This window comes from Arthrobacter sp. NPDC089319 (genome assembly GCF_040684925.1).
Taxonomy (GTDB): domain Bacteria; phylum Actinomycetota; class Actinomycetes; order Actinomycetales; family Micrococcaceae; genus Crystallibacter.
Window position 1 is genome coordinate 1 of the sequence record NZ_JBFBGZ010000002.1, and the last position, 112,901, is coordinate 112,901.

Genomic DNA, 112,901 nt, shown 5'->3' on the forward strand with positions numbered 1-112,901 from the left:
CCACTGGGTTGATAGGCCGGATGTGGAAGCGAGGACGAAAGACTCGTGGAGCTGACCGGTACTAATAGTCCGACAACTTACACCACACCACCCCCTGGGGTGGGTGATCAAATGCATGCTACGCGTCCGCTATGTGGTTCCCAGACAACAACCGTTGTCAGCCCGGGAACAACACAATTGAATACAGTTCCAAGCAACAAGCTTGTAACCACAGATTTGCCGCCACACAACCCCCAAAGGTTTCAAGGCGTGCACGAAGGGTTACGGCGGTCATAGCGTGGGGGAAACGCCCGGTCCCATTCCGAACCCGGAAGCTAAGGCCCACAGCGCCGATGGTACTGCACTCGGGAGGGTGTGGGAGAGTAGGTCACCGCCGGACATTCTTTACAAGGGAAGGCCCCGCCAACGACGGCGGGGCCTTCCCTTCGTTAACCCCCAAACCACCCCAGCCACTGTCGCAGGCGTGGCCCGCGGCGTAGCATGCACGTCATGGGGGACGAGGAACTGCTCCGCCGCACCGCCGAACTTGCCGCGGACTATCTGCGGTCGCTGCCGGAACGCCCGGTCAAAACGGGAATGGACGTTTCCGAGTTGCGCCATGAGTTGATGGGTGAACTGCCCCAGCGGGGCGAGGACCCGTGGAAAGTCATTGAGCACCTGGCCGACGTCGGCGGGAGGGCTGCCGTGGCGATGGCTGGGCCGCGGTATTTCGGCTTCGTCATTGGTGGTGCTCAGCCCGCGGCTCTTGCTGCCGACTGGCTAACGTCCACGTGGGACCAGAATGCCGGACTGTATGTGGCCGGTCCGGCCGCCTCGGTGGTGGAAGAGGCAGTGGGCCAGTGGCTGCTGGACCTGTTCGGTCTGCCGCCGGACTGCGGCTTCGGGCTGGTCACCGGCTGCCAGATGGCCCACTTCACCTGCTTGGCTGCCGCGCGGACGGCGGTCCTGGAACGTGCCGGCTGGGACGTGGTCAGCGACGGACTCTTCGGCGCACCGGAGATCGCCGTCGTTGTGGGAGAAGAAGCCCACAGCACCGTATTGTCGGCCCTGCAGTACCTGGGCCTGGGACGCCGCCGCATTCACTTGGTGGATACGGATGAGCAAGGCCGGATTACTTTGGATTCACTCGACGCAGTGCTGGAACGGATCCCCGAGGGTTTGCCGCTGATCGTTAACCTGCAGGCCGGCAACGTAAACTCCGGTTCATTCGACCCTCTCCGGGCGGCGGTGGAACGCGTCCGACGGCGGGACGGCGCGTGGGTGCATGTGGACGGCGCCTTCGGGCTGTGGGCCGCCGCCAGCCAGGAGTTCCGGCACCTGCTGGACGGCGTGGAACTGGCGGATTCCTGGGCGACCGACGCGCACAAATGGCTCAATGTTCCCTATGACTCCGGGATCGCCATTGTCCGCGACTCCGATGTGCACCAGCGCACCATGTCCCCGCCGCACGCGGCCTACCTGGAGTACGGGCAGGAACGGGACGAGGTGGCCTGGGTGCCGGAGTTCTCCAGGCGCGCCCGTGGATTCCCTGCTTATGCCGCGCTGCGGACCCTTGGTCGCGATGGGGTGGCGGACCTGGTGGGGCGCTGCTGCTCGCTGGCCGCGCGGATGGCCGGACAACTGGCTGCCGTGGACGGCGTGCAAATCCTCAACGAGGTGGTGCTCAACCAAGTCCTGGTCCGGTTCATGCCGGAGGGCGGCTCCGACCCGGACGAGTTCACCCGCGAGGTAGTGCACCGGGTGCAGGAGGACGGGACGCTCTGGCTCTCCGGCACTACCTGGCATGGTCAGGCAGCGATGCGGATCAGCGTCTGCAACTGGTCCACCACCGAAGCGGACGCGGACCGGAGCGTGGAGGCCATCCTGCGCTGCGCTCGGTAACGCCGGCGGCGAAGCCCCGCCGTGACGCCGTCGCAACGGCGGGTATCCGCAAGGTTGCCGCCGCGCACGACCCGGCGCACCGTCGTCGTCCCCTGAACGCAACGTTCCCACGTGCGCCGGTGGAGTTGACCTTAGGTAGGCTGGAAGGAAACACGCCGCCAGCAAGACGGGAGCGCATCATGAAGATCAGCGTCGGACAGCTCAACCCCAGCGGGGACATGTCGGAGAACCTTGCGACGGTGCGCTCGCTTGCGGAAGAGGCCAAGGCCGACGGTGCGGAACTGATCGTGCTGCCGGAAGAGTCGATGTTCACGGTGCGGCATGTGCAAGGCGATCTGGCCGCTGCCGTGGACGCCAACTGGACCACGTTTGTGCAGCAGTTGTCCTTTATTGCCTCCGAGATCGGCATCGCGATTATCGCCGGCGGCTATGAATCCAGCGGCGAGGAGCGGCCGTACAACACGCTGGTGATCGTGGACTCCAACGGCCGGATTGTGGACACTTACCGCAAGCTGCACCTGTACGACGCCTTCTCCTACCAGGAGTCGAAGCGGATCAAGCCCGGCGACGGCGGCCTGAAGATCGTGCAGCTGGGGGAGCTGAACATCGGCGTGCTCACCTGCTACGACCTGCGCTTCCCCGAGCTGGCACGGGCGCTGGCCTCGCAAGGGGCGGACCTGCTGTGCGTGCCGGCCGCTTGGTTTAAGGGCGATCACAAGATCGAGCACTGGGAAACGCTGCTGCGCGCCCGTGCCATCGAGAACACCTGCTGGGTAGCTGCGGCCGGGACCTCGAGCACCAATACCGTGGGGCACTCGGCCATCCTGGATCCGATGGGCATCCCGGTGGCCTACCTGGACGACGAGCCGCGCGGCGTGGTCACCGTCGACGTGACCCGGCGCCGGATTGACGAAGTACGCGAATTTCTGCCCGTGCTCAAGAACCGCCGGCTCGCCAGCACAGTGGAGATCGTCCCGGCGCACTGACGCCGAGGGACGCACAACGCCAGTCTTGCGAAGGTAGCGGTTCCCGGCACGAAAAAGTCCAGGCCCCGGATTTCTCCGAGGCCTGGACTCTTTTGGTAGAGGCGGCTATTTACCGTCCGGTCCGGAACGACCAGTTGGTTGCTGACAGCCGGTTGCCGGAGGCATCCTTGATGCTGCTGCTCAGCCGAACCTTATAGGTGGCGTTTGCCTTCAACTTGCTTGACGGGTTCAGGGTCGCCGTCTTGGTGCGCGAGTTGTAGCTGACCTTGGCCGAAACCGTCTTGCCCTTGTTGTCCACCAGCTTGAAGCTGGAGCCGCTGACTCCGGAGACTGCTTCGCTGAACTTCACGTGGACGTTGCGGCTCCGGTTGATCGACTTGGCTCCGGATGCGTGCGTCCGCTTGGACACCGTGGGCCGGCTTTCCGTCTTGAAGCTCCAGCTGGAGGCCGCCAGGCGGTTGCCGTTGACGTCCGTGATGCCGTTGCTGAGGCTCACCGTGAAGCGGGTGCTGCTCGGCAGGATCGCCTTCGGGTCCACCGTGGCCGTGCGCTTCGCAGCGTCGTACTTGACGGTGGCCGCTACCTTCTTGCCCGCGGAGGTCTTCAGCGTCACTGTGCTGGCGCTGACGCCCTTGACCGGTTCGCTGAACTTCACCGTCAGGTTCCGGTTGGTGGCCACATTGGTGCCGTTCACCGCCGGGGTCCGCCCGGCGATGGCCGGAGCGGCTTCGGTGGTGAAGTTCCAGGTGGTGGCCGTGATCGGGTTACCCGTCAGGTCCGTGATGCCGTTGGTCAGCCGCACGGTGTAGGTGCGGTTGGCCAGCAGGGCATTCGGGTCGAGGGTGACCGTCCGGGTTGCGGCGTTGTAGCTCAGTGCCGCGGTCACTGCCGTGCCGGCCGAGTTGGTGACCCGGAAGGTGGTGGCGTTGACTCCGGTGATCGGTTCGCTGAAGGTAGCGGTGATGTTGCTGTTGGTGGCCACGTTGGTGGCGTTCACCGCCGGGGTCCGTCCGGTGATGGACGGGCCGGATTCGGTGGTGAAGTTCCAGGTGGTGGCCGTGATCGGGTTACCCGTCAGGTCCGTGATGCCGTTGGTCAACTGCACTGTGTAGGTGCGGTTGGTCAACAGGTTGGCAGCGGGGTTGAGGGTGACCGTCCGGGTTGCGGCGTTGTAGCTCAGTGCCGCGGTCACTGCCGTGCCGGCCGAGTTGGTGACCCGGAAGGTGTTGGCGTTGACTCCGGTGATCGGTTCGCTGAAGGTAGCGGTGATGTTGCCGTTGGCAGCCACGTTGGTGGCGTTCACCGCCGGGGTCCGTCCGGTGATGGACGGGCCGGATTCGGTGGTGAAGTTCCAGCTGGTGGCCGTGATCGGGTTACCCGTCAGGTCCGTGATGCCGTTGGTCAACTGCACCGTGTAGGTGCGGTTGGTCAACAGGTTGGCAGCGGGGTTGAGGGTGACCGTCCGGGTTGCGGCGTTGTAGCTCAGTGCCGCGGTCACTGCCGTGCCGGCCGAGTTGGTGACCCGGAAGGTGTTGGCGTTGACTCCGGTGATCGGTTCGCTGAAGGTAGCGGTGATGTTGCCGTTGGCGGCCACATTCGTGGCATTCACCGCCGGGGTCCGTCCGGTGATGGACGGGCCGCCTTCGGTAGTGAAGTTCCAAGTGGTGGCCGGAAGGGCGTTACCCTGCAGGTCCCGGATGCCGCTGGTCAACTCCACGGTGTAAACCGTGTTAGCCTGCAGATTTGCCTCCGGGTTGAGGGTGACGGTCCGGGTTGCGGCGTTGTAGCTCAGTCCTGCGGCCACTGCCGTGCCCGCCGAGTTGGTGACACGGAAGGTGTTGGCGTTGACTCCGGTGATCGCTTCGCTGAAGGTAGCCGTGACGTTCCCATTGGTGGCCACGTCGGTCGCGTCCTCCGCCGGGGTCCGTCCGGTCACTGACGGAGCGGGCCCGGTAGTGGTGAACGTCCAGCTGGTAGCAGCCAGGGGGTTGCCCCCCGTGTCCCGGATTCCGCTGGTGAGCCGAACGGTGTAGACCGTGTCGATCGCCAGGTCAGCCGTCGGGTTGAGCGTCGCCGTTCGGGTGGCCTCATCGTAGGTTACGGTGGCGGCAACAGGCTCCGGTGCCCCGGCTGCCGTCAAGGTAGCCGTTGTCCCGTCGACCGCCCGGACGACCTCGCTGAAGGTCGCCGTGATGTCGGTCCCCACTGCCACATTCGTTGCCTCGGCAGCTGGAGTGCGGCCGGTCACCGTGGGTGCCTGGGTATCGCGCAAGGCCGCCACGTCAACGGTCTGGTCCGTGAACCGGAGCCGCTCCACGTTGGTGATGGTGTCAGTGCCGTCGTCCCCGGTGCCGCCGGTGTGCGCGACGGTGGTGACTCCGTTGACCGTAGTGATGTCGTATTCATCGCGTGCGCCCGAGAAGTTGGCGGTGTCGATGTCAGTCGGAGCCGCGCTGTTCAGGATTTCCCGCACGATGACAACGTTGCCCGGGTCAATCTTGCCGGCCATGATGTCGGCCTGAATGTCCTTCAGGGTGGTGACGGTTTTCAGTTCCGTGCCCTGGTCGTCGCGGACGCTCAGCCGGACGTTTAGCCACTTGTCGCCGTCGATGATGTCATCCGCACCGTTGCCCCAGATCTGGTCGCTGCCAGAACCGCCGATGATGATGTTGCCAGCACCGAAGTCGGTGGCGCCAGCGGGCAGCAGGTCGGCCAGGCCGGTGATGCGCTTGATACCCTCGGCATCGAGCGCATTGCTGAGGCCGGCTACGCCGACCTCGTTGTCGGGGTCTGACGGAGCGACGTCATCACCGCGCAGGACATCGTCCTTGTCCCAGCCGGAGAGGGCCTCTACCAGCAGGAACCGGTCCTTCAGGGCGTTGGGGCCCTCCACGATGATCATCCGCATGTCGGAATCGCCCGCTTCGACGGACCGGGCGTGGGTCACCCAGTCGAAGCCGTAGACACCGTGATTGCGTTCGATACCGGGGCCGGCGACCATGATGTCGTCCCCGCCCTCGGCGTCGTAGTCGTCCTCGCCGCTGTCGCCGATGAGGACGTCGTGGCCGGGGTTGTTGATGTCGTCGAAGAACGGTGCGCCGCTGTCTCCCTGGAGCAGGTCGTTGGCGTTACCGCCTTCCTGCCAGTCATCGCCGCCGCCGCCGAACACGGTGTCCGGGCCGTCGCCGGCCATCACCAGGTCATTGCCCTCGCCGGCGAAGTGCTCGTTGCCGTTGAGACCGCCGTTGGAGAAGTCGTCGCCTTCGCCGGACATGATGATGTCCAGTCCGGGACCGGCGTCGATCGCGTCGTTGCCGGGGCCACCCTTGAGCACGTCGTCTCCGTGAGTGTCGGTGATCCGGTCGTTGCCGGAACCGCCCAAGATGGTGTCCGCACCGTCGTTGCCTTCGATGATGTCATCGCCGCCGTTGCCCCAGACGGTGTCATTGTCGATGCCGGCCCAGATGCGGTCCGTTCCGTCGGCGCCGTCGGCGTCGTCCTTGCCGTTGTAGGTCGCCTGGGCGTTCAGACCCGCGCGGTCCACGCTGTTGGAGACGCGGTAGCGGACGGTGCCGTCGGCCATGCGCATCAGCAGCGCCGATTCGTCACAAACGGAGGCAGGATCATCGGCGACGTTATTGCCCGTAGTCGCCACGATGTTGCTCATCTCGAACTCGCAGTCGGCGACACCGAAGACATCGGCCTTGAGCGCTGCGGCGTCGGTGTTGCGCATCACCAGTTCGGCCATAGAGTTGCCTTCAAGCTGGGTCCGCAGGTTCAGGCCCGAGGTGCGGGACAGGTAGTAAAGCCGGTCGCCGTCCTGCAGATCAGTCATCTGGCGTTCGAAGATGTAGTTGAAGGTGGAGCCGAGCAGCCCGCCGAAGAGGTTCTGCGCCTCGGCAAGGCCGCCTACCCATAGATCAACCTTGTCGAGGCCGGTCTTGGAAGCGGCGCCCTCGTTCGCCCATTCGCCATTGCTGTTGACGAAGTCGTAGGCATCGGTCGGTGTTTCCGCCGCGGGGTCGGGGCTCATGTCGAAGAGCTTCTGTGCGGCAGCGCGCTTGGCCTCAATGGTCGTGGCCCCGGTGATGCTGGGGTGCGTGCCGTAAGCGGCCATGAAGTTGACCACCGAATCTGGATGCTTCAGCGCCTGCCCGAAGTCAACCCAGCTGCTGTAGGGCTTCAGCGACGACTCGCTCGTCTGCTCATAGAGCTGCTTGCGGAAGTTGTTCAGCGATGGAACGCCGGTGTCCCGGCCGCGGGCGATGTTGAGCGAGGCGAGGTCGAGGGGCAGGCCCAGGACGTTGTTGCGCAGCGTATCGGTGACGAACTCGTCTAGTTCGGCGCCCACCTGGTCCGTCATGCCCATGGCGATTGCGCCGGCGGCCTGGTCGGGGGTCAACGTGGCATCGCCGTTGGCGTAGTAGGCCGGCGGGTTCAGGAACGCGTCCAGCAGCGGAAGGCCGATATCGGCACCGCTGTTGGTCTTCCGGTCCACCGTGTCCGTCAACATCGAGTGACCGAAGCGGTAGGTCGCATGGGCGAACTCCGCGTGGATCGCCGGGTTGATACCCGTGTCGGACTGGGTGAAGACGTTGAACGGATTGATGCCCGGTTGGATCTTCCGCGCGAAGTCCTCGAAGACGATGTGCTGGTACTCCATCTCCGTGACGAACCGTGCGGCCTGGAACAGACGCTCCCCGTTCCATTCGCCGTTGGGGAGCTTCCACTCGTTCAGATCCAGATTCAAGGACGTCAGCAGGTCTTCCATGTAGGTGACCAATCGGTTGTGCTCCGAGTGGAAGACCTGATGGACGGCGGTGAGGCCGATGTTCTCGTTGACGCGGCCGTCGCCGGCAACGAAGTGCGCGTCGAGCATTTCGTCGTCGTAGGTGCCCGCGGCCTGCGGACCGGTAACTGGCGTGAGGTCGCTATCTCCGTCAGCTGCCAGCGCCCTGCCGCGGGAGTCGAACGGTGCGGCGAAGTGCGAGATGTCGTCCAGGAACGCGATCCCGATCCGCTGGACATTCGCCGGCGGGGCGACGGGGTTCTCCAGGTTCCCTTCCACGAACTGGTTGTCCTGGGTGATGTACTGCGGCAGGCCGCTGGGGCCCCGCAGGAAGCGCCCGTACTGGTCGGTGGCCAGCATCGGGATGTTCACGACGTCAGCATCGGAGAGCTCCAGGCCGAGCATGGACGCGGCCTGGGCCTTGATGTCCGCCCAGGTGGCCATGCCGCCGGGGGCTCCTTCGATCAGTTCGCCGGTAGAGACCGGGTCGCCGCTTTCGTTGAGCTCATAGTCCCGGAGGAAGACCTGATGCGACGGGTTTGAGGAGTAGGTCTGGCTCTGGTCGACCCACGGGGAGTCAGTATTGGTGCCGTCCTGGATATCGTCCGGCGTGCCGAGCACGCCGTCAGGCCCGGGCTGGTTCTCCGCCCGGTTGAGGACCATGAAATTCGGCCCGCCCTCGACATACAGCGGATCATCCGTTGCCAGGGGCATCATGACCAAGTTATTGGTCTTCTTGGTGAAGTCCACGCCGTGGTCGAAGAACTGGCCGAACAGGGCAAAGAAGCCGTTGTATGGCGGTGAGAGTCCAAAGTCGGTGGTGACATTCGGGATGTCGAGGGTCTCTCCTTCCGGCACGCAGTCCACCGGCAGGCCATCGGCGTCGCAAGGAACCGCCGTCGGGCCGTCGTTCACCGTCCGGTGCGCCTTGCCGGCCGCGGCGATCGCGGCAGGATTGCTGGCGGTCTGGTCCACAATGACATTGCTGATGAAGCGGGGGTCGGCATCAGTCACGGTGGTGTTGACTGACTTGTATGACTGCCCCCCGGCCGTGGTACGCCATTCCGGCTCAGCCAGCCGCGGGAACGGCAGGCTGGCGGATCCGTAGTGCCCCTGCTCAGCCACCAGGTTGTTATCGGTCCCGTCCACCGTTCGCAGCCCGAACGGCAACAGGGGATTGGCTATCTGGTTGGGGCCGGAGCCGAGGAGCGGCTGGCCCGCAACCGGCTTACCCTCGGCGTCTTCCTTGGTTGCGTGGTTCTCCGCAATCTTGATCTGCTTGAGGATGAACCTCATATCCCCGGCATTAAGAGTCAGGCCCTGACCGACCGGCGCTGCCAGCGCGGCGGGAGCGAGGGCTGTGGGCAGCACACCCGCGCCCAGCACCAGCGCGGCCAGCCCGGCGGTCACCTTTTGGGGAACGGATGGCTTCCCCCTTTGGGCACGTTCGGTGCCCCTCCTGTGTTTTGGATGGGCGGATTTCTTGAACATGATGACTCCCCTAGTCGAGTGATGTGTGGCTGGCCACAGCATCTGACGAGGACCTTGGGGAAATCCTTGGAAGCTCCTACCTCAACGTCCGGGGCAAGCAAAAGCCCGCCCCTGCCCCGGCCCTCCAAGGGAGGGCCGGGGACTAGGAACGGGCTATTGTTGCCGTGAAACCTTGGGCAAGCCGCTCTACGCGGTCAACTGCCGCTTGGAGGAGATTACGCCGGTGTCGAATCCGGCCAGGTGCAGGCCGCCGTGGAAGCGGGCGTGCTCGATCTTTACGCAGCGGTCCATCACCACGTTCAGGCCGGCGGCCTCGGCCTTGGCCGCGACCTCCTCGTGCCAGGAGCCCAGTTGCAGCCAGATGGTCTTGGCGCCGACGGCCAGCGTCTCCTCCAGCACGGTGGGCAGGTCGTCGTGCTTGCGGAACACGTCCACCAGGTCCGGGACCTCGGGCAGGTCCGCCAGCGACTTGTAGACCGGCTGGCCCAGAATCTCCTTGGCCACCGGATTCACGAAGTAGACCTTGTACGGCGAGCTGGACAGCAGGTACGTGGACACGAAGTAGCTGGCCCGGCTGGGCTTGTCCGAGGCGCCGACTATCGCAATCGACTTGGTGTTCCGCAGGATGTTCAGCCGTTCCGGGGCGGACGGTCCCACCCACGCGCGTTCTGCTGTGGCGGTCACTTGGCGGCTCCTTCTTCGGCTTCAATCAGTTCTTCCACGGACTCGACTACGCGCGTTCCGGGCTCTGTCCGGGCGGCACGCGCCGCCTGGATCGTGCAGGACTCGCCTGCATAGCTGGGTGAGGCGAACTCGGAGGTGTCGAACGCGTCGTCCTCATGGTCGCGGCTGGGGCCGTGCTCGGCACCTGCCTGCTGCGATGCCGTCAGCGCTTGGTCCAGGTCCCAGAGGATGTCGTCCACGTCTTCCAGCCCCACGGAGATGCGGATCAGGTCCTCGGGCACGCCGGCGGCCACGAGCTGGTCGGCGGTGAGCTGCTGGTGCGTGGTCGATCCCGGGTGCAGCACCAGGGTGCGGGCGTCGCCGATGTTGGCCAGGTGGCTGGCCAGCTGCAGCGATTCGATGAACTTCTGGCCGGCCACGCGGCCGCCCTTGACGCCGAAGCTGAACACCGAGCCCACGCCCTTGGGCAGGTACTTCCGGCCGCGCTCATAGTGCGGGTGCGCGGGCAGGCCGGCGTAGCTGACCCAGGAGACCCGCTCGTCGGCTTCCAGCCATTCGGCCACCTTGCGGGCGTTGGCCAGATGCTCGTCCATCCGCTGCGCCAGCGTTTCCACGCCCTGCAGCAGCTGGAACGCGGACTGCGCGGACAGCGACGGGCCGATGTCGCGCAGCTGCTCGGAACGGAGCTTGGTCAGGAAGCCGTACTCGCCGAAGTTGCCCCACCAGGACACATTGCCGTAGCTGGCCACCGGTTCAGTCATCTGCGGGAACTTGCCGTTGCCCCAGTTGAAACGCCCGGACTCGACCACAACGCCGCCCAGCGTGGTGCCGTGTCCGCCGAGGAACTTGGTGGCGGAGTGGATCACAATGTCCGCGCCGTGCTCGATGGGCCGGATCAGGTAGGGAGTGCTCAAGGTGGCGTCCACCACCAGGGGGAGGCCGGCGTCGTGCGCCACCGAGGCCAGACCCGCGAGGTCGGCAATGTCGCCGGACGGGTTCGCCACGATCTCGGTGTAGACCGCCTTGGTGTTCTCGCGGATGGCAGCGGCGAAGTCGGCCGGGTCGGTGGAGTCAATGAACGTGGTCTCCACGCCGAACCGGCGCAGCGTGACGTCCAGCTGGGTGATGGTACCGCCGTAGAGCTTGGACGAGGCCACAATGTGGTCGCCCGCGCCGGCCAGTGCCGCGAAGGTGATGAACTCAGCGGCCATGCCCGAGGACGTGGCCACCGCGCCGATGCCGCCTTCCAGCGAGGCGATGCGCTCCTCGAACGCGGCCACGGTGGGGTTGCCGATGCGGGAGTAGATGTTGCCGTACTTCTGCAGCGCGAAGAGGTTCGCGGCGTCGTCGGTGTCCTTGAACACGAACGACGTGCTCTGGTAGATCGGCACGGCCCGGGCGCCATGCTCGGCGTCGGGCGTGCCGCCGGCGTGCAGGGCACGGGTGCGGAAACCGAATGTGCGTTCAGCCATCAGGCAGCTCCTTCAAAACTTAGGTTCCCGAGGCAATGACGGTCCTAGCGGCGCGCCCGGATGCGGGGGCGCCATCCGGATCAAAGATTGCTTGCGCTCTCTCCATCGCTTCTGGCGGTAGCACCTTTCCGGTTGGCCGGATGGTTGCTGCGGTGTCAAAGAGCCAGATCTCTCAACCGCTCGGGATGGTCCCGTCCATTCTCGCAACTTCCGCCGTAGCCGCCAAAATTGTTGAGCCGCGTTGCGTCTTGCCTTGAATTTCCAGTACGACGGCGGTGCTCGGCTTGGCTGCCGCGCGTCCGGTGGTCGACCAAGCGAGCGTCTGGTCGTGCCGCGCCTCCGGTGGTCGACCAAGCGAGCGCCGGGTCGTGCCCCGCGTCCGGTGGTCGACCAAGCGAGCGCCGGGTCGTGCCCCGCGTCCGGTGGTCGACCAAGCGAGCGCCGGCGAGCGTGTGGAGACCCGCCGGGGTGCACGCATCCAATGCCACCCGTAGATTAGGTTCCATGGCTGAGCTTACGGCGCTGCAGCGCCTCGCACGGGAACACGGCGTCGGCACGACCTTCCGGGGTTGGGACGGAGCTGAGCAGGCGGTCGCGCCGGCAACGCTGGTCGCTGTCCTCACCGCGCTGGGTGTTCCCTGCAATACCGACGACGACGTGACCGTCTCCCTCCGTGCCGCGGAACTGGCGCCGTTGCAGCGCAACCTGCCGCCCGCCGTCGTCGTCCGCCAAGGAGACGCCACCGAGGTGCCGGTCAATGTTAGTGCCGGCGCGAGCCCCCGGGTGCAGATCGTGTTGGAGGACGGGTCCCGGCGCGACGTTGACGTGGTGCCCGGCGGGCCGCACGAGGCGGCGGGGGTTCCGCGGGATCGTCTGGCCGCGGTGGTGCCGGCCGACCTCCCGCTGGGCTGGCACACGCTTGAGCTGACGGAAGCCGGAACCGGCAGGGCACCAACCGAGGAGTCCGGAGCTGGCAATGCAGCAATCGACCAAGCCCCAATCGGCCAGCGCCCACCCGGCCAGCCCCCGGCGACGCCCGACAGCCAGGCACGGTGCGCGCTGGTCGTCACCCCGCAACGGCTGACCACCGCCGACCGGCTTCACCGTACCTGGGGCCTGATGGCGCAGCTGTACTCCGTGCGCTCGCGGTCGTCTTGGGGTATCGGCGATCTTGACGACCTGGCCGTGCTGGCCGAAACGGCTGCCGCGAAGGGTGCAGGGTTCGTCCTGATCAATCCGCTGCACGCGGCGCAGCCCAAGCCGCCGGTGGAGCCCTCGCCCTACCTGCCCGCGACGCGCCGTTTCGTCAATCCGATCTACCTGCGGGTCGAGGATGTGCCCGAGGCCCGGGACATTCCGCTGGAAAATACCTTCCACGACGCGAATCTGGACGCCGGCATTCTGGACCGCAATCCCGTTTATGCGGCCAAACTCCGGGCACTGGAAGCAGTTTTCGCGGTGCCCCGGCCCGCGGAACGGCAACAGCAGTTCGACGCCTTCCGCGTTCAGGAAGGCGAGGGGCTGGAGCGCTTTGCCCTGTGGTGCGCGCTCGCCGAATCCCTTCCGCCCGGTGCTCCCGAGTGGTCCGACCCGGAGTTCATCGAATCTCAGCGCAGTGCGCTTAAGGACCGCATCGAGTTCCACCAGTGGCTGCAATGGCTGTGTGACGAGCAGCTTGAGGCCGCGCAGCGCCGGGCCCTCGATGCCGGAATGAACCTCGGGATAGTGCATGACCTCGCGGTCGGCGTCCATCCAGCCGGTGCCGATGCTTGGGCGTTGCAGGATGTGCTGGCCGCGGGCATCTCGGTGGGCGCGCCGCCGGACATGTTCAATCAGCAGGGCCAGAACTGGTCCCAGCCGCCGTGGCATCCCGAACGCCTCGCCGAGTCCGGCTATGCCGCCTACCGGGACATGCTGCGGACCATCCTGCGCCACGCCGGCGGCATCCGAGTCGACCACATCCTGGGGTTGTTCCGGTTGTGGTGGATCCCCGTCGGCGGCCCGCCCGGCGAAGGCGCCTATGTGTACTACGACCATGAGGCCCTGATCGGCATCCTCGCCCTCGAGGCCGAACGGGCCGGCGTGGTGGTGATCGGCGAGGACCTCGGGGTCTTCGAGCCCGGCGTTCAGGACTACCTGGCCGAGCGCGGCATCCTGGGCACTTCCATCCTGTGGTTCGAGTACGACGGCGCCACGCCCCGGCCGCCGGAGAGTTACCGCCGCTCCTGCCTCACCAGCGTCACCACCCACGACCTGCCGCCCACCGCCGGCTACCTTGCCGGCGAGCACGTGAACCTGCGCGAATCGCTGGGCCTGCTGAACCGGCCGGTGGAGGAGGAGCGCACCTTGGACCGGGCAGCCCAGGAGTCGGTGCTGTCCCTGGTGCGCTCGCGGGTTCCGGTTGCTTCACAGCACGACGACGACGGCGGCGCCGCCACCTCCGGCGAGCAGCGCACCATCGACGCGCTGCACGCGTTCATCGCGCAGACCCCGTCGGTGCTGCTGGGGGTCGCCCTGACCGACGTGGTGGGGGAGCGGCGGACCCAGAACCAGCCGGGCACCGCGGACGAATACCCCAACTGGCGGATCCCGCTGGCCGGCCCGGACGGGGAAGCCATCCTGCTCGATGATCTGGCCGCCAACGAACGGTTCGACTCGCTGGTCCGCGCGCTGCGGGAACGGTAGTCGGTCCAAACGGGTGCGCCGGCTGGGTCTTACAACCGGGCCAGCAGAGCCTCGCCGGTCTCAGCCGGCCACGAACGGCGACGCCGCTGAACGTGACCGGTGTCCACGTTCAGCAGGAACTGTCCATGTCTTAGAGCGGCGTCCGGCGCTGACTAGGACAAGCGCAAAACCTACCCGCAAAACGTGGACAGCCCGGGGTCGTCGCTGGAGGAGACGCCAACCCCGCGGCGCGCATCGTCATAACCGGGTAAGCAACGCCTCGCCGGTTTCGGCCCGCCGGTAGAACACCTCACGGCCGGAACGCATGGTGGCCGCCAAACCGCTCTCGGACATCACCTTCAGATGCTCGTTGACCGTCCCGGCGGCGAGGTCCAAGCAGCGGGCGAGCTGCGTCGTCGTCATCGGTACATCGAGTTGCGCGAGGATCTGCGCCCGGGTCTTGCCGAGCAGCCGCGCCACCGGGCTGTGCGTCGCCTCGCGGCTGGCTTCCCAGAGCCGGCCGACGCCGCGCGGTGCGTAGGTCAGGGTGGGCACGAACGGCCGGACGTTGAGCACCAAGGTGTTGGGCCAGACGAACGCATTCGGCACCAGCAGCAGGCCGCCGCCGGGCTCGGGCACGTCGTCGGCCTCGCAGCCGCGCATAATCTCCAGCCCGGTGGGCGTGGGGCGGACGCTGGGGTGCAGGCTCTTGAAGACCTCAAGGATGCCGTCGCGCGACAGTTGGGCCAGGCGGCTGTCGATGTCCGCCAGCAGCAGGGAGCGCAGCCGCGGCCACACGGGTTCGATGGCGGTGCGCCAGTACCACTCGAGGGCGGCGGTGATGCCCGGGATGCCGGCGTCGATGTCCTCCGCGAGCCGTTGCAGCTCCTCGCGCGCGTAGTCGGCCGGGTTCTGACTGAGCAGGTGGGTGACGTCGCGCTGCCACACCTCCGGGGGCACATCGGCGACGGCGGCGAGGCCCTCGGCGAACGTGCCCTGGTACTTCGGCGTGGGCGTGATGGAGTCAGCCAGGAAGCCCTTCGGTGGAACCAGCGCGGTGAGCAGGCGCAAATGGTCCCGGGCCTGCGGATCGGCCGACTCGGCGATGCGCCGCTTGGTGGCCTCGATCCATGGCCGGTGGATGGGCGTTCCCACCTGCAGGGCGCGCAGGCTGGCGACCGTTTCGCCCAGCGGCGCCGCCTCGAACCGGACCTTGGTCAGGTCCTCGGCGCTGAGGGTGATGTGCATGGGAACAGCGTAAGGTCGCCGGGTGCTCCGGTCGAGGATTCGGGGAGGGCCGAATCCTGGGCACGGCCGGAGCGTGGAGCCCGGAGCCCGGATCCATTCCCGATTCGGGTCCTGCCGAATCGTGGCCCTTGCCTGAACATGCGCGGAGCCTGAAGCCATGACTACTTCAACGCAGACCCGCCATCACGTCGACGTCGCTGACCGGGCACACGGCTCCAGTCCGTCCTTAGCCGTCCCATCTATCCATCCGTCCGCGACAAGCGTTCGGTCGACCTTGCCAGTGCCTGCTCGCGAGGCTGCCCGCCTCCGTGTCATCCGTGGGATCCGGCCTGCGGTAAATGCCATGTCCCATGCTCTTGTGGCAACTGCTCGCAGGCTCAGCGCATCGTGGCAAGCCGGTGCCGCCAAAGACGCCCTGATCGAGGAGCACCGCGACAAAGTCCGGACCCAGATCCGCCTCTTCGGCGGCCGCTACTGACGGCAACTGTCTGGTCAGCGGCGCGAGACCTACTAGAGGACGCCGGGACTATCCACAGGTCCGGCTCAATGCTGGCGGCCCCGGAGACAGCGGGTCATCATCGGTGTCATGCAGAGCCCGGAAATGATCGCCGAGTATGTTGCGAAAAAAGGAGGTACGGCCTTCGTCAAGGATCTGCGGAGAGCGGGCATCGGATCAGACGCGCTGAAGGTGGCTATCTCTTCGGGTGTCCTGAAGTCCGTTCACCGGGGGCTCGTCGGCACCGCCAACGCGGATGCGAACCTCCGCACTGCAATGACGGCCGGTGGGCTGCTTACATGCGTCTCGGCCGCAAGGGAGCTCGGACTATGGACCATGAAAGACCCGACCCAATTGCATCTGTGGACAGACCACGGCCGACAACCTGTAACCGTGATCAAGCACCGCGGCCGCCTCGTGAACGCAGGCCGCTGGGGTTACGTAGGAAGCGTGGATTGTGTGCTGCACGCAATCCGCTGCCGTCCGCGCCTGGAAGCGCTGGTCATCGCCGAGTCAGCGGTACGCCTAGGACGAGTTTCGAAGGAGGAGCTTGTGGATCTCCTACCCGGTCCGCGAAATAGCTTTCGGCGGCAGTTGGTGCAGGACATAGGCGATGACGCCGATTCGCCGTTGGAGGTTATTGCCCGGGATCTCTTCCGGGTTGCCGGTCTCCATGTGGAGACCCAGGTGCGCATCCGGGGACTCGGACGGGTGGACATGGTGGTGGAAGGCCGACTCATTATCGAGCTGGACGGATTCGACTTTCACTGGGACCGCGCGGCCTTCCTCAAAGACCGGAGGCGGAACAACGCGGGCATACTCAGCGGGATGCCCACGCTCCGATATGTCTACGAGGACTTGGTCTTCGCGCCGGAACGCGTCGTGGCCGAGGTCATGACCATGCTGCGGAGGTCGGCCTGAAGTAGGACTTGCGTGGTTCGATCCCACGTATAGGACTAACTTCCCACGTTTCGGCCGGTTCGAAACGCCCTGACTAGGGGAAATGCTGCGGACCGAAGAATAAACGTGGGAGCGAACGGAGGGTGGCTGGAGCGCGGGCCGGGTCGCGGGCCGGGCCTGCAGTGCGGCCGCGCGAGCTGGCCGGCGGCGGCGCGAGCGGGCCTCGCGGCGCGAGCGGGGCCGGAACGCCCGGGGCCGGACGCCCCGGGGCGGGCCGTCCGCCACCCCCCGCCCACCCCGGCGCTTACCGCGGCTGGCAGATGGCCTGGATCTCCGCGATGCACGGCTCGTTCTGCAGCGACGTGGTGTCGCCCAGCGTGGTTCCCTCGAACAACTGGGTCAGCAGCCGCCGCATGATCTTGCCGGAGCGGGTCTTGGGCACGTCCGGCACGAAGACCACGTCCCGCGGCTTGGCGATCGGACCGATCTGTGTGGCCACGTGTTCGCGCAGCGCGGCAACCGCGGCGGCCTGCTCGGCCGTCAGCGCGGCAACCTCCGCCCCGATCAGCGACTTGTCCAGCGGCACCACAAAGGCGGTGGCCGCGTGCCCGGTCTTCGCGTCGTACGTCGGGCACACGCCGGCCTCGACCACGGCCGGATGCGAGACCAGCGCGGACTCGATCTCGATGGTGGACAGCCGGTGGCCCGAGATGTTGATGACGTCGTCCGTCCGGCCCAGGATCCAAGTGTCGCCGTCGGTATCGAACCGGGCGCCGTCGCCGGCCAGGAACCAGCCCTGCGCCGCATACTTCTCCCAGTAGGAGCTGAAGTAGCGCTCCGGGTTTCCCCAGACGGTCCGGGCCATCGACGGCCCGGTCTTGGTGACCACGATGTTGCCCTGCTGTCCGGTACCCACCCGGGCACCGCCGTCGTCCACAATGTCCGTGGCCAGCCCCGGCAAGGCGCGGGTGGCGCAGCCGGGCTTGAAGGAGGCGTCCGTCTGGCGCGGCGAGAGCACGGTGGCGCCGGTTTCGGACTGCCACCACGTATCCACCATGGGAATGCCCGACGACGGGTCCCCGGCCACCAGCGAATCGCGGCCCACCTGGCTGCGCAGCCAGCGCCACGCCTCCGGGTTCACCGCCTCACCCACGGTGCCGGCCAGCCGGATGGAGCCCAGGTTGTACTCGGCCGGGATGCCGTCCGGGAACCAGCCCATCAGTGACCGGACCAGCGTGGGCGCGGTGTAGTAGCTGGTCACGCCGTAGCGCTCGATGACCTCGAAGTGCCGGCCGGGGTGCGGGGCGTTCGGCACGCCCTCGTAGATCACCTGGGTCACGCCGTTGCTCAGCGGTCCGTAGATCTCGTAGGTGTGCGCGGTGACCCAGGCCAGATCCGCGGTGCACCAATGGACATCGTCGGCCCGCGCGTCCGGGTCCGGGTTGCTGAACAGGTACGAGTGGCTGAACGAGGCCTGGGTCAGATACCCGCCGGTGGTGTGGACCAGGCCCTTGGGCTGGCCGGTGGTGCCGGAGGTGTACATGATGAACAGCGGCGTCTCGGCATCGACTGCCTGAGCCTCATGCACCCGCGGCTGCGACTCGACCACGTCGTGCCACCAGACGTCGCGGCCTTCCACCCAGTTGATGTCCGTGTGCCCGGTCCGGTTGATCACCAGCACGTGCTCGATCGCGTTCTCGCCGGAGACGGCCTCATCCGCGTTGGCCTTGACCGGGACGGCGGCGCCGCGGCGGTACTGGCCGTCGGTGGTGACCAGCAGTTTGGCGCGCGTGTCCTCCACCCGGAACTTCAGCGCCTCCGCGGAGAAGCCGCCGAACACCAGCGAATGCACCGCGCCGATCCGCGCGCACGCCAGCGTGATGACAATCGTTTCCACCAGCACCGGCAGGTAGACGACCACCCGGTCGCCCTTGCCGATGCCCAGCGCCAGCAGCGCGTTGGCGGCCTGCGAGACCAGTTCCTGCAGATCGCGGTAAGTCACCGTGCGGCGGTCGCCGGGTTCGCCCTCGAAGTGCAGCGCCACCTTGTCGCCGAGACCGGCGGCCACGTGCCGGTCCGCGCAGTTGACCGCGGCGTTCAGCGTGCCGCCGTCGAACCAGCGCAGCTCCGGGCCGCGGCGCGCCTCGGTGTCCACCGGAGTGGCCGAATGCGCGGTATGCCACGGCTCCGCCCACTGCAGCCGGGCGGCGGCGCGCTCCCAGAACGCAATCCGCTCGGCCTCGGTCTGCGGCTCCGGCCAGGCGGTGACCTGGTCTCGGTACGGCGTCCCTTCAAGAACGACGGCGGTGCCCCCAGCGGTTGCCCGGCCGGCGGCGGTTTCGGCTACTTCTATGCCCATCTCTTTACTGCCCATTTCTCCGCAACTCCCAAGAGTGCGTCGGTGATTTTGCCGATGATGGCCAGCAGGACGATGGCCAGCAGCAGCCTGTCAGTGCGGCCGTTGTTCTGTGAGTCCGTGAGCAGGAAGCCCAGTCCCATGGAGGAGGCGATCAGTTCCGCTGCCACCAGAAACAGCCACGCCTGTGCCAGCGCCAGCCGCAGACCGGAGAACACCGCCGGCACCACAGCCGGCAACTGCACGGTGGTCAGCAGCTTCACGCCCTTCAGCCCGAACGCGCGGCCGGCTTCCACCAGGTTCTTGTCCACGTGGCGCAGCGCCAGCGAGACAGTGGTGAACACCGGAAAGAAGGCGCCGATCAGGATCAGCGTGACCTTGGAGTCCTCGCCGATCTTCATCCACAAGATCAGCAGCGGCACCCACGCCAGCGACGGCACGGCACGCAGCGCGCCGATGGTGGGGGAGAGCAGCACATCGGCAACCTTGGACAGGCCGATCAGTGCGCCGAAGACCAGGCCCAGGGCTGCGCCGAAGGCGAAACCGAGCAGCACGCGCTGGGTGGAGATGGCCACGTGCTGGGCCAGCTCGCCGCGCTGAATCAAGTCAAGCGCGGCCTCGATGACCGCCCCGGGCGCCGGCAGTTGGACGGAGCTGAACAGTCCGGCCGAAGTGCTCCACTGCCAGGCCGCGAGCACGGCGGCCGGCAGCAGCAGGCCAAGCAGCAGGCGCACCCAGCCGTTGCCGAGCACGCCCGCAGCGGACCGTCCGTTGGCTGGGCGCCGTTCCGGCGAGGAACCGTCCTGCTGCGGCCGGTCTGGCCGTGCCGTCTTGAGGACGCCGGAGGCTTTCAGGCCTTCCTGGCTGGTGGCATAAACGCTGTTGCCGGATGCGCCGGGGTTGCCGAGGTGCGTCATTAGGATTCCTTGATGGCCGACGGATCGGCCGTCTTCACCAGCGAGTCGTCCAGCAGGGTCGCCAGGGCCTTGTCGATGTCAGCCTGGCTCTTCACGTCACCGGTCTCGACGAACGCCGGGCCGACCTTCTCCAGCACGGCGCGCTGCTTCTCGCCCGGAGCGGCTTCCACGTCCAGGTTGCTGCGCTCGGTGATCACCTTGGTGGCCACCTCAAGGTCCAGGCCGGCGACGTCGGCGAGGATCTGCGCGGTTTCCTCCGGGTTTTCGGCGGCCCACGCGCGGGCCTTCTCGTAGGCGTTCACCACAGCCTGGGCGAGCTCCGGCTCTTCCGTCAGGAAGGACTCGGTGGCGTTCAGGAAGCCGTAGGTGTTGAAGTCCAGATTCCGGTAGAACAGCTCGGCGCCGTCCTTTTCGGCACCGGCCATGATCGGATCGAGGCCGGACCAGGCATCCACCGAGCCCTGCTTCAGCGCGGTCAAACCGTCGGCGTGCTGCAGGTTCTCCACGGTGACGTCGCCGGCGGAGAGGCCGGCCTCTTCCAGCGACTGCAGCAGGAAGAAGTAGGGGTCGGTGCCCTTGGTGGCTGCGACGGACTTGCCCTTGAGGTCCTCGACGGAGTCGATGCCGGAGTCGGGCAGCGTGACCAGTGCGGCCCATTCCGGCTGCGAGTAAAGGCTGATGGTCTTGATCGGCGAGCCGTTGGCGCGGGCCAGCAGCGCGGCGGACCCGGCGGTGGAGCCGACGTCGACGGCGCCGGAGCGCAGTGCCTCGTTGGCCTTGTTGGAACCGGCCGACTGCAACCAGTTCACCTCAACGCCGTCGTCGGCCAAGGTGGCCTCCAGCCAGCCCTTTTCCTTGATGATCAGGCTCAGCGGGTTGTAGGTGGCGAAGTCGATGTTGAGCACACCGTCGCCGGTGCCCTCGGCCGCGGTGGCTTCGGAATCTTCGCCGGCCACGCAGCCGGTCAGGGCCAGCGAAGCGGTGGCGGCGACGGCGGCCGCACCGAGGATCGAGCGGCGGGAGAAGCGGCGGGCAATAGACATGGTGGTCCCTTCGAACGGTGCGCGAAGCAGGAGAAGCTCCGCGGTTACGGGTGGATTTGGGCACAGACGGCCCGGGAAATGCTTGAGGGTGGAGAGGGCGGCCTAATGGCCGTCGACGCCGAGGCTTTCGAGCAGTGAGCGGCGCATTCGGGCCAGCTCCACCGAACCGCGGTCCCGCGGGCGGCTGCCGGGAACGTCAACAGTGCGCACAATCGTGGCGCCGTCGTGCTCGCGGCCTTCTTCCTTGCCCAGCAGGATGATCCGGTCCGCCAACTGCAGGGCTTCGTCCACGTCATGGGTCACCAGCAGCACGGTGGTGGGTTCGGCCGCGTGGATGTCCAGCAGCAGATCCTGCATCTTGATCCGGGTCAGCGCGTCGAGTGCGCCGAAGGGCTCGTCCAGCAGGAGTACCCCCGGATTGCGGGCCAGCGCCCGGGCCAACGAGGCTCGCTGCGCCATGCCGCCGGAAACTTCGCGCGGACGATGCTTGGCGAACTTGTCCAGCCCCACCAGTTCCAGCAGCCGGGCCACCTTGGACTTGCCCTGCTTCGCGCTGGAAGATTTGGGCAGGCCGATGGCTACATTGGCCTGCAGGGTGTGCCACGGCAGCAGCCTCGGTTCCTGGAACGCGACGGCGCAGCGCGAGTCGATGCCCTGGACGGGCGTGCCGTCGATGTCCACGCTGCCGTTGCTGGGCGCATCCAGGCCGGCGGTGGCGCGCAGCAGGGTGGACTTGCCGCAGCCGGACGGGCCCAGGATGGCCAGCACTTCGCCGGAGCGGACGTCGAAGTCTACGTCACGGAGCACGGTGTGGGCGTTCGCGCCGGTACCGAAGGTGCGGTTCAGGCCGCGGAAGGAGACTGCCAGAGCGGAACCGGACGCTGCCGAGGGCGCAGTGGATGCGGGGGCCGCGTGGCGGGACGACGACAGTACTGCAGTCATGGGATCACTCCATCGATCCTGGCAGTAGCACCCTACGGTTCAAGCCGTGCGTCCGGCTTCCGCCGGCCGTACCCGTGGCTTGTCACCTCGTTATCACCGGCAGTCTGGGATGGCTTCCGGTGACCAGGGTTGCTGCGGCGTCGTCGATCCAGGTCTCTCGGCCGCTCGGGATGGTCACGACTAACTAAACGGCACTCCCGGTATCCACGGCAAACGGCCCGTAATAAAGCGGCGTAACAAACCGCGGCACAAAAACCGGCCCACGCCGGTTGCCGGAGCGCGCAAATCCGTAGACGCCGGTTTGTGCCGATGGCAGGATGGCCGCATGAAAATCAACCGTCACATCATCGTGTTCGACGCCGCCGATCTGGACGCTGAGAGCAGCTTCTGGGCAGGCCTGCTGGACGGGACGGTCAAGGCCGAGGACGACTGGCATACCGTTTCCGTTGACGGCGAGCCGCGGCTGGCGGTCCAATGGGCGCCCGACCACACCCCGCCTGAGTGGCCCGACGGCGCGCCGCAGCAGATCCATCTGGACCTCTACGTCGATGATCTGGGCGAGGCCCATGAACTGGCCACGTCGCTCGGCGCCAAGCTGCTCAAACCCGCCGACGACGCCGCGGCCGAGTCCGGATTCCAGGTCTACGCGGACCCCGCCGGCCACCCGTTCTGCTTCTGCTGGGGCGCCGGATGACCACGATGTCGGTGCGGAGCCACTGCTCACGCGGCGCCGGCTGCGGTTCCGGCTCACTTCTCCAGCGGCTCCCCGTTCCGGACCGATGCAACGACGTCGAGAACCGCCTGCGTGGTGGCGGCCGCGTCTTCCTGATCCATGATCAGCGAGGCGTGGGTGGCGCCGTCGACGGTGCGGTGAGCGCTGTTGGTCGACAACGCGGCCAGGGCATTCTGCTTCGCTGACCAGGAGGCACCGAGCGAGGGTTTAGTCCGGGCGGGACCACATTTGCCGCGCGGCGGGAGTCCTCCCTGTCAGCGGGAGGCGGTACCGACGTCGTACCGCGGTTGTCAGGCGGGCGGATCCGCGGGGATCAGGACCGTGGAGAACAGTCGGCGGTGCCGGCCTTCGCCGGGGCCGTTGGACACTGCCTTCTCTGCGGCCGCCCGGATGGCGGCGGTGAACTCCGCCAACTCCTCGTCCGTCATCCAGAGCGCGGCTTGCCGGTAGCCGGCGCCGTCACGGAGGAAGTCCGGGTTTTCCCGCGCGGTGTACTGGTCGAAGGCCTCCAGCAGTCCGGCCGCGAAGGCCATGAAGCCGCGCCGGTGGTCCTCGGCCGTCATCGAAGCCAACTCGTCACCGCTCACCGAACTCTTGGTGGTGTCCAGCCGGTATGTGCGCTCCGTGGTGCCGCGGACCTGCCGCTCCTGGGCAACCGCCAGCACGCCGGCCTTGGCCAACGTGCCGATGTGCCGGTAGAGCGTCGCGGTGGGGACGTCAGGGAGTTCGGCGGAGATCTCCGCCGTGGTCAGTTCACGGCCGCCCAGCAACGTCTGCACAATGCGCAGCCGTACCGGGTGCAGGATCAGATCGGCGCTCGCTGAAGGGGACATACCTAAACATTCTCACAGTTGACATTGTTCGCACAAGTGATAATAATGATTCTTGTCCGGCGAAGGTGCCGGGTTCGAACCGACTTATTGACTGGCAAGACATGATCCGAAGGGAGGCGCAATGGCGGCGATACGGGTAGGGAACAACGAGGTTCTGCTGGAGTTGGACCGGATGGAGAAGGCGGCGGGGCTGATCGGGGATCAGGCCTTCCCGCTCTCGGCCGTGACCTCCGTGGAGGTTCTGGCGGATGCCTTCGACGGCGTGCACGGGCTGCGTTCTCCCGGCCTGGCGATTCCGGGCCGGACAAGGATCGGAACCTGGCGCGGCCGCGGCAAGACCCTCGCCGTCGCCCGTCAGGGGATTCCGGCCCTTCAGTTGGACCTGTCCGGCCAGAAGTATGCCCGCGTGGTCGTCTCGCTGCCGGACGCCGAGGATATCGCTGCGGGGATCCGTGCCGCCGCGGGTCTGCCCGCCGGACAGCAGGTCAGTGAGGAAGAGGTCCGCTTCTCCTCCGGGACCGTGAAGCTGGTCGGAACCTGGGCCAAGCCGGCCGGAACCGTCCGCGGAACCGCGCTGATCCTGCCCGGCTCCGGCCCGGTTGACCGCAACGCCGACCATAAGCGGATGCCGCTGGGCATCAGCCGTGATCTGGCCCGCGCGCTCGCCGACCATGGCATCGCCTCGCTGCGCTATGACAAGCGGGGCACCGGCGCCTCGGATGGCAGCTTCCTGGCGGCCGGCTTCCGGCAGAACACCGACGACGCCGCTGCCGCCCTCCGCTGGATGGTCGCCCAGAAGACCGGGGATGTGCCGGTGTTCCTGGTGGGCCACAGCGAAGGCGGCTACCACGCAACTGCCGTGGCCTCCGACCCCGGGACCCGGCTGGATGGAACCGTGCTGCTCTCCACCTCGGCGCACACCGGCTTCGAGACGGGCCGGTGGCAGACGGCCCAGATTGGCGATTCATTGCCGGCGTTCGTGCGCCTCTTGTTGAAAGTCCTGCGGAAGGACCTGGTCACCATGCAGGCGAAGTCAGTGGAGAAGATCCGGACCACCACCGAGGACGTGGTGCGGATGCAGGGACGCAAGATCAACGCGCTCTGGCAGCGGGAGTTCATCGACTTCGACCCGGTGCCGTACCTGGAGCGTTTGCAGATGCCGGTGCTGGCCATCACCGGCGCCAAGGACGTGCAGGTGGACCCGGAGGACCTGGACGTCATTGCGGCCACCGTGCCCGGCCCGGTCAGTACGCGGAAGATCGACGACCTCTCGCACCTGCTGCGCCGGGACCCGAAGGCTCCGACCCTGTCCGACTACAAGCGGCAGATCCGCGAGCCTGTGGACGCGGAACTGCTTGAGCTGGTGGGCAGTTGGGTGGCGGAGCGGGCCGACGCCGCCGCGTCCGGGGCATCCGACGCCCAAGAGCTGGCCCGCTAACCCGCCTCATCGACTGTTCAGACAACGCCCTTAAACCGCGGTCTAAGGGCGTTATCTCATTCCTGGATGGGGACTGCCGGCTGGGAGACCGATGGCGAAGGTACCCGTAGCGGGAACTCATGGGTAGGGTGGCGCCATGGCACACCAGAATGATCCCGAAGTCGTCAGCCGCCTGCTGAGCACGCCCGGCCGCTGGGCCGTGGTCGGCCTGTCCACCAACCCGCACCGGGTTGCCATGCGCATCTCCAGGTACCTGATGGACCAGCTGGACATGGAGGTGGTCCCGGTCAACCTGCAGGGCGACGACGTCCACGGCCTGACCGGCTACCGAAAGCTTGCGGACATTCCTGGTCAGATCGACGTGGTGGACTGCTTCGTCAACTCCCAGAAAGTCGGCCCGGTGGTGGACCAGGCCATCGAAGTCGGCGCGAAAGCCGTCTGGCTTCAGCTGGGCGTCGTCGACGAAGCCGCCGCGGAACGGGCCAAGGCGGCAGGGCTAGACGTCGTGATGGGCACCTGCCCGGCCATCGAAGCCCCGCGTCTGGGCCTCTAGCCAGTCAGCGGCCCGCCTTGCCCGCCACCTAGGCTGAGACGTTCAGCGCTGTTGCATCACTCGTACATCGCGATGAAGCGGCCAACCACCCCGCCGGCCCGGAGCTTGTCGATGGCGCCCGGGATGTCGGCGTGCGTGATGTGGTTCATCGGCGGGTTCAGCTGGCCGGTCTTCATCAGTTCGTAGATGCCCGCCAGGTCCTCCTTGGTGCCGGACTTTGAGCCCCTGATGGTGAGCTGGTTGATGATGATCGGGTAGGTGTTGATGGTAGATTCGAGCCGCCCCATGCCCACTTGGACCAGGGTGCCGAACTCGCCGAGGGTCTCGATGGCGGCCGAAGTGGTGGTGCCGAAACCGGCGTAGTCGACGATCAGTTCCAGGTTCTTGTCCTTGAACGCCTCTATCGAGGCGGCGACGCCGGCCAGGCCGATCTCGTCGGCCAGTTTCTGCGTCTCGGGGTTGACCTCGGCTCCGTAAACCTCGGCGCCGGACAGCGCCGCGGAGCGCGCGCCGATGTAGCCCAGCCCGCCCAGGCCAATGACGCCGACTTTCATGCCTTTCCTGGCCCCGCCGACGGCCATGATCGCGTGGTAGGCGGTCAGGCCGGCATCGGTCGCCATCGCGCCGAGGTCGAAGGGCACCTCATCGGGCAGAGCCACCAGGTTGTCATCGGTCGCGCGAAGCTTGGCGGCGAAGCCACCGTCCCACTTGCCGTAGCCGAGGGCGTCCCCGTCCGACATCACCGGGGAGAGGCCCACCCGGTCGCCCACCTTCCAGTGGCCCATGCCGTCGCCGACCTCGCTGATCACCCCGGCGGACTCATGCCCCATGGTGCGGGGCAGCCCGTGCTGGAACAGCGCCATCCAGCCCGGATCATCGAGCGTGGTGACGTCCGAGTGGCAGACACCGGAGGCCTTGACGTCCACCACCACCTCGCCGGGGCCGGCGTGCGGCTCCTCCACCTCGTTGAGCTCCAGCGGCTTGTTCGTCCCGGTAAATTGCCATGCCTTCATATTTCGAACCCCCCTGAGCGGCGGGACGGTCGACGTCCCGGACCGGCCGAAATTGGTGGCGCAACTTCACCCTAGTCCCGTCGCGGAAAGGCCCACAGGGGTCGTCGGACTGGAGCTCATCTTCGCCCGGAATTCATCCGGACGGCCCGGCGCCGCGGGGTACCGGCAGGGAGCGGAACGATCCACAGGAAGGCGGGGGCCGCCGTCGTCGGATGGGGGTGTCCGTAACATTCGGCAGTGGAACGTCATGGCCCGTCACATGCTTCACAGCGCCGGATGGGGCCCGGCAGACTTTTCCCCAAGATCAAGAGTCCCAACGACAAGCTCTGGCTGGTTGGGCGGCAACCCTCTTCCGTAGCGGGGTGCCCCAGATGAGGATCCGGCCGCGCACAGATCGGTGCCCGGCAAGTACGGCCCCCGCCAGGCTGCGTCGTCGACTGTGATGGTTGCCGCGCGGTGCGGCAGGCGGGAGCCCCTGCACGAGGAGGCGCCATGACCGCCGTCGTCATTGAAGAAAACCAGCAGACCCGCCGTTCCCCCTGGAGCGGACAGGCCAGCCGCGAAGAACTCGCCCACTGGCAGCAGATCGCCGAGGGCGTGGCCGCCGTGCTGAGCACGGACGTGCTGGAGCGGGACCGGCGCAATGCGGACCCGCAGGCCGAAGTGGAGCTGCTGCGCAGTTCCGGCCTGTTCAACCTGATCATCCCCAGCGAGTGGGGCGGCGAGGGCGGACACTGGGAAAGCGCGCTGCACGCCGTGCGCATCCTAGCCCGCACCGATGCGTCGATCGCGCAGATCCTGGCCTACCACTACGCAAACCTCGGTGCCGTGGTCTTCTACGGCAACGCGCAGGTCCAGGAACGCCTGCTCCGCCGCTCCGCCCAGGGCCGCTGGTCCTGGGGCGACTCGGTCAACCCGGTGGACCCTAACTTGGATCTGGTGCCCGATGGCGACGGCTACCGGCTGGACGGCGTCAAGCACTTCTCCACCGGCGCATCCGTGGGCGACGCGATCCTGGTCAACGCCGCGATCACCTCCGGTCCGGATCAGGGCAAGTTCCTGGCCCTGGCCTTGGAACATGACCGCGCCGGAATCTCCTTCCTCGGCGACTGGGACGCGTTGGGCCAGCGCCTCTCCGCGAGCGGCTCCGTCAAGTACGACGGCGTGCTGGTCACCTCCGCTGACATCATCGGCGAGGTGGGGGAGGAGCCCTTCTCTTCCCTGGTGACGCCGTACATCCAGCTGGCGTTCGGCAACCTCTACCTGGGCATCGCGCAGGGCGCGCTGGAGCGCGGCCGCCAGATCACCCTGGCGCGCAAGAACTCCTGGTTCCTCAGCAACGCAGACACCTACGCCCAGGATCCGCTGACCCAGCGGGTCTATGGGGAACTGTCGTCCCGGGTGGCTGCCGTGGAGGCCTTGGCAGACCGGACGAACGAACGCTTCGACGCCGCCATCGCCGTCGGCGGGGAGCTGACGGCCGAAGCACGCGCTGGCGTCGAGATCGAGATCGCCCGGCTCAAGGTGGTCTCCACGGAGGTGGGCGTGGAAGTGGCCAACCGCATCTTCGAGGTGACCGGCTCTTCCTCCGCGAAAACCGCGGTGGGACTGGACATCTTCTGGCGCAATGTCCGCACCCACACCCTGCACGACCCGGTGGACTACAAGAAAGTTGAGGTCGGCGCCCACTTCCTACTGGGCGACATCCAGCCGATCTCGCTCTACACCTGATCCGCCCCGCATTCCCATCCGTCCCACCTCGGCCGTGCACGGCGGAGACCTCCAGGAGCACCACCATGACCGAAACCCTTGACCACGCAACAACGTCCGTCCACTCGACGCCGGCCTTCGAAGCGGCGGCCGCCAAGTACCGTCCGATCTTCCAGCGCATTACCGCAGGAGCGCTGGACCGCGAACTGGACCGCGAGCTGCCGTTTGAGCAGATCGGCTGGCTGAAGGACGCCGGCTTTGGCGCCGCCCGGATCCCCGCCGATCTCGGAGGCGACGGCCTGGACTGGGAGGAGTTCACCGAACTGTTGATCGAGCTGGCCGCCGCGGACAGCAACATTCCTCAGGCGCTGCGCTCGCACATAGCGCTGGTGGAGGAGAACCTGTACCACCACGGCCGCGGCGGGGACCGCAGCAACTGGCTGCGGCGCTTCGCCTCCGGCCAACTGGCCGGGAACGCGTGGACCGAACCGGGCGCCGGCGGAACCGCCACCGTGCTCTCTGAATCCGGCGGCAAGCTGGTGTTGAACGGGCGCAAGTTCTACACCACGGGCACCATCTTCGCCGACTGGATCGACGTCACCGCCAAGCGGCCCGACGGCTCGGACGTCTCGGTGATCATCTCCACCAAGACACCCGGTGTGGAAACCTACGACGACTGGGACGGCTTCGGCCAGCGGCTGACCGGCAGCGGCACCACGGTGTTTACCGACGCCGAGGTGGACCGCGCCAACGTGTCAGCGTTCGCCGACCGCTTCCCGTACCAGACGGCGCTCTACCAGCACATCCTGCTGGTGGCCCTGGCCGGCATCGCGCAGGCCGTCACTACTGACGCCGCCACCAACGTGCGGGAGCGCAAGCGGGTGTTTGGCCACGGCAACGCGCCGCTGGTCCGGCACGACGCGCAGATCCTGCAGGTGGTCGGCGAGATCAGCGCCAAGGCCTACGCCGCCAGGGCAACCACCCTGAGCGTGGCGCGCAGCCTGGACCGGGTGTTCACCGCCCGGCAGGAAAACGCCGATGCCGAGAAGGCGGCCAACGTCGCCGTCGAACTGGAATCCGGCCAGGCCCAGATTGTGCTCAGCACACTGGTGCCGGAGGCAGCCGGCGAACTGTTCAACACGCTCGGCGCCTCCTCCACCAGCACCGGCAAGGCGCTGGACCGGCACTGGCGCAACGCCCGCACGGTCGCCACGCACAACCCGTACATCTACAAGTCCCGGATCGTCGGCGATTGGGAAGTCAACGCCACCGAACCCCCGTTCATCTGGACGATCGGCGAGGCCACTGCCGACGCCGCCCGCCAGCCCCACAGCACCGCCGCACCTTCCGCGGCCGTCTAAGAAGAAGGCAAGCCATGTCTGTTTCCAACCCCCAAACCGTCGCTGCCCCGCAGGTCGCAACCGCCGGTTCGCCCGACGCCGGAAACGCACCGCGGCTCTCCGGCCGGCTGGGCGTCGCCAGCATCGTGCTGATCGTGGTGGCCGCGGCCTCGCCACTGGGCGTGATTGGCGGAACGGTTCCGCTGGCCATCGCCAGCGGCAACGGCGCCGGTCTCCCGTTCATCTACCTGCTGGCCACCGCCATCCTGCTGCTGTTCGCCGTCGGTTTCACCACCATGACGCCGCATGTGCCGTCGGCCGGCGCGTTCTTCAGCTACGTGGAGAAGGGCCTCGGCCGCCGCGCCGGACTGGGCGCGGCCTTCGTGGCCTTGCTCTCCTACCTCGCGCTGGAGGCCGGCGTCTACGGGCTCTTTGCCCCCGCGGTCGATGAGGTGGTTCGCGCCTACGGCGGCCCCGCCCTGCCCTGGTGGGTCTGGGCGGCCGCCGCGCTGGTTGCCGTGGCCTGGCTGGGCCACCGCAACATCGAGCTGTCCGGCAAGGTGCTGGCTGTGCTGCTGGTGGCCGAAGTGCTGATCGTGCTGGTCCTGGACGCCGCCATCGTCTTTGGCGGCGGCGGCGCGGAGGGCCTCTCCACCGGGTTCGTTACTCCGTCAACCGTGCTGTCCGGGGCACCCGGGATCGCGCTGCTGTTCGCCATCCTGAGCTTCATCGGCTTCGAGGCCACTGCCGTGTTCCGGGATGAGGCCCGCGATCCGGACAAGACGATCCCGCGGGCCACCTACGTGGCCCTGCTGGTGGTGGGCGGCTTCTATGCGCTCTCCAGCTGGCTGCTGATCAGCGTCTGGGGCGACACCGGGATTGTGCAGAAGGCCACGGATGCACCCGGCACCCTGCTGTCCGAGACCACCGCGCTCTACCTGGGCACGGCCGGCAGCCACATTGTCCAGGTCCTGCTCGCCAGCAGCCTGTTCGCGTGCATCCTGTCCTTCCACAACATCAGCTCACGCTATTTCTTCCAGCTCTCGGGGAAGGGAGTATTCCCCACCAAGCTGGCCAGCACCCACCCGAAGCACCGCTCTCCGCACCGGGCCTCCGGAGCGGCCACCGCCGTGGTGGCCCTGTTCCTGCTGGTCGCCGTGGTGGCCGGATGGGACCCGATCGTGCAGTTCTACACCTGGTTCGCCGGATTCTCCTCCCTGGGCGTGGTGGTGCTGATGACGCTCACCAGCGTCGCCGTGCTGGTGTTCTTCCGTCGGCAGGGAGCGCCGGCCCGCAGCTGGAAGCGCTCCGTTGCACCGGCTCTTGGGCTGCTCGGCTTGCTGGGCATCTTAAGCCTGATCCTGCAGAACCTCCCCACCTTGGTCGGCAACAGTGTGCCGCTGGCGATCGCCGTCGTCGTGCTGATCCTTGCCTGCTTCGGGGCCGGAGCGGTGGTGGGATCCAAGCGGCAACAGGCCGTAACCGGCGCCGCAACGGCGTCGTAATTCTTGCCTTGGGCGTGACGCGCAACATTTTTACCCCGCGTGACGCGCACCATTTCCCTCCGCGGCGCCTGCGGGTGTCCAATGGAGGGGTACCCATCCAGAGCGGCCGAGAGACCTGGCTTGTTGACGCCGCAGCAACCCCCTCCTTGTGAGGAAGGTGCTACCGCCAGGACCGATGGAGAAGCTCGATCTCTCGTTGGTTCCTCAGGGCCACTGCATGCCCGCCGGGGGACCGGCGCGGGCTCTTCTCATCAGTAAAGGAGCCTGACATGACCTTGAACCATTCCCCGCGGCACATCCGCTTCAACGCGTTCGACATGAACTGCGTGGGCCACCAGTCGCCCGGACTGTGGCGCCACCCGCAGGACAAGTCCGCCACCTACAACACCATCGGCTACTGGACGCATCTGGCCAAGGTGCTGGAGAAGGGCCTGTTCGACGGACTCTTCATCGCCGACGTGCTCGGCACTTACGACGTGTTCGGATCGTCCAACGAGACGACGCTGCGGGCCGGCACGCAGGTCCCGGTGAACGATCCGTTCATGCTGGTATCGGCCATGGCCGCGGTGACCGAGAACCTGGGCTTCGGCGTCACCGCTGGCACTGCCTACGAGCACCCGTACCCGTTCGCCCGCCGCCTGGCCACACTGGATCACCTCACCAACGGCCGCGTCGGCTGGAACGTGGTGACCGGCTACCTGCCCTCGGCCGCGCGCAACATGGGCCAGGAAGACCAGCTGGAGCACGACGAGCGCTACAACCACGCCGATGAATACCTCGAAGTCATCTACAAGCTGCTTGAGGGCTCGTGGGAAGACGACGCAGTGGTCAAGGACGTGGAGACCGGCGTTTTCACCGACCCGGCAAAGGTGCACGAGATCCGGCACGAGGGCAAGTACTTCAAGGTGCCCGGGATCGCCATCACCGAGCCGAGCCCGCAGCGCACTCCGGTGATCTTTCAGGCGGGGGCCTCCAAGCGCGGCACCGAGTTCGCCGCCGAGAACGCCGAGGCGGTGTTCGTCACCTGCCCCACCAAGGAAATGCTTGCCGCGTCGGTGAAGAAAATCCGCGACGCGGCCGAGGCTGCCGGCCGCGGCCGTTACGACGTCCGCATCTACGCCATGCAGACGGTGGTGACCGGACCGGACAACGCCACCGCCCAGGCCAAGTTCGAGGACTACAAGTCGTACGCGGACGTCAACGGCGCGCTGGCCCTGATTTCGGGCTGGATGGGCGTGGACCTGTCCACCTACGGCCCGGACGACGTGATCGGCGAGAACGTGAAGTCCAATGCCATCCAGTCCTCGGTGGAGACCTTCCAGAAGGCCTCCGGCGACAGCGGCAAGCCCTGGACCATCCGCCAGCTGGCCGAATGGGTCGGCGTCGGCGGCTTCGGCCCGATCACCGTGGGCTCCGGCCAGGAGGTCGCCGCCAAGCTGGTGGAGTGGGTCGAGGAAACCGACGTGGACGGTTTCAACCTGGCCTACGCCATCACCCCGGGCACGTTCGAGGACGTCGTGGAATACGTGGTGCCGGAGCTGCAGAAGCTCGGAGCGTACCCTACCGAGTACGCGCCGGGCACGCTGCGCAACAAGCTCTTCGGCCGCGGCGACAAGCTGCCGGAGAACCACCGCGCGGCCGGCTTCCGGCTGCAGAATGCCCTGGTCGACTGAGCCTGGGCAACAGCAGAACCATTTAGACAACGACGTCGGTGCGCGGCCCCTTTGGGTGGGCAACGCACCGACGTCGGAAGAACCATCCAGAGCGGCTGAGAGATCTGGCTCGATGACGCCGCAGCAACCCCGGCTCTTTGCCGCACGGTGCTAATGCCAGGACCGATGGAGAACCCGGACAGGACCGGAACTGGCTGCGCCATGCCTGCGCGGCTGTGACGGCTGTGCCCGGGGCTCCCTGAACTTCAGGAGCAACATGACACGGCACGCCGCAGGCGGTTCGCGATGATTGAGATCCGTGATCTGCACAAGAGTTACAGCACAGGCCAGGGGACGGTCGATGTGCTCAAGGGCATCGACCTGACCATCGAGCAGGGGGCGATTACCGCCGTCGTTGGCTCGTCCGGGGCCGGCAAAACGACCCTGTCCCACTGCATTTCCCTGTTGGAGAAACCGACCTCCGGCCAGGTGCTGGTGGACGGCCGCAACCTGTCCGCGCTGTCCGGCCAGGCACTGCGCAGCGAACGCCGCGCGATCGGCACCATTTTTCAGCATTCGGCGCTGCTGCGCCGGATGACGGTGGCCGAGAACGTTGCGCTCCCGCTGCGCAATCTGGGCGTGGTGCACCGGCAGATGGAGGACCGTGTGACCGAACTGCTGGACCGGGTGGGCCTGCTGCACAAGGCCAACGCCTACCCGGGGCAGCTTTCCGGCGGCCAGAAGCAGCGGGTGGGCATCGCCCGGGCGCTGGCGCTGCGGCCGCGGATTCTGCTGTCCGACGAATCCACGTCCGGCTTGGACCCGGAGTCCACGCAGCAGATCCTGGACCTGCTGGATGACGTGCGGACCGAGCTGGGACTGTCCGTCATCCTGATCACCCACGAGATGGACGTGGTGCGCCACGTCGCCGACCAGGTGGCCGTGCTGGCCAACGGGCGGGTTTCGGAGTACGGGCCGATCGGCGCACTGGTGGCGGATCCTGCGTCTGGCGCGGGCCGCCAACTGCTGCCCGTGCGGGCCCTGCCGCTGCCGGCCGGCTTCGACTATGCGCTGTCCGTCTCCTACCGGCACGGGCCGGTGGACCCGGAGTGGATGACCCGGCTTTCCGCAGGCCTCGGCGTACGCGTGGCGCTGCTGGGCGGTTCGGTGGAAGCGCACGGCGACTCGGTACTCGGCCGTGCCGAAATCGGCGTGGCCGGCCGCCCGGAAGCGGAGGTCCGCGCCTATCTGGGGCAGCTGGGCCTGGTCGCGGATCGGCGGGTGGCAGTCTCCGCCGCCACCGTCCACACCCGGGAATCGGTTGCGCCGCCGTCGGACGATGCAGAACACGAAGCCAACCAGAAGATCGAGGCGCGAACATGAGGCCCACCGAAACCGCCGCCGTCGGGCTGGACACGCCCTGGGCCGACCTGCCGGCGCTGTTGCTGCCCGCCTACGGCGAGACCTGGGCGATGGTCGGCCTGGTGATGGCACTGGTGATCCTGGTCGGCGGAGCCACCGGTGTGCTGCTGTACAACACGGACAGCCGCGGATTGTTTCCGCGGCCGCGGTTGCATGGTGTGCTCAGCTGGCTGGTCAACATGGGGCGTTCGCTGCCGTTCCTGGTGCTGATGGCGGCGATCATCCCGTTGACGAAGTGGGTGACCGGGACCACCATCGGCATCGCGGCGGCGGTGGTCCCGATGACGCTGGCCGGCATTCCGTTCTTTGCCCGGCTGGTGCAGAACGCGCTGAACGACTTGCCGCGCGAGAACATGGCCGTGGGTCTGGTGACCGGTAGTTCCACCGGGCAGATCATCCGGCAGACCCAGCTGCGCGAGGCGCTGCCGGGCCTGACCTCGGCGATCACGCTGAACACGATCTCGATGATCGAATACTCGGCGATCGCGGGAACCATCGGTGCCGGCGGCATCGGCTACTTGGCCGTCACGTACGGTTACCAGCGGTTCGATACCCATGTGATGGCCGCCACCATCGTTGTCCTCATCATCACGGTCCAGCTGGTGCAGTTCGCCGGCGACCGCATTTCCCGCGCCCTGCTGCGCCCCTAGCTGAACAAACCAGGAGCACCACACATGAACACACCGACTACCGGGTCTGGCCACGACCATGGTTTCACCTTGCGCAAGCAGTCCACCGCCCTGCCGTGGGGCATCGCGGCGATCGCCGCCGTCGTCGCTCTGGTCCTGGGGCTGTTGCTAGTGCAGCAGCAGTCCCGGCCGGCCACCGCGGCCGCCGCCGGCGGCGAGGTCACCTCCCCGTTGAAGGTCCACTTCGAACCGGCTATGGCGGGCGAGGAGAAGATCCTCAAGTTCGTCGCCGAGGAGATCGCGCCGGACTACGGCGTGGAGATCGAGGCTGTGGGCCTGCAGGACCCGGTTCAGGCCAACCGCGCGGTGGCAGAGGGCCAGTTCCACGCCACCATCTTCGAGCACCAGTGGTACATGCAGCAGTCGGCGGACGCTAGCGGCGTCGAACTGACGCCCACCGTGGAACTGTTCCAGTGGGGCTTCGGGCTGTATTCCACGCGCTACGACTCGGTCGAGAGCCTGCCTCGCGCCGCCGTCCTGCTGCTGCCGAACGATGCGGCCAACCAAGGCCAGGCGCTCTGGCTGCTGCAGCGCGAGGGGCTGCTGGAACTGGATCCGGCGGTCGAGCCGCGCACCGCGAAGATCCGCGACGTCACCGGCAATCCGCGCGGTTTCACACTGAAGGAAGCGGACCTGTTGGCGATGCCGCGCATGCTCGATTCGGTCGACGTGGCGATCGGCTACGTCTCCCAGTTCGACGCCGGCAAGATCGGCCGCGACAAGGGCATCCTGTTCCCGGCGGCACCCAAGACGTTCGCCTCCCGTCTGGTGATCGGCACCGAGTTCAAGGACAGCGCCGAGAGCAAGAAGCTGATCGAGATCTTCTCCGATCCGCGGCTCGAGGAATACCTCGGCACCACGGAGGATCCACTGGTCAAGGACGTGCTGACGCCAGTCTCGGCTGAGTAGTCAGCGCCGGGTGCCCGGCCGGCGCCGGCCGGGCATCGGGCCGACGGGGCCACGCAGGGCGCGCTACATCTTCGCGTAGCGCGCCCTGGCGCCAAGGTAGAGCCCGTAACAGATCAGCCCGACGGCCACGAAGGCCAGCGCCGCCGGCCCGAGCGGCTGTTCGCGCAGCGCCTTGAGCGCGCCGTCCAGGCCCTTCACGTCCTGCGGGTCGTTCTGCACGGCGGCGACCGCCAGCAGCAGCCCGAGCACAAACAAGGCCAAGCCCTTGCCGACAAAGCCGACGATGCCCACCCAGGTCACGGCGGTGCGGACTCCGCCCCGCGGCAGCGGCTTGAGGTCTTTGAAGAAGTTCCGGAACAGGCCTTTGACCACGTAGTAGATGCCGGCTCCGATGATCACCGCGCCGATCAGGAACAGCACCACGGCACCGCCCGGCCACTGCATCAGCTTGGTACTGGCGTCCTGCGATTTCTCGCTGCTGTTGCTGCCGGAGCCCAGGGCAAAGCTGCCGAAGGTGACCGCGATGGCTCCGTAGACGATGGCCAGGCCAACGGCCTTGGCCCGGTAGCCCCACTTTTTCTTCGTCTCCAGGCCGCGGCCGCCGAAGACCGCGTCGCTGACCTGCCACAGCGCCAGGGCCGCGGCGCCCAGCATGCCCGCCCAGAGCAGGAACAGCCCGCCCGGGTTCTGCGCCAGACTGGAGGCTGCCCCGGACTGGTCCGCCTCGCCGCCTCCGCCGAAGGCCAGTCGCAGCGCGATCGCGCCGATCAGCAGGTGCAGCAGCCCGCTGGCCGCATACCCGGTGCGTGCCACCCACTCAAAAGTCTTGGAGTCGGCGGCCTCCGCGGTCTTGTCCACAGCCTTGCCGGCCGCCCGCTTGGCCTCCCTGCCGGTGTCTGCCATGGCTCTCCTCTCATTGGACCGGCCGCGCCCGACACCTCGTGGCGCCCCCTGAGGAGCTGGTGCCGGCGCGCAAGCACCGCCGTTGTTCCCCGTGAAACATCCGTGAAACCATCCTGCCACCGAAGCCGCCGCCGCGCACCGGCAACCTGGTGACCGGCTGGGCAGGTAGCAGTAGGCTCGTGCCTATGGACGCGACCGCGCTGCGTGAATTCTGCCTCTCCCTGCCCGGGACGTTCGAGGACTTTCCGTTCGGCCCGGAGGCATCGGTGTTCAAAGTCCGTGCGCCGGGGCGGACCGCGAAAATGTTCGCGTTGTCCGACCTGCAGTCGCCCCGGCTGAGCATCAGCCTCAAGTGCGAACCGGCGCTCGCCCAGCAGTTGCGAACGGCGCACCCGGAGATCACCGGCGCCTATCACATGAACAAAACGCACTGGAATGGGGTGCGCTGCGACGGTGCGCTGCCCGACGACATGCTGCGCGACATGATCGAGGACTCGTACGACCTGGTGGTGGCGTCGCTGCCGCGCCGGGACCGCGAGTCGCTGGGCTGGATGGGCCTGGCCCGCGGCGACGATGTGCGGCAGGGCTGAGCGGTGAAAGCCAAGGATCTCAGCGCAGCGCCGCTGACCTACGACGACGTGGGGCTGAGTCGAGTGCACCGCACGCCGCCGGGATACCGGACCACCGAGGTGCGCACCGCGGTGGGCGTCGGGGAGGACGCGTTCCACAGGCTGGCCGAGGGACTGATGGGCTGGGAGCTGCACCGGCTGGCTGGTTTGCAGGTCGATGCGGCCACGCCTGCGGCCGCCGAAGGGGTGGACGTGGTGCCCGGATTCGGGGCCGGGCCGCTGCGGCTGTCCGCACCCTGCCGCGTGGTGTGGACGGAGCGGACCTCCACCCGGACGGGGTTTGGTTACGGCACGCTGCCGGGGCATCCGGAGTCAGGGGAAGAGGGCTTTGTGGCGTCTCTGGAGGAGAACGGGCTGGTGGTTTTCGAGCTGTTTGCGTTCAGCCGGCACTCCAACTGGTTTTACCGGGCAGGCGGTCCGGTGGCGGAGGGAGCCCAGCGGCTGGTCACCCGGCGCTATGTTGCCGCCGCCAAAGCGCTGGCCGGCGGCTTGGCCGGGTGATTGGCCGAGTGATTGGCCGGCCGGCCAATTTGGCCCGTGACAGGATTGAAAGACACCTAGAGAAAGGCTGAATCCGCGTGATTTTTATTGTGGTCAAGTTCAAGGTCAAGAACGAGCACGCCGACAACTTCCCGGAGTTGGTCCGCGAGTTTACCGAAGCCACCCGCGCCGAGCCGGGCAACCTGTGGTTCGACTGGTCGCGCAGCGTGGAGGATCCGAACGAGTATGTCCTGGTGGAAGCCTTCAAGGACGACGCCGCTGAAGCGCATGTGAAGAGCGATCACTTCAAGAAGGCCATGCAGGAGCAGCCGCCGTACCTGCAGGAGACTCCGCGCATCATCAGCCGCCAGATTGACGGCGAGGGCTGGGACGAGATGGGTGAAATGACCGTCGCGTAGCAGTTTTCAGTGGAAGGGGCAGGCTGCGTCCTGCCCCTTCCACGGTTAAAAGCAGGCCGCCCAGCAGCGCGTGCCGCGGTAGGGTATGGCCCATGAACGACGGCGAGGTGCTGGCCGGCGGAGTCGCCAACGCCGGGGCGGTCATCAGAATCGGCGATGAAGTTCGCCGCCCCGCCTCGGCTCAGACGGAACTGGTTTTCAGCATGCTCGAACATGCCAGATCCAACGGCTTCACCGGAGTGCCGGAGCCCCTGGGGATTGATGAGCAGGGCAGGGAGCGGCTGCGCTATATTCCCGGAGACGTGGCCATTCCACCGTTTCCGAAGTGGTCACTATCTCCCGGGCTGCTGGCGTCGGTTTCCCGGCTGCTGCGGGCATTCCACGACGCCGTGGCTGACTTCGCCCCTCCTGCCAACGCCGTCTGGAACACCGAGTTGGCACACCCCAGCGGCGGGAAAATCGTCGGTCACAACGATGTGTGCGTGGAGAACGTCGTGGTGCGCGACGGGCAGGCAGTTGCGCTGATCGACTTCGAATTCGCTGCCCCGACCGATCCACTGCACGATCTCGCGGTCTTGGCACGGCATTGGGTCCCTGTTGAGACCCATCAGGATGCGGAGCGCTGGGGACGTTCAGGTTTTGATGTTGGTTCCCGCTTGCGGATCGTAGCCGACGCCTACGGTATTCCCGTCGGTCCGCAGCGGGACGAGTTCTTGGATCAGATCGTCAGGGGCATTCATCAATCCGGACCCTTTGTGCTTGCCCGGATCGCGCGCGGCGAGCAGGCTTTCATCGAGATGTGGGAACGCAGCGGTGGCCAGGAACGGATCACACGGCGCATCGCCTGGATCGACTCGATTCGATCCGAGCTCTCCGCGGCGCTCAACAACTAGTAGGCAATTCCCCGCGGTTCACGGGCTGATTCGGGCTATGCAGGGCTGCCAGACCGGCAGTTCTTCGCCAGAATGGGGCGCATGGAACAGTTCACGCCCCGCACCGCCATCGTCACCGGTTCCGATTCGGGCATCGGCCGGGCCGCCGCCGTCGCCCTTGCCCAGGCCGGAATGGACGTGGGCATCACCTGGCACTCGGACCGGGAAGGAGCGGAGGCCACCGCGAAGGAGGTCCGCGCGCTCGGCCGCAGCGCCGCCGTCGTTCATTTGGACACCACGGACCTGCCCGGCTGCGGAGACGTGGTTGATTCGCTGGCGGGGCGGCTCGGTGGGCTGGACGTGTTCGTCAACAACTCCGGAACCGGGGCAATGGAGCCGTTCCTTGACCTTGACTATGAGACGTGGCGGAACGTGGTTGCCACCGATCTGGACGGCGCGTTCGTCTGCATGCAGCGGGCGGCCCGGAAAATGGCGGCAGCCGGCACCGGCGGGCGGATCATCGCGGTAACCAGCGTGCACGAACACCAGCCGATGGTCGGCGCCGCGCCGTACGATGCCGCCAAGCACGGACTCGGCGGTTTGGTGAAAAACATGGCGCTGGAGCTCGGCCGGCACGGCATCACGGTCAACTCCGTTGCGCCGGGGGAGATTGCCACCGCGATGACCGGCAACGAAGACGAGGACCCGCAGCGCATCGACCGGCCCGGCATCCCGCTGGCCCGGCCCGGCGACGCCCGTGAAGTGGCCGCCGTGATCGCCTTCCTGGCCTCCGCCGATGCCGGTTATGTGACCGGGGCGTCCTGGGCCGTGGACGGCGGAATGCTGCAGATGGGGCCGCAGGCAGGGGCAGCCGTCACCGGGCACGATTGGCGCGAGGTGTAGCGGATCAATGAGGGGGCCGGCAAGCCCACGCATAAGGTGTCGTCCGCAGATAAGGCGAGTGCCGCCGTCGTTCGCTAGCTGGCGGCGGTCCGCTCCGTGGAGCCGCGCACAATCAGCGAGCTCTCCAAGATGAGCTGGGGCTGCTCGAGGTCGTGGCCTTCGATCAGGCGGCGCAGCTGTTCCCCGGCCTTGAGGCCCAGACGGGTGGCGGGAAGGTGGACGCTGGTGAGGCCGGGGTTACTGCTGGCGGAGTAGGGCAGGTCGTCGAAGCCGGCGACGGCGAGATCGTCCGGGATCCGCGCGCCGGCAACACGCGCTTGCTGCAGCGCGCCGTACGCCTGGGTGTCGGTGGCGCAGACGACGGCGGTGACGCCCGCTTGCTGCCACTGGGGCCAGGCGGCGGTAAACGCATCGGCCGACGCGCCGACGTCGATCGTGGTGCTGATCAGGTGGGCCGGGTCCACGGTCATTCCGCGCCCGGCCGCCTCCTCTAGGAAGGCCGTTCGGCGGATGGTGAAGGTGGCCGTGCCGGTCACGCTGTCCATGTACGCCACGTGCCGGTGGCCGGTGGCGGCCAGGTGCGCCGCCAGTTCGCGGGCGCCATGGGCCACGTCGAGGTTGACGGACGGCGCGTAAGCCTCCAGCCCGGGCGCGTCGAGTAGCACCATGGGGCCGGTGGTGGAGAGGTCCTCGAGGAAGTCGGCATCGGGGGCATCTACCAGCAGACCTGCCGGGCGCAGGGCGAGGAGGCGGCGGATGTCAGCGGCGCGGGGGAATTCGCCGGCCTCAGTGACGGAGAGCAGCAGCTGGAAGTCCGCGCCGAGGGACTCTCGGACGCCAGCAACAACCTTGGCGAAGAACGGGTTGGAAATGTCCGGGGCCACCAGAACCACAATGGAGCTGACTCCCTTGGCCAGCGAACTGCCGACGCTGTCCACCACGTATCCGAGTTCGGCGATGGCCCGGTTGACTCGGGAGATGTTGTCCGCGGACACCCGCCCATGCGTCTTGCCGTTGGCCACCAGGGAAACCGTCGCCGTGGAGACGCCGGCACGTGCCGCCACCATCGCCGCTGTCACCCGCTCACCGGAGCGCGGCGGGAACTGGGGCGAGCGGGCGTGGTCCATGTGCCCATGATATGGAAGTTCAGGCGACATATGGCATCAAGCGCTTGACTCGAGTTTACGTCAAGCGTTTGACGTAATCCGGGAAGGGGTGTCACACTTCCTGTGACTGAAACCCCGCTGCGGCGGGCCCCCGATGACGTGGAGAGAAAACTTGGACGCCGTTTCCGTGACGCCTGGCCCGAAGAAGATCATCCTGGACTGCGATCCGGGACACGACGACGCGGTGGCGCTGCTCCTGGCCCACGGCAACCCGGACATCGAACTGCTCGCCGTGACCACCGTAGTTGGCAACCAGACCCTGGCAAAGGTCACCAAGAACGCGCTGGCCGTGGGGACCATCGCCGGCATCACCGGTGTCCCGTTCGCTGCCGGCTGCGACCGCCCGCTCGTGCGCACCATCGAAACCGCGCCGGACATCCACGGAGAGTCCGGCATGGACGGCCCCGCGCAGCCGGAGTCCACCATTGAACTGGACCCGCGCCACGCCGTTGATCTCATCATCGACACGATCATGGCGCATGAACCCGGCACCGTGACCCTGGTCCCGACCGGCGGCCTGACCAACATCGCGATGGCCGCCCGCAAGGAGCCGCGCATCGTCGAGCGGGTCAAGGAAGTCGTGCTGATGGGCGGCGGCTATCACGTAGGCAACTGGTCCGCCGTGGCCGAATTCAACATCATGATCGACCCCGAGGCCGCCCACATCGTCTTCAACGAGAAGTGGCCCCTGGTCATGGTGGGACTGGACCTCACACACCAGGCGCTGGCCACCCCCGACGTGGTGGAGCAGATCGAAGCCGTCGGCACCGGTCCGGCCCACTTTGTCCGCGAACTGATGGACTTCTTCGCCCAAACGTACAAGGACGCACAGGGCTTCGACTACCCGCCGGTCCACGATCCGTGCGCCGTCGCCTACGTCATCGACCCCACGGTCATGACAACCCGCAAGGTCCCGGTCGACATCGAACTGCAGGGCAAGCTGACCCTTGGCATGACCGTGGCCGACTTCCGGGCCCCCGCACCGGCAGACTGCCACACCTCCGTGGCCGTGGACCTTGACCGCACCAAGTTCTGGAACCTGGTGACCGATGCCCTGGTCCGGATCGGCGAGGTAGACCTCGGAACCGCCGCCCCCACCACGACGGCGGCGCCCGCCTCCGCGGCCCCCGACGCCAACGGCGTGGCGGAGAACGGCGCGGCAGCGAAATGAGCACCGTTCTTCAGGAAGCCAAGGTAACCCGCGGCGGCAGCGCCGCCCTGATGGTCGCCCTGCTGACGGCCTGCGTGGCCTTCCAGCTCAATGCGTCCATGCTCAGCCCCGCCCTGGTCACCATGGGGGAGGAGCTGCAGACCGATCAGGCCGCGATCGGCCTGTCCCAGACCTGGTTCTTCACCACCGCCGCGCTGTTCTCCCTGTTCCTGCCGCGGCTGAGCGACATTGTCGGCCGCAAGCGGATCCTCGTCGCGATGATGCTGCTGACGGCCGTCGGCTCCGTGATCGCCGCGCTGGCCCCGGACGTTACATGGCTCTTCGTGGGCCGGATTATCCAGGGCGTTAGCGGTCCCACCGTGCCGCTGTGCCTGATCATGCCGCGCACCGCCGTGCCCAACCTGCGCACTTACGGCACGCTGATGGGCGTTATCCTTGCGGTCAACGGCGGCGTGGCCGGCGTCGATTCCTTCCTCGGCGGCTACATGGCCGAGCACTACGGCTTCCGCAGCATCTTCTGGTTCATGGTGGTCCTCGGTGTGATCGCCGCGGTTCTCGTCGCTGTCCTGACACCCGAGAGCAAACCGCAGGCCGGGACGCGGATGGACTGGACCGGCGTCGTCTTTATTGTTGTCGCGGTCGGGGCCCTGCTCACCGCGCTGAACGAGGCGGCCAAGCTGGTGGGCGGGTTCTCCGGGGAGACCCTGTTCCTCTCGCTGGTGCTGATCGCCGTGGCCGCCGCTGCGTTCGCCGGCTTCTGGGCCACCGAGAAGCGCGCGAAGCAGCCGATGGTCGAGATTGTCCATCTGCGCCAGCGCTCGACGTGGGCGCCGTTGCTGACTACGGTCCTGACCATGACCGGAATTTTCGCCGTCATCAACGGGATTGTTCCCGCTTACGTACAAGCCGCCGCACCCGGCTTCGGCATCGGGCCCACCGAAACGGCACTGCTCATCCTGACTCCCTACGCGCTGCTGGGCTGGGTCTTCGGCCCGATTAGCGGACGGCTCGCCCCGGTACTGGGCTACACCAATGTGCTGCGCATCGGCATGGTCGGCAGCGTCGTCTCCTTGGTGGTCATTGCGCTGTTCGGCCTGAACAGCCTGCCGCTGATGGTCGCCGGCACTGCGCTGCTCGGCATCATGTACGCCGGAACCGCGAACATCATGCTCAACGGGCTCGGCGTGGTGCTCTCGCCCCCGGGCAACCCGGGCTTCCTACCCGGCATGAATGCCGGAGCCTTCAACCTCGGCGCCGGGCTGAGCTTTCTGGTGCTGCCGGCGGTACTCGTGGGCACCTCGGCGCTGGGCGACCACGCCTCTTACCTCACGGTGGTGGTGGTCGGTCTGGTCATCACGGTCGCGGCCTTTGCCGCCTCGCTGCTGATCCCCAAGCCCGTCGACGCCGAGGTGGAAAAGTGAGTCCGCAGCCCGGACGCATCGTCGTCGTTGGTTCGCTGAACGCTGACCTGACCATCTACACCGAGCGGCTGCCCAACCCTGGCGAAACCCTCCACGGCGAAGGCTTCGCCGTGAACCCGGGCGGCAAGAGTGCCAACCAAGCCGTGGCCGCTGGCCGACTGGGCGGCAACGTCGCCCTGATCGGCGCCGTGGGCGAGGATTCCAACGGGGACATGCTGCTGGCCTCCGTTGCAGGGGCCGGCGTGGACGTTTCCCGCGTGCGCCGCGCCGCCGGGGTCGAGACCGGCGTCGCCGTCATTACCGTTGACGCCGCGGGGGAGAACAGCATCGTCATTTCCCCTGGCGCTAACGGCACCGTAGGTCCGGAAGACGTCGTCGCAGCCAGCGAGGTTTTCGATGACGCCGCCGTGGTTTGCCTCTGCCTCGAGGTCGGCTTGGACGCCGTGGAGGCGGCGGCAAGGTCAGGGCACGACGCCGGAGCAACAGTGCTGCTCAACCTCTCGCCTTACGCGCCGGTGCTGCACAGCCTGGCCGAACTCAGCGACGTCCTGTTGGTCAATGCGCACGAGGCTTCACAGTTCCTCGGCGGCGCCGAAATCCCCGCCGCCGATGCCGCCGTTGCCGACTGGGAACAGGTGCGCTTGAAGTTTGCGGCGCAGGGGCTGGACCGTGCCGTGGTCACCCTGGGCGCCCGCGGGTCCATCGTGCTGGATTCGCAGGCCAAGGACAGGCACCGGATCACCCGTATCGCCCCCACCAAGGTTGAAGCCGTGGACACCACCGGCGCCGGCGACGCCTTCACCGGGGCCCTCGCGGCACGGCTTGCAGCAGGGGATGCCTTGGCCGAAGCGGCGGCATTCGCTTCGATCGCTGCTGCTCTCGCTTCCACGAAGAAGGGAACCCAGACCGCGTATCCGCGGCGGGCAGATGTGGAGCGCCTGCGGCCTGGCGCCTGACGTCCAGGGGCCGAAAGCGCCGTACAAAACGGACGGCGCGGTGCACTGCAAGGTGCGCCGCGCCGTCGTCGTTAGTCACCGCCTACTTGCAAGTGCGGGAAGCGTCCGGACAGGGCTACGGCAGGGGGCGTCACGGTTAAGACGGAGTGGCCGGCCATGATTGGCGCGAGGTGTAATTCTTGCCGGAGCTGGCGGGTGCTGACCAGCTGGCACGGTCTCCACGCGGCCGCGGGCGGCCTTGGTCGACTACCGGGGATGTGAGTCTGGGTCTCCACGCGGCCGCGGGCGGCCTTGGACGACCACCGGGGAGGCGGACTGTGTCAGTCGACCACCGTTACGCCAGGAACTTGTCCGCGGTGAGCGGCAGGTCCCGGACCCGGATCCCGGTGGCGTTGTAGGCCGCATTGGCCACTGCCGCGGCCGCCCCGACAATGCCGATCTCCCCAATCCCGCGTGCCCCCAGCGGTCCGGCGTGCTCGTCGACTTCCTCCAGCCAGAACGCTTCCAGCTGCCGGATGTCCGCGTTGGACGGCACGTGGTATTCGGCCAGGTCGTGGTTCACGATCATCCCGAACCGCTCGTCCATCACGCTCTGCTCGTGCAGTGCCATGCCGATGCCCATGGTCATGCCGCCCAAGAACTGGGACCGGGCGGTGCGCGGGTTGATGATCCGGCCGGCTGAATAGACGCCCAGCATCCGCGATACCCGGATCTCGCCGGTGTCAGCGTTCACCTGGACCTCGGCGAACTGGGCACCGAAGGAATGCAGCGCGTAGTTCTTTGCTGCCGGGTTCCTCTCGCCGTCGCCTTCCGAAGTGTCCTCCGCGGACGGGAATCCGCCGTGTTCCTTGCGGAACATTTGGGCCGCGCCGATAATCGCCGAGCCCCAACTGGCCGTCCCGGTGGAGCCGCCGGCCACGGTTGCCACCGGCAGGTCCGTGTCGCCGATCTGCAGCCGGACCTGTTCCGGGCCGCATTCCAGCGCCTCCGCGGCAATCTGGGTCAGTGCCGTCCAAGCACCGGTGCCCAGGTCCACGGCACCGATTTGCACCGCGTAGAACCCGTCGGCGGTGAACCGGATACGCGCTGTGTTCGCCGGCTGCCGCCGGGCCGGGTAGGTGGAAGCCGCCACGCCAATCCCGGTCCGCCAGCCGTCCACCAGCATCGTTCCCGGCTGCGGGTTGCGCCGCTCCCAGCCGAACCGGCGGGCGCCCTCGCGCAGGCAGGCCAGCAGGTGCCTGCTGGCGAACGGCTTGCCGGTTTCCGGATCGGTGGCCGGTTCGTTCCGCACACGCAGCTCAATGGGATCGATCCCGCATGCCTCAGCCAGTTCATCCATGGCCACTTCCAGGCCGAACGAGCCCGGGCACTCACCCGGCGCCCGCATCCAGGACGGAACCGGCACATCCAGCGAGGCGAGCCGGTGGGTGGTGCGCCGGTGATCGGCCGCGTACATCATCCGCGATATCGTCGCGGTCTGCTCGGCGAATTCCTTGATCGCCGACGTTTGCTCCACTACGTCATGCGTCAGCACGGAAATCCGCCCGTCCGGACTGGCGCCCAGCTGCAGCCGCTGGATGGTCGGCGTGCGGTAGCCGGCCAGGAAGAACATCTGCTGCCTGGTCAGCGCGTACTTCACCGGTCGGCCGCCGGTGACCTTCGCGGCCAGTGCGGTCAGCACCACGTGCGCATGCGGCAGCCCCTTGGAGCCGAACCCACCGCCCACATGCGGCGCCACCACACGGATCTGCTCAACCTCTACGTCGAAGAGCGGCGCCAGCGTCTTGCGGGCGTTGTGCACCGCCTGCGTGGAGTCGAACACCAGCAGCCGGTCGCCGTCCCACTGCGCCACGGTGGTATGCGGTTCCATCGGATTGTTATGCTCGGCCGGGGTTGTGTAGGTGCGGTCAACAACGACGGCGGCGCTTGCCAGGGCCGCGTCTGGATCCCCCGTGCGGGTGTCGGTGTCGAAGCCGGCGTTGACCGTCTCCGGTTTGTAAAGGTCTTCGTGGTCAGCCCGCAGCGCCGCGTGGTGCGGCTCCCGGTGGTACTGCACGCGCACGTGGGCCGCCGCTTCGCGCGCCGTCTCGGGCGAATCGGCCACCACTGCCGCGACGAACTGCCCGCGGAAGCCCACTTCGTCCGACTGCAGCACGGCCAATTCCTTGTCCTCGGCGTTGGCCAGCCGCGGAGCGTTCAGGTGCGTAAGCACCGCGACCACGCCGTCCATCGTTTCGGCCGCGGCGGTGTCGATGGAAGTGATCCGGCCGCGGGCAATCGTGGATTGGACGGGGTACAGGTAGGTGGGGTTGTCCGCGGGGTGCTCATACGCGTAGCGGGCGACGCCGAGGACCTTGGCCCGGCCGTCGATGCGCTCCAGATCCAGTCCGGTTGCCGCGGGCTGCTGCACGGTCATGGTTGGTCCTCTCCGCGGGACGCCGGCGTCCCCATCCGGCCGCCGTCCTGTCCGCTTGCTTGTCCGTCGCGCCCGTCTCCGGCCCGGCTGCCGCCGTGGTCCAGTCCGCACAGTTCCCGCAGCACGGACACCACGGTGTTGCGGACCATCGGCACCTTGAACGCGTTGTCCGGCAGCGGGACCGCATGCTGCAGTTCGGCGTCGATGGCCCGCCGGAACTTCGCCTCGGTTGCCGGTTGCCCGCGCAGCGCCTCCTCGGCGAAGGTCGCGCGCCAGGGTTTGTGCGCCACGCCGCCCAAGGCCAGCCGCACTTCGGCGATCCTCGGCGCGGAAGCCGGAGCATCGCCGTCGTCAGTATCAGCGGGCTCTTCGAGCCGCACCACGGCGGCCACGGACACCAGGGCGAAGGCATAGGACGCCCGGTCGCGCACCTTGCGGTAGGCCGAGCGGGTCCCCTCCGGCAGCGGCGGCAGCACCACTGCGGTGATCAGCTCACCGTGTTCCAGCACCGTGTCGCGCTGCGGCTGATCTTCGGGCAGCCGGTGAAAGGAGTGCAGGCCCACGCTGCGCTCGCCGGACGGACCCAGGATCTCCACCCGGGCATTCAGCGCCGCCATCGCCACCGCCATGTCCGAAGGGTGCACGGCAACGCAGTCCATCGAGGCGCCCAGGATGGCGTGATAGCGGGTGTAGCCCTCCAACGCCGAGCAGCCGGAACCGGGGTTGCGTTTGTTGCACGGGGTGGTGACGTCCTGGAAGTAGACGCAGCGGGTGCGCTGAAGCAGGTTGCCGCCGGTGGTTGCCGCGTTGCGCAGCTGCCCGGAGGCACCGGAAAGCAGCGCCTGCGAGAGCACCGGGTAGCGCTGCCGGACCAGCGGGTGGGCTGCGAGGTCGCTGTTCGGGACGGTCGCGCCCAAGCGCAGGCCGCCGTCGTCGGTTTGATCGATCGTGTCCAGCGGCAGGTGCGAAATGTCCACCAACTGCTCGGGCGCGGAGACACCCAGCTTCATGTGGTCCACCAGGTTAGTGCCGCCGGCCAGGAAAGCGGCGGTCCGATTGCCGGCGACGGCGGCGACCGCCTCGGTTGGGCTGGCGGCGCAGGCGTAGTCGAAGGGCTTCATCCGGGCTGCCCCGTTCCGCCGGTTGACTGGTTCATTGCGTTGGCGGGCTGCGCAATGGCCGATTCGGTCGCCGGACGGGCGGTGCGTCCGCCCACCTGGTCGCCCTCCAGAGCCTGGCGAATGGCGGCCACAATGTTCACGTAGGCTCCGCAGCGGCAGAGGTTTCCGCTCATCCGCTCGCGGATCTCGTCGTCGGGCAGTTCGGGGGATTGTGCGGGGGGACCGCTCATTGTTCCTTCCGGGCTGCTGCCCGAGGTCCCTGCCGATCCACCATCGAGGTCGGCAGTGACGTAGCTGGGATCGCCGCGGGCGGCTTCGTCCAGCATGCCCACGGCCGAGCAGATCTGCCCCGGGGTGCAGTAACCGCACTGGAAACCGTCCTGGTCGAGGAACGCCTGCTGAACCGGATGCAGTTCGCCCTCGGAGGCCAGGCCGGCGGCTGTGACAACGCTTGCCCCGTCCTGGGCCACCGCGAAGACCAGGCAGGAGTTGACCCGCCGGCCGTTGAGCAGCACCGTGCAGGCACCGCACTGGCCGTGGTCGCAGCCCTTCTTCGGCGAATAGATGCCCAGCCGGTCGCGCAGGGCATCGAGCAGTGTGGTGCGCGTGTCCAGCGAGACCGTTGCGGCCCGGCCGTCCACCTGCAGCGAGATTTCGGCGTCCATCGGCTACCTCCGGCGTCCGAGTCCTCCATCAGAATCCTGCTGTCCACCATCATCGACTATTCAGCAGGCGGCGTTTCCAACACCGAGAAGGGCGCCTGTTGAATAGTCGTTTGGAAGCAGGCTTTGCTTTGCTGGCAACTTATAAGAGTCCATCGCGGGCCACAACCCCTCGCAGCCCAGTCGGTGGCATCCCCTCGGAGATCAGGGACCTGCCAGCGGTTGTGGACAACGCAAGCGGGACTGGCGCATGGCACCAAGAATGAGGGCATGCGGTATCCGAAGGACTTGCCCGAGGAATTGTCCGAGTCATCTTTTGTGTGGCGCGAAGGGCTGAAGGCCGGGCTGAGCGAGAAGCAATTGAGGAATGCAACAGTGCTGCGGCCCAGCCGCGGGATCAGGATCCCGAACGGCCCTGACCTCAGGCTGGCGGATCAGGTCCGGGCCGTCTCGATGGTCACTCACGGCTCGGTCTTGTCACATCTCACCGCGGCCAGGCTGTGGAACTTTCCGCTTCCGCCCTGGGTCGGCAGCGACGACTCGACCCACGTTACGCGCCCCAAACAGCTCAATGCGCCGCGCCGCCGGGGTGTTGTGGGACACCGGGCCAGCCTTGCAGCTGGCGAGATTGCCAAACTGGACGGCCTCCCGTTGACCTCCCGGCTCAAGACCTGGCTCGATCTCGCCTGCATGCTTCCCGTCGCGGATCTGGTAGTCATCGGCGATCACTTGGTTCGTCTTCCACGTGCAGCTTTTGAAGCTAGGGATGCGCCGTTCGCGACCGCCGCTGACCTGAGGGAGATCATCAGGTTGCACAAGGGCAAGCGCGGCGTTGCCAAGGCAGCCGAGGCCGTGGGGCTGGTCCGCGTAGGTGCGGATTCTGCGCCGGAAACGCGACTACGGCTGGCCTTGGCCGACGCGGGGCTGCCGGAACCCAGCCTGAACGAACCGATAGTGGACGACTGGGGAAGGTCGTGGCATTCCCCGGACATGCAGTTCAAGATCTACAAGCTGGCGGTTGAGTATGAAGGCGACCATCACCGGACGTCCGAGCAGTTGGTCCGTGATATTCGGCGTGCGGAGCAGACTGCCGCAATCGGCTGGCTGGAACGGCGGGTCACCAAGGAAGACATGCACGGAGACGCGCGGGCAGCCGTCTCGAAGATTCAGACGGCGCTGCGGTCCCAAGGCTGGCGACCCTGAGCAGCCAGGACTCAAACGAAAAGTCAGCAGGCGCCCTTTTCACGGCTGAAAAGGGCGCCTGTTGAATAGTCGATGCGGAGAGGGGCTACCCGAAGTACTTCGGCAGCGTTGCCTCGTGGGCTTCCTTCAGTTCGGCCAGCGGCACGGAGAATTCGCTCTGGAAGTCCAGTGCGCCGTTCTCGGTATCCACCACGCCGATGCGCATGAACGGGAAGCCCCGCGCGCCGCACATGTCCTTGAAGCGGACCTCTTCGCTGCGGGCCACGGACACGACGGCGCGTGCTTGGGACTCGCTGAACAGCAGGGTGAACAGGTCCACCCCGTCGCGCTCGCAGACCTCGCCCAGCCCGATCCGCGCGCCGACGCCGAAACGCAGGGCCATTTCGGACAGTGCGGCGGCCAGTCCGCCTTCGGAGATGTCGTGCGCGGCGTCGATCATGCCGTCCCGGGAGGCGTTGATCAGCAGTTCGCCCAGCAGCTTTTCGGCTGCCAGGTCCACAGCCGGGGGCTTGCCGCCCAGGTGTCCGCGCAGGTTGGCCCATTCCGAGCCGTCCAGCTCATCGCGGGTGGTGCCCATCAGGTAGATCGCCTGGCCATCCTCGCGCCAGCCCGACGGCGTGCGGCGGGCGACGTCGTCGAACTTGCCGAGCATGGCCACGACCGGCGTCGGGTGGATCGGGGTGGAACCGGTCTGGTTGTAGAGCGAGACGTTGCCGCCGGTGACCGGGACGCCCAGCTCCATGCAGCCGTCGGAGAGGCCGCGGATTGCTTCGGCCAGCTGCCACATGACGTCCGAATCTTCGGGGGAGCCGAAGTTCAGGCAGTCGGACACGGCCATCGGCACGGCACCGGTGGTAGCGACGTTCCGGTAGGACTCCGCCAAGGCCAACTGTGCACCCTGGTACGGATCCAGGTAGGTGTAGCGGCCGTTGGCGTCGGTGGCCAGTGCCACGCCGAGGCCGGTCTGCTCGTCCACGCGGACCACGCCGGCGTCGTCGGGCATGGCCAGCGCGGTGTTGCCGCCCACGTAGCGGTCGTACTGGTTGGTCACCCAGTCCTTCGAGCACATGTTCGGCGATGCCATCAGTTCCAACACGGCCGCCTTCAGTTCCTCGGCGCTGGCCGGGAGGTCGGCGCCGGCTGCGGAGGCGCGGAAGCTGTCTGCCTGCAGCTTGTCTTGCCACTCCGGCCGGGCGTAGGGCCGGTTGTAGACCGGACCCTCGTGGGCAACGGTGCGCGGGTCGACGTCGACGATGGTTTCGCCGTCCCACTTGATCACCAGGCGGCCGGTGTCGGTGACCTCGCCGAGCCAGGAGTATTCCACGGCCCACTTGGCCATGACCGCTTCGAAGGCCTCGACGTTCTCCGGGGAGACCACGGCCATCATGCGTTCCTGCGACTCGGACATCAGGATTTCGCCCGGGGTCAGGGTGGGGTCTCGCAGCAGCACCGAGGTCAGCTCAACGTCCATGCCGCCGTCACCGTTGGAGGCCAGTTCGGAGGTGGCGCAGGAAATGCCTGCCGCACCCAGGTCCTGGATGCCCTCGACCAGGGAGCCCTTGAACAGCTCCAGGCAGCACTCGATCAGCACCTTCTCCGCGAACGGGTCGCCGACCTGGACCGCGGGACGCTTGGAGGGCTTGGTGTCGTCGAAGGACTCCGAGGACAGGATGGAGGCGCCGCCGATGCCGTCTCCGCCGGTGCGTGCGCCGAACAGCACCACCTTGTTGCCCTTGCCGGAGGCGTTGGCCAGCCGGATGTCCTCGTGGCGCATGATGCCCACGGCCAGCGCGTTCACCAGCGGGTTGCCCTGGTAGACGGAGTCGAAGACCACTTCGCCGCCGATGTTGGGCAGGCCCAGCGAGTTGCCGTAGCCGCCGATGCCGGCGACCGCGCCGTGGACCACGCGGGCAGTGTCCGGGTGGCCGATCGCGCCGAAGCGCAGCGGGTCCATCACGGCCACCGGGCGGGCGCCCATGGAAATGATGTCGCGGACGATGCCGCCGATACCGGTCGCGGCGCCCTGGTAGGGCTCCACCATGGTGGGGGAGTTGTGCGACTCGATCTTGAAGGTCACGGCCCAGCCGTCGCCCAGGTCGGTCACGCCGGCGTTTTCGCCGATGCCCACCAGCATGTGCTTCTTCATGTCCTCGGTGACCTTGTCGCCGAACTGGCGCAGGTGGACCTTCGAGGACTTGTAGGAGCAATGCTCGGACCACATCACCGAGTACATCGCCAGCTCGGCGGCGGTCGGCCGGCGGCCCAGCACCTTGACCACCTCGTCGAACTCGTTGCGCTTCAGGCCCAGCTCGGCCCAAGGCATCTCCGTATCCGGGGTCTGCTCGGCATGCTCCACGGTGTCGATGTTGAACTGGCGTCCCTCGACGCGTTCGACGGCGTCGGCCGCCTGGCCGAAGCTCTGGACGTGTTCGTTGCGGACCTCGGCCGGAGTCTCCAGCCGGCTCGTGGCGCTGGTCTCCACTCGCTCGCTGGCGCTCGCTTGGTCGACCACCGGGTTGTTGTTAGTCATTACTTGGCACCTGCAACAATCTTCGTCAAAACTGAGGTGAAAATCCCCAGGCCGTCGGTGCCGCCGCGCAGTGCGACGTCGCCGAAAGCGGAGGAATCGGGGCCGAAGCCGGCTTCCACGGCGTGCTCGGGGTGCGGCATCAGGCCCACCACGTTGCCGGCAGCATTGCTGATGCCGGCAATGTCGCGCCGCGAGCCGTTCGGGTTCACGCCCACGTACCGGAACACCACGCGGTTCTCCGCTTCCAGCTCGTCCAGCGTCTTCTCATCCGCGACGTACTGGCCGTCCTGGTTCTTCAGCGGCACCACAATCTCGGCGCCGGCTTCATACTGGCTGGTCCAGGCGGTGGTGTTGTTCTCCACCCGCAGGCGCTGGTCGCGGCACAGGAAGTGCAGGTGGTTGTTCTTGATCATCGAGCCGGGCAGCAGATGCGCCTCGGTCAGCACCTGGAAGCCGTTGCAGATGCCCAGCACCGGCAGCGGATTGTGCTTCGCTTTCGCGCCCTCGCTGATCTGGTCCATCAGCGGCGCGAAGCGGGAGATGGCGCCGGCGCGCAGGTAGTCGCCGTAGGAGAAGCCACCGGGGATGATCACGCCGTCCACGCCCTGCAGGTCATGGTCGCCGTGCCACAGGCTGACCGCGGTGCCGCCGGCAATCCGGACTGCGCGGGCCGCATCGCGGTCGTCCAAGGTGCCGGGGAAAGTGACGACGCCGATGCGCGCACCGGAGAGGCCGGCGTCGGGTGCCGGGGAGAAGTCGCCGATCAGGGGGGTCTCGGTCATTATTCGCCGGCCCCGATGGTCGCCTCGGTGATGACCTCCACCCGGGTGACGTCTTCGATCACCGGGTTGGAGAGCAGCGTGGTGGCGGCATGGCGGGCCTGGTCCAGGATCTCCTGGGTAACCTCGCCGTCGACCACCAGTTCGAAGCGCTTGCCCTGGCGGACCTCGCTGAACCCGGTCTGGCCCAGGCGGTTCAATGCGCCGACAATGGCCTTGCCCTGCGGATCAAGGATTTCGGGCTTGGGCATGACATCAACAACGATCCGGGGCATCCGGTCACTCCTGTGCTTGGATTGTGCTCTTCAAACGAAGCGAGGCGCGCGGAATCCAGTGCAGTATCAGTCCAACAATCGGTGCCGTCTCACGCTGACCAGCGCTCCGCGAGCTTGCGGGATCCATTCTACCGGCATCCGGAGGCGCAAATTTTACGGGACGACGACGGCGAAAGCGGCCAACACCGTGCCGTTGTTCCGCCGGACTCGTACCATGAATGACATGACGGACAAGCCGCAGTCCATGCTGTTGCCCATCCTGGCCGCCGTCGTGCTGGCCGGTCTCGGGCGGATGGTGATCCAGAAGATCCGGGAAGACCGGCGGGCGGCGGGTGCCGCGCGTGAGGACCTCGGCCAAAAGGTGAGCGAAGTCATGCGCGGACCTCACTGACCGGACGCCCGGGCCTCATCGACCAGCCTGAATCCCGGCCCGCGGCTCAGTCCACCACCCAGATGTCCAGCCGGACCTGGGCGGGGAGCCTGGTGCCGCTGCCCACCAGGATCCGGGACGACAGCCAGCTCCATTCCGGCCCGCCGGCCAGCGCCCGGGGCGAGCAGCGGAAGTAGATGCGCTCCGGCGGAACCGGCTCATTGCGGACCAGCGCGGCGATGTCTTCGGGCGAACCGGCGCGGATGCCGAAGTTGTTGATGTAGATGCGTTCGCCGGAGTCGGTCTCGATGGCGTACTTCGCTTCGAGCTCGGTCATGGTGGATGACCGCAGCAGCTGGAAGTCGGCGCCGCCGGCCAGCACCCGGCCGTTGAGCCGGGGGCCGGAAACAGTGCCGCCGGTGATCGGGATGATGCGCCGGATGCCCTCAGCGGTTTCGCCGACTTCGATCGGCTCGGCCACTTCTACGGCAATGCTGGCCAAGAACGTCAAGCCCGGGGCTTGAGGCTGGGCATCGGTAGCCGCGGCATTGGTAGCGGCGGCAGCTCCGGACGGTTGCGTCATCATGAACCGAGACTACCCCGCCCACTATTCAGTACCCGCCCTATTCAGCGCTGAGAACGCCGGGTGCTGAATAGTCGACGCGGGTGGAGAGGGCAGGCCGGCCCGGACGGCTGGTGACTGAAGGGGGTTGCCGGAATTAGGCCTCGCCGGCGCGGCTGCCGAGCAGGGCCTGCATGCTGTTCCATTCCGATATCTTGCAGCCGTCGGTCAAGGAGAACTGCTTGTCCACCTTGCGGCCGCTGATGGTGCCGGTGACCCGGGCCTCCTGGGGGCCGCCGTATTGCTGTGTGCAAATGCGGTTGCGGTCAGGCAGCTCGAAGAAGACCTTCTCTCCGTGCTTGGTTAGTGCAGCGCACGCAGCGTCGGCGTCGCGGACGGTGGACCCGTCGGCGGGCTGGTTGTCTTTGCAGACCAGCTTCCGTTCGACCCGGGCATCGCTGCCGGCGGAGGTCAGCACGACGGTCAGATCGGCATCCATGGCTGTTCCTTCCTGGGTGTTCGGCGGGGTGGGCTCTGAGGGGGCGGGCTCCGAGGTGCCGGGGGCACCGGGGGAACCTGTCCCGGGGGAGGCCGGAGCCGTGATCCCGGGCGAGGGTGCCGGTTCGTTGCCCGGGCCGCAGGCCGCGAGCGACGGCACGGCGAGCAGGCCGAGGATGAGCGCCGCGGTCCGAAGCCCTCTGGCCCGACGCGGGGCCGAACGTCTTGCTGCGACCGCCATGATCAATCCTCCGCTCTGACGTTCCGAGTGCAGCCGGCCCCATCAAGGTGCTTCTCAAAGCTAACGTCTGCCAGGTCGAGGTGGTGCCCGACGCCCACATCCGCCCCGCCGGCCAGCAGGTCCAGCGCCTCCAGCAGCCTGCCGCGCAGCACCTGCGCCTCGGCGGAAAAGGCCCGCTGGGCGGCCACGTACTGCGCCCGGCCTTCGGTCGTCTCGATCCGCACCGGCTCGTAACCCCATCCGGACAGGTCGTACGGGGAGGCCTTCATGTCCAGTTCTCGGATCCGCCAGGACAGCTCGAAGCAGTCCATCACCAGCTCGCTGGGCAGTGCCGGGGACAGCTTGTACGCCCACTTGTACAGGTCCATGTTGGCGTGTAGGCAGCCGGGCTGTTCCAGCTGCCGCTGGTTCTCGCGGGTGGGCCGCAGCGTGTTCAGCGGAACGGCCTGCGGCGTATAGAAACGGAAGGCGTCGAAGTGCGAGCAGTTGATCCGGCTGCCTTCTACCACCTGGTCCGTTCCCTCGGCGCCGAGCCGCAGCTCCAGATAGTCGTGCCGGACGCCGTTGAGCCGCGTTTTGTACGCCATCGCCCACTCGTGCAGCCCAAAGCAGCCGAACCGCGCCGGCCGGGCCGCTGCGCCGGCCAGGATCTCCCGCGAGAACGCCACCGCGGTTCCCCGCGCCGCAAGGAAAGCCTCCGCGTCGAAGGTGACGGCACCGCCGTCGTGCTCCATGCCTGCCGAGCGGCACTCCGCAAAGGTCAGCTCGCGGTAGAACTTCCAGCCCCGGCGCTCGCCGGCTTCGGCGCCGGCCAACACCACGCCCGTTCCCGGGTGCCAGCGCAGCAGTTGGCCCGGCTTCAGGCTGTAGTAGGTGAACAGGAAGTCTTCCACCGGATGTTTCCGCCCGGCGGAGCGGCGCTGCAGGTACGGCTCGGTGAAACGCGCGGCTCGCTCGGCGTGGGCCCGGGCGCGCGGCAGCCACAGCTCCGGTTCAAGAACCCGGGGCCGGTCAAGGAGGACCTGCTGCGCCATGGCTCCATTGTCCCAGCAGCGGCGGCACTTTGGCACGGTCAAAAGGGCGGCCGCTTATAGCACTGCCGGCCGAAGCCGGAAAGCCTCGGCAGGACTATCGGCCAAGGCGCACCCAAAAAAGGTGAAACAGTTCTTTCAGATCAATCGTTGCGGTATTTTAGTTGCACAGGTGCACCAAATGTGGCTGTTGTCACAGTTGGGGGAGGGGGCCGGCTTCGCACGCCGGTACGTCCAATATCCTGCGCGGCCGTTCACCGCGCGGGATACGGCATTCGGTTGCGCCTGGGGTCGGACCAAAGCGGTCGGGCTCACCGGATGAAAGGCTATACCTCTCATGACCAAGCAAAGCAGCAGCTTTGTGCACAGGCAGGGAATGCGATCTGCCGCAGCACTCGCACTGGGGATACCGTTAATTCTCTCCGGGCTGGCCGGCCCGGCGGCGGCCGCACCCGCCAACATCCCGGCCACCATCACGTCCAACCCGGATGGCCAGCAGGCCATCTATGAGGACGGCCGCTACATTGTAATGCTGGATTCCGCTCCGCTGGCGACCTATGAAGGCGGTGTGGCCGGCATCGAGGCCACCAAGCCCGCCAAAGGCGAGAAGCTGAACAGCGGCTCCGCCCATGCCAAGAAGTACCGCGCGCACCTGACCAACAAGCAGGGCGACGTCGCTGCCTCCGAGGGCGTGAAAATCCAGAAGAGCTTCACGACGGCGGTGAACGGCTTCGTGGCCGAGCTGACCGGACTGCAGGCGGCGGAGCTTGCCAAGAAGCCCGGCGTCGTGGCGGTGGCCCCGGACGAGCAGCACCACCCCGACTACTCCAGCACCGACTACCTGGACCTGCCCGGCCGCGACGGCGTCTGGGCCGAGCAGTACGGCGGTACGAAGAACGCCGGCAAGGGTACCGTGGTCGGCGTGATCGACACCGGCTACTACCCGGAGAGCGATTTCCTGGCCGGCGAGGAGGTCAAGCCGCTGCGCGGCAAGGCCAAGGTCGGCGAGCCGTACCTGACCGCTGACGGCAAAATCGCCATGCTCAAGGCGGACGGCAGCACGTTCCTGGGCGAGTGCCAGCCGGGCCAGGAAGGCTCCGGCTTCGACGGCACCGAATGCAACTCCAAGGTGCTCAGTGCCCGCTACTACGCGGACGACTTCCTGCGGACGGTGCCGGCGCAGAACCGGAACCCGAAGGAGTCCATCTCCCCGCTGGACATCGCCAGCCACGGCACCCACACCGCCACCACCGCCGCCGGCAACAGCGAGGTGACGCAGACGGTGGCCGGCCGCGACTTTGGCACCGGCAACGGCGTGGCCCCGGCCGCCAAGGTGTCCGTCTACAAGACCTGCTGGGAGGATAACGACGAGGCCACCGGCGGCTGCTACACCTCCGCCTCCGTGGACGCGATCGAGCAGGCCATCCTGGACGGCGTGGACGTGCTCAACTACTCCATCTCCGGCAACAACAACTCGGTGCTGGACCCGGTGTCTGTGGCGTTCCTGAGCGCCGCCGAGGTGGGCATCTTCGTTTCCGCCTCCGCCGGCAACGCCGGCCCGGGCCCCACCACCGTCAACCACAGCGCGCCGTGGGTGACCACGGTTGCCGCCAGCACGTTCTCAAACGAACTGCAGGGCACGGTGGAACTCTCCGACGGCACCAAGTACCGCGGCACGTCCATCATGAACCGCGAGGTTCCGCAGACCAGCCTGATCCTGTCCGCCGAGGCCAGCGCGGCAGGCGCCACCGCCGACGAGGCGAAGCTCTGCTACCCGGGCAAGCTCGATCCGGCCAAGGTTGAAGGCAAGATCGTGGTCTGCGACCGCGGCGTCAACGCCCGTGCGGACAAGTCCGTGGCCGTGAAGCAGGCCGGCGGCGTCGGCATGGTGTTGGTCAACGTGGTGCCCGGATCGCTCGATCTGGACCTGCACGCCGTGCCCACCGTCCACATCGCCGACCCGTCCATCAAGGACAAGGTGGCAGCGGATCCGACGCTGACCGCTGCGCTGCGCAATAAGGACACCACCGGCCTGGCCCAGAGCCCGGTCCCGCAGATCGCCGCGTTCTCCTCCCGTGGGCCGTCCACGGCGGTGGACTCGAACCTGCTCAAGCCGGACGTAGCCGCCCCGGGCGTGAACGTCCTGGCCGGAGTCTCCCCCGTCCTCGGCGGCGAGACCAACGGCTTCATGTCGGGCACCTCGATGGCCGCCCCGCACGTGGCTGGCCTCGGCGCGCTGCTGCTGGCCGAAAACCCGCGGTGGTCCCCGGCCACGGTGAAGTCGGCGATGATGACCACCGCCGGCGAACTGGTCAACGAGGACGGCTCGGCGAACGAAGATCGCTTCGCCACCGGCGCCGGCCACGTGGATACCGCACGGATGGGCGACCCGGGTCTTGTCTACGACGCCAACGTCGAGGACTGGCTGGGCTTCATCCAGGGCACCGGCCTGGATCTGGGGCTGAAGAAAAAGGACGTCATCCAGTCCAAAGACCTGAACGTTCCGTCCTTCGCTCTCGGGAAGCTGTCGGGCGAGGTCACCGTGGAGCGGACGCTCACCGCATTGGAACCGGGTTCCTACACGGTGGACGTGGACCTGCCCGGTGTGGCCGTCAAGGTCTCGCCCCGGAAGCTGAACTTCACGAAGTCCGGCCAGGAACGCAAGTTCAAGGTCACCTTCCAGAACGTGAACGCACCGCTGGATGAGTTCGCCATGGGCGAGCTGGTCTGGACGGAAGAGGGCAAGCGCGGCAACGGCAAGGGCAGCGGCCGGAGCCAGCACACGGTTGCCTCACCCATCGCCGTCCGGCCGGTCACTGCCGTGGCCCCGGCCAGCGTGGCCTTTACTTCCGACGCCGGCAACGGCACCGGCTCGTTCAAGGTCACCTCGGGCACCAACTCGCCCATCGATCTGGCGGTCGAGGGCCTGGCCAAGGCCAAGGCCGCCGACGTGGAGAAGGTCCCCGGCCAGCCGGCCGTGATCGGTTCCAACGGCAGCACCGGCTTTGCCCCGCAGGAGGTGCCGGAAGGCGCCACCTTGGCGCAGTTCGCCATCTACGCGGCGGATGCTGGAGCGGACTGGGACCTGCACGTGCTCACACCCGCCGGTGCGGTGATCTCTGCCGCCACGGCGTCGGCCAGCGAGTCGCTGGTGATCAACAACCCGGTGCCGGGCACCTACTATGCCATCGCGCACCTGTTCTCCAGCCCTGACGCCAAGGCCAGCAAGGGAACCATCAACACGGTGGCGCTCAGCGGTGATTCCGGAAACCTCACCGTCAGCCCGGACCCGCTGAACCTGCGCAACGGCAAGACCAGCACGGTGAAGGCAGCCTGGTCCGGCCTGGAAGCCGGCAACTGGGTGGGTCTGGTGCGGTTCAGCGAGGGCATCTCCACGCCGGTGACCGTCAACGTCTCCGGCGACGGCACCGCGGCACAGGCACCGGCCGCTGAAGGCAGCGCAGTGGTTGTTGAAGGCGGCGCCTCCGCGCAGCCGGGGCAGCGCTCCGGACTGTAGCTAGTAGGTCCCGGGCCACGGGACCTGAAGGAAGGAAGAAGGCGGCCGGTGGATTGAACCACCGGCCGCCTTCGCCGTCCATGGGGCGGACCCAGCCACACACCTCCAGAGCTAGCCATACCTCCGGCCTTCAGCCCGCGTCAGGCGCCTATGGTCTTATCAGCCCGCGTCTGGGCCTCCGGCCTCCCGCGCTGCCGAGATCAGGGCATGCATCGCGGCGTTCAACTCCCGCAACTGCTCCCGTTCCAGGCCCAGCCGTGCCAGCATGGTTCCCGGCACGGCCAGTGCCTGCTCGCGCAGCGCAACGCCGGCATCCGTCAGGCCCACGGCCAGCGCCCGCTCGTTGCCTTCCATCCGCTCCCGGGTCACTAGACCGGCCTGCTCCAGCCGCTTGAGCATGGGGGAGAGTGTGGCCGGTTCCTGCTGCAGCGCCTCGGACAGATCTTTGACCATTCGTGGGCTCTGCTCCCAGAGCGCCAGCATCACCAGGTACTGCGGGTGGGTGATACCCAGCTTCTCCAGTACTGGCTTGTAGGACGCCACCACGCTCCGCGAGGCCACCGACAGCGCGAAGCACAGCTGGTGCTCCAGCAGCAGGTCTTCCGTTGTTCCCGCTGTCACGCTCATCACTCCCGGTCAGTTAGTGCACTAATTGTTCGTCCCCTATTATGGATACGAACGCCCGCGGAGTCCACCGGGCACCGGAAGAAGGATCACGCACATGGCCGAGAAGAAGTCCCGTGTCAACGCGTTCATGCGGGCGACCGGCAAGTTCCGCTGGGTCTTCGGCCCGGCGCAGAAAAGCGGCGTCGACCATCCCATGACCGAGGAAAACAAGGCCCTGCTCAAGCAGCGCGAGGCCGAGGCGTCGCAGTGGGAAACGGTCACCCGGGCCGACGGCAGCACCTACATTGTGCCCAAGAAGCAGTCCTAGGAACCCCACCGCCCAACGCGCGACAGGGCGGGGCTGTTCTTCCCCAGAACCCTGTTATTCCGTACCGCCCCTCGTTACACTGATGCCACGGATTCTTCTGAGCAAGAGGTGAGTCAGATGGCTGGGAATTCGCGTTTCATGAACCGATTCATGCGTGCCACGGAAAAGGCGGCAAAGGTGTGGGGCCCGGCGGACCGGATCGATTCGGATTCCCCGGTTGTCCACCGGCACGACGCCTCGGAGAAGGCGTCCGAGGAACAACTGTCGCAGATTGAAGTGGAGCGGGAAGCCGGTCATACCTACGCGTACCGCAGGCCGCACAAGGACTGACCCCGGAAGCAGTGCCGCCCGTGCGCGGCATCCCCGCCCGATCGAACAAATCGAGAAACCAGCAGGCGCCCTTCCCAAGGCTGGGAAAGGCGCCTGCTGATCAGTCGATCCAGGAGTCTAGCGAACCCGGGTGGTGACTCGCGGGAGGCCGCAGGTCAGCGGCCGGTGCCGCCGTAAACGGTGGCTTCCTCGTCCGTGTCCAAACCGAACGCGGCATGCACCGCGCGGACCGCGGTGTCCAGCAGGTCGGCGTGGGTGACAATCGAGATCCGGATCTCGGAGGTGGAGATCATGTCCACGTTCACGCCGGCCTTGTGCAGCGCTTCGAAGAACCTGTAGGAGACGCCCGGGTTGGAGCGCATGCCGGCGCCGATCAGCGAGAGCTTGCCGACGTTCTCGTTGTAGAGGATGCCTTCGAAGCCCACCACGTCCTGGGCCGCATTGAGCGCGTCCAAGGCCTCTTTGCCTTCCACCATGGGCAGCGTGAAGGAGATGTCCGTCTTGCCGGTGCCGCGGGTGGAGATGTTCTGCACGATCATGTCGATGTTCGAGTGCGCGCCGGCCACGATGCCGAAGATTTCCGCTGCCTTGCCGGGAATATCAGGCACGCCCAGAATGGTGACCTTGGCTTCGGAGCGGTCGTGGGCAACGCCGGAGATGATGGGCTGTTCCAAGGGTTCTCCCTCTTGAATCTTGATCTTGTCGTCGGGGCTGGGCAGCACCCAGGTTCCCTCGTTGGTGCTGAAAGACGAGCGCACATGCAGCTTCACACCGAAGCGGCGGGCGTACTCGACGCAGCGCAGGTGCAGGATCTTGGAACCGGAGGCAGCCATCTCCAGCATCTCTTCGCTGGAGATGGTGTCGATCTTCTTGGCACTGTGCACTACCCGCGGATCGGCGGTGTAGATGCCGTCCACGTCCGTGTAGATCTCGCAGACATCGGCGCCCAGAGCGGCCGCCAGCGCCACCGCGGTGGTGTCGGAGCCGCCGCGGCCCAGGGTGGTGATGTCGTTGCTCTCCTGGCTGATGCCCTGGAAGCCGGCCACAATGGCGATCTCGCCTTTTTCAATGGTGGTCAGCACCCGGTGCGGCGAAACGTCGATGATCCGCGCCTTGCCGTGGATGGCATCGGTCACCATGCCGGCCTGGCTGCCGGTGAAGGACTGAGCCCTGGAGCCGAACTCCTGGATCGCCATGGCCAGCAGGGACATGGAGATGCGTTCGCCGGCGGAGAGCAGCATGTCCATTTCGCGGGCGCTGCGGTCCGAGGAGATCTGGTTGGCCAGGTCAAGCAGTTCGTCGGTGGTGTCCCCCATGGCGGACACCACGACCACCACTTGGTTGCCGGCGGCCTGGGTATCGACCACGCGTTGGGCTACGCGCTTGATCCCCTCGGCGTCCGAGACAGAGGAACCGCCAAACTTCTGCACTATCAGGCTCATGTGGGCTCTAAACAACTCCTGGGTTGGGGCCCGGGCCGTGCCGCGTGATGCGGCGGCCGGGCTCATGGAATGCTGCCGCGGGGCCCTGGCTGCGGACACGGCGCGGCAAGGGCAATTCTAACGCCGCATCAGGTACGGCGGAGAATGCGGCCAATCAGTGTGACTGGCCAAGGTCATAACGACGCCGGTGCCTCCGAAGTGCCGCAACGCACCGGCGCCGACCTCCCGCCACCGTCGACTGCTCAGCAGCCGCCCTTATCCGCTCTCAAAAGGGCGTTATCTCAGCACTCGATGGCCGCCAACTCGTTTCGGTTAGCGGGTGCCGAGCTGGTCCTCTCCGCTGCCGAGCACGGCCTGCAGGAAGGACCGCGTCCGTTCGTGCTGCGGGTTGGTGAACATGACCTCGGGCGTGGCCTCTTCAACCACCTTGCCGCCGTCGAACATCATCACGCGGTTGGACACGTCGCGGGCGAACTGCATCTCATGCGTGACAATCAGCATGGTGATGTCGGTAGTGTCCGCGATGTGCCGCAGGATCCCCAGCACTTCGCCCACAATCTCCGGGTCTAGTGCGGAGGTGACCTCGTCCAGCAGCAGGATCTCGGGGTCCATCGCCAGCGCGCGGGCGATCGCCACCCGCTGCTGCTGGCCGCCGGAAAGCTCCAGCGGGTGGGCGTCCGCCTTGTCCGGCAGCCCTACGCTGTCCAGTAGTTCCATGGCGCGGGCTGTGGCCTGCTCCTTGGACTGGCCCAGCACGTGCACGGGCGCCTCGATGATGTTCTCCAGCACGCTCATGTTGGGGAAGAGGTTGAACTGCTGGAACACCATGCCGATCCGCTTGCGGATCTGCTTCTGCGCCTTCTCGCCCAGCTCCACCCGCTTGCCGTCGCGCTCCTCGTGGGTGAGGGGCTCGCCGTCGACGTAGATGTAGCCGCCGCTGAGCTCCTCCAGGGTCATCACCAGGCGCAGGATGGTGGTCTTGCCGGAACCGCTGGGGCCGATCAGGGTGACGCGGTCACCCTTGGCCACCTCGAAGTTCAGGTCTTTCAGGACCACGTTGTCGCCGAACCGCTTCTCCACGTTCTCGAACTTGATGGCGGGAACGTTGACCGCGGGGCGGGGTGCGGGGACGGTATCGGGATCAGTAATTGTAGGCAAGGCGCTTTTCCAATCTGGAGATGAGCAGGGAGGTCGGGTAGCTGGCCAGCAGGAAAATCACGCCGGCCAGGGTGATGGCCTCCATATATCTGAAGTGGTTGCCACCGAAGGTCAGGCCCGCGCGGACCAGTTCCACCACGCCGATGGAGAGCAGAAACGGGGTGTCCTTGAACATCGAGATGGCGTAGTTGCCCAGTGCCGGAACGGTTGCCCGCAGGGCCTGCGGAATGACCACGGCAATCCAGGTCCGGGACTTGGACATGGACAGCGCCTTGGTGGCCTCCCACTGGCCCTTGGGCACGGACTCGATGCCGGCCCGGTAGACCTCCGCCATGTAGGTGGAGTAGTGGATGCCGAAGACCGCGATGCCGATGACGATCGCGTCAACGCTCAGGAATGTCCAGTAAGCGAGCAGTAGCTGCACCACGATCGGCGTCATCCGGATGAAATCGCCGACGAAGTTGATGACCACCGCGATCGGCTTGGGCACCGACATCCGCAGGATCGCGATGACCAGCCCCAGCACGGCCGCAATCGCGGTGCTGACAACCGTCACCAGCAGTGTCACCTTCAGGAAGGCCAGCAGGAGCTCGGGGAGGACGGCGTAGGCGGCGTCCCAGTCCCATAATTCATTCATCAGCCCTTACCTCCTTCCGCTGCAACAGCGGTGTCCGGCGTCTTCAGGCTCAGGGTTTCGCGCAGCGAATCACCGCGGCCCAACTTGTGCTTGGCCTGGACCTCAAGGCCGTTCATCATCAGTGTCAGGACGTAGGCCAGCACAAAGTAGATGACCAGGCTGACGCCGTAGGCGAAGAAGGTGTTCGTATCCTGGCGCAACTGCTCGGTGTGGTAGGTCAGGTCCGCCAGCGTAATGAAGCTGACGATGGCTGTGCCTTTGAGCATGTGGATCAGGTAATTGGTCAACGACGGGATCATCAGGGCCCAGGCCTGCGGGAAGATGATCCGGCGCATCCGCTGTGCCTTGGACAGGCTGAGCGCCGTCGTCGCCTCCCACTGGCCGGTGGGTACGGAGTTGATGGAACCGCGCACCACTTCTGCGCAGTAGGCACCGTAGTTCAGCCCCAGCCCCAGGATGCCGCAGACCATGGCCGGAAGGTCCACGCCCAATTGCGGCAGCACGAAGAAGAAGAAGAACAGCTGCACTACCAGCGAGGTGCCGCGGAAGAATTCGATGAAGACCCGGCAGATGCCCCGCAAGAAGACGTTGTTCAGGCGGGCACCCAGTCCCAGGACCACCGCAATGACGATCGCCAGCAGGGCGCCGCCGAAGGTCAGGAGGAGGGTGATACCCAAGCCTTCCCAGATCCTCGGCGCCGCCTCAGCCAGCGCTGCAAAATTTGCCTCCATAGGAATGGACTAGCCCGCTGCCCCAGAGCAGAGCTGCTCGGTGGTCAGATCCTTCGGCGGCAGGTTCTCCTCGGTGAAGCCGAACTCGCCCAGCACGTCCACGTAGGTTTCCGGGGTCTCGGTGATCTTGCCCAGTTCGGCGTTGTAGGCGTCCAGCAGTTCGGTATCGCCCTTGCGGAACACGGTGCCGCCGGCGCCGATCTGCTCCTGGCCGTCGATGCTGGCGACGAACGCGTCGGTTACCTCGACGCCGGCGTCCTTGTTGTTGTCGGCCAGCCAGTTCAGCGAGATCGCGGTCATCGCGAAGGCGTCGGCGCGGCCGGCGGCCACGGTGTCCATGCCGTCCTGGGCGTTGCCCACCGACTGCACGTTGTCGATGCCGAGCTTGTCGGCGTAACCGGCTTCGATGCCGCCGGAGAGCACGGCCAGCTTGACGTCGTCGGCCTTGACCACCGAATCCATGTCGGTCAGGCCCTTGGGGTTGCCCTCCTTGACCATCAGGGCGGTGGTGTACATGATTTCCGGATCGCTGAACGCCGCCTGTTCGCAGCGCTCGGGAAGGATCGACATGCCGGCGCTGACCAGGTCGAACCGGCCGGCATTCAGCCCGGGGATTAGCGCGTCCCAGTCCACCAGCAGGACCTCCACGTTGTCCACGCCCAGGTTCTTGAAAATCTCCTCGTGCATGGCGATGGTGCCGCCGGTCGGTTTGCCGCCTTCCTGGAAGGAATAGGGGGCCTCGCCAGCGATGCCGACGGTCACGGTGCCTTCGTCCTTGATCTTGGCCAAGGTGTTGCCGGTTGCGGCGTCTTCGCCGCCCTCGGCAGAGGCGATTTGGCCATCGCCGCACCCTGCCAGCAGCAGCATGCCCAGAATGCTGGCCCCCGCCAAAGCGGTTCGTGACTTCGTCAGTCGCGCGTTCATCATTTCCTCTTTCGGTCGTGTAATGGGGCGAACCACCCAGCCCGCGCTCTGCAGCGCAACCCAGCCGACCCGACCCGAATTCGGTGGTGACAGTTGACAACGCTAATGAACTTCTGGTCAACATACAATTAGAGAGTCAGCGTGTATGTTTGTCGACAATATGACATACCCCAGCGTTTGCAAGGGCTGCAGGGGCCTCGGCCGCTGCGGTTACAATTTGGCTACGGACCGGCTGCAGAGGCCGAACCGAACGTTCACGCGGCGAACGCCTGTGTTCGAAGTGCCGGAAAGAAAAAGGATCCAGATGCCGCACAACTCCGCACCGGCCGGCGCGCCGGCTTTCCTGCGAGTGCACCGTCCGTCCACGGTGGACCTGATCGCCACCGAGCTGCGGAACGCCATCTACTCCGGCGGTCTTCCCGTCGGTTCCCCCTTGCGCGAGGTGGAGATCTCCCGCCAGCTCGGCGTCAGCCGCAGCCCGCTGCGCGAGGCAGCGCAACGCTTGGTCCAGGAAGGCCTGCTGACTGCCATCCCGGGGCAGGGTCTGCGGGTCGCGACCGTTTCCGAGGACCGCCTTCCCGACCTGTTTGAAGCGCGCATCGCCGTGGAGACGCACGCTGCCCGGATCCTCATTCGACACAACGACGCCGGTGCCCTCGCCAAGGTGACGGCGGCCTTCGACCACTTAACCGAGGCGGTCAAAGGAACGGACGCCCGGACCATCGGCGACGCCGACCTGGACTTCCACTTCGCCCTGGTGGAGGCCGCCGGCAACACCCGGCTGACCCGGTACATGTCCACGTTGGTGGTGGAAACCCGGTTGGCGAGTTTCAGCAGCAAGCAGGGCTACGTGGTCCGCCGGGATGTGACGCCCTCCCACCAGGCCATTATGGCGGCCTTGAAATCCGGCGACGCTGAGGCTGCTGCGGCTGCCATCGCCGAGCACCTCACCGAGGCCACCGCCCGGATGACCGGCGAGCTGGCCGAGCGAGGCATCGAAGTGGAGACCGTCGCGGGAGCGCCCGAGCCCGGCGCCGTCTACGAACTCGGACCCATCGACCACACCTCGAACCCGGCCGACTAAGCCCCCCGGTAGCCGACCAAAGGCGCCCAAGCCCCCGGTGGTCGACCAAAGGCGCCCGCGCCTGCGTGAAGACCGGGTGGGGACCGAGCATCTCCCGGTGGTCGACCAAAGGCGCTCGCGCCTGCGTGGAGACCCATGGAGACCCGTGGAGGCTCAACCCTCCGCGGCTCCCTTGCTACATTCACCCCATGGTGAATCTGCGCGGAAAGCTCGAACTGGCTGGAGTGAGCCTTCACTACACGGACATTTCCGGCCTCGAACCTGCGGTTGTTTTCCTTCATGGCGCCGGCGCCGACCACGTCATGTTCGAGGCGCAGGCGGCCGCGCTCGCTGAGCGTGGACAGCGGGTGGTCTTGCTTGACCTTCGCGGGCAGGGGCAGTCGCAACCCAATACGAAGCGGCCGACCGCGGAGCTGTTCGTGCAGGACGTGGAAGCGCTGATCGCCGAGCTGGGACTTGAGCGCCCCGTACTGGCGGGCCACTCGCTCGGCGGCAATATCGCCCAGGAACTGGTCCGGAGGAGTCCCGAAAAGTATGCGGGTCTGGTCGTGCTGGGTTCCACCTGGAACGCCGGGCCGCTTAAGTTCACTGAACGGTTCCTGCTGCGGCTGGCGGGCCCCATGCTCGCACTTGTTCCGGCTCGGTCCCTGCCGAAGGTCATGGCGAAAGCGTCAGCCGTGACCGACGCCGGGAGGGCCGATGCGGAACGCGCGTTTGCGCAGGTCACCAAGCGCGGGTTCATTGATGTTTGGCGGGCCACCGTGCAGTTCGTCGCCCCGGAGGCCGGATACCGCACGCCCATTCCCTTGCTGTTGGTACGCGGAGCGGAGGATAGGACCGGCAATATCGCCTTGGCCATGCCGGCGTGGGCGGCAGCCGAAAACGTGGCCGAGCGCGTCATCCCGGATGCCGGACACCTCGTGACCCAGGATGCACCGACCGCCGTCACAAAAGCCATCATCAAGTTCATGGCTGCTGAGACCCGCTGATCCGACGCGCCGCACACGGTGTGGCGCCGACGGCCCGTGGCATTAGGTCAGGATACGGCGGCCTTCGAATGCGCGGCCCAGGGTGACTTCGTCCGCGTACTCCAGGTCCCCACCAACCGGCAGTCCGGAGGCCAGCCGGCTCACGGGAATGCCAATGGCTTTGAGCATACGCGCCAGATAGGTGGCGGTGGCTTCGCCTTCCAAGTTGGGATCGGTGGCGATAATGATTTCTTCGATCTGCTTGTCCGAAAGCCGGTTCAGCAGTTCCTTGATGCGAAGCTGCTCCGGGCCGACACCGCCAATGGGGTTAATCGCGCCGCCGAGCACGTGGTAGCGGCCCCGGAAGGAACGGGTTCGCTCGATGGCGATAACGTCCTTGGACTCTTCCACCACGCAGATGGCCGTCGGATCCCGACGCGGGTCGCGGCAGATGTTGCAGGTGTCCTGTTCGGAGACGTTCCCGCAGATGGAGCAGAACTTCACCCGCTCCTTGACGTTGGTCACGGCATCAACGAGCCGTTTCATGTCGGCCGGATCTGCGTCCAGAATATGGAACGCGATGCGCTGCGCCGACTTCGGGCCGATTCCAGGCAAGCGGCCGAGCTCGTCGATCAGCTCCTGGACAGCACCTTCGTACACTGAACCTTCATTCTCCGCGTGCGGTCAGGAACCGTCGTGGCTTCGTTCTTCAATCAGGCGTCCGCCGAGCAACCGTTCGATGGCTGCGCGGCCCACAAGCCCGGAGTCCTCGATCGACTCGTCGTCGTCGCTGGGGATGTCCTCGACGTACTTCAAGTTTAGGTCACGGCCGGACGGGGACGGCGTTGCCGGGCTTGCCTTTGCCTGCGTCGCCTTCGCCTGGTCCAGCAGCTGCTGGTACCGGCTTCGCTTTTGGCCGGGCACCTGCAGGTCCGGCGTGGTCTCCCATTCCTCGGCGGGCGGTTCGTCGTTGGCATAGGGCACGTCGTCGTACGGCGTGGCCGGGGCCGACGGCGCCGGGGCGCTCTGGTCTGAAACCTGTCCGCCCTGGAGCTGCCCGTTGGGCTGGGCGGCTCCGTTGGGGGAGGGGGCTTCCGCTCCCGCCGTCGAATGATCCGGGGCCGATTTCACTGCGACTGCACCGGGGACTCCGGCGACAGCGGCAGAGGACCCCGAAGACATCCGCTCGGCCAGCTGGGCAAACACCGGCTTCTCCCCGGGCAGGGCCGGCGGCCGCTGGCCGCTGCCGGAAGCGCTGTTCGGTGACGCGGCCGACGGCGCGGAGGCCGCGGTGGTCCCGGACATGCCGCTCGGTGCCGACGCAGCGGAGTAGCCGGAGGCTGCAGACATGCCGGTGGCCGCGGTGGCTGCCGTGGGCCCGGACATCCCGCTGGGCGCTGAGTGGCCGGAAGCCGCCGAAGTACTGGATGCGGCGGATGGTGCGGATCCTGTCGAGGAAGCGGACATAGGCGAGGGAGCCGTCATCCCGGATCCTGCGGACGGGCTGGAGACGCCGGACGGTGCCGAGACAGCTGACGGCGCCGACCAGCCCGACACTGCAGACGTGTCCGATGCGGCAGGAAATCCGGAAGGCGCCGAATCTGTGGTGGGCGTCATGCCGGCCGCCGGAACCGGCAGCGCGGAGGCCGGTGCAGGCGCCGGCGGAGTGCTGTGCGCCGCGGGCTCCGGGACGGGCGCGGGCGCGTTTACCGTAGCGGTGTTGGCGGACCATCCACCGTCTGCCGGCTGCTGCCGGCTAGTTGGTACTTTTGGGCCGGACTCACCCGCTGTCACCGAAGCATCTTCCACGGTGAGGATCCGCAGGTCCATGCCGAGCACCTGCTGGATGGCCTGCCGCAGGTTATCCGCGTGGTCGCCGTTGCCGAAGTTGGTCGCGGAACCTTGGTTCTTGAAACCGAGGGTTAGCGCTGTGCCGTCCAGGCTGAGCGGCGAGGCATTGGCGCTCACGTTCATCCAGGTCACCTTGCGGATGCCGCTGAGGGTGCTCAGGATCTCCGGCCAGGCTCGGCGGATCATCTCGATCTGGCCGGACGCCTGCGGGGCAGCGGGATCCTGCCGCGACGGCTGCGCCGGTGCCGCGGTCGGTTCCGGACGGGAAGGCTGCTGCTGTGCGGCGCCCGACGGCGCTGTGGCCGGTTCCGGCCGGGAGGGCTGGTGCTGGGCGGCGGGTGTTTCCCGGGCCGGACGTTGCGGAGCAGACTGCTGGGCCGGGGGTTGTCCCTGTGCTTGCGGCTGTCGCTGGGCGGGCGCCTCGGCGGCACTCGGATCCCCGGACTGCTGGGCCGCCGGAGCCAGGTTCACGGGCGCTTGAGCGGGGGCCGGGGTGGCGGGCTTCTCCGGTGCGGGTGCCGGCTCGGGCATGGCGCCCCAGGAACCGCCCCAGTCGGCCGAAGTCTCGGGCTCTGAACCGGCGGCAGTTTCGTGCGGCTGGGCGGCGTTGGACGTTCCCTTCACGCCGGCGTCCTGCCGGCTGGCATCCCGCGGGTTTCCGAAGACGGACGTCGGAACAGCCGGGCCGGACTCGACCGGCGCCGCGGGCTCGACGGGCGCGGAGGCACCGGCATGCGTGCCGGCTGCGGCTGCCGGGGCGGCAGGCATCTGGGCAGCAGGCGCAGCGGCAGCGGATGCACCGGCGGTATCTGGAATCTGGGTTGCGGAGGTTCCCGAAGCCGCAGGTGCCGTGGGGCCGGAAGTGGCGGGAGCGCCGCCGTCGTGCTGTGGGGCAGCCTGCGCAGCGGGTTGCGCATTGGCAGTGGGGGCAGGCGAACCCTGCTGGTCCTCGCGCGGCCAATCGGCGGTGCTCACCCGCGGGGGAGTGATGCGCTCGGCCTCCTGGCGCGGCGATTCAGCGGGGGCCGGGGCTTGCGCCTTCTGAGCATTGGCTCCGCGCAGCGCGGCGCGGGCGGCAGCCGGCCCGGAGAGCGCAGGTTCGGCGGCAGCGTGGGCGACGGGCGCCTGGCCATTGTCGATGGGCGCGGACACCGGGGCTCCGCCGTAGCTGAGCCGGCGCTCGATCCGGTCCACCCGGGCCGCGACGCCCTGCTCGCCCTGGTCGGCGGAAGGCAGCAGGATCCGCGCGCAGAGCAGTTCCAGATGCAGGCGCGGCGAGGTGGCACCGGTCATCTCGGTCAGCGCCTGGTTGGTGATGTCCGCGGCGCGGGAGAGTTCGGAGGCGCCCAGCTGGTTGGCCTGGGTCTGCATCCGGGCGATCTGGTCCTCCGGGACGCCGCGCAGGATGGCGTGGGCGCTTTCCGGCATGGCCCGCACAATGATCAGGTCGCGGAAACGCTCCAGCAGGTCCTCGACGAAGCGGCGCGGGTCGTGGCCGGTCTGCACCACGCGGTCCACGGCGCTGAACACCGTGGACGCGTCCGCCGCCGCGAACGCGTCGACCACGTCGTCCAGCAGCGAAGCATGCGTGTAGCCGAGCAGCGACACGGCCAGTTCGTAATCCAGCCCGCTGGGGCCGGCGCCGGCCATCAACTGGTCCAGCACGGACAGCGAGTCGCGGACGGAACCGCCGCCGGCCCGGATCACCAGCGAGAGGACGCCCGGGGCCACCGGCACGTTCTCCTGCCGGCAGAGCAGCTCGAGGTACTGCATCAGCGGTTCCGGCGGGACCAGCCGGAACGGGTAGTGGTGGGTGCGCGAGCGGATGGTGCCGATGACCTTGTCCGGCTCCGTGGTGGCGAAGATGAACTTGATGTGTTCCGGCGGCTCTTCCACGATTTTCAGCAGCGCGTTGAAGCCGGCGGACGTGACCATGTGGGCCTCGTCGATGATGAAGATCTTGTAGCGGTCGCGCACCGGGGCGAAGGTGGCCCGTTCGCGCAGGTCGCGGGCGTCGTCCACACCGCCGTGGGACGCGGCGTCGATCTCGATGACGTCCAGGCTGCCGGGTCCGCCGCGGCCCAGTTCAACGCAGGAATCGCACGTGCCGCACGGGGTGGGGGTGGGGCCTTCGGCGCAGTTCAGGCAGCGGGCCAGGATGCGGGCGGAGGTGGTCTTGCCGCAGCCGCGCGGGCCGGAGAACAGGTAGGCGTGGTTGACGCGGTTCTTTTGCAGCGCCGCCATCAGCGGATCGGTGACGTGTTCCTGCCCGATAACGTCCGCAAAAGTGTCCGGGCGGTAGCGACGGTAAAGGGCTGTACTCACGATGAAACCCTATCGGTTGAAACTGGGCCCACGCACGCCGGAGCGCTGGGGCTGGGGATAGGTAGCAGGCGGGGGTTAAGTAAAGACCCCTCATGCACCTGACAGAGCCCGCTTACCCTTGCTACCTTCCGGTCCTGGGGGAGTTCACAGGATGACACCGCATGAGGGGCCGACGAATAGTCTACCCGACTCCGGACTGCCTCCCGAAATCCCCGGCGGCGCTGCCGTCAGACTCCCACCAGCGCAGCACGCGGGCGCAGCGCAGGGTGGCCCAGCGGCCGATGTCCTCGGCCGTCCAACGGAACCACATCCGGCCGGGATACGGCCGGTAGCCGCCCCAGTTGCCCGGGCTGCGCCGGTGCGAGGCGATCGCCTCCACGGCCATCGACATCCGGTCATCCTGCGGGCAGTTTTCGGCGCGGAAGTACTCCAGCCCGCGCAGGATGTCGAAGTGCCACTGCGGAGGGAACCGGAACTGGGCCAGCGTCGGATGGGCCAAGCCGCCGGTGCGGTGCGAACGGTAGAGCGAATGCATCAGCAGGAACTCGCGGCCGCGGGCCTCGGCGGCAGCCACCGGAAGTTGCCCGCCGCTGTGTCGGTAGGCTGCCAGCCCCTCCAGTGTGCTGATGGTGGTGTGGAAGGAGCCGTGCTTGTCCGGCGACGTGTGCGGCTCGCAGTTCCAGCCGCCATCGTCGAGTTCCTCGGCCAGCAGCCAGGCCACCGCGTCGTCGATCCGGGCATCGCCGTCGAGCCGCTGGCCCAGCTCTGAGCCGACCAGCACGGCCATCGCCGTGACGCAGTTTTCGGCCCGCTGCGGATGCCGGTCGAAGCTGAGTCCGCCGTCGAAGTAGGCCGCCCCGTCCAGCAGCCGCTGGCACCCGGAAACTGCCTGCGGGTGCCCGGGGGGCAGGCCGAGCCAGTGCAGCAGCAGCAAAGTGAACATGGTGGAGGTCCACTTGGGGTTGTAGAGCCCGTCGTCCCAGCCGCCGTCCGGGTCCTGCGCCTGGAGCAGCAGCGCACCCCACCCGTTGCCCGGGATATCGGCCTGCGCCTTGGCCACCTCAGGCTCGGGCGCATCGCAGAGATCGCGCAAGGTTTGGTACCGGATGGACGGGTCGCCGGCCAGCAGCCAGTCCAGAATGCGCGCCGATGGACCGCTGCCTTCTGCGGGCTCCGGATTGGTGGCCACGGCGCATCATTCCCCTCGGATGAAGGCTTCCCCTGAGCCGCTCACCTCTTCTATGGCGACATTTTGCCACTGCCGGAATCAGGCTTCCAGAGCCGAGGGGTAGATCCCTCCGGCCGGCGTGGAAATCGTTCCTTCTGGCCCCGCCCTGCCCGTTTCGGCGCGCGCGGATTGCGCCCCGGGCTGCTTATGCCGAGTCTGCTGGCCGGCTGCCCGATTCGGCAGATCGGGCGGGTTTCGGGTACTCTAGTATCTGCTCTTGTGAGCAAACATCTGGAGGATTCGCCTAGCGGCCTATGGCGCACGCCTGGAACGCGTGTTGGGTTCACGCCCTCGGGGGTTCAAATCCCCCATCCTCCGCCACGAACAGCGGCCCCGATCTGCACTGCAGACCGGGGCCGCTGTTTTCTTTAACGACGACGACGGTGCTTTGCGCCAACAAGTGAGCCGGTATCGCCCTGCGATCCGGCATAACTGTCCACCTTCAGCGATAACCGTCCAGGTTTTGGAGACGCATCAGGCCCTGACCTGCGGGTTTATTCAAGCGGGCGTCAAAACATGGACAGACGCTGCCGGGACTGTCGTCAGGCCTGCTGGCGGAGCCGGGCGAGCCGGCGTCGGGCGGCAGCTTCGCTGGGGCCGGTCTTGCTCAGGCCCAACCGCACGACGCCGAGCACCAGCCAGGTGGCCGGCTTGATCAGGATCCGCAGCGGGAGTGGAGTGCGCGGACGTAGGCCCAGCAGGCGGCGGTGATCCTCGGGCAGGGTCTCGACGGCGGCGGCGAACAGGATGCTGTAGCCCAGCCGTTGAGAGCGGGGCAGCGGCGGGTGGCGGACGAACTCAACTGTTTCCTGCATGGCAGCTGAGGCGGTGAGTTCCGGCCGGTAGCTGTCCAATTGGCGGCGCAGTTCGGCGAAGGTGCGGGGCGGATCGGTGACCCGCATCAGCTCGCCGGCTGTCGCCCATTCGGCCACATATTGATCGGGACCGCCGGGCAGCCGCTTGCCGTACGTGAGATACGAAGTGACAAAAGCATCGGTAAAGGTCAGATGCACCCAGCGCAGCAGGTGCGGATCATTGGCGTAGTACGGCTGCAGCTCGCCGGACGAGTCGGTGTAGGTGCCGCGGACCCGTTCGTGCAGCTGCAGCACCAAGTCGCAGGCAGACTTGGCCGCGGACGTGTCCCCATAGGTCACGGTGAAGATCCACCGGATGGTGTTGGCCAACCGGGCCAGCGGAGCGGCCCGGTACGCGGAGAAGTCATCCACGCCGGCCAGCGCCCCGGGGTGCAGTGTCTGGACGAGCAGGGAACGGATGCCCGCCACCAGCGTGGTCATCGAGCGGTGGACCGTCCAGACAGCGGAATCCGGCGCGAAGTAGCCGGCGTCGTCGCCGTTTTCCAGCTCAAGTTCCCACTGCGGCACGGTGTCGCTCTGTCCGGCGAAGGTGCCGCGCAGCTCGTCGCGCCAGCGGATCAGGATGTTGCCCACACAGCCATTATGGGTGCGCGGACGGACGATGTGCACGGGGAAAGCGGGTCTCCACGCGTTCGCTGGCGCTCACTTGGTCGAGCACCGGGGCGGGTCTCCACGCGTTCGCTGGCGCTCACTTGGTCGACCACCGGGTGGGGCTGGCTTGGTCAACCACCGAGGCGGGGCGCTGCTACTTTTTGGCGAGGAGCTCCGGGTAGTACTTCTCGGTGACGTCCGGGTGGGCGCGTAGCCGGCCCTTGAGCATGTTGGCGCCGAAGCTGGAGAGCATCGGGTTGGTCGGGTCGTCGGTGCGTCCGCGGGATTCGGCCTTGAGCTCGTCCGGCAGCGGGACCGGATCGATCACGGCGTCCAGGCGCGGCGACCAGAAGAACGGCACCGAGTAGCGGTCAACGCCGGGCGGCGGAGCCTGCACGCGGTGGATCGTGGCGGTGATGTAGCCGTCGGTCGCGACCTCGAGCATTTCGCCGAGGTTCACCACCAGGGCGCCCTCGATCGGCTCCACCGGCAGCCATTCCTCGGACTCCGGCGGCCGGACCTCCAGGCCACCGACCATGTCCTGCAGCAGCAGGGTAACGAAACCGTAGTCGGCGTGGATGCCCACGCCCTGGTCGCCGGCTTCCTCTACAACGCCGCCCACGTAGTGCACCAGCTTGCCCATCCAGTGCGGGGTGTCGGCGAACGGCTCGTCGAAGTAGTCCTCCGGCAGGCCCAGTCCGACGCCGATGGCGGCCAGCAGGTCGTGGCCCACCGAGGACATGAGCTCGGCCCATGCCATCGCCTTTTCGCGCAGGTCCGGCTGCACAGCGTCCGGCCACTGGTTCGGGCCGCGCAGCAGCCAGTACTTCTGGTCGTCCGAGTAGTCGGCCACCGGCTCGCTCTCGGGCGAGTAGTCCAGCTGCTCGCGGGCGTCGGCCCGGCCCTGGGTCCGCTCGGTGCCCATCCGGGTGTAGCCACGGAAGTGCGGGGAATTCCGGTTGTCCAGCTTGAGCCGCTCGTCCAGCGGCAGCTCGAAGAAGCGCTTGATCGCGTCGAAGAGCTCCGCCGGCTGGCCGTCGGCCGCGCCGTAGCCAACAATCTGGAAGAAACCGACGCGGTGCGCGGCGTCGCGCAGTTGGTCGATGAAGTCCGGATTGAAGCTGCCGTCTGCCAGCCGGGCGGTGCTCATGTCGAGGACAGGAATGGTTCCCTGAAAAGCGTTCATGCTGGCAGGCTAGCACCGGCTCCGCTGTCAATTGTTACGGACGTTACGATTTGCTGCGCGGGCAAAGTATTGCTTGACGTGCGGGCAAATCAGGCGTGAAATACACCCCCGGTTACGTCGTATTACAGCGTCTGCGCGATCGCCGCCCAGGTTCGCAGGAACGCCGCGCCGGCCTCCTCGTGCACGGCTTTCGGGAAGCCCAGATGGGCCGCGGTCAGCACCGGATACGGCTTCTCCGGCACTCCCTCCGCCGGCCGCACATCCACATGCAGCACGGCGTGCCCGTGGTGGTGCAGCAGGTCGGACATGGCATAGTCGGTGCGCGAATCGCCCATGGTCCGCCAAGCATGCGGCACCACGCCGTCAGCGGCCAGCATCTCCAGCGCCCGCTGCGCGCCCAGGTCCTTGCCCAGCTGCACCGATTCGATGTCCGTGGCGATGATGTTCGGATCCACCCGGTAGTCAATCCGGTCGTCGCTGTCCGGCAGGTGCTGATCCAGCCGGGTGGCACCCATATTGAACCGGCGCATCAAAGCCAGGACCTCGGCGTCGAACTCTTCCTGCACCCGGCGGTACTCCCGGTTCTCCGTGCCCACCACCTGTTCCACGGACACCATGGCCTTCTTGGTTTCGTCGAAGAACATGAGGCTGGAATAGCCCGAGCTGACCAGCTTGCGCACCTCGGCGGCGAACTCCTGCGGCGGGGCCAGCGAGTGGTCCACATGGATGGTGCCGGGGCCGTCCGCGGTGAAGCTGAACCAGACGGCGCCCTTCTCGCAGACCGCGTAGCAGCGCACCCCGGCTGGCATCCCGGCGGCCAGCATCGGCTCCATCACCTGCTCTCGGATGAAGTGGTCCGAGCGCCCGGTGTTGAACACGATCGGCCAGCCGCGCTTGGCCATCACCAGCAGCGAGTGGATGATCTCGGGCGGAACCGTGCGGGTCACCGGGGAAGAGACCGGCCCGTCGACGTCCAGCAACAGTCCGATGGGTGGCTGGTCGGGGCGGGCGGGGACACCGGCGGTGAGGGTCATGATCCCAGTATGGCCGTGTGCCGGGACCGTTTGAACCCCTCAAGTTTTTCCCAAGTCCGCATGGAAACGATGGGTTTCTTAGGTCCATTGGGGAGTGGAAGCGGTACCGAAATGACAACGCTGCATGGGGATAGCGCGGTCGTGACGGGGATGGAGGGCAGCGCAAGCCTGCCGTCCGGTCTCTCGCGTCGTGTTTTTGGAGTTCTGGTTGGAGCCGGCGTGGCCGGCGTGGTTGGGGGCGCCGGGCTGCTCACGGCCAGCCACCAGCGGGCGGGCGGCATGGGGCCGGGAGGCGTGGAAACGTCCTTCGGGAGCGTGCGGCTTGCGTCCGCGGAGCGCCAGCATCGGTTGGCGTACGACGGCGGTGTTCCCGCCCCTGGTGCGGAATCCTCCGCTGCGGCGGGGGCGTCCGGCGCGGCGCCGGACGGGTCCGGGCACGCGGGCCACGGCGCCATCGTGGCGTCGGCGCCGCAGCCGGCGAACATGACCTGGGGCGACCACTTGCTGGTGGAGCTGGAGGTGCAGAACGCTTCGGACGGCGACGTGCTGTTCGCGCCCGGACAGCTGCGGCTGAAGGTCGGCGACGGCGGCCCGACGGTGACCAACCGGGACTCGGGGGACGCCGCAACGTTGGCGCCCCGGAGCACCGGGCGCTTCTGGATCAGCTTCCTGGTCCCGGCGGACGCGCAGAGCTTCTCCGCGGAGTTCACCGACCCGTGGCTGCATTCCGCGCCGCTGGAGCTCCAGCTGCCCCGGGTGGCGCTGAGACCCGGCTGGCTGGACGAAGGAGGCCATCATGACTGAACAAATTCCGGAGCCGGACCACGGCGCCGCGGTGAGGGTCGGGTCGGTCGCCACGGGCGCCGCGGCCGCCGGGCTGCCGAGCGGCGCCCCGGCGTCCGGCCTGCCGACGGACTCCGCGGAGACAGCCAGCGTGGGGCGCTGGAACTTCCTCAAGTACGGGGCCGCCGCCGGACTCGGCGCGCTGGCTCTGGGCGGACTGGGCGGCGCGGCACCGGCCCAGGCGACGGCGGCTGGATTGAGGAGCCCCGCCCAGTCCGCCGCTTCCACCGGAACCCGGCCCTCCGCCGTCGTGCCCCTCCCGGGTGTGCTGGACCTGTACATCAACGAGGGCTACCTGAAGATGGTGGACGACTCGCTGGTTTACCACCGCGGCTTCGGCGACCGGCCCACCGGGCTGCGCGACGCGTCGCCCAGCCTGGCCGTGGTGCCCAAGGTGTTCACCGCTGACGGCCGGTTGGTGGAATCGCGGACCTATCCGCTGGGGGCCGCGCTGCCGCCCCGTGGCACGCCGCAGCCGTTCGGTCCGGACCCAGCGAACCCGGGGCAGTACTTCATCCGGCGCAACCACTGGGCCAGCTACCTTCCGGCCCGCACCATCGTGGCCGAGGTGGGCTCCACGCTGCGCTTCCGGGTGCACAACCGGCTGGCCAAACACCACGAGTTTCAGCTGCACGACGTCGGACCAGGCCACGCGGACGTCGGCACCGGTCCGATTGCGCCGGGGGCGAGCGCCCTGCTGGAGCTGCCCTGCCCGCCGGCCGGCACGTACATCTTCACGGATCCGACCAACGCCCCGGTGGAGCGGACGCTCGGGCTGTTCGGTGCGCTGCTGGTGATGGACCCGGCGCACCAGTGGGACATCACGCCCGGCAAGGCCAGCTTCGAACGGCAGTGGGTGTGGATCTGCCACGCGGTGGAATCAAACTGGGCTGCGATCGAGGCCGCCGGCGGCACCGTTGACCCGCTGCAGACCAAGGCGGTGCCGCGGTACTTCACGCTCAACGGGCGCAGCGGCTACGAGTCGCTGGCGATGACCCGGAACGAGGCGCTGAACCTGGCCAGCGAAGAGGAAACCCTGGTCTCCGGGTATCCGCGGCAGCTCGACGTACGCCAGTTCGGCGAAGGCACCACCGCCGGCACCCTGCGCGGCGGCCAGCTGGTGCGGCTGATCAACCCCGGGATTGTCTACCACCAGATCCATTTCCACGGGAACCACCTCTGGACCGTGCGGCGGAACAACTACCACTGGCCGCGGAGCGACGGGTACGTGGACAAGCAGGGCCACGTGGTGCTGCAGCAATGGGAGGACGTGGTGGAACTGGAACCGATGGACCGCAAGGACTGCATCATCCCGGTCAAGCGTCCGCCGGATGCCCTTGACCCGGTCTGGCACGCCCGGACCACTGACTGGGAGTACCCGATGCACTGCCACGCCGAACCGTCGCAAACCGCCGCGGGCGGCATGTATCCGGGCGGCCTGGTGGCGCACTGGAGTCTGAAGGCACCGATCCCCGGGGAGGGAGCATGAGCAACGTGAACGTGCCCTTGCGCTCCAACAAGAGCAAGGCCGCGAAACGGGCCGAAAAGGAACGCAAGCGGGCCGAGGCAGAGCGGAAAAGGGAGGCGGACGCCCGGAAACGCGCCGCCGCCGCGGCCCTCAAGAAGCGGGAAGCCGAACAGCGGAACAGCAAGAAGAACGACGGCGGTGGCAAGGGCGGGAAACCGACGCAGGCGCCGAAACCGAGCGCGCCGGCGAAACCGAGCGCGAAACCGAAGCCGACGGCCACGCCGAAACCGACGCCGAAACCGACCGCGACGCCGAAACCAACCGCGACGCCCCGTCCCACGGCGACGGCGGCGCCCACTGCCACAGCGACGCCGAAGCCCACGGAGGCACCGTCGTCGTCGCCCACGCCCGAACCGACCCAAGAACCGAGTCAGCAGCCGACGCCGAGCCCGCGGCCCAGCAATGACGACGAGGTCCCGCGGCACAGGTTCCGCAGCCAGGTGGACTTCAGTTCCGACCAGCTGGACCTGGACCGCCCGGTCACGGAGTTCCGGCAGACGCCGCACTCGTCCGTCTACCTGGAGGTCTTCAACCGGGACCTGCGGTTCGACGACGGCGCCGAGTTCGAAATGTGGAGCTTCGACTCGCCGCAGTCCGGCCGCGGCTTCCCCGGGCCGCTGATCCGGCCCCTGGAAGGGAAGATCTTCCACGCCACCGTCCATCCGTCGATGGGCCCGCACACCATCCACTGGCACGGGCTGGAGCCGGACCCGCGCAACGACGGCGTGGGGCACACCTCATTCGAGATCGGCGGCACCTACACGTACCAGTGGGCGCCGGAACCGGGCCGGCCCGGCGACCCCAACTACGGCGCGGCTGGCACCTACTTCTACCACTGCCACGTCAACACCACGCTGCACGCGCAGATGGGCATGTTCGGCCCGGTGATCGTGGATCCGGTGGTCCACCCCGACTATCCGGTGACGCCCGGCGCGCGGCGGGCGTTCGTCGACGGGCCGGAGTATGACATCGACACCGAGTCCATCGTGATCCCGTACTCGCTGGACCCGCGCTGGCATGAAATGCACCACGCGGCCGGGCTTTCCGGTGAGGACGTGGGGCTGAACCGGTTCGAGCCCAAGCACTTCTACCTGATGGGCGGCGAGCTGGTCCGTCGGCGCTCCGGCGACAACCGGGTCTGGAGCCTGTCGGCGCTGCGCGCCAACGTGGCCGGAGGCGCGAAAAAGCCCACGCTGCTGCGCATCCTGAACGCCAACTACCTGCCCAACCACATGCGCTTCACCACGGTGGACGGCGAACCCGTGCGGATGGCGGAGCTGATAGCGCACGACGGCCGGCCGTTCCGGGACACGTCGGTACCTGGTGCGCCGTCGCCTACCTGCCGGGAGGCGGGCTATCCGCTGCTGACCGACGTGTTGGCCTTCGGCGCCGCCGAACGGTACGACGTGATCCTGCATCCGCCGGAGCCGGGGGAGTACCGGTTGCGGGTCGAATGGGAGGACTGGATCACCGGCGAAGTCCTGGGGGTCCGCGAGGTGCCGATCACCGCGGCATGACACCTGGCGCAGAGCCGGCCGGCGGCGCCCGCAGCGTAACCATTTGGCCACGGTCGGCGGCCGCCAGCGGTTTGCGTTTCATTCAGCGCCGGAGTTCCTTAGGCTGGGTCCGTGATCTTCAAAGCCGTCGGCGACCATCGTCCCTATCCCGAACATGGCCACGTCAGCCCCAAGGACTGGGCGGGCGTGCCGCCGCGCCAGGTGCGCCTCGACGAGCTGATCACCACCAAGTCCACGCTGGACCTGGACGCCCTGCTGGCCGAGGACTCCACGTTCTTCGGCGACCTCTTCCCGCACGTGGTGCAGTGGAAGGGCAACCTCTATCTGGAAGACGGACTGCACCGCGCGGTCCGCACGGCGCTCCACCAGAGGGCCGTCCTGCACGCCCGGGTCCTGGTGGTCGATGACTGATACCAGCATCCCCCAGCAACCCAATCGCCCGCCCAAGCAGCCCTTGGACTGGAGGGGCCAACGCGTCATCACCGAAGATGATCTGGATGTTGCCTTCGAGGACGACGGCAATGTGGAGAAACCGCACATCTACCACCGCCGGATCCTGCACGGCGTGGTCCTGGTGCTGCTGGTGGGGCTGGTCATCGCCGCGGTGCTCACAGCCATGGCCGTGGCCCGCGGCGACCTGAAGATCCCCGGCTGGGGCCCGCCGCCACCGCCCGTGCCCATCACCTGTCCGGCCGGCACCTACGACTATCCGGACAACGGGTCCTTCCGGCTCAACGTCTACAACGGCACGCAGTTGGAGGGCCTGGGCAGCACCGTGGCATCCCAGCTGGCAGACCGCGGCTACGACATCGGCTCCGTCGGCAACAAGACGTTGAGTTTCTATGGCATGAGCGCCGTGGTTGTCTCCGGCGAGGCAGGGGAGGCCAACGCCTTCAACCTGCAGCGGAACATTCCGGATACGGAATACGTAGGCGACGACCGCGCAGACGCCAGCGTGGACGTGGTGGTGGGCGCCGGCTACAAGGAGCTGGTTCCCGTCAACCGGGTGGACCAAACGCCCGGCCTGCTGAGCTGCCCGCGGCTCTCGCCCGCCCCCACCGAGCCAGTCGGGTAGCGAGCCGAACCGGCCGCCTAGCGCCTCAGGCGCGGACGGCCCGGCCGCTGCTCCGGCCATGCGCAAAGAAGTACAGCAGCGTGGCCAGCACCATGACCACGGCCAGCATCAGGTACATGCCCGGGTAGTCGAGCACCGGAATGAGCGCGCCCAGAACGATGGGTCCTAGCCCTCCGCCGATGTCCAGCATCAGGAAGAATGTTGAGGTGGCGGTGCCGATCCGCATGGTCGGCGACACCTTGACCGCGATCGCTTGCGCGCTGGACATGACGGTGCCGAAACCGATGCCGCTGAAGATCGCCGATCCGATGATGGTCAGGATGGTGGGCTCCGGAATCAGCAGCAGCAGCCCCAGCACAAACGAGATCAGGGTGGGATACATGACGCTGTTGTCGCCGCGCCGGTCCTGGATCCGGCCGGCAAACAGGCGGGAAACCAGCACGGCCCCGGCGTAAACCATGAAGAACACGCTGGCCGAAGCGGCGGAGCCCCGCGTCTCCGCGTAGGAGGTCAGGAACGTCAGGATGCCGGAGTAGGAGGCTCCGGCCAGCAGGATGACGCAGGAGATCGGCAGCGCGGCCGTCTCAAAAATGTCGCTCAAGGTCATCCGGAACCTGCCGGGTCGCTTCGCGGCCGGCAGTTCGGGCACCCGCAGGAACAGGGCCACCACCAGCGCCGCTACGGAGGCCGCGGCGCAGAAGTAAAACATGGCGTTGTAGTTGCCCAGCCCGGCAAGCAGCACCCCCACAAACGGGCCCACCGCCGTCGAGAGCGTGGTGGACAAGCCAAAGTATCCGGTTCCTTCGCCGCGCCGGGCGTGGGGAATCAGGGTCTGAGCGGAGGCGGCCACGGCGGTAGTGCCGGCACCAAAGGCCATGCCGTGCACAATGCGCAGCACCAGCAGCCAGGCCAGCGAACCCGTGGGAATGTAGAGCAACGAGGCGACGACGAAGATCGCCATGGCCACCAGGATCAGCCTCCGGCGGCCGACGATGTCCAGCAGCCGTCCAGCGAAAATCCTGGCGATGACGGAACCGAGCACAAACGCGCTGGAGGCAAAACCGGCGGCGGTGTCGGACGCCTGGAATCGGTCGACGGCGTAGAGCGCCATGGTGGTCATCAGCAGGTAGAAGACCATGGAGATGAAGAGGTTGACGACGATCGCCAGGATGAAGTTCTTCGTCCACAGTTTCGTTGGTTGCTGATCCATCCCGATATCAGTCCTCTCCACAGTCGGGCCGGGCAGGCCGTTGCCAATCAGTGCACGCGCAGTCAAGCGGAACCGATTCGAGGGCGAACCGATCCGCAGTGGCTCAGTCAAGGTGCTCCCCCGCCGTCGCTCGGGGACAGTGGACGCCACAATCAAGGGGAAGCGGACCACTCCGGGACAGCAGTAAGGCCGTCAGCCGATTCAGTAGGTCCGTGGCAGGAGTCCTCATCCGTGAGGCGCCAAGCCTTCCCACTCTACTGGCGGCCGTTGTTCCACCCGGCAGGACGCGCTATGACCTTGGCCACCGGGCGCCGGCACGCGGCCGCCGGGCGCCGGCACGCGGGGCTCGGTGCTCGGGCCGGCTGCCGCGGGGCAGGAGCGCCGGCCCACCCTTCAACTACCAGTCGCCCCGGGGGTAGCATGTCGGCCAAGCGCCGCGATCCGGCCGGCGGGCAGAGCGAGGAGAACGCGATGGGCGAGGAAACCGCGGAAGCGTCGTCAGCGGATCTGATGGTGGACCTGATCATTTCCCTGGACGGGTATGCCTCGGCCGACGGCTGGCCCGGTTGGTGGGGTTTGGAGGGGCCGGAATACCTGGCCTGGCTCGATCAGGAAGGGCAGAAGGACTACACACTCCTGATGGGCGCGAACACCTATCGGCTGATGGCCGGGATGTCGAATGAAGCCGCGGCCCGGGACTCCGGTTTCTCCGAGGAGGAAACCGCCAGCCTGAGCGGCCTGGCCGCGGTGCCGAAGGTGGTGTTTTCCTCCACAGTGCAGGAGCCTCTGGCCTGGCCGAACACCGAGCTGGTCAGCGGGGACGCGGTTGAGGCCGTGCGGGAGATGAAGCGGACGCGGACCGGTACCCTGAGCACGCTCGGCAGCCTGAGCCTCACCCGGTCGCTGTTGACCGCGGGCCTGGTAGACCGGTTTAGGCTCGTCGTCTTCCCGGTGATCACGGGCAAAACCGGGTCCGAGCGGATCTACGACGGCTACCCGGACATTGCGCTGGAGATGGTGGACAGCAAACTCTTCGACGGCCGGCTCCAGCTGCTCGAGTACGTCCCCACCCTGCTCGACGGCCCGCCGGTGCGCGGCCCGCAGTGAGTCCGCGGACCGCGGTGAATTAACCGGCAAACCGGCAGGCCCCTCGAAAGGATCCTGCCGGTTTGCCGGTCAGTTAGGTCAGTTGCAGCCGTCCGGGCCGCACACCGCTCCGTCAGCGCTGGCCGACTGCGGCAGCACGGTCAGCGGGCTGCGCTCGTTCCATGCCTGCTGGATCGCCTGCGCAAACGCCTCGGCCGGCTGCGCGCCCGAAATCCCGTACTTGCGGTCCAGCACAAAGAACGGCACCCCGTTGACGCCCAGCGCGCGGGCCTCGGCAATGTCGGCTCGGACCTCTGCGGCGAAGCGGTCGCCCGCCAGCGCCTCGCGGATCTCGGCCGCGTCAAGGCCCAGTGCGACGCCGATGCTCACCAAATACTCCGCGTCGCCAATGTCCTGGCCGTGCTCGAAATGGCCGGAGAGCAGCGCTTCCTTGGCCTGGTCCATCAGGCCGTGTTCCTTGGCTAGGTGCAGGAAACGGTGCGCGGTGAAGCTGTTCGCCACCACGATCTTGTCGAAGTCGTAGTTCAATCCTTCGCCCGCGGCCTGCGCGGTGACATGGCCGAACATCTGCTTGACCTGCTCCTGCGGCATGCCCTTGATCCGGGACAGGTATTCGGTTTCGGTGCCGTCGTAGTGCTCCGGCAGCGTGGGGTCCAGCTGGTAGCTGCGCCACTCGACGTCGATCTGGTCCTTATGCTCGAAGCCCGCCAGGGCCGTCTCGAAGCGGCGCTTGCCAATGAAGCACCAGGGGCACGCGATATCTGACCAGATCTCAATCTTCATGGACACGTCAACATAATCCGCCGGTCAGCTATTCCGGGCGTCCAGTTCGCCGTCGCACAGCCGGCGGACAACATCCGTGAGCATGTGCAGGCCGGCCACAATGTCCTCGTCCCGGGTGTACTCGTGCTCGTTGTGCGAGATGCCCTCGACGGAAGGAACAAAGAGCATCACCGTCGGAACAATGTCCTTCATATTGGTCGAGTCATGCCCGGCCAAGGTCTTCACCTTCCGATAGGACAGGCCGAGGTCGACGGCGGCTTTCTCGGCCAGATCCACGCCCTCGGGCTGGTAGGGCATCACGGGCCAGCAGTGCGAGCTTCCCTTCTCAATCCGCACGTCTGCTGCCTGCTCGATCTCCAGCATCCGGTCATGCAGGAGCTGGTCCGCCTCGGCCAGCACCGCCTCATCTGCGGACCGCAGGTCCAGCAGCAGGTTAACCCTGGAGGGCACCACGACCGGGGAGTTGGGATACACGTTCAGCTGTCCCACGGATGTGTGCAGCACGCCGGGGAACCTGTCCGCGATCTCGCGTGCCGCCACGACCAGCATGGAGGCTCCCAAGAGCGCATCCTTTCGGTCCGCGATTACCGTGGATCCGGTATGCGACTGCTCGCCGTGGACCACGAACTCGTACTTGTTGGCTGCCCAGTTTGAGTCCACCAGGCCGATGGTCACGCCATCGCGCTCCATGCTCCGGCCCTGCTCAATGTGGATCTCTGCGCAGTACGCCGCTGTCGGCCCCGTGCCGGATCCCATGCATCCGATGGACTGGAGCGCCTCCGAGACGGTGACGCCGTCGGGGTCCTGCACGGCCAAAGCAGCCGTTGCGGCCATCTTTCCGGTGTAGACAGAGCTGCCCATCATGGAGGGCTTGAACCGGGCCCCCTCCTCGTTGAACCAGTTCACCACCGCCAGGTTGTACTGCGGCACAGCGCCGGTGGAGCGCCATTCGGCTGCCAGCCGGAACGCGGCGTGCGCCGCGGCGAGAACACCGTACGCACCGTCGTACTTGCCCGCCGTCGGCTGGGAATCCAAGTGAGACCCCACCACCACGTAGGGCGCCCCCGCCGCCAATTCCAGAAGACCAAACTGGTTGCCCACCTGGTCGAACTCGACGCGGAACCCCTCCGACTCCAGTAACTCGGTGAACCACCGCCGCTGCTCGCCGTCCGCAGCCGAGCCGGCCAGCCGATGCACGCCACCGTTCTCGGTCGCGCCAAATTGGCTCAGCACCCCGAAGTCCCGAACGAACCGCTCGTCTTGGTGGAAAAACTGTGTGCTCATCGAGCTTCCTCCTGCTCTCCGGTCTTCGGCGACCGGATGGACGGGTCCTGCAACACATGGAGCAGCGCGGGCTTGCCGCTGGCTGCGGCGCGGCGGAACGCATCCCGGAAATCCGAGGTCCGCTCCACCCGTTCGCTATGGCCGCCGAAGGACTCGGCCCACTGTGCGAAGTCCGGGTTGGTCAGGGCTGTGCCCGACGGCCGCCCCGGATACGAACGTTCCTGATGCTCGCGGATGGTGGCGAAACAGCCGTTATCCACCACGATGACAACAGGAGCGCTGCCGTACGCCACGGCGGTTGCCAATTCCTGTCCGTTCATGAGGAAGCAGCCGTCGCCCGCCACGGAGACCACCTGGCGCCCGGGGAAGATCAGCCCTGCCGCCACTGCCGCCGGGATTCCTACGCCCATCGCGCCGTTGCGCGGTGCCACCAGGGAGTCTGCTGTTGCGTGCTGTAAATAGCGCGCCGGCCACAGCGCGTGGTTTCCCGCCCCGTAGGTGATGACGGCGTCGTCGTCCAGTTCGTCGCGCAGCACCGCCATGCACTCGGTGAGGTCCACACCGCGGCCGCCGTCGGTAGGAGCCGGGGAGCTAAAGCGCTCGTACTCCGCGCGGGCGTCCGGCAGCCAGGAGGGCTCCGCTGCGCTGGTGGCAGAGCGTCCGGCGAGAGCCTCGATAAACGCGACCGGATCGGCCACGATGTGCTGGTCCAGCCGCCCGAAGTGACCCAGAGTGTCGCCTGGCATCACCACCACGGTCTCCGCTTCCAAGCCGACGGTGTAGCCGTCACTGAGCACGTCCGCGCGCGGACAACCGACGAAGACCAGCAGATCCGATTTTTCGAAACGGCCAACGAGCGCGTCGCTGCGGGCGTAGCCGAGGGAACCCACGTAGCTGTTGCCGCCGTCGAGCCGGTGAGGGACGGCATCATAGGCGCGGAAGTCCGCCGCCACCGGAATGGCCCGCTCGGCCGCCCAGCGGACCAGCGCTTCACCGGAGTCTTGGGTCCAGCTTTCGCCACCCACCACGACCATTGGCCGACCGGCGTTTGCCAGCCTGGTTTCGAATTCCTGCAACGCCGACGACGACGGGGCCGTCCGCGCCAAGGCACGAGGGGGGACGGGGGCGCAGCCCGGGACAGTGTGGGTGAGCACGTCTTCAGGGAGGCCGATGACCACGGGGCCGGGACGGCCGCTGAGAGCCGTGTGGATGGCGTCGTCAACAATCGCGGCAGCCGAGGCTGCATGGTCGAGGGTCAGGACCTTTTTGGCGGTACTGCCAAACCAGGCGTTGATGTCGAACTCCTGGAAGGACTCGCGTCCGCGGTCTGCCACAGGAATGAGACCGACGAAGAGCACCAACGGAGTGGCGTCCTGATAGGCGGTGTGGACGGCGATGAACGCGTTCGCTGCACCGGGGCCTCGGGTCACCATGGCGACGCCTGGGAGGTTGGTCAGCCGGCCCTCGGCCAGCGCCATGAATCCGGCACCGCCTTCGTGGCGGGTGACAACTGTGCTGATGGAGGAATCGTGCAAGCCATCCAAGACGTCCAGGAAGCTCTCACCCGGTACGCCATAGACCCGCTTCACCCCGGCTGCCTCGAGCTGTGCGACGATCAGATGGCCCGCGCTGAGGTCGGCTCCGCCGACCTGTTGCATGGCTTCGGTGCTCACGCTGTTCCCTTCATTCGGTCAATGTCTCGTTCCATGCTGGCAGCCCGAAACTGCGAAGTAACTAGCTGAAGCCAACCCCTTTGGCGGTAATACACTGTGCTCATGCACACCGCCGTTGACGAGGACTCTGATCGCGCCTGGGCCCGGCTGGTCGAGCGATTACGGCAGCGGGCCGAACCGCTAGCGCTGGATTTCGTCACCCGGGTCCGGAACATTCCGGGTTATGCGCAGAACCTTGTCGGTCCAGATGATCTGGAGTTAACAGCGGCCGGTTCCCTCCAATTGATCCTGGACTGCTTGGACGCGCCTGCCTCCTATCCCGGGCTGTTGAAGTTTGCGGAGGAACTGGGTGCCAGACGGGCCCGTCAAGGCGTTCCCCCGGAGGCACTGATCTCCGCGGTACGCCTTGATTTCCCAGTGATCTGGGGCATGCTCCTTGAGCTGTCCGGCCCGGAAGAAGCTGCACTGCTGACAACACGGGTGGAAAGCGTGTGGAAAGTGGTTGACGACTACGCGGCTGCCGCCCACTCCAGCTATCTGGCCGAACGCATCATTATGGCCCGTGAGGAGGCCGGGGTGCGGCACGAGTTTGTGGCTGCACTATTCGGGCCGGAGGGACAGCTGCCGGAAACCCGGAACCGGTTCGCCAAAGCCTTCGACGTAAACCCCGATGGCCGGTTCGGAATTGCCGCCGCGCAGGGGAAATCTGCTGCATCGCTGCGGCGGCTCGCAACCTTTTCGCACCGGGGGGCACCGGCCTTTCTCCATCAGACCGAAAAATACACCTACGTGTTCTGGCCGGAAACGCAGGGCATGCAAGACCTCGCCGACCTGCGGGTCCCGGCTCCGTTGGCGACGGTGGCATGCGGCGTGCACGGGCCGGTCCTTGGTCTCGGGGAACTGATTCCGGCGGCACGTATTGCAGGTGTGCTCAGCGATCTAGTGACCGGCGGGGACCGGCAACCGCTGACTGTGGGCAAGGATTGGACCCGGCTCACCCGCCTGCGGATGGCCGGGATCGGGGTCGACCTCCGGGCGGGACTCGAGGCGCAACTGGCTGAGTGCCGTCCAGACGAACGCGACCGGTTGGAGGAAACCGTGCTTTGCTTTATCCGCAACGGAAGTGTCACCGAAACCGCCGAGAAACTGTACTGCCACCGCAACACCATCCTGAACCGGCTGAAGCGGTTCAAGGACCTGACCGGGATTGACCTCATGAAACCTATTGAGGCTGCTCGGGCCGTCATCGCGTGGGGCTGAGGCGGAGCCCGCAGCGGTGAAGCGCAGCTAGGACGGCAAGAGGGTCACCCGCCGTTACCGTGCTGATCAAGGTGTGCAGATGCCCAACCCAGTCGGCTTAAACGTGTGTGCTTTTCGATTGTGAGGCACACTACAGCGCGGGAATAGTGGGTAGGGCAATTGAGGGAGTCACCCGCACCAGCGTGCGGCACGCAACCGCCGACTTATTCTCGCACCCCTATTGGAGATGCAATGTCCCACGATGTGACACAAACCAGCGCGGCCGACGCCCGCCTGGACCGCAAGAAGATGCGGAAGATTTCCACGGCCAGCGTCATCGGCACCACCGTGGAGTGGTATGACCTGTTTCTCTTCGGCACCGCGTCAGCGCTGGTGTTCAACCGGATCTTCTTCCCCGAGCTCGACGGCGCCATCGGCACCATCCTGTCGTTCCTGACCTTCGCCTCGGCGTACCTCGCCCGGATGGTCGGCGCCATTCTGTTCGGTCACTTCGGCGACCGGCTGGGCCGCAAATCCATGCTTCTGATTTCACTGATGACCATGGGCGCGGCCACTTTCGCCATTGGCTTGGTGCCGGACTACGCCACCATCGGTATTGCAGCGCCGCTGCTGCTCCTGCTGCTCCGGCTGATCCAAGGGCTGGCGCTGGGCGGCGAATGGGGCGGTGCGGTGCTGATGACCGTTGAGCACGCGCCGGAAAACCGCCGCGGCTTCTTCGGGTCCATGGTGCAGATCGGTGTGCCCATCGGAACCTTGCTGGCCAACGTAGCCTTCCTGATCGTGGCCTCCAACTTGAGCGACGAGGCCCTGCTCAGCTGGGGATGGCGTGTACCGTTCCTCCTCTCCGCCGTTCTGGTCGCGGTGGGTATCTACATCCGCCTGAACATTGAAGAGACCCCTTCCTTCAAGATGGTCCGCGAGACGGGCGCCAAGGCCAAAATGCCCTTCGCCTACCTGATGAAGCGGTACTGGAAGCAGGTCATCCTGGGCGGTGTAGCTACGCTCTCCACGGGCAGCACTTTCACCCTCTTGGTAGCTTCCGGCGTCAACTACGGCACCGCCGAGCTGGGTTACTCCAAGAACATGATGCTCTGGGTGGTCATGTTCGCCTGCCTGCTGGCGTTCGTTGCCATTCCCTTCTTCGGGCGCCTCTCCGACCGCGTGGGCCGCAAGCCAATCATCTTCGCAGGCGTCGTCGCGGAGGCTCTCCTGGCCTTCCCGTTCTTCTGGCTCCTGAACTCGGGATCCGAGCTCATGGTTTTCGTTGCGTACGGCCTCATGATGCTCGCGTTCTCGGCCAACTACGGCCCGATCGCCACCTTCCTGGCCGAACTGTTTGGTTCCAAGGTCCGTTATTCGGGTCTGTCGGTCTCGTATATGCTCTCGGGCCTGTTGGGCTCTGCGGCTACGCCCGCCATTACCGTGGCGCTTCTGGCCGCTACCGGGCAGAGCTCGTCCATCGCCTGGTACATCATGGGAGCCGCCGTGCTGTCCCTGATCGCCCTGTATCTGCTGACCGAGACTCGCCACGGCGACATCGACGCCCTGGACAATACGGACACCGTCAAGTCGTCCGTCAAGGCGGCGCCGTGAGCATCCGCCGCATCACGGCCGCGCCTGGTGCGGTAGGGCCGGTAGGGCCCTACTCCCAGGCGGTGGTGGCCAACGGATTTGTCTTCACGTCCGGGCAGATCCCGGCCGGTCCCGGTGGTTTGGACGATCAGCCGGAGAGTTTTTCCGATCAGGTCCGCCAAGCCATCCGGAACCTGGAGTCCATCTTGACCGAGGCCGGCAGCGGTCTGGAGCACGTGGTCAAAGTGAACACCTATCTGACCAGCGCGGACCAGCTCGAGGAGTACAACCGCGTGTACGACGAGTACTTCGGCCCGCACCGGCCTGCACGCACCTCTGTCTGCGTCAGCCTCTGGGGCGTGTCCTTGGAGATCGAATGCGTGGCTGTAGTTCCGGGAGCCGACCATGGATGAGCTGATGCTCCAGCAATTGCGTCGAGTGAGCCTCCCGACCTTGGGCCACTTTCTTGAGGACGGCTTCTGCACCTCGGAGATTCGAAGCATGGTTCCAGGAGTGCGCATGATGGGGATTGCCGCCACCGCGATGATTCCTGACGCGGACGCCGTGGCAGTAAATCAGGCGCTTGTCCGGCTGCAGCCCGGAGAGGTGCTGGTCCTCGACATGAACGGCGACCACAGCCATGCGCCAGTGGGTGCGGTGACCACAGCCGCAGCGCGGTCACGCGGTGCGGCGGGAATCTTGGTAGACGGACCGGTCACCGATCTTGCGGATTTGCGGGCAGAAGACGGCGACAGTCCGCTGCCGGTGTTCGCTCGCGGCACCACATGCCTGACCACTAAGCGGTACGGTTCCGGCCGGGCAACGTTTGGGGTTCCGGTCACGGTGGGCGGAGTGACAGTGAACGCCGGCGACATTGTGCTCGGTGATGAGAACGGCGTGGTGGTGTTGGCACCCGGCGCCGCGGCCGGCGTCGTTGCGGCTGCCCTTGAATCAGACGATGCCGAGCCTGCGATCCTGAAGCGGATCGCGGCCGGGGAACCGCTGGAGGATGTGCTCTACCTCGGTTAACGAGGCGCAAGCAGCGAAGGCCCGGGTGCGTTCTAGATGCACCCGGGCCTTTGGCACGGTGCCTTACCGGGCTTGCGGGATCCGAATGAGCTTCTTGTTCACGAATTCGTCCATGCCGAAGCGGGCCAGTTCACGGCCAACGCCGGAACGCTTGACACCGCCGAAAGGTAGATCCGGCTGGGTTCCCGTGGGGCTGTTGATCCACACCATGCCGGTGTCGAGCCGGTCCGCGACGCGCCTGGCCTGCTCGACGTCGGCACTGAAGACCGAACCACCCAGACCATAGGCGGAGCTGTTGGCGAGTTCGACTGCCTCTTCTGCGTCTTTCACCTTGTAGACCACTGCCACGGGCCCGAAGATCTCCTCGCTGTACGCGCGCATCCCCGGCACCACCCCGGTGAGCACGGTGGGAGACACAAAGGCGCCGGAGCCGTCTGGGCGGGTGCCGCCGGTGCGGACCTCGGCACCTTTGGCTACCGCATCCTGAACCTGGTCCATCACGCCACGGGCGGCCGCCTCCGACGACAGCGGACCAAGCCGGGTCCCTGATTCCGTGGGGTCGCCAGGGACAATGCGCGCCATCTTGGCGGTGAACTTGTCCACGAACTCGTCATAGTGGTCTTCCAGGACAATGAAGCGCTTGGAGGCAGTGCACGCCTGCCCGGCGTTGCCCATGCGTCCGGCGACGGCGGCCTTGACCGTGGCGTCCAGGTTCTCGCCATCGAGCACGATGAACGGATCGGACCCGCCAAGCTCCAACACAACCTTCTTCAGGTTCCGGCCGGCTATCTCAGCGACGGCGGACCCTGCGCGCTCGGACCCGGTCAGTGACACGCCCTGCACGCGGGGGTCGGCGATGATGTCCGCGACTTGCTCATTGCTCGCGAAGACGTTGACGTAGGCGCCTTCGGGGAGGCCGGCGTCGCGGAACAGGGCCTCCATGGCGAGTGCTGACTCGGGGCAGCTGGGGGCGTGCTTCAGGAGCACGGTGTTGCCCAGCATCAGGTTGGGTGCGGCCAACCGGGCCACTTGGTAGTACGGGTAGTTCCACGGCATGATGCCCAGCAGGGCACCGATGGGTTCGGTACGGACCACGGCCTCGCCGCCGCCGCGTACGGTGAGGTGCTCGTCCTGCATGAAGGATTCGCCTTCGGTGGCGTAGTACGCGTAAATGTCTGCCACGAGGTCCACCTCGCCCAGCGCCTCGCGGGTCGGTTTGCCCATCTCGCGGGTGATGATGGCGGCCAGTTCTTCACGGCGCGCGGTGTAGAGGTCCGCCGTCTTCTGCAGGATTGAGGCACGCTGCGCGGCAGGCACTGCGCGCCATTCCTGATAGGCCCGGTGGACGCTGGCGACGGAGGTCTCGATGTCCGCCGCCGACGCGTGCGGATACTGATTGATTGTCTCGCCGGTCGCAGGGTTGGTTACGGTGTAAGCAGTCATCGTTCCAACGTACAGGTGCCCGTCCGGCGAGCAGCGCACGATTGTGGGGACTCACATATCGGCCCCGCACAGTCTGAATAGTTGCACAGCGTCGGCCGCCCACATTGCCCAACGGCGGAGAACACGAAGAAGCCTAGATCTTGGTGTCCAACCCGGAACCCGCTTCCGGCGCCGGCTCCATGCCGGTCTGGTCCGCCAGCTCTGCGCGGCGGCGGCCTGCACCCTTGACCCCGAAGCGGTAGGCCAGGAACAGCAACCCGATCCACACGCAGCCCACCACCAGCGCCACCCGGGTGTCCGGCATGATGCCCAGCAGCACCACGATGAAGGCCATGAACGCCAGCGCCAGATAGGACGCCACCGGCCAGAACGGCACCGGGAATTCCGACGCGGGCAGGCCCTTCCGCGCAATCTCCCGCTTCATCGCGATGTGCGAGAGCAGGATCATCAGCCAGACCCAGACGGTGGCGAAGGTCGCGATCGACGCGACGATCAAGAACAGCGACTCGGGCAACAGCGCATTAAGCACGACGCCGGCCAGCAGCACCGCGGCCATCGTCGCCACCGTCATCCACGGCACGCCGTGACGGGAAATCTTCGCGAACGCCTTCGGCGCGTGGCCCTGTTCGGCCAGCCCGTACATCATCCGCCCGGCCCCGAAGGTGTCCGAGTTGATCGCGGAAATGGCGGCGGTGATCACCACGGCGTTGAGGATGTGCGCGGCGGCGGGGATGCCCAGCATGTCGAAGATCTGCACGAAGGGGCTGGTGGATCCGTCGATCCGGTCCCACGGCGAGATCATCATCAGCACGGCCAGCGTGCAGACGTAGAACAGCAGGATCCGTAGCGGCACGGTGTTGATCGCGCCCGGAATCGCTTTCTTCGGGTTCTCCGCCTCGCCTGCCGTGATGCCGATGGTCTCGATTCCGCCGAAGGCAAACATCACAATCGAGAAGGAGGCCAGCAAGCCCCAGAATCCGTTGGCGAAGAAACCGCCCGAGCCCAGCATGGTTTCCAGCCCGGGGTTGGCCCCGGCCGGCAGCCCGAAGCCGAAGATGATGATCGCCGCGCCGCCCAGGATCATGGCGATGATCGCCACCACCTTGACCAGCGAGAGCCAGAACTCGGTCTCGCCGAAGACTTTGACCTTGACCAGGTTGATCGCTGCAATGAAGAAGACGACGGCGAGGATCCAGATCCAGCGCGGCACATCGGGGAACCAGAAGCCCATGTAGATGCCGAACGCGGTCACGTCCGCGATTGCCACGATGGCCATCTCGAACGCGAAGGTCCAGCCGGTGATGAAGCCGGCGAACGGACCCAGATAGCGGCTGGCATACTGGCCGAACGAGCCGGAGACCGGGTGCCGCACGGCCATCTCGCCCAGCGCCCGCATCACCAGGAACACCGCCGCGCCGCCGATCGCGTAGGCCAGCAGCACGGCCGGCCCGGCAGCCTGGATGGCCGCGGCCGAACCGTAGAACAGGCCGGTGCCGATGGCGGAGCCAAGGGCCATGAAGCGGATGTGGCGGACAGTCAGGCCGCGCGCGAGCGCGGAAGCGAATTGCGGCATGGGAAAAACGACCTTGCTGAAAGGGGAAGTGGGCCGGCGCTGAAAATGCGGCCAGTCAATTCTACGCCCGCCCGCAAACTGGCTGACTGCAGCGTCCCGCGGCAACCGTTGTCGGCGTCGTCCTGCCTTTTGCAGCGATTGGATCCGGAATGGCAGAATGAGGGTGTCCACGGCGATCACGCCGCGGGCTTTTTCTGGCTTTTGATCTTGAGAGGATCTGATGTCCACTCCCGGTGACAGTCCGGGGCATAGTCCATGCCCCTGCTGATGCTCGAACACGCTCCGAGAAATGCAGCAGGGGGTGCCCCTCAGTGGAAGTAATCTCGATCCTTGGCGGCCTGTTGCTGGTCGCTGGCTGCGGTTTATTCGTCGCGGCCGAGTTCTCCCTCATCACTGTCAACCGCAATGCGGTTAGGGACGCAGCCGACGCCGGCGACAAGAAGGCCGTCGGTGTCCTGAAAGCGATGAACTCGCTCTCCACCCAGCTGTCCGGCGCCCAGTTGGGCATCACGCTGACCAACCTGGGCATCGGCTTCCTCGCCGAACCCGCCATCGCCGCCCTCGTGCTGGGCCCGCTGATGGATGCGGGGCTCGCCGAGCAGGCAGCCCGTTCGGTGTCCATCACCATCGCCTTGGTCCTGGCCACGGTGCTGACCATGGTCTTCGGCGAACTGGTGCCGAAGAACCTGGCGATCGCCAAACCACTGGCCACGGCGCGTGCCGTGTCAGGCTTCCAGCGCGGATTCAGCGCCGTGACCAATCCGCTGCTCGTGTTCTTCAACGGCACGGCCAACAAGCTGGTCCGGGCCATGGGCATTGAGCCGCAGGAAGAACTTGCCTCCGCCCGGTCCGCCGAGGAGCTCACCGTCTTGGTGCGGCACTCTGCCCGGCAGGGCGTACTGCCCGAGGAGACCGCAGAACTGGTGCGCCGGTCGTTCGCCTTTGGAACCCGACGCGGCCATGACGCGATGACCGCCCGCACCCGGATGATTTCTGTCGTCCCGGACCAGAGCGTTCAGTCGATGCTCGACGTGGCCGCCGCCAGCGGCCACTCCCGCTTCCCCGTGATGGAGCCCGGAGCCCACCAGGTGCTGGGCATCGTTCACATCCGGCGTGGCCTGGCCGTGCCCTTTCCCGAGCGGGGCCTCCGCACCGTCACGGAGATCATGGACGCCCCGACGCTGATCCCGGACACGGTCGAACTCGACGACCTGATGGACACGCTCCGGTCCGGCGGCCTGCAAATGGCCGTGTTGATCGATGAGACCGGCGACGTCGCGGGCCTCATCACCCTGGAGGATCTTGTCGAGGAGCTCGTCGGCGAAGTCCTAGACGAACACGACCCCGATGACGGCAGTAGCGAACGGCTGCCGTTCGGCGTCTGGCGCCTTGACGGGGCCCTTCGACCCGACGAGGCGACGGAAATCCTGGGTTACGCCATTCCGGAAGGCAGCGAGTACGACACCCTCGCCGGCCTGATCACCCTCCAGCTGGGCCGGATAGCCCAGGCCGGAGACGCCGTCGAACTGGTCACCGAGCGTTCCCCTGGCCACCCGGCTGCCGCCGTGGAGCTCCGCGTCGAGGAGATGGATGGTGCGCGGATTGCCAAGATCCTGGCGACCGCCACGCTCCTCGAAACCGAAGAAGAGGTGCGCTAAATGGACGCTGTCGGAATCATCCTGACCATCGTGCTGCTCGCCGCGAACTTCTTTTTCGTCGGAGCGGAATTCTCCCTCATCGCAGCACGGCGCAGCATTGTGGAACCCCGGGCGGAGCAAGGCGGACGGGCCGCCAAGATGACCCTGTGGGCCATCGAGAACGTCTCGCTCATGATGGCCGGCGCGCAGTTGGGCATCACCGTCTGCTCGCTGGCACTGGGCTACGTCACCAAACCCATGGTGGTCTACGCCCTCGAAGGGCCCTTCACCGCGTGGGGAGTCCCCGCAGGGCTAATCGATCCGATCGCCTACGCCATTGCCCTGGGCGTGGTGACGTTCCTGCACGTGGTGCTCGCCGAGATGGTGCCGAAGAACATCGCTTTGGCCGGACCCGAGCGGATGGCCTTCATTCTTGGGCCGGTCCTGGTTGTTGTTGTTCGCGTCCTGCAACCATTGCTGTGGTGCATGAACGCTATGGGTAACGGCATTCTTCGCCTATTCAAGGTCGAGCCCAAGAACGAGGTCGCCAGCACTTTCACCCGGAACGAGGTGGCCGGCCTAGTTGAGGAATCGCGTGAAGGCGGAATGCTCGACCATCAGGATGAACGGCTCTTGCTCGGCGCGCTGACGTTCGAAGAACGGTCGATCGAAAGCATCGTGATCCCGCTCAGCAAGGTCACGACCCTTCCCTCCGGATGCACACCCGAGCAGATCGAGCAGGTCGCCGCCAACGGCTTCTCGCGCTTCCCCGTTCAATCGGCCAGCGGGAAACTCGACGGATATGTCCACGTCAAGGACCTGCTTGGACTCAATGCCGCGGCCAGGGACCAGCCGTTGACGGCCAGCCTAGTCCGCGAGCTACCGCAGGTGAACCTCAGCGCCGCGCTGCGGTCCTCGTTGCATCGGATGCAGCGTGAAGGGGCGCACCTCGCGCTGGCGATTGACGACGACGGCCGTCCGTATGGAATCGTGACGCTCGAGGACATGCTCGAAGAGCTCGTCGGGCAGATCCGTGACGACAGCCGGAGTACCAGCCGGGCCTGAGACCGGACAATACGACCGGGGGCTCCCGCTGTGGAGCCCCCGGTTGGCGGGCCCCGGCCCTAAGTCGCGGGACGCTCTTCCTGGGTTAGGGCGGCGTGCGGGGTATGGTCGGCGCCCCAGCTGGCGAGCAACCGAAGGCGTTCGGCAGAGGGGCTGCCGGGTTCTGCCGTGTAAACCATCAGGACAAGTCCCGGCTCCGCGGTGATGGCGAGTTCTTCATACGCGAGGGTGAGCTCGCCGACCACCGGGTGGTTGAAGCGTTTGGTGCCGGTGCCGTGGGTGCGCACGTCGTGGGCAGCCCACAAGCGGCGGAAGGTATCACTCTGGGTGGAGAGTTCACCGACCAGATCCTGCAGCGTCCGGTCGTGCGGGTCGCGGCCGGCTTCGGTGCGCATGATGCCCACGCACATTCCGGCGAACAGTTCCCAGTCCGGATAGAAGGACCTGGCCGCCGGATCGAGGAACTGGAACCGTGCGAGGTTGGGGGTGCGTCCGCCGTCGCCGATTAAAGGGGAGTAGAACGCGCGGCCCAGCGCATTGGTCGCCAGCAGGTTCTGGTACGAGTCGCGGACGAAGGCAACGCCGTCGGTGATCGCCTCGAGCGCCCACTGCAGGCTGGGCCGGGCGGCCTGTTGCGCCGTAGCGCGCCGCCGCGGACGGCCGGAAGCGGGGATGCCGTCGGCTGCCCGGGCGAGATCGAACAGGTGGGCGCGTTCGGTGTCGTCGAGCTGCAGTGCCCTGGCCAGTGCTTCCAGGACGGACGCCGAAGCCCCGGCGATCGCGCCGCGCTCCAGCTTGGAGTAGTACTCCACGCTGACGCCGGCGAGGATGGCCACCTCGGTGCGCCGGAGGCCGGGCACACGCCTATTCATCCCGCCGGGCAGTCCAGCCTCTTCCGGCGTGATCTTTGCTCGGCGGGACATCAGGAATTCCCGCACCTCTGCCCGATTGTCCATGTTTTCAGGGTAGGCGACGCCGCGGTCCCTAAGGGTGCCCTGTCAGTACACCTTTCCACAGGGACTCCCGCGGGCGCGCCGGGCGCGATTCACTGGTGGGGTACCAACGAAAGGAGCACTCCCCATGCGTGGAGTTGTGATGTACGCCCCCGGCGATGTCCGGGTCGAAGACCGTGAGAAGCCCACCATCCTGGAGCCGACCGACGCGATCATCCGGGCGGCGGCAGTCTGTGTCTGCGGTTCGGATCTGTGGCCGTACCGCGGGATCGAGCAGCTCAACGGTCCCACGCCGATGGGGCACGAGTACGTCGGCGTGGTTGAAGAAGTGGGTGCGGATGTCCGCAACGTGGAGGTCGGCGACTTCGTTGTCGGTTCCTTCGTCGCCTCCGACAACACCTGCGAGATCTGCCAGGCGGGCTACCAGTCCCGCTGTGTGCACAGCGTGATGATGGGCTCCGTCGGCACCCAGGCCGAGCTCATCCGGATCCCTTGGGCCGACGGCACCCTGGTCCGCACCCCGGGAATGCCGGATCCCGACCTGATTCCGTCGCTGCTGGCGGCCTCCGACGTGCTGGGCACCGGATGGTTCGCTGCGGTGGCCGCCGAGGCCGGACCCGGGAAGACCGTGGCCATCGTCGGAGACGGGGCCGTCGGACTGTCGGCGATCCTGGCCGCTAAGCAGTTGGGGGCCGAGCGCGTGATCGCCATGTCCCGCCATGCCGACCGGCAGGCCCTGGCCCGCGAATTCGGTGCCACCGACATCGTCGAAGAACGCGGCGAGGCCGGCATTGCAAAGATCAAGGAGCTCACGAACGGACTCGGCGCCCACTCCGTCGTCGAGGCCGTTGGCACGCAGGAGTCGATGGAGCAGGCAATCGGTTCCACCCGGCCCGGCGGACACATCGGCTATGTGGGAGTCACCCATGACGTGAAGCTGGACGGCCTCGACCTGTTCTTCTCCGGCGTGCACCTGCACGGCGGCCCGGCTCCGGTGCGCCGGTTCCTGCCGGAACTCATCCAGCTCATCTGGGACCGCAAGATCGAGCCCGGCAAGGTCTTCGACCTGACGCTCCCGCTGGAAGACGCCCCCAAGGCGTACCTCGCGATGGACGAACGGACCGCCACCAAGGTGCTGCTCACCCTCTAGTCCGGTGCGGACTCTCCAGCACGGACCATCCGGGCAACGGCCCGGATGGTCCGTGAAGACAACGAAAGGAACCAGATGAGCACGCACATGCAGCCCAAGAAGTCGACCGTCAAAGGGCCGGCCGACTGGTTCACCGGCGACGTGTACTTCAACGCGTACTACGCCGGCGAAGCGCCCTCCAGAACCCGGCTCAACCTGGTCCGGTTCACTCCCGGAGCACACACCGCGTGGCACAAGCACGCCGTCGGGCAGACCCTGCACGTGACCGAAGGCATCGGCTACGTACAGTCCCGCGGCGAAGCGGTCATCGAAATCCGGCCGGGCGACACCGTCTACACCCCGCCGGGAGAATGGCACTGGCACGGTGCCACCGCCGACAACTTCATGTGCCACCTCGCTCTATGGGACGCGCCGGAACCCGGCAGCGACGAACCGGAAACCACCTGGGGCGACAAGCTCACCGAGGAGGAGTACCCCGGCGAGTAGGCAGAACGACGGGCTAAGAGCCCATCATCATCAGCGGTCAGCGGTCAGCGGTCAGCGGTCAGCGGTCAGCGGTCAGCGCAGCGGCCCTGGCCCCCGGCGGAGATACCTGTGTCTCCGCCGGGCGGCAGTGCGTCCCCTCTACTCTCGGTAGTCGATGTGCGCGCGGACACTGCCGCCGTCGTCGCTGAGCCAGCCGCGGCTCTTCGCGAAGGAGATCATGCCGTCGAACCCCTCGGCCCACTGCGGCGGTTGGGCGGCTCCGCCGGCGCGCAACTGTTCCATCTCCAGCCAGGCATAGCCGGCGTCGACGGTACCCAACCCGGCGGCCGCCAGTGCGTGGGCAACGTCTTGTTCGACCAGTCCGCCGCCGGCGCGCACGGCGAGTTCGCGTAGGTTCTCCAGGTCCTTGACGGCGGCGCCGCCCGACCGGCTCACTTCCACATACATCAGGCGGGGTTTCCTTCCGTGACAGACGTTGGGGCGCCCTGTTGGCGCTCGGCGATGGTTTGGTCGGCCTTCGACCAGTGGGTGGCCGGGACTTCCCGGATGATCACCGTCGTATTTTCCGGCAGCGCGCCGACGGACTCTTCCGCGGCACGGTGCAGGGCGCTGACCAGATTCCGCAACTGCTGCGGCGAGCGGCCCTCGGCGATGGATACGTCGATCAGTGGCATGTCTTCCTCCTAGCTGCGCATCACGAACGGGTCCGCGACCGGACCCTCGTCGGTGTTGATCCAGACGCTCTTCAGCCGGGTGTACTCGTGCATCGACTCCATGCCGTGCTCGATGCCCACGCCGCTGTTCTTGAAGCCTTGCCGCGGCGACATCGGCGACATCGCCCGGTAGGTGTTGACCCAGACCGTCCCGGCTTCCAGCCGCCGGCTCATCCGGTGGGCGCGGGCCAGATTCTGCGTCCAGACTCCGGCGGCCAGCCCGTACTGGGTGTCGTTGGCCAACTGCAGCACTTCTTCTTCCGTGTCGAACGGCATGATGGCGGCCACCGGGCCGAAGATCTCCTCGCGGACCACGCGCATCGAATTGTCGACGTCGGTGAGCACCGTGGGTGCGTAGAAGTAGCCCGGCAGCCCGGTCTCCGGCCGGCCGCCGCCCGTGAGGACGGTGGCGCCCTCGGAGACGCCCAGCTCCACGTAGGAGTCCACCTTCTCCTGCTGCGCGGCAAACGCCAGCGGTCCCAGCTCGGTGTTGTCCTGCAGCGGGTCGCCGATCACGATGCTGGCCGCCCGCTTGGCCACCAATTCCAGCAGTTCGTCATAGACGGACCGGTGTGCGAAGACGCGGCTGCCGGCGATGCAGGTCTGGCCGGCCGCGGCAAAGATGCCCGCCACCACGCCCATCGCCGCGTTGGCCACATTGGCGTCCTCGAACACGATGTTCGGGCTCTTGCCGCCGAGCTCCAACGTGGTGCCGATGAAGCGGGAGGCGGCGGACGCGGCGATCGCGGATCCGGTGGCGGTGGAACCGGTGAAGGAGATCTTCGCGATTCCGGGATGGTTCACCAGCGCGGCGCCGGCCTCCGCGCCCAGGCCGGTGACCACGTTGACCACGCCGTCGGGGAATCCGGCTTCGGCGGCCAGCTCGGCCAGCCGCAGGACGGTGCGGGACGTGTATTCGGAGGGCTTGATGACGATCGTGTTGCCGGCGGCCAGCGCCGGGGCGAGCTTCGACGTGGTCAGGGTCAGCGGCGAATTCCACGGCGTGATGGCCCCGACGACGCCCAGCGGTTCGCGCTGCGTGTAGTTGAGGATCGCCGGGTTGGTGGTAGGGATCTGGCTGCCCTGCACTTTGTCGGCCAGACCGGCGTAGTAGTAGAAGTATTCCGGCAGCGTAGCCAGCTGGCCGCGCATCTCGCGCAGCAGCTTGCCGTTGTCCTCGGTTTCCATCCGGGCCAGTTCTTCGGCGTTGTCGCCCACCAAGTCGCCGAGCCGGCGCAACAGGTGCCCGCGTTTGGTCTGGCTCAGGTCGCGCCAGAGGGGGTTTTCGAATGCGGCGCGGGCGGCCGTGACAGCGCGGTCGACGTCGGCCTTGCTGCCACGGGCGGCCGAGTAGAGGACCTCGAGCGTGGCGGGGTTGGTGCTCTCGAAGTAGGCGCCCTCGGCGGGTGCGCTCCAGCCGCCGTCGATGAAGTGGTCGTAATTCCTAGTCATGCGGATCGTGACTCGATTCGTTGAGGAAGTCGGTGATGAGACGCGCCAGTTCGGCCGGACGCTGCACCGGCAGCATGTGCCTGGTTCCGGGTACGACGGCGGTGCGTGCCGCCGGGATGGCCTCGCCTAGGCGGCGGGTCATCTCCGGGGTCGAGCCCGGGTCCTGGTCACCGGTGACGGCCAGCGACGGCACCGCGATGGCACCCAGCTCCGCACCGATCTCCGCGTCCGCGGTGGCAAAGACCCGGTAGGCATGCAGATACGACTGCCGGTCGTTGGCCAGCAGGGTCCGGCGGATCCCGTCCACGGTTCCGGCGTCGGTGCCGGAACCGGCCGGGAACCAGCGCTCAATCGAGGCGTTGACGCTGCCGGGAAAATCGGCCGCGGCGTTTTCCAGCCGGGAGGCGACCGAGGCCGCCTCCTGCGGGGTCCGGCGGCAGACCGAGCTGACACTGGTCAGGCTGGCCACCAGCTCAGGCCGGAACCGGGCCAGGTGTTGTGCCACCAGCGCGCCCAGCGAGAATCCCACCAGGTGTGCCCGCCCCGGCAGGCGGGATGCGACGTCGTCGGCAAGGTCAGCGAGCGAGACCGGCTGCTCCAGCCGCGGCCGGGCGCCGTGGCCGGGCAGGTCCAGCGCCAGCACGGTGCGTCCGGAGGACTCGCCGAGCAGTTCGCCCAGCTGTTCCCACATCGAGCGGTCCAGCCCGACGCCGTGGAGCAGGACGATCGGCAGATTCGTCTCCACGGTTACTGTTCGGTGGACAAGGGCGCCAGCCGCTGCTGCGGGCGGCCCTGCGAGGCAGCAGCCAGCGCTATCACGATCTCGCCCGGATGCGGCGCATCCGCCAGCCGGACCTCGATGCTCTGGTGGTGCGAGCGGATGGTCGCGTCGGTGACGTGCTTCAGCGGGATGTCGAACGTGACTCCGGCCGGGCCGCGCTTTTCCACGGCCGGCAGCAAGGTGGTGGCGCTGGCGGCATTGCGGAAGTGGTCGCCGAACTTGAGCGTGTGGATCAGCGCCGAGCCGTGCTCGATTTCGCCCTCCAGCCCCACAATCGCGGCCTTGCCATACGCTTCCACCGTGCCGCCGAGGGCCTTGACTACGCGCGGGGCCAGGAGCTCGCCCACCTTGGAGGCTGCCGCCTCAATGCCGGCGGTCAGGTCCTCGACAAAGCCCTGGCCGTGCCACGGATTGTCGATGACCGCGGCGACGACGGCGACCCGGGCATGGGGTTCGACCGGGCGGCCGCCTTCGGTCAGGGTTTCTTCGGTTAGGGTGACGATCTTGCGGACGTTCATGCGGTGGCTCCTTCGAGGATGCGGGATGTGACGGCGGGGTCGGTGCTGCGGTCGCCGATTCGGGCGTGCGGGCGTGGGCCGGTGGACGCGGCGGCAACCACCACGATCTCGTCCGGCCGGGGGCCGTCGGAGATCCGTGCGGTGATGGTCTGGTAGTGGCTGCGGGTGGCCGCCTGGGTCTTGTGCCACATCGGCACCACCAGTGCCTCACCCGCGCCGGCCCGGTCGTCGGCGAAGCAGATGATGGACGTGCCTTCCAGGAACTCGCGGACCAGGTTGCCGAAATACGGTGTGTGGATCAGCGCTCCGGCATGTTCGATTTCGCCGGAGGTTCCGACGATCGCGGCCTTGCCGAACGCCTCGATCCGGTTCGCGCCGCCCAGTCCGGCAATCAGCCGGTCGGCCAGCAGCCGCGCGACCACCGGCGCGATCGTTTGCGACGCCGGTGCCAGATCCGTGGCCGGCGGCGTTCCGATCCACGGGTTGGTGATTACCGCAGCGGCGGTCGCCCGGAACACCGGAGCTGGCGCCGACGCACCGTTTTCCTGCAGCACTTCTTCCTGGTAGTAGACGATTTTGCGGATGCCGGCCTGTTCCCCGGAGGCGGCCAGCCCTGCGCTGCTAGTCAAAGTGGGGCTTCACTTTCTCGGAGAACAGCTCCAGGCTGCGCATCGCCTTCTGGTGCTTCAGGCCGGGGTGGGTGGTCCAGAGCATCATGTGCTCTAGCCCGACTTCGCGCTGCAGCTCCTGGATCTTCTCGGTGACGTACTCCGGCGTGCCCACCAGCATGTTGCGGTCCATCAGCATGTCGAAGTCCAGCGTGTGCGCGTCGGTGAGCTCTTCGCCCTCCTCCATCAGGTTGGACAGGCCGCGCCAGTGGGTGATCCAGCGGTAGGTGTTCATGACCGCTTCCTCGAACTCTTCGCGCGCCTGCTCCATGGTGTCGGCCACGTACACGTCGCGGACCAGTGCGATGCCCTCGCCCAGCGGAACTTCGCGGCCCTGGGCCTGCGCAGCGTGCTGGCGGTACAGCTCGAACCGGCCCTTGAGTGCGGAGACCGGCGGCAGCCAGAAGATGCCCTGCACCCCGTTTTCTGCGGCGCCGATGATGGAGCGCGGGGTGTCGATGACCTGCCAGAGCGGCAGCTTCGGCTGCAGCGGCCGCGGCGTCACGGCCATCTTGGTGATGACGCCGTCCTCGGTGTACTCGGGGGTGGCGGGGGAGAGCGGGTGGTTCCACTTCACGCCCGGGGCCGGGAACTCATAAAACTCGCCCTTGTGGCTGAAGAAGTCGTTGTACCAGGCCTTGTCCAGGATCTCCATGGTCTCGGCGAACAGCGCCCGGTTCTTCTCCTGGTCGCGCGGATCTGCTGCCCGGTTAAGGTTCAGCGCCTCGCGCCCGTACAGGCCGCGTCCGACGCCGACCTCGAGCCGGCCGTCGGAGAGCTGGTCCAGCAGTGCCAGGTCTTCGGCCAGCCGCAGCGGATGCCAGAACGTCACAATGGAAGCGGCCTGGCCAATGCGGATCTTTGACGTGCGAGCCGCAATGTCCACGCCCATCATGATGGGGTTGGGCGTCAGTTCCTGGCCCTCGTGGCCGAAGTGGTGTTCGGTGTACCAGGTGGACCAGAAGCCGTACTTCTCGGCGGCCACGGCATACTCGCGCGCATCCTTCATGTGCTGGTTGTAGTTGCCCAGGTCGCCGGGGGCGCCGAGGCCGTGGAAGATGGAAAAGCGCATGGTGGGTCCTTTCACCGGGCTTAGATGCCCGGATGACGTTTAGGAGGTCAGTCGGTTCGGGTCCGCGAGTCGGTCAGGACTTCGCGGGAGGAGGCATAGACGTGGTTACGCATGGCCGCTTCGGCGCCGAAGTGGTCCTTGTCCTTGATCATCTCCAGCACGGTGCGGTGTTCGGAGGTTGAGGCGATGATCCGGCCCGGGTGCCCGGCGGTGCGCAGGACCAGTCGGTGGTACGCCAACTGGTTCATCAGGCGCCCGTAATGTTCGGCCAGCTTGTTGTTGTCGGCACCTAGGATGATGGTCTGGTGGAACTCGTGCACCAGCGCTGCATAGCGCTCGGCGTCGCCTGCGGCGGCGGCCTCGTCGGACTCCTCCAGGTTGCGTTCCAGGACTGATAGCTCGCGCACCGGGCCGCGGCGGGCCAACAAGCCGGCGGCCAGTCCTTCGAAGCTCTCCTTGAGCTGGAACAGTTCGACGATTTCGCGCCGGGTGGGTTCCCGGACGAAGGTCCCGACCTTCGGCCGGATCTCCACCAGGCCTTCGTGCTGCAGCTGCTTGAGCGCTTCGCGTATCGGTGTGCGGCTGACATCGAATTCCTGGGCGAGGAAGACTTCGGACACCGGAGCGCCCGGAGGGAAGTCGCCGCCCAGGATGAGCGCGCGGACTCGGTCAAGGAGCGGCTGGTCGTGGACGGGAAGAGTCAGGCCCTGCTCGGTGGTGAAGGTCTCTTGCATACATCAGAGATTATGTTGCATACATCAACTCGTCAAGACTTTTACTGAAATCCCCGGAAAGCGGCCGATGTTTCGATGTTTTCAGCGAAATTGAGAATGTTGTTGACCTTCGCTGGTGATCTACATTACGCTCACTGCCATGCAACAGACTTTCGATAGTGCAGTGGCAAGTGTCTGGGCGGCGGCTTGGGACCGCGGCGAGGTGGAGGCGCTCGAAGCGCTGGCGACACCGGACTACATCAGGATCAGCAAGGGCAGCGGCAAGAGCATGAGCCTGGCGCAGTTGCAGGCGGACATCCGGGAGGTCCGGCAGGCCTTCCCGGACCTGGCCACCACCGTGGACGCAGTAGTGGTCGACGGCGACACCGCGGCCATCTTCTGGACCTCAACCGGAACCCACCGGGCCGACTTCATGGGTGTTCCGCCGACCGGCCGGCGGGTGCAGACCCGCGGCTCCAACTTCGTAACCATGGAAGACGGCCGGATCAAGCAGGAAACGGTGACCTGGGACAGCAGTGAGCTGCTGGGTTCGCTCGGCATCCGGCACCTGGGTGACGCGCTGGCGGAGCCGGGCACCGGCGTCGTTGTTGATTCGCTCACCGGGGAACCGGACCCGGAGATCATGAAGACGTTCAACCGGCAGTTTGTCACCGGCGTGACGGTGGTGACCACCACCGAGGGGGACACCCCCAAGGGGCTGGCGGTGAACGCCTACGCCTCGGTTTCGCTGGAACCGCCGCTGGTGATGGTTTGCATCCAGAAGACCTCGTCCACCTACCCGGCGCTGTTTGCCTCCACCCATCTGGGCATCAACATCCTCAGCAACCAGCAGCAGGGCACTGTTTCCACCTTCGCCTCCAAGGCAGCCGACAAGTTTGCCGAGATCGACTGGCACGCCGGCCCCAACGGATCCCCGCTGCTGGACGGATCCTCGGCCGCGCTGGAGGCCGAGATCCGGGAACGCTTCCAGGCCAAGACCCACACCGTCTTCATCTGCCGCGTGCGGCACGCCGAAGTCAGCGACGCCGCGCCCATGGTCTACCAGGCCGGACGCTTCTATGACAGCGAGGGCCTGTCCCCGCTGTAGATGCAGCCGCCACGCGGATGTGAAGCCGCGCGCATCGACGCACCGCCCCCCGGGCAGGCAGCGACGCCAACCCGGACCGTTCCACCCGACAGCCCACAGGGGCCGCCGGTACCGACCGAGTATCTAAGGGACCACCGTGAACACTCAAACCAACAGCGTGCCCGTCGGGGAGGACAGCATCGCTGAGGACCGCGGCTACCGCGACAGCCTCACCAAGATCGAGCCGTACGGCATCGAACATATTCCCGACGTGGAGCGCCATGGCAAGCCGCGCTCGCAGTTCTTCCTCTGGTTTGCGGCCGGGATGAACTTCCCGCTGGTGGTGCTGGGTTTCAGCGCCGCCTACTTCGGCCTGCCGTTCTGGTCGGCGGTGCTGGCTATCCTCGGCGCCGGCCTAGTCGCCGCCGCGGTGATGGGCTACCTCTCTGGCATGGGCGTGCGGCTCGGCATCCCGCAGCAGATGCAGGCCCGCGGCCCGCTGGGCTTCATCGGCAACCTGCTGCCGGTTGCTTACGTCAATGTCTTCGCCGGCGTGGGCTGGGCTTCGGTGACCGTCATCCTCGGCGGGCAGGCCATCGGGCTGCTCACGGGCATGCCGTTCTGGCTCTCGGCGCTGGTGCTGATGCTGCTGCAGCTCGGCGTCGCCGTGATGGGCTACAACCTGATCCACTTCCTGCAGCGGGTGCTTTCCTTTGTGCTGCTGGCCGGCTTCATCTTCGTCACCGTCGTCACGGTGGCCTCCGGAAAGGTGGTCAACACCCCCAACCCCGACGCCGAGGGCTTCCTGGGCGTCGGTGGCTGGATCATTTTCTTCGGCTACTTCTTCTCCTACATCGTGGCGTGGATGCCGTTCGCCTCCGACTACTCCCGCTACCTGCCCAACACCGCCGCCAACCGCCGCGGCGCCGGCTGGTTCACCATGCTGGGCAACTTCATCACGCTCTCCTGGATGGGCATCCTCGGCGCGCTGCTCGGCTCCACCGCCACCTCCTCCGACACCATCGCGGCGCTGGACGAACTGATGGGCCCGTGGGCGATCATCGGACTGGGCATCGTTGCCCTGTCCTCCTTCACGCAGAACTTCCTCAACGTCTACGGCGGTGCCATCTCCATCCAGACCATGGGCGTGCCCGTCAGCCGGCACATCGCCGTCGTCTTCATCTGCATCGCTTCCTATCTGGTGGCGCTCTGGGGCCAGCACGGGTTCTACGACGGCTTCACCGCCTTCCTGAACCTGACCGCCTACTGCATTGCGCCCTATGTGGCGGTGCTGATCTGCGACTACCTGCTCGGCGGGCGCCGCAGCCAGCAGGGCATCCAGGAGCTCTACGACAAGTCGCGGAAATTCGAATGGGGATTCATCGCCTGGGCGGCCGGCGTGCTGGGCTCCTCGCCGTTCTGGATTTCCGCCATCTACACTGGCCCTGTTGCAGCAGCTTTCCCGCAGATCGGCGACCTGTCGTTCTATGTGGGCGCCGTGATCGCCACCGTTGCTTACCTGGTCACCTACCGGTTGCCGCGGCTGTCCGGGCGGCCGCTGCTCATCGCTGACAAGGAGGGCTAGGACATGCCGGACGGGAACCGGACCAACCGCGCTGCGGGGCAGCAGCACCTGGTGGTGGTCGACATGCAGCGGGCGTTCCGCCAGCAGGGCGACTGGCACGTTCCGCGCTACGACGAGGCCGCCGCGGTCATCGCCGGGCTGGTGGCCAGCGGCCTGGAGCCGATCGTCACGCGGTTCGTGCCGGATCCGGCCGAGTCCGGTTCCTGGTCCGCCTACTACGACCGCTGGCAGAGCATGCGGCTGGCCCCGTCGGATCCAGTCTGGGAGGTGGAGCTGCCCGGCGTGGAAGTCGGCGCAACGCTGGACCTGCCGACCTTCACCAAGTGGGGCGAGGGGCTGGCCGGCCGGATCCCGGCGGGCGACGAAATCATCCTCACCGGCGTCGCCACGGACTGCTGCATTCTAGCCACAGCGCTGGGGGCAGTGGATGCCGGACGCTACGTCACAGTGGTCGCCGATGCCTGTGCCGGCCAAAGCGACCAGGCGCACGAGTCAACCCTGGCCTTGCTGGAACTGCTCTCGCCGATGGTCACCGTGACCGACAGTGCTGAACTGGTAACCCGCCCCCAAACCGCGGCGGTCTGACAGCACAGCGCTCCTGACGCCCGACGGCGGCACCCACGTGCCGCCGTCGGGCGTTTTTCCCTTACCTCTTGACCGCCCGCAGGTGCAGAGCCATAGCTACAACCAAGTGGCTATAGATAAAGTAAGGCACTCTCCGCCAAGGTGCTCCACCTCCGTTATCGGCTCGCCGCGACCTCAGCCGACGCACGCCCGGCGGGCGAGTTATCTTCCTGAATCAATTTGGCTGCATGCCATGCCAGGGCCTGCGTCGGCGCGTTGTTGTTGCCGGAGGGCATGTGCGGAAACACGGAGGCATCGATGATGCGAAGTCCTTCGGTTCCCCGCACGCGCAGCCGCGAGTCGACGACGTCGTCGTCATTGGGCCCCATCGCGGCTGTACCCAGGGTGTGGTACCCGCTGCCACCACGGTTGTGGGCGTTTTCGATGAACTGTTCGTCGGTGGAGACGGAGGGGCCCGGCCGGTTCTCCTCCCGCATATAGCGCGTGATTTCACCCTGGCTCATGAGCTCACGCACTCTGTGGCCGGCGAGCGCGACGAGCCGGCGGTCATGCTCGGTAGCCAGGAAATTGGGCACCACTTTCGGTTTGTTCGATGGCAACGCGCCGGTGATGTGGATCGAGCCATGGCTGGTGGGCCGAAGCGGGTAGGTCAGCAGCATCATTCCGGGGGCTTGCTCGACGGAGACCTTGGCGCTGGTGAGCGACGCGGCCGCGATCGAGATTGGCGTGAAGAACCCCTGGGTGTCGGGCCGGTCGGAGTTCGGATCGGCCTTGAAGAAAAACAGGACGTTGTATCCGCCGAACGACATTACGCCGTCGCGTTCCTGCAGGTACTTGACCCCGGTAAGTCCCTGCTTCAGCGCCGAAGCCAACTGCTTGTTGTAGCCGTCAGCGCCTTGGGCTGAGTACTGAAAGCTGCTTCCGCGGTGTTCAAGCAGGCGGTTGCCGACATTGGGGCTGTCCACGCGCAGTGTTACGCCTGCGGCATGGAGGACAGCGGGGTCGCCGATTCCGGAACGCTCGAGCAGCAGCGGTGTGTCCAGTGCACCGCCGGCCAACAAGACCTCCTTTGTGGCGTGGAAATCCTCGACCCGACCCTTGTGCTGCGCGCGCACACCAATGGCACGGGTGTCGTCGAACAGGATGGTGCCCACCTCGGCCCGGTCAATAACGGTGAGGTTGGGACGCTTCATCGCCGGCCGGAGGAAAGCGCGGGCGGCACTGACGCGCAGTCCGTTCTTCACGTTTGAGGGGACGTAGCCTACGCGTTCGTCGTCTGACCCGTTGAGGTCGGCTTGATACGCCATGCCGAGATCGCCGGCAGAGGAAATGAAGGCGTCGCTAATGGTTTCCCGCGGGCCGGCAACGGAAACTCCCACCGGGCCCCCGGTTCCCCGGACCTCGCTGGCCCCGAGCTGGTGGTCCTCGATGCTGCGATACGCAGAACGGAATGTATCCCAGTTCCATCCTGGGTTTCCGGCTGCCTCCATGGAGTCGTAGTCCGGAGCCCAGCCTCGGTTCCACACCATGCCGTTCACCGTGGTCGAGCCACCAATTACCCGGCCCCGGGTCCAAGGCTCCGTGCCACCGTCAGAACCGAAAGGCTCGGTCTGGAAGTTTTTAACGTACTTGGGATCCGACATCGTGAAATAGAAGCCCTTGGGAACAAGATTGACGGGATGCCAGTCAGATCCGCCTGCTTCCAGGACCAAGACGTTGTTGTTCGGGTCCTCGGTGAGCCGGTTGGCCATGACGGACCCCGCCGCTCCGCTACCGACGATAATGTAGTCGAACGTCATAACGTTCCCCTTTGTTGGTTTCCGGTCTTCATTGACCGCCATAAACATTAAGTGACTGAGTGCACTAATTAGAACACTGGAGCTGATTTAGCACAATGGCCAAGGCTTCAACAGGTGCGGATCCACGCGGTCGCGGCCGTCCGGCGACGGTATCTCCGGACGCCGTCGCCGCCGTCGGTCTGGAAATGTTCATGCGTGATGGATTCGAAGCGACCACCATGACAGAGATCGCACTCGCTGCGGGGATCGCTCGCAAGACGCTTTTCACCTATTTCCCCACCAAGGCGGACATAGTCTGGAACCGTTTCCAGGACCAGTTGGCCGACGTGAGGCAAGCCCTTGAAAACACGTCGAACGACGTCGAAACGGTAGACGCCATCGTCGCGGCCGTCATGCGTGGCCTGCACATGGCACCCCAAGAAGTGCCGATCGTGCGTGCGGAAGTCACCTTGATTCGCGATACCGAGGTCCTGCAGTCGTACTCCTATATGCAAGGCGCACCATGGCGGGAGGCATTGGCTCGTTTCATCGCCGAGCGTGAGGGCTTGGAGTACGACGGCGTGCTGCCTCAGGTGCTGGCGCATGGATTTTGGCAGGCAATGTTTGTGGCGCACCGACAATGGCTCGACTCGGACGACCCCGCCCCCGCGGCGCATATCGAGTCCGCGCTCGTTGAATTCGCGGACGCAGTGCGAGGAGCCTTCCCGCCCCGGACATAGTGGCCCGACGCAGGTTCCTAGGCAACCTCGCCGACCTTCCGACGCCTTGCCCTCCGCGGGAGTGCGCTATCGGCGTATGTGCAGGGATTGGGTTCCGCTCGGACAATCTTTCTCGGACCCTTGACCGCCCTCCCCAGCGGGACTAACCTACAACCAAATGGTTGTAGATCAAGTTACTGACACCGAGTTGGACCGCCTGTTCCAGGCGCTCGCCGATGCCACCCGCCGCGACATCGTGGCGAAGGTGCTCACCGGAGAGTTCTCGGTGTCGGGGCTGGCAGCGGGCTACGCCATGAGTTTCGCCGCGGTACAGAAACACGTCGCGGTATTGGAGCGGGCTTCCCTGGTGGTTAAGGAGAAGCGCGGTAGGGAGCAGATGGTGCGGCCTCATCTTGAGGGAGTGCGGAGAGCGCGTCGACTGCTCGATCAATACGAGATGCTCTGGCAGCACCGGGTTGAACGGATCCAGGACATTCTCGACGATGAATAGAGAAGGGCACCATCATGCCGGTTATTGATGTCATCAAGGACGACGACGCGTTGAAGTTCACCATCGTGGCCGAGTTCGACGCCCCCGTGGAGCGGGTGTGGCAGATCTGGGAAGATCCGCGCCAGCTCGAACGCTGGTGGGGTCCGCCCACCTGGCCCGTCACCTTCGAGAAGCACGAGTTCACGCCCGGCGGCAAGGCCAGCTACTACATGACCGGGCCGGACGGCGAGAGGGCAGGCGGCTGGTGGAAGTTCACCGCCATCGACGCGCCGAACAGGCTCTCCTTCGAGGACGGATTTGCCGACGACGACGGCGAGCCCGTGGCGGACATGGGCACCACGTATGCCACGGTCACGCTGGAATCGATCGGCGGACGCACCCGAATGACCACCGAGTCGCGGTTTGAATCCGCCGACCAGTTGCAGAAGATGCTGGAGATGGG

The 112,901-nt window shown here is 66.8% G+C and carries 100 protein-coding genes, 1 tRNA gene, 1 rRNA gene, 1 other RNA gene and 4 riboswitches (1 of these 107 running past the window's edge); of the genes, 52 read left to right on the top strand and 51 right to left on the bottom strand.

Going from position 1 to position 112,901, the window contains the following annotated elements:
• Positions 1–262 precede the first annotated feature (262 nt).
• The 3 genes from rrf (at position 263) to AB0N75_RS02865 (ending at position 2,867) form a co-directional block, all read left to right on the top strand.
• Positions 263–379: ribosomal RNA gene (gene rrf, locus AB0N75_RS02855) — 5S ribosomal RNA — on the top strand.
• A 110-nt stretch (positions 380–489) separates the two neighbouring features.
• On the top strand, positions 490–1,881 hold the full coding sequence (locus tag AB0N75_RS02860) for an aminotransferase class V-fold PLP-dependent enzyme (protein WP_364644838.1): 1,392 nt from the start codon (positions 490–492) through the stop codon (positions 1,879–1,881).
• Between the two features lie 179 nt (positions 1,882–2,060).
• Positions 2,061–2,867, top strand: a complete 807-nt coding sequence (locus AB0N75_RS02865; protein ID WP_364644841.1) for a carbon-nitrogen hydrolase family protein — start codon at positions 2,061–2,063, stop codon at positions 2,865–2,867.
• A gap of 109 nt (positions 2,868–2,976) precedes the next feature.
• Here AB0N75_RS02865 and AB0N75_RS02870 read toward each other — a convergent pair whose 3' ends face one another.
• The 3 genes from AB0N75_RS02870 to AB0N75_RS02880 all read right to left on the bottom strand — a co-directional run bounded on the left by AB0N75_RS02870 (position 2,977) and on the right by AB0N75_RS02880 (position 11,303).
• A complete protein-coding gene (locus AB0N75_RS02870) occupies positions 2,977–9,147 on the bottom strand; it encodes an Ig-like domain-containing protein (protein WP_364644844.1) in 6,171 nt (2,056 codons plus the stop codon).
• A 186-nt stretch (positions 9,148–9,333) separates the two neighbouring features.
• The gene (locus AB0N75_RS02875; RefSeq protein WP_364644847.1) at positions 9,334–9,831 is read right to left on the bottom strand and encodes a CoA-binding protein; all 498 of its coding nucleotides are present in this window, start codon (positions 9,829–9,831) and stop codon (positions 9,334–9,336) included.
• Positions 9,828–11,303, bottom strand: a complete 1,476-nt coding sequence (locus AB0N75_RS02880; RefSeq protein ID WP_364644850.1) for an O-acetylhomoserine aminocarboxypropyltransferase/cysteine synthase family protein — start codon at positions 11,301–11,303, stop codon at positions 9,828–9,830. Before AB0N75_RS02880 ends, AB0N75_RS02875 begins: the two co-directional genes overlap by 4 nt.
• 99 nt (positions 11,304–11,402) lie before the next feature.
• A riboswitch (SAM riboswitch) is annotated at positions 11,403–11,495 on the bottom strand.
• Between the two features lie 312 nt (positions 11,496–11,807).
• Between AB0N75_RS02880 and malQ the strand changes: the two genes are divergently transcribed.
• A complete protein-coding gene (malQ, locus tag AB0N75_RS02885) occupies positions 11,808–13,988 on the top strand; it encodes a 4-alpha-glucanotransferase (RefSeq protein ID WP_364644853.1) in 2,181 nt (726 codons plus the stop codon).
• 237 nt (positions 13,989–14,225) lie between these two features.
• On the opposite strand, the gene AB0N75_RS02890 is transcribed toward malQ, so the two are convergent.
• Positions 14,226–15,215, bottom strand: coding sequence for a helix-turn-helix domain-containing protein (locus tag AB0N75_RS02890; protein WP_364644856.1), 990 nt, complete (start codon positions 15,213–15,215; stop codon positions 14,226–14,228).
• Positions 15,216–15,558: 343 nt separating this feature from the next.
• Between AB0N75_RS02890 and AB0N75_RS02895 the strand changes: the two genes are divergently transcribed.
• Together AB0N75_RS02895 and AB0N75_RS02900 are read left to right on the top strand one after the other, a co-directional pair.
• Positions 15,559–15,693: a hypothetical protein gene (locus AB0N75_RS02895; protein ID WP_364644859.1), complete on the top strand. Its 135-nt coding sequence runs from the start codon at positions 15,559–15,561 to the stop codon at positions 15,691–15,693.
• Between the two features lie 108 nt (positions 15,694–15,801).
• The gene (locus AB0N75_RS02900) at positions 15,802–16,632 is read left to right on the top strand and encodes a hypothetical protein (RefSeq protein WP_364644862.1); all 831 of its coding nucleotides are present in this window, start codon (positions 15,802–15,804) and stop codon (positions 16,630–16,632) included.
• A 283-nt stretch (positions 16,633–16,915) separates the two neighbouring features.
• On the opposite strand, the gene acs is transcribed toward AB0N75_RS02900, so the two are convergent.
• From acs to AB0N75_RS02920, 4 genes are all read right to left on the bottom strand, one after another.
• Positions 16,916–18,985 carry an acetate--CoA ligase gene (gene acs, locus AB0N75_RS02905; protein ID WP_364644865.1) on the bottom strand — a complete coding sequence of 690 codons (2,070 nt, stop codon included), beginning with the start codon at positions 18,983–18,985 and terminating at the stop codon, positions 16,916–16,918.
• Positions 18,961–19,884, bottom strand: a complete 924-nt coding sequence (locus AB0N75_RS02910; RefSeq protein ID WP_364644868.1) for an ABC transporter permease — start codon at positions 19,882–19,884, stop codon at positions 18,961–18,963. Before AB0N75_RS02910 ends, acs begins: the two co-directional genes overlap by 25 nt.
• Positions 19,884–20,927: an aliphatic sulfonate ABC transporter substrate-binding protein gene (locus AB0N75_RS02915; RefSeq protein WP_364644871.1), complete on the bottom strand. Its 1,044-nt coding sequence runs from the start codon at positions 20,925–20,927 to the stop codon at positions 19,884–19,886. The genes AB0N75_RS02910 and AB0N75_RS02915 overlap by 1 nt, the downstream gene beginning before the upstream one ends.
• Positions 20,928–21,029: 102 nt before the next feature.
• Positions 21,030–21,869 carry an ABC transporter ATP-binding protein gene (locus AB0N75_RS02920; RefSeq protein WP_364644873.1) on the bottom strand — a complete coding sequence of 280 codons (840 nt, stop codon included), beginning with the start codon at positions 21,867–21,869 and terminating at the stop codon, positions 21,030–21,032.
• 325 nt (positions 21,870–22,194) lie between these two features.
• Between AB0N75_RS02920 and AB0N75_RS02925 the strand changes: the two genes are divergently transcribed.
• Positions 22,195–22,563 carry a VOC family protein gene (locus tag AB0N75_RS02925; protein WP_364644876.1) on the top strand — a complete coding sequence of 123 codons (369 nt, stop codon included), beginning with the start codon at positions 22,195–22,197 and terminating at the stop codon, positions 22,561–22,563.
• 53 nt (positions 22,564–22,616) lie between these two features.
• Here the strand turns inward: AB0N75_RS02925 and AB0N75_RS02930 are convergent, their stop codons facing one another.
• Entirely contained in the window at positions 22,617–22,760 is a 144-nt protein-coding gene (locus AB0N75_RS02930) for a hypothetical protein (RefSeq protein WP_364644878.1), read from the bottom strand.
• A gap of 132 nt (positions 22,761–22,892) precedes the next feature.
• The gene (locus AB0N75_RS02935) at positions 22,893–23,435 is read right to left on the bottom strand and encodes a helix-turn-helix domain-containing protein (protein WP_364644881.1); all 543 of its coding nucleotides are present in this window, start codon (positions 23,433–23,435) and stop codon (positions 22,893–22,895) included.
• Positions 23,436–23,556: 121 nt separating this feature from the next.
• Between AB0N75_RS02935 and AB0N75_RS02940 the strand changes: the two genes are divergently transcribed.
• On the top strand, positions 23,557–24,873 hold the full coding sequence (locus AB0N75_RS02940; protein WP_364644884.1) for an alpha/beta fold hydrolase: 1,317 nt from the start codon (positions 23,557–23,559) through the stop codon (positions 24,871–24,873).
• A gap of 136 nt (positions 24,874–25,009) precedes the next feature.
• The gene (locus AB0N75_RS02945; protein WP_364644886.1) at positions 25,010–25,426 is read left to right on the top strand and encodes a CoA-binding protein; all 417 of its coding nucleotides are present in this window, start codon (positions 25,010–25,012) and stop codon (positions 25,424–25,426) included.
• 56 nt (positions 25,427–25,482) lie between these two features.
• Here the strand turns inward: AB0N75_RS02945 and AB0N75_RS02950 are convergent, their stop codons facing one another.
• Positions 25,483–26,439, bottom strand: coding sequence for a zinc-binding dehydrogenase (locus AB0N75_RS02950; protein WP_364644889.1), 957 nt, complete (start codon positions 26,437–26,439; stop codon positions 25,483–25,485).
• Between the two features lie 302 nt (positions 26,440–26,741).
• Positions 26,742–26,856: riboswitch (SAM riboswitch) on the top strand.
• 75 nt (positions 26,857–26,931) lie between these two features.
• Here AB0N75_RS02950 and AB0N75_RS02955 point away from each other — a divergent pair.
• The 7 genes from AB0N75_RS02955 (at position 26,932) to AB0N75_RS02985 (ending at position 35,666) form a co-directional block, all read left to right on the top strand.
• Positions 26,932–28,170 carry an acyl-CoA dehydrogenase family protein gene (locus AB0N75_RS02955; protein WP_364644892.1) on the top strand — a complete coding sequence of 413 codons (1,239 nt, stop codon included), beginning with the start codon at positions 26,932–26,934 and terminating at the stop codon, positions 28,168–28,170.
• 65 nt (positions 28,171–28,235) lie between these two features.
• On the top strand, positions 28,236–29,510 hold the full coding sequence (locus tag AB0N75_RS02960) for an acyl-CoA dehydrogenase family protein (RefSeq protein WP_364644894.1): 1,275 nt from the start codon (positions 28,236–28,238) through the stop codon (positions 29,508–29,510).
• A 14-nt stretch (positions 29,511–29,524) separates the two neighbouring features.
• Complete coding sequence (locus AB0N75_RS02965) at positions 29,525–30,994, top strand: APC family permease (RefSeq protein WP_364644896.1); 1,470 nt, start codon at positions 29,525–29,527, stop codon at positions 30,992–30,994.
• Between the two features lie 90 nt (positions 30,995–31,084).
• A riboswitch (SAM riboswitch) is annotated at positions 31,085–31,176 on the top strand.
• Between the two features lie 87 nt (positions 31,177–31,263).
• On the top strand, positions 31,264–32,667 hold the full coding sequence (locus AB0N75_RS02970; protein ID WP_364644899.1) for an LLM class flavin-dependent oxidoreductase: 1,404 nt from the start codon (positions 31,264–31,266) through the stop codon (positions 32,665–32,667).
• A 79-nt stretch (positions 32,668–32,746) separates the two neighbouring features.
• Positions 32,747–32,839: riboswitch (SAM riboswitch) on the top strand.
• A gap of 113 nt (positions 32,840–32,952) precedes the next feature.
• Positions 32,953–34,029, top strand: coding sequence for an ATP-binding cassette domain-containing protein (locus tag AB0N75_RS02975; protein ID WP_364644902.1), 1,077 nt, complete (start codon positions 32,953–32,955; stop codon positions 34,027–34,029).
• Positions 34,026–34,718 carry a methionine ABC transporter permease gene (locus tag AB0N75_RS02980; protein WP_364644905.1) on the top strand — a complete coding sequence of 231 codons (693 nt, stop codon included), beginning with the start codon at positions 34,026–34,028 and terminating at the stop codon, positions 34,716–34,718. Before AB0N75_RS02975 ends, AB0N75_RS02980 begins: the two co-directional genes overlap by 4 nt.
• Before the next feature lie 24 nt (positions 34,719–34,742).
• Positions 34,743–35,666 (top strand): MetQ/NlpA family ABC transporter substrate-binding protein, encoded by a 924-nt coding sequence (locus AB0N75_RS02985; RefSeq protein ID WP_364644908.1) that lies wholly within the window; start codon positions 34,743–34,745, stop codon positions 35,664–35,666.
• A gap of 63 nt (positions 35,667–35,729) precedes the next feature.
• Here the strand turns inward: AB0N75_RS02985 and AB0N75_RS02990 are convergent, their stop codons facing one another.
• The gene (locus AB0N75_RS02990; protein ID WP_364644911.1) at positions 35,730–36,569 is read right to left on the bottom strand and encodes a DUF1206 domain-containing protein; all 840 of its coding nucleotides are present in this window, start codon (positions 36,567–36,569) and stop codon (positions 35,730–35,732) included.
• 185 nt (positions 36,570–36,754) lie between these two features.
• On the opposite strand from AB0N75_RS02990, the gene AB0N75_RS02995 reads away from it, so the two are divergent.
• The 5 genes from AB0N75_RS02995 to AB0N75_RS03015 all read left to right on the top strand — a co-directional run bounded on the left by AB0N75_RS02995 (position 36,755) and on the right by AB0N75_RS03015 (position 39,872).
• A complete protein-coding gene (locus tag AB0N75_RS02995) occupies positions 36,755–37,159 on the top strand; it encodes an MmcQ/YjbR family DNA-binding protein (protein WP_364644913.1) in 405 nt (134 codons plus the stop codon).
• 3 nt (positions 37,160–37,162) lie between these two features.
• Positions 37,163–37,699: a DUF1990 domain-containing protein gene (locus AB0N75_RS03000; RefSeq protein ID WP_364644916.1), complete on the top strand. Its 537-nt coding sequence runs from the start codon at positions 37,163–37,165 to the stop codon at positions 37,697–37,699.
• A gap of 77 nt (positions 37,700–37,776) precedes the next feature.
• The gene (locus AB0N75_RS03005) at positions 37,777–38,097 is read left to right on the top strand and encodes a putative quinol monooxygenase (protein ID WP_364644919.1); all 321 of its coding nucleotides are present in this window, start codon (positions 37,777–37,779) and stop codon (positions 38,095–38,097) included.
• A gap of 92 nt (positions 38,098–38,189) precedes the next feature.
• Positions 38,190–38,990 (top strand): phosphotransferase, encoded by an 801-nt coding sequence (locus AB0N75_RS03010; protein WP_364644922.1) that lies wholly within the window; start codon positions 38,190–38,192, stop codon positions 38,988–38,990.
• Positions 38,991–39,071: 81 nt separating this feature from the next.
• Complete coding sequence (locus AB0N75_RS03015; protein WP_364644925.1) at positions 39,072–39,872, top strand: SDR family oxidoreductase; 801 nt, start codon at positions 39,072–39,074, stop codon at positions 39,870–39,872.
• Between the two features lie 74 nt (positions 39,873–39,946).
• On the opposite strand, the gene AB0N75_RS03020 is transcribed toward AB0N75_RS03015, so the two are convergent.
• Positions 39,947–40,939: a LacI family DNA-binding transcriptional regulator gene (locus AB0N75_RS03020; protein WP_364645959.1), complete on the bottom strand. Its 993-nt coding sequence runs from the start codon at positions 40,937–40,939 to the stop codon at positions 39,947–39,949.
• A gap of 193 nt (positions 40,940–41,132) precedes the next feature.
• On the opposite strand from AB0N75_RS03020, the gene AB0N75_RS03025 reads away from it, so the two are divergent.
• The 3 genes from AB0N75_RS03025 to AB0N75_RS03035 are packed head-to-tail and all read left to right on the top strand — an operon-like array spanning position 41,133 to position 44,586.
• Positions 41,133–42,209 (top strand): nucleoside hydrolase, encoded by a 1,077-nt coding sequence (locus tag AB0N75_RS03025; protein WP_364644928.1) that lies wholly within the window; start codon positions 41,133–41,135, stop codon positions 42,207–42,209.
• A complete protein-coding gene (locus AB0N75_RS03030) occupies positions 42,206–43,630 on the top strand; it encodes an MFS transporter (protein WP_364644931.1) in 1,425 nt (474 codons plus the stop codon). The genes AB0N75_RS03025 and AB0N75_RS03030 overlap by 4 nt, the downstream gene beginning before the upstream one ends.
• Positions 43,627–44,586: a ribokinase gene (locus AB0N75_RS03035; RefSeq protein ID WP_364644934.1), complete on the top strand. Its 960-nt coding sequence runs from the start codon at positions 43,627–43,629 to the stop codon at positions 44,584–44,586. Before AB0N75_RS03030 ends, AB0N75_RS03035 begins: the two co-directional genes overlap by 4 nt.
• A 334-nt stretch (positions 44,587–44,920) precedes the next feature.
• Here AB0N75_RS03035 and AB0N75_RS03040 read toward each other — a convergent pair whose 3' ends face one another.
• The 3 genes from AB0N75_RS03040 to AB0N75_RS03050 are packed head-to-tail and all read right to left on the bottom strand — an operon-like array spanning position 44,921 to position 48,788.
• Positions 44,921–47,002, bottom strand: a complete 2,082-nt coding sequence (locus tag AB0N75_RS03040; RefSeq protein ID WP_364644937.1) for a xanthine dehydrogenase family protein molybdopterin-binding subunit — start codon at positions 47,000–47,002, stop codon at positions 44,921–44,923.
• A complete protein-coding gene (locus AB0N75_RS03045; RefSeq protein WP_364644940.1) occupies positions 46,999–48,123 on the bottom strand; it encodes a xanthine dehydrogenase family protein subunit M in 1,125 nt (374 codons plus the stop codon). Before AB0N75_RS03045 ends, AB0N75_RS03040 begins: the two co-directional genes overlap by 4 nt.
• The gene (locus tag AB0N75_RS03050; RefSeq protein WP_364644943.1) at positions 48,120–48,788 is read right to left on the bottom strand and encodes a 2Fe-2S iron-sulfur cluster-binding protein; all 669 of its coding nucleotides are present in this window, start codon (positions 48,786–48,788) and stop codon (positions 48,120–48,122) included. The genes AB0N75_RS03045 and AB0N75_RS03050 overlap by 4 nt, the downstream gene beginning before the upstream one ends.
• A gap of 267 nt (positions 48,789–49,055) precedes the next feature.
• Here AB0N75_RS03050 and AB0N75_RS03055 point away from each other — a divergent pair, with 267 nt between their 5' ends.
• Positions 49,056–49,988: a hypothetical protein gene (locus tag AB0N75_RS03055; RefSeq protein ID WP_364644946.1), complete on the top strand. Its 933-nt coding sequence runs from the start codon at positions 49,056–49,058 to the stop codon at positions 49,986–49,988.
• A gap of 85 nt (positions 49,989–50,073) precedes the next feature.
• On the opposite strand, the gene purL is transcribed toward AB0N75_RS03055, so the two are convergent.
• Genes purL through purS form a run of 3 tightly spaced genes read right to left on the bottom strand, consistent with a single transcriptional unit; the run spans position 50,074 to position 53,572 of the window.
• Entirely contained in the window at positions 50,074–52,518 is a 2,445-nt protein-coding gene (gene purL, locus AB0N75_RS03060) for a phosphoribosylformylglycinamidine synthase subunit PurL (protein ID WP_364644948.1), read from the bottom strand.
• A complete protein-coding gene (gene purQ, locus AB0N75_RS03065) occupies positions 52,518–53,300 on the bottom strand; it encodes a phosphoribosylformylglycinamidine synthase subunit PurQ (protein ID WP_364644951.1) in 783 nt (260 codons plus the stop codon). Before purQ ends, purL begins: the two co-directional genes overlap by 1 nt.
• A complete protein-coding gene (gene purS / locus AB0N75_RS03070; RefSeq protein WP_364644954.1) occupies positions 53,300–53,572 on the bottom strand; it encodes a phosphoribosylformylglycinamidine synthase subunit PurS in 273 nt (90 codons plus the stop codon). The genes purQ and purS overlap by 1 nt, the downstream gene beginning before the upstream one ends.
• A gap of 223 nt (positions 53,573–53,795) precedes the next feature.
• Here purS and AB0N75_RS03075 point away from each other — a divergent pair, with 223 nt between their 5' ends.
• Positions 53,796–53,963, top strand: a complete 168-nt coding sequence (locus AB0N75_RS03075) for a hypothetical protein (RefSeq protein WP_364644957.1) — start codon at positions 53,796–53,798, stop codon at positions 53,961–53,963.
• A gap of 46 nt (positions 53,964–54,009) precedes the next feature.
• Here the strand turns inward: AB0N75_RS03075 and AB0N75_RS03080 are convergent, their stop codons facing one another.
• The 3 genes from AB0N75_RS03080 to AB0N75_RS03090 all read right to left on the bottom strand — a co-directional run bounded on the left by AB0N75_RS03080 (position 54,010) and on the right by AB0N75_RS03090 (position 56,277).
• Entirely contained in the window at positions 54,010–54,528 is a 519-nt protein-coding gene (locus tag AB0N75_RS03080) for a DUF3237 domain-containing protein (RefSeq protein ID WP_364644959.1), read from the bottom strand.
• A gap of 133 nt (positions 54,529–54,661) precedes the next feature.
• A complete protein-coding gene (locus AB0N75_RS03085; RefSeq protein ID WP_364644962.1) occupies positions 54,662–55,243 on the bottom strand; it encodes an SSI family serine proteinase inhibitor in 582 nt (193 codons plus the stop codon).
• 2 nt (positions 55,244–55,245) lie between these two features.
• Positions 55,246–56,277 carry a 3-methyladenine DNA glycosylase gene (locus tag AB0N75_RS03090; protein WP_364644965.1) on the bottom strand — a complete coding sequence of 344 codons (1,032 nt, stop codon included), beginning with the start codon at positions 56,275–56,277 and terminating at the stop codon, positions 55,246–55,248.
• Positions 56,278–56,611: 334 nt separating this feature from the next.
• On the opposite strand from AB0N75_RS03090, the gene AB0N75_RS03095 reads away from it, so the two are divergent.
• Positions 56,612–59,791, top strand: coding sequence for a S8 family serine peptidase (locus AB0N75_RS03095; RefSeq protein ID WP_364644968.1), 3,180 nt, complete (start codon positions 56,612–56,614; stop codon positions 59,789–59,791).
• A 159-nt stretch (positions 59,792–59,950) separates the two neighbouring features.
• Here AB0N75_RS03095 and AB0N75_RS03100 read toward each other — a convergent pair whose 3' ends face one another.
• Positions 59,951–60,418: a MarR family transcriptional regulator gene (locus AB0N75_RS03100; protein ID WP_364644971.1), complete on the bottom strand. Its 468-nt coding sequence runs from the start codon at positions 60,416–60,418 to the stop codon at positions 59,951–59,953.
• Positions 60,419–60,512: 94 nt separating this feature from the next.
• Here AB0N75_RS03100 and AB0N75_RS03105 point away from each other — a divergent pair, with 94 nt between their 5' ends.
• Together AB0N75_RS03105 and AB0N75_RS03110 are read left to right on the top strand one after the other, a co-directional pair.
• The gene (locus tag AB0N75_RS03105) at positions 60,513–60,725 is read left to right on the top strand and encodes a hypothetical protein (RefSeq protein WP_364644974.1); all 213 of its coding nucleotides are present in this window, start codon (positions 60,513–60,515) and stop codon (positions 60,723–60,725) included.
• A gap of 138 nt (positions 60,726–60,863) precedes the next feature.
• Positions 60,864–61,055, top strand: coding sequence for a hypothetical protein (locus tag AB0N75_RS03110; RefSeq protein ID WP_364644977.1), 192 nt, complete (start codon positions 60,864–60,866; stop codon positions 61,053–61,055).
• 155 nt (positions 61,056–61,210) lie between these two features.
• Here the strand turns inward: AB0N75_RS03110 and AB0N75_RS03115 are convergent, their stop codons facing one another.
• The 5 genes from AB0N75_RS03115 to ehuB form a co-directional block, all read right to left on the bottom strand.
• A complete protein-coding gene (locus AB0N75_RS03115; protein WP_364644980.1) occupies positions 61,211–62,497 on the bottom strand; it encodes an aspartate kinase in 1,287 nt (428 codons plus the stop codon).
• A 312-nt stretch (positions 62,498–62,809) separates the two neighbouring features.
• The gene (ehuA, locus tag AB0N75_RS03120; RefSeq protein ID WP_364645962.1) at positions 62,810–63,646 is read right to left on the bottom strand and encodes an ectoine/hydroxyectoine ABC transporter ATP-binding protein EhuA; all 837 of its coding nucleotides are present in this window, start codon (positions 63,644–63,646) and stop codon (positions 62,810–62,812) included.
• Positions 63,639–64,292, bottom strand: a complete 654-nt coding sequence (gene ehuD / locus AB0N75_RS03125; protein ID WP_364644983.1) for an ectoine/hydroxyectoine ABC transporter permease subunit EhuD — start codon at positions 64,290–64,292, stop codon at positions 63,639–63,641. The genes ehuA and ehuD overlap by 8 nt, the downstream gene beginning before the upstream one ends.
• Positions 64,292–65,023 carry an ectoine/hydroxyectoine ABC transporter permease subunit EhuC gene (gene ehuC, locus AB0N75_RS03130; protein WP_364644986.1) on the bottom strand — a complete coding sequence of 244 codons (732 nt, stop codon included), beginning with the start codon at positions 65,021–65,023 and terminating at the stop codon, positions 64,292–64,294. Before ehuC ends, ehuD begins: the two co-directional genes overlap by 1 nt.
• A gap of 9 nt (positions 65,024–65,032) precedes the next feature.
• Complete coding sequence (ehuB, locus tag AB0N75_RS03135) at positions 65,033–65,947, bottom strand: ectoine/hydroxyectoine ABC transporter substrate-binding protein EhuB (RefSeq protein WP_364644989.1); 915 nt, start codon at positions 65,945–65,947, stop codon at positions 65,033–65,035.
• A 304-nt stretch (positions 65,948–66,251) separates the two neighbouring features.
• Here ehuB and AB0N75_RS03140 point away from each other — a divergent pair, with 304 nt between their 5' ends.
• Together AB0N75_RS03140 and AB0N75_RS03145 are read left to right on the top strand one after the other, a co-directional pair.
• Positions 66,252–67,031: a GntR family transcriptional regulator gene (locus AB0N75_RS03140; RefSeq protein ID WP_364644991.1), complete on the top strand. Its 780-nt coding sequence runs from the start codon at positions 66,252–66,254 to the stop codon at positions 67,029–67,031.
• A gap of 188 nt (positions 67,032–67,219) precedes the next feature.
• Positions 67,220–68,020, top strand: coding sequence for an alpha/beta hydrolase (locus AB0N75_RS03145; protein ID WP_364644994.1), 801 nt, complete (start codon positions 67,220–67,222; stop codon positions 68,018–68,020).
• 42 nt (positions 68,021–68,062) lie between these two features.
• Here AB0N75_RS03145 and recR read toward each other — a convergent pair whose 3' ends face one another.
• The 4 genes from recR to AB0N75_RS03165 form a co-directional block, all read right to left on the bottom strand.
• The gene (recR, locus tag AB0N75_RS03150; protein ID WP_127514123.1) at positions 68,063–68,659 is read right to left on the bottom strand and encodes a recombination mediator RecR; all 597 of its coding nucleotides are present in this window, start codon (positions 68,657–68,659) and stop codon (positions 68,063–68,065) included.
• Positions 68,660–68,683: 24 nt separating this feature from the next.
• Positions 68,684–72,175, bottom strand: coding sequence for a DNA polymerase III subunit gamma and tau (locus AB0N75_RS03155; RefSeq protein ID WP_364644998.1), 3,492 nt, complete (start codon positions 72,173–72,175; stop codon positions 68,684–68,686).
• A gap of 78 nt (positions 72,176–72,253) precedes the next feature.
• Positions 72,254–72,349: signal recognition particle sRNA small type (gene ffs / locus AB0N75_RS03160), an RNA gene on the bottom strand.
• Positions 72,350–72,356: 7 nt separating this feature from the next.
• Positions 72,357–73,364, bottom strand: a complete 1,008-nt coding sequence (locus AB0N75_RS03165; protein ID WP_364645001.1) for a hypothetical protein — start codon at positions 73,362–73,364, stop codon at positions 72,357–72,359.
• A gap of 272 nt (positions 73,365–73,636) precedes the next feature.
• Here AB0N75_RS03165 and AB0N75_RS03170 point away from each other — a divergent pair.
• Positions 73,637–73,724, top strand: a tRNA-Ser gene (locus AB0N75_RS03170).
• Positions 73,725–73,945: 221 nt separating this feature from the next.
• On the opposite strand, the gene AB0N75_RS03175 is transcribed toward AB0N75_RS03170, so the two are convergent.
• The 3 genes from AB0N75_RS03175 to AB0N75_RS03185 form a co-directional block, all read right to left on the bottom strand.
• Complete coding sequence (locus AB0N75_RS03175) at positions 73,946–74,851, bottom strand: oxygenase MpaB family protein (RefSeq protein WP_364645003.1); 906 nt, start codon at positions 74,849–74,851, stop codon at positions 73,946–73,948.
• Between the two features lie 172 nt (positions 74,852–75,023).
• A complete protein-coding gene (locus AB0N75_RS03180; protein ID WP_364645006.1) occupies positions 75,024–76,055 on the bottom strand; it encodes a 2-oxoglutarate and iron-dependent oxygenase domain-containing protein in 1,032 nt (343 codons plus the stop codon).
• Positions 76,056–76,177: 122 nt separating this feature from the next.
• Positions 76,178–77,089 (bottom strand): hypothetical protein, encoded by a 912-nt coding sequence (locus AB0N75_RS03185; RefSeq protein WP_364645009.1) that lies wholly within the window; start codon positions 77,087–77,089, stop codon positions 76,178–76,180.
• Between the two features lie 219 nt (positions 77,090–77,308).
• Between AB0N75_RS03185 and AB0N75_RS03190 the strand changes: the two genes are divergently transcribed.
• The 5 genes from AB0N75_RS03190 (at position 77,309) to AB0N75_RS03210 (ending at position 82,052) form a co-directional block, all read left to right on the top strand.
• Complete coding sequence (locus AB0N75_RS03190; protein WP_364645012.1) at positions 77,309–77,893, top strand: hypothetical protein; 585 nt, start codon at positions 77,309–77,311, stop codon at positions 77,891–77,893.
• Complete coding sequence (locus AB0N75_RS03195; RefSeq protein WP_364645015.1) at positions 77,886–79,421, top strand: Tat pathway signal protein; 1,536 nt, start codon at positions 77,886–77,888, stop codon at positions 79,419–79,421. The genes AB0N75_RS03190 and AB0N75_RS03195 overlap by 8 nt, the downstream gene beginning before the upstream one ends.
• On the top strand, positions 79,418–80,977 hold the full coding sequence (locus AB0N75_RS03200; protein WP_364645018.1) for a multicopper oxidase domain-containing protein: 1,560 nt from the start codon (positions 79,418–79,420) through the stop codon (positions 80,975–80,977). The genes AB0N75_RS03195 and AB0N75_RS03200 overlap by 4 nt, the downstream gene beginning before the upstream one ends.
• 111 nt (positions 80,978–81,088) lie before the next feature.
• The gene (locus AB0N75_RS03205) at positions 81,089–81,388 is read left to right on the top strand and encodes a type II toxin-antitoxin system VapB family antitoxin (RefSeq protein ID WP_127514137.1); all 300 of its coding nucleotides are present in this window, start codon (positions 81,089–81,091) and stop codon (positions 81,386–81,388) included.
• Complete coding sequence (locus tag AB0N75_RS03210) at positions 81,381–82,052, top strand: LytR C-terminal domain-containing protein (protein WP_364645021.1); 672 nt, start codon at positions 81,381–81,383, stop codon at positions 82,050–82,052. The genes AB0N75_RS03205 and AB0N75_RS03210 overlap by 8 nt, the downstream gene beginning before the upstream one ends.
• Before the next feature lie 25 nt (positions 82,053–82,077).
• Here AB0N75_RS03210 and AB0N75_RS03215 read toward each other — a convergent pair whose 3' ends face one another.
• Entirely contained in the window at positions 82,078–83,262 is a 1,185-nt protein-coding gene (locus tag AB0N75_RS03215; protein WP_364645023.1) for an MFS transporter, read from the bottom strand.
• A 471-nt stretch (positions 83,263–83,733) separates the two neighbouring features.
• Here AB0N75_RS03215 and AB0N75_RS03220 point away from each other — a divergent pair, with 471 nt between their 5' ends.
• Entirely contained in the window at positions 83,734–84,369 is a 636-nt protein-coding gene (locus AB0N75_RS03220; RefSeq protein ID WP_364645965.1) for a dihydrofolate reductase family protein, read from the top strand.
• Between the two features lie 78 nt (positions 84,370–84,447).
• Here the strand turns inward: AB0N75_RS03220 and AB0N75_RS03225 are convergent, their stop codons facing one another.
• The 3 genes from AB0N75_RS03225 to AB0N75_RS03235 are packed head-to-tail and all read right to left on the bottom strand — an operon-like array spanning position 84,448 to position 88,094.
• Positions 84,448–85,152, bottom strand: coding sequence for a DsbA family oxidoreductase (locus AB0N75_RS03225; RefSeq protein WP_364645968.1), 705 nt, complete (start codon positions 85,150–85,152; stop codon positions 84,448–84,450).
• A 24-nt stretch (positions 85,153–85,176) separates the two neighbouring features.
• Entirely contained in the window at positions 85,177–86,436 is a 1,260-nt protein-coding gene (locus tag AB0N75_RS03230) for a M20 family metallo-hydrolase (protein WP_364645026.1), read from the bottom strand.
• On the bottom strand, positions 86,433–88,094 hold the full coding sequence (locus AB0N75_RS03235; protein ID WP_364645971.1) for a thiamine pyrophosphate-dependent enzyme: 1,662 nt from the start codon (positions 88,092–88,094) through the stop codon (positions 86,433–86,435). Before AB0N75_RS03235 ends, AB0N75_RS03230 begins: the two co-directional genes overlap by 4 nt.
• Positions 88,095–88,211: 117 nt before the next feature.
• Between AB0N75_RS03235 and AB0N75_RS03240 the strand changes: the two genes are divergently transcribed.
• The 4 genes from AB0N75_RS03240 (at position 88,212) to AB0N75_RS03255 (ending at position 91,970) form a co-directional block, all read left to right on the top strand.
• On the top strand, positions 88,212–89,369 hold the full coding sequence (locus AB0N75_RS03240) for a helix-turn-helix domain-containing protein (protein ID WP_364645029.1): 1,158 nt from the start codon (positions 88,212–88,214) through the stop codon (positions 89,367–89,369).
• 231 nt (positions 89,370–89,600) lie between these two features.
• Positions 89,601–90,962 carry an MFS transporter gene (locus AB0N75_RS03245; RefSeq protein WP_364645032.1) on the top strand — a complete coding sequence of 454 codons (1,362 nt, stop codon included), beginning with the start codon at positions 89,601–89,603 and terminating at the stop codon, positions 90,960–90,962.
• Positions 90,959–91,354, top strand: coding sequence for a RidA family protein (locus AB0N75_RS03250; RefSeq protein WP_364645035.1), 396 nt, complete (start codon positions 90,959–90,961; stop codon positions 91,352–91,354). Before AB0N75_RS03245 ends, AB0N75_RS03250 begins: the two co-directional genes overlap by 4 nt.
• Positions 91,347–91,970, top strand: coding sequence for an RraA family protein (locus AB0N75_RS03255; protein ID WP_364645038.1), 624 nt, complete (start codon positions 91,347–91,349; stop codon positions 91,968–91,970). The genes AB0N75_RS03250 and AB0N75_RS03255 overlap by 8 nt, the downstream gene beginning before the upstream one ends.
• 63 nt (positions 91,971–92,033) lie before the next feature.
• On the opposite strand, the gene AB0N75_RS03260 is transcribed toward AB0N75_RS03255, so the two are convergent.
• Together AB0N75_RS03260 and AB0N75_RS03265 are read right to left on the bottom strand one after the other, a co-directional pair.
• Complete coding sequence (locus AB0N75_RS03260; protein WP_364645041.1) at positions 92,034–93,413, bottom strand: NAD-dependent succinate-semialdehyde dehydrogenase; 1,380 nt, start codon at positions 93,411–93,413, stop codon at positions 92,034–92,036.
• 133 nt (positions 93,414–93,546) lie between these two features.
• Positions 93,547–94,986 carry an amino acid permease gene (locus AB0N75_RS03265; RefSeq protein WP_364645044.1) on the bottom strand — a complete coding sequence of 480 codons (1,440 nt, stop codon included), beginning with the start codon at positions 94,984–94,986 and terminating at the stop codon, positions 93,547–93,549.
• 311 nt (positions 94,987–95,297) lie between these two features.
• On the opposite strand from AB0N75_RS03265, the gene AB0N75_RS03270 reads away from it, so the two are divergent.
• Positions 95,298–96,644, top strand: a complete 1,347-nt coding sequence (locus tag AB0N75_RS03270; protein ID WP_364645047.1) for a hemolysin family protein — start codon at positions 95,298–95,300, stop codon at positions 96,642–96,644.
• Entirely contained in the window at positions 96,645–97,688 is a 1,044-nt protein-coding gene (locus AB0N75_RS03275) for a hemolysin family protein (protein ID WP_364645050.1), read from the top strand.
• 59 nt (positions 97,689–97,747) lie between these two features.
• Here AB0N75_RS03275 and AB0N75_RS03280 read toward each other — a convergent pair whose 3' ends face one another.
• The gene (locus AB0N75_RS03280; protein ID WP_364645053.1) at positions 97,748–98,644 is read right to left on the bottom strand and encodes a helix-turn-helix transcriptional regulator; all 897 of its coding nucleotides are present in this window, start codon (positions 98,642–98,644) and stop codon (positions 97,748–97,750) included.
• Positions 98,645–98,768: 124 nt separating this feature from the next.
• Here AB0N75_RS03280 and AB0N75_RS03285 point away from each other — a divergent pair, with 124 nt between their 5' ends.
• Positions 98,769–99,791, top strand: a complete 1,023-nt coding sequence (locus AB0N75_RS03285; protein ID WP_364645056.1) for a zinc-dependent alcohol dehydrogenase family protein — start codon at positions 98,769–98,771, stop codon at positions 99,789–99,791.
• 75 nt (positions 99,792–99,866) lie between these two features.
• Positions 99,867–100,277 (top strand): cupin domain-containing protein, encoded by a 411-nt coding sequence (locus AB0N75_RS03290; RefSeq protein ID WP_364645058.1) that lies wholly within the window; start codon positions 99,867–99,869, stop codon positions 100,275–100,277.
• A 138-nt stretch (positions 100,278–100,415) separates the two neighbouring features.
• Here AB0N75_RS03290 and AB0N75_RS03295 read toward each other — a convergent pair whose 3' ends face one another.
• Genes AB0N75_RS03295 through AB0N75_RS03330 form a run of 8 tightly spaced genes read right to left on the bottom strand, consistent with a single transcriptional unit; the run spans position 100,416 to position 106,215 of the window.
• Positions 100,416–100,724, bottom strand: a complete 309-nt coding sequence (locus tag AB0N75_RS03295; RefSeq protein ID WP_364645061.1) for a hypothetical protein — start codon at positions 100,722–100,724, stop codon at positions 100,416–100,418.
• Positions 100,724–100,951: a tautomerase family protein gene (locus tag AB0N75_RS03300; protein WP_364645064.1), complete on the bottom strand. Its 228-nt coding sequence runs from the start codon at positions 100,949–100,951 to the stop codon at positions 100,724–100,726. The genes AB0N75_RS03295 and AB0N75_RS03300 overlap by 1 nt, the downstream gene beginning before the upstream one ends.
• A gap of 9 nt (positions 100,952–100,960) precedes the next feature.
• The gene (locus tag AB0N75_RS03305; protein ID WP_364645067.1) at positions 100,961–102,442 is read right to left on the bottom strand and encodes an aldehyde dehydrogenase; all 1,482 of its coding nucleotides are present in this window, start codon (positions 102,440–102,442) and stop codon (positions 100,961–100,963) included.
• On the bottom strand, positions 102,435–103,187 hold the full coding sequence (locus AB0N75_RS03310; protein ID WP_364645070.1) for an alpha/beta hydrolase: 753 nt from the start codon (positions 103,185–103,187) through the stop codon (positions 102,435–102,437). Before AB0N75_RS03310 ends, AB0N75_RS03305 begins: the two co-directional genes overlap by 8 nt.
• A gap of 2 nt (positions 103,188–103,189) precedes the next feature.
• Positions 103,190–103,741, bottom strand: coding sequence for an amino acid synthesis family protein (locus AB0N75_RS03315; protein ID WP_364645073.1), 552 nt, complete (start codon positions 103,739–103,741; stop codon positions 103,190–103,192).
• Complete coding sequence (locus AB0N75_RS03320) at positions 103,738–104,370, bottom strand: amino acid synthesis family protein (protein WP_364645076.1); 633 nt, start codon at positions 104,368–104,370, stop codon at positions 103,738–103,740. The genes AB0N75_RS03315 and AB0N75_RS03320 overlap by 4 nt, the downstream gene beginning before the upstream one ends.
• Positions 104,363–105,481, bottom strand: a complete 1,119-nt coding sequence (locus tag AB0N75_RS03325; RefSeq protein WP_364645078.1) for an LLM class flavin-dependent oxidoreductase — start codon at positions 105,479–105,481, stop codon at positions 104,363–104,365. Before AB0N75_RS03325 ends, AB0N75_RS03320 begins: the two co-directional genes overlap by 8 nt.
• A gap of 47 nt (positions 105,482–105,528) precedes the next feature.
• Complete coding sequence (locus tag AB0N75_RS03330) at positions 105,529–106,215, bottom strand: GntR family transcriptional regulator (protein WP_364645081.1); 687 nt, start codon at positions 106,213–106,215, stop codon at positions 105,529–105,531.
• Positions 106,216–106,354: 139 nt separating this feature from the next.
• Between AB0N75_RS03330 and AB0N75_RS03335 the strand changes: the two genes are divergently transcribed.
• The 3 genes from AB0N75_RS03335 (at position 106,355) to AB0N75_RS03345 (ending at position 109,451) form a co-directional block, all read left to right on the top strand.
• Positions 106,355–107,302 carry a flavin reductase gene (locus AB0N75_RS03335; protein WP_364645084.1) on the top strand — a complete coding sequence of 316 codons (948 nt, stop codon included), beginning with the start codon at positions 106,355–106,357 and terminating at the stop codon, positions 107,300–107,302.
• Between the two features lie 136 nt (positions 107,303–107,438).
• Positions 107,439–108,866 (top strand): cytosine permease, encoded by a 1,428-nt coding sequence (locus AB0N75_RS03340; protein WP_364645087.1) that lies wholly within the window; start codon positions 107,439–107,441, stop codon positions 108,864–108,866.
• 3 nt (positions 108,867–108,869) lie between these two features.
• Entirely contained in the window at positions 108,870–109,451 is a 582-nt protein-coding gene (locus AB0N75_RS03345; RefSeq protein WP_364645090.1) for an isochorismatase family cysteine hydrolase, read from the top strand.
• 155 nt (positions 109,452–109,606) lie between these two features.
• Here the strand turns inward: AB0N75_RS03345 and AB0N75_RS03350 are convergent, their stop codons facing one another.
• On the bottom strand, positions 109,607–111,250 hold the full coding sequence (locus tag AB0N75_RS03350; protein WP_364645093.1) for a GMC family oxidoreductase N-terminal domain-containing protein: 1,644 nt from the start codon (positions 111,248–111,250) through the stop codon (positions 109,607–109,609).
• 95 nt (positions 111,251–111,345) lie between these two features.
• On the opposite strand from AB0N75_RS03350, the gene AB0N75_RS03355 reads away from it, so the two are divergent.
• The 3 genes from AB0N75_RS03355 to AB0N75_RS03365 all read left to right on the top strand — a co-directional run.
• Positions 111,346–111,969: a TetR family transcriptional regulator gene (locus tag AB0N75_RS03355; protein WP_364645096.1), complete on the top strand. Its 624-nt coding sequence runs from the start codon at positions 111,346–111,348 to the stop codon at positions 111,967–111,969.
• A 157-nt stretch (positions 111,970–112,126) separates the two neighbouring features.
• A complete protein-coding gene (locus AB0N75_RS03360) occupies positions 112,127–112,459 on the top strand; it encodes an ArsR family transcriptional regulator (RefSeq protein WP_364645098.1) in 333 nt (110 codons plus the stop codon).
• A gap of 14 nt (positions 112,460–112,473) precedes the next feature.
• A protein-coding gene (locus AB0N75_RS03365) for an SRPBCC domain-containing protein (RefSeq protein ID WP_364645101.1) crosses the window boundary here: on the top strand, positions 112,474–112,901 show its 5' portion. Its footprint extends 70 nt past the window's final position; only the first 428 of its 498 coding nucleotides appear in the window; its start codon is at positions 112,474–112,476; the stop codon falls past the right edge of the window.

Bases quoted from the DNA above. Each gene is read 5' to 3' on its own strand.
- AB0N75_RS03030 (WP_364644931.1), top strand. From the start codon at position 42,206: ATGAGCACCGTTCTTCAGGAAGCCAAGGTAACCCGCGGCGGCAGCGCC.
- AB0N75_RS03210 (WP_364645021.1), top strand. From the start codon at position 81,381: ATGACTGATACCAGCATCCCCCAGCAACCCAATCGCCCGCCCAAGCAG.
- AB0N75_RS03245 (WP_364645032.1), top strand. From the start codon at position 89,601: ATGTCCCACGATGTGACACAAACCAGCGCGGCCGACGCCCGCCTGGAC.
- AB0N75_RS03335 (WP_364645084.1), top strand. From the start codon at position 106,355: ATGCAACAGACTTTCGATAGTGCAGTGGCAAGTGTCTGGGCGGCGGCT.
- AB0N75_RS02985 (WP_364644908.1), top strand. From the start codon at position 34,743: ATGAACACACCGACTACCGGGTCTGGCCACGACCATGGTTTCACCTTG.
- AB0N75_RS03300 (WP_364645064.1), bottom strand. From the start codon at position 100,951: ATGCCACTGATCGACGTATCCATCGCCGAGGGCCGCTCGCCGCAGCAG.
- AB0N75_RS03195 (WP_364645015.1), top strand. From the start codon at position 77,886: ATGACTGAACAAATTCCGGAGCCGGACCACGGCGCCGCGGTGAGGGTC.
- AB0N75_RS03040 (WP_364644937.1), bottom strand. From the start codon at position 47,002: ATGACCGTGCAGCAGCCCGCGGCAACCGGACTGGATCTGGAGCGCATC.
- ehuB (WP_364644989.1), bottom strand. From the start codon at position 65,947: ATGAACGCGCGACTGACGAAGTCACGAACCGCTTTGGCGGGGGCCAGC.
- AB0N75_RS02920 (WP_364644873.1), bottom strand. From the start codon at position 21,869: ATGACTGCAGTACTGTCGTCGTCCCGCCACGCGGCCCCCGCATCCACT.
- malQ (WP_364644853.1), top strand. From the start codon at position 11,808: ATGGCTGAGCTTACGGCGCTGCAGCGCCTCGCACGGGAACACGGCGTC.
- AB0N75_RS03240 (WP_364645029.1), top strand. From the start codon at position 88,212: ATGCACACCGCCGTTGACGAGGACTCTGATCGCGCCTGGGCCCGGCTG.
- AB0N75_RS03110 (WP_364644977.1), top strand. From the start codon at position 60,864: ATGAACCGATTCATGCGTGCCACGGAAAAGGCGGCAAAGGTGTGGGGC.
- AB0N75_RS03200 (WP_364645018.1), top strand. From the start codon at position 79,418: ATGAGCAACGTGAACGTGCCCTTGCGCTCCAACAAGAGCAAGGCCGCG.
- AB0N75_RS02975 (WP_364644902.1), top strand. From the start codon at position 32,953: ATGATTGAGATCCGTGATCTGCACAAGAGTTACAGCACAGGCCAGGGG.
- purS (WP_364644954.1), bottom strand. From the start codon at position 53,572: ATGCCCCGGATCGTTGTTGATGTCATGCCCAAGCCCGAAATCCTTGAT.
- AB0N75_RS03145 (WP_364644994.1), top strand. From the start codon at position 67,220: ATGGTGAATCTGCGCGGAAAGCTCGAACTGGCTGGAGTGAGCCTTCAC.
- AB0N75_RS03185 (WP_364645009.1), bottom strand. From the start codon at position 77,089: ATGACCCTCACCGCCGGTGTCCCCGCCCGCCCCGACCAGCCACCCATC.
- AB0N75_RS02970 (WP_364644899.1), top strand. From the start codon at position 31,264: ATGACCTTGAACCATTCCCCGCGGCACATCCGCTTCAACGCGTTCGAC.
- AB0N75_RS03080 (WP_364644959.1), bottom strand. From the start codon at position 54,528: ATGATGACGCAACCGTCCGGAGCTGCCGCCGCTACCAATGCCGCGGCT.
- AB0N75_RS03045 (WP_364644940.1), bottom strand. From the start codon at position 48,123: ATGAAGCCCTTCGACTACGCCTGCGCCGCCAGCCCAACCGAGGCGGTC.
- AB0N75_RS03275 (WP_364645050.1), top strand. From the start codon at position 96,645: ATGGACGCTGTCGGAATCATCCTGACCATCGTGCTGCTCGCCGCGAAC.
- AB0N75_RS02925 (WP_364644876.1), top strand. From the start codon at position 22,195: ATGAAAATCAACCGTCACATCATCGTGTTCGACGCCGCCGATCTGGAC.
- AB0N75_RS03075 (WP_364644957.1), top strand. From the start codon at position 53,796: ATGACGGACAAGCCGCAGTCCATGCTGTTGCCCATCCTGGCCGCCGTC.
- AB0N75_RS03325 (WP_364645078.1), bottom strand. From the start codon at position 105,481: ATGCGCTTTTCCATCTTCCACGGCCTCGGCGCCCCCGGCGACCTGGGC.
- AB0N75_RS03355 (WP_364645096.1), top strand. From the start codon at position 111,346: ATGGCCAAGGCTTCAACAGGTGCGGATCCACGCGGTCGCGGCCGTCCG.
- AB0N75_RS02865 (WP_364644841.1), top strand. From the start codon at position 2,061: ATGAAGATCAGCGTCGGACAGCTCAACCCCAGCGGGGACATGTCGGAG.
- AB0N75_RS03020 (WP_364645959.1), bottom strand. From the start codon at position 40,939: ATGGTGGCGGCACGTGCCGGCGTCTCCACGGCGACGGTTTCCCTGGTG.
- AB0N75_RS03010 (WP_364644922.1), top strand. From the start codon at position 38,190: ATGAACGACGGCGAGGTGCTGGCCGGCGGAGTCGCCAACGCCGGGGCG.
- AB0N75_RS02990 (WP_364644911.1), bottom strand. From the start codon at position 36,569: ATGGCAGACACCGGCAGGGAGGCCAAGCGGGCGGCCGGCAAGGCTGTG.
- AB0N75_RS03180 (WP_364645006.1), bottom strand. From the start codon at position 76,055: ATGAACGCTTTTCAGGGAACCATTCCTGTCCTCGACATGAGCACCGCC.
- AB0N75_RS03260 (WP_364645041.1), bottom strand. From the start codon at position 93,413: ATGACTGCTTACACCGTAACCAACCCTGCGACCGGCGAGACAATCAAT.
- purL (WP_364644948.1), bottom strand. From the start codon at position 52,518: ATGACTAACAACAACCCGGTGGTCGACCAAGCGAGCGCCAGCGAGCGA.
- AB0N75_RS03285 (WP_364645056.1), top strand. From the start codon at position 98,769: ATGCGTGGAGTTGTGATGTACGCCCCCGGCGATGTCCGGGTCGAAGAC.
- AB0N75_RS03085 (WP_364644962.1), bottom strand. From the start codon at position 55,243: ATGGCGGTCGCAGCAAGACGTTCGGCCCCGCGTCGGGCCAGAGGGCTT.
- AB0N75_RS03055 (WP_364644946.1), top strand. From the start codon at position 49,056: ATGCGGTATCCGAAGGACTTGCCCGAGGAATTGTCCGAGTCATCTTTT.
- AB0N75_RS02900 (WP_364644862.1), top strand. From the start codon at position 15,802: ATGCAGAGCCCGGAAATGATCGCCGAGTATGTTGCGAAAAAAGGAGGT.
- AB0N75_RS02935 (WP_364644881.1), bottom strand. From the start codon at position 23,435: ATGTCCCCTTCAGCGAGCGCCGATCTGATCCTGCACCCGGTACGGCTG.
- AB0N75_RS02910 (WP_364644868.1), bottom strand. From the start codon at position 19,884: ATGACGCACCTCGGCAACCCCGGCGCATCCGGCAACAGCGTTTATGCC.
- AB0N75_RS02980 (WP_364644905.1), top strand. From the start codon at position 34,026: ATGAGGCCCACCGAAACCGCCGCCGTCGGGCTGGACACGCCCTGGGCC.
- AB0N75_RS03360 (WP_364645098.1), top strand. From the start codon at position 112,127: ATGGTTGTAGATCAAGTTACTGACACCGAGTTGGACCGCCTGTTCCAG.
- AB0N75_RS03290 (WP_364645058.1), top strand. From the start codon at position 99,867: ATGAGCACGCACATGCAGCCCAAGAAGTCGACCGTCAAAGGGCCGGCC.
- AB0N75_RS03140 (WP_364644991.1), top strand. From the start codon at position 66,252: ATGCCGCACAACTCCGCACCGGCCGGCGCGCCGGCTTTCCTGCGAGTG.
- AB0N75_RS02940 (WP_364644884.1), top strand. From the start codon at position 23,557: ATGGCGGCGATACGGGTAGGGAACAACGAGGTTCTGCTGGAGTTGGAC.
- ehuC (WP_364644986.1), bottom strand. From the start codon at position 65,023: ATGGAGGCAAATTTTGCAGCGCTGGCTGAGGCGGCGCCGAGGATCTGG.
- AB0N75_RS02965 (WP_364644896.1), top strand. From the start codon at position 29,525: ATGTCTGTTTCCAACCCCCAAACCGTCGCTGCCCCGCAGGTCGCAACC.
- AB0N75_RS03280 (WP_364645053.1), bottom strand. From the start codon at position 98,644: ATGGACAATCGGGCAGAGGTGCGGGAATTCCTGATGTCCCGCCGAGCA.
- AB0N75_RS03265 (WP_364645044.1), bottom strand. From the start codon at position 94,986: ATGCCGCAATTCGCTTCCGCGCTCGCGCGCGGCCTGACTGTCCGCCAC.
- acs (WP_364644865.1), bottom strand. From the start codon at position 18,985: ATGGGCAGTAAAGAGATGGGCATAGAAGTAGCCGAAACCGCCGCCGGC.
- AB0N75_RS02880 (WP_364644850.1), bottom strand. From the start codon at position 11,303: ATGGCTGAACGCACATTCGGTTTCCGCACCCGTGCCCTGCACGCCGGC.
- AB0N75_RS02870 (WP_364644844.1), bottom strand. From the start codon at position 9,147: ATGTTCAAGAAATCCGCCCATCCAAAACACAGGAGGGGCACCGAACGT.
- AB0N75_RS03215 (WP_364645023.1), bottom strand. From the start codon at position 83,262: ATGGATCAGCAACCAACGAAACTGTGGACGAAGAACTTCATCCTGGCG.
- purQ (WP_364644951.1), bottom strand. From the start codon at position 53,300: ATGACCGAGACCCCCCTGATCGGCGACTTCTCCCCGGCACCCGACGCC.
- AB0N75_RS03090 (WP_364644965.1), bottom strand. From the start codon at position 56,277: ATGGCGCAGCAGGTCCTCCTTGACCGGCCCCGGGTTCTTGAACCGGAG.
- AB0N75_RS03235 (WP_364645971.1), bottom strand. From the start codon at position 88,094: ATGCAACAGGTCGGCGGAGCCGACCTCAGCGCGGGCCATCTGATCGTC.
- AB0N75_RS02890 (WP_364644856.1), bottom strand. From the start codon at position 15,215: ATGCACATCACCCTCAGCGCCGAGGACCTGACCAAGGTCCGGTTCGAG.
- AB0N75_RS03295 (WP_364645061.1), bottom strand. From the start codon at position 100,724: ATGTATGTGGAAGTGAGCCGGTCGGGCGGCGCCGCCGTCAAGGACCTG.
- AB0N75_RS03220 (WP_364645965.1), top strand. From the start codon at position 83,734: ATGGGCGAGGAAACCGCGGAAGCGTCGTCAGCGGATCTGATGGTGGAC.
- AB0N75_RS03255 (WP_364645038.1), top strand. From the start codon at position 91,347: ATGGATGAGCTGATGCTCCAGCAATTGCGTCGAGTGAGCCTCCCGACC.
- AB0N75_RS03115 (WP_364644980.1), bottom strand. From the start codon at position 62,497: ATGAGCCTGATAGTGCAGAAGTTTGGCGGTTCCTCTGTCTCGGACGCC.
- AB0N75_RS02945 (WP_364644886.1), top strand. From the start codon at position 25,010: ATGGCACACCAGAATGATCCCGAAGTCGTCAGCCGCCTGCTGAGCACG.
- AB0N75_RS02960 (WP_364644894.1), top strand. From the start codon at position 28,236: ATGACCGAAACCCTTGACCACGCAACAACGTCCGTCCACTCGACGCCG.
- AB0N75_RS02950 (WP_364644889.1), bottom strand. From the start codon at position 26,439: ATGAAGGCATGGCAATTTACCGGGACGAACAAGCCGCTGGAGCTCAAC.
- ehuD (WP_364644983.1), bottom strand. From the start codon at position 64,292: ATGAATGAATTATGGGACTGGGACGCCGCCTACGCCGTCCTCCCCGAG.
- AB0N75_RS03230 (WP_364645026.1), bottom strand. From the start codon at position 86,436: ATGAGCACACAGTTTTTCCACCAAGACGAGCGGTTCGTTCGGGACTTC.
- AB0N75_RS03015 (WP_364644925.1), top strand. From the start codon at position 39,072: ATGGAACAGTTCACGCCCCGCACCGCCATCGTCACCGGTTCCGATTCG.
- AB0N75_RS03350 (WP_364645093.1), bottom strand. From the start codon at position 111,250: ATGACGTTCGACTACATTATCGTCGGTAGCGGAGCGGCGGGGTCCGTC.
- AB0N75_RS02995 (WP_364644913.1), top strand. From the start codon at position 36,755: ATGGACGCGACCGCGCTGCGTGAATTCTGCCTCTCCCTGCCCGGGACG.
- AB0N75_RS03305 (WP_364645067.1), bottom strand. From the start codon at position 102,442: ATGACTAGGAATTACGACCACTTCATCGACGGCGGCTGGAGCGCACCC.
- AB0N75_RS03315 (WP_364645073.1), bottom strand. From the start codon at position 103,741: ATGAACGTCCGCAAGATCGTCACCCTAACCGAAGAAACCCTGACCGAA.
- AB0N75_RS03050 (WP_364644943.1), bottom strand. From the start codon at position 48,788: ATGGACGCCGAAATCTCGCTGCAGGTGGACGGCCGGGCCGCAACGGTC.
- AB0N75_RS03345 (WP_364645090.1), top strand. From the start codon at position 108,870: ATGCCGGACGGGAACCGGACCAACCGCGCTGCGGGGCAGCAGCACCTG.
- AB0N75_RS02895 (WP_364644859.1), top strand. From the start codon at position 15,559: ATGTCCCATGCTCTTGTGGCAACTGCTCGCAGGCTCAGCGCATCGTGG.
- AB0N75_RS02915 (WP_364644871.1), bottom strand. From the start codon at position 20,927: ATGTCTATTGCCCGCCGCTTCTCCCGCCGCTCGATCCTCGGTGCGGCC.
- AB0N75_RS03330 (WP_364645081.1), bottom strand. From the start codon at position 106,215: ATGCAAGAGACCTTCACCACCGAGCAGGGCCTGACTCTTCCCGTCCAC.
- AB0N75_RS03105 (WP_364644974.1), top strand. From the start codon at position 60,513: ATGGCCGAGAAGAAGTCCCGTGTCAACGCGTTCATGCGGGCGACCGGC.
- AB0N75_RS03095 (WP_364644968.1), top strand. From the start codon at position 56,612: ATGACCAAGCAAAGCAGCAGCTTTGTGCACAGGCAGGGAATGCGATCT.
- AB0N75_RS03225 (WP_364645968.1), bottom strand. From the start codon at position 85,152: ATGAAGATTGAGATCTGGTCAGATATCGCGTGCCCCTGGTGCTTCATT.
- AB0N75_RS03025 (WP_364644928.1), top strand. From the start codon at position 41,133: ATGACGTGGAGAGAAAACTTGGACGCCGTTTCCGTGACGCCTGGCCCG.
- AB0N75_RS02955 (WP_364644892.1), top strand. From the start codon at position 26,932: ATGACCGCCGTCGTCATTGAAGAAAACCAGCAGACCCGCCGTTCCCCC.
- AB0N75_RS03100 (WP_364644971.1), bottom strand. From the start codon at position 60,418: ATGAGCGTGACAGCGGGAACAACGGAAGACCTGCTGCTGGAGCACCAG.
- AB0N75_RS02860 (WP_364644838.1), top strand. From the start codon at position 490: ATGGGGGACGAGGAACTGCTCCGCCGCACCGCCGAACTTGCCGCGGAC.